General features: G+C 61.2%; 100 protein-coding genes, 1 other RNA gene and 1 pseudogene. 78 read left to right on the forward strand and 24 right to left on the reverse strand.

The features are described from left to right. Positions 1-238: pseudogene (locus tag H4684_RS11170) on the reverse strand (sigma-70 family RNA polymerase sigma factor); the annotation flags it as partial. Positions 239-568: 330 nt separating this feature from the next. Continuing rightward, positions 569-1,321, reverse strand: a complete 753-nt coding sequence (locus tag H4684_RS11175) for a helix-turn-helix domain-containing protein (protein ID WP_225940378.1) — start codon at positions 1,319-1,321, stop codon at positions 569-571. 137 nt (positions 1,322-1,458) lie between these two features. On the opposite strand from H4684_RS11175, the gene H4684_RS11180 reads away from it, so the two are divergent. From H4684_RS11180 to H4684_RS11450, 56 genes are all read left to right on the forward strand, one after another. Further along, entirely contained in the window at positions 1,459-1,908 is a 450-nt protein-coding gene (locus H4684_RS11180) for a hypothetical protein (protein WP_192623784.1), read from the forward strand. Then, positions 1,905-2,126 (forward strand): helix-turn-helix domain-containing protein, encoded by a 222-nt coding sequence (locus H4684_RS11185; protein ID WP_192623785.1) that lies wholly within the window; start codon positions 1,905-1,907, stop codon positions 2,124-2,126. Before H4684_RS11180 ends, H4684_RS11185 begins: the two co-directional genes overlap by 4 nt. Further along, positions 2,126-4,204 (forward strand): Mu transposase C-terminal domain-containing protein, encoded by a 2,079-nt coding sequence (locus H4684_RS11190; RefSeq protein WP_192623786.1) that lies wholly within the window; start codon positions 2,126-2,128, stop codon positions 4,202-4,204. Before H4684_RS11185 ends, H4684_RS11190 begins: the two co-directional genes overlap by 1 nt. Before the next feature lie 63 nt (positions 4,205-4,267). Further along, on the forward strand, positions 4,268-5,008 hold the full coding sequence (locus tag H4684_RS11195; protein WP_192623787.1) for an AAA family ATPase: 741 nt from the start codon (positions 4,268-4,270) through the stop codon (positions 5,006-5,008). Next, a complete protein-coding gene (locus H4684_RS11200; protein ID WP_192623788.1) occupies positions 5,005-5,610 on the forward strand; it encodes a hypothetical protein in 606 nt (201 codons plus the stop codon). Before H4684_RS11195 ends, H4684_RS11200 begins: the two co-directional genes overlap by 4 nt. Before the next feature lie 14 nt (positions 5,611-5,624). After that, positions 5,625-5,978, forward strand: a complete 354-nt coding sequence (locus tag H4684_RS11205; RefSeq protein WP_192623789.1) for an XRE family transcriptional regulator — start codon at positions 5,625-5,627, stop codon at positions 5,976-5,978. Further along, complete coding sequence (locus H4684_RS11210; protein ID WP_192623790.1) at positions 5,978-6,205, forward strand: hypothetical protein; 228 nt, start codon at positions 5,978-5,980, stop codon at positions 6,203-6,205. The genes H4684_RS11205 and H4684_RS11210 overlap by 1 nt, the downstream gene beginning before the upstream one ends. Beyond that, a complete protein-coding gene (locus H4684_RS11215) occupies positions 6,205-6,801 on the forward strand; it encodes a DUF3164 family protein (protein WP_192623791.1) in 597 nt (198 codons plus the stop codon). The genes H4684_RS11210 and H4684_RS11215 overlap by 1 nt, the downstream gene beginning before the upstream one ends. A gap of 398 nt (positions 6,802-7,199) precedes the next feature. Next, on the forward strand, positions 7,200-7,481 hold the full coding sequence (locus tag H4684_RS11220) for a hypothetical protein (protein WP_192623792.1): 282 nt from the start codon (positions 7,200-7,202) through the stop codon (positions 7,479-7,481). Next, positions 7,478-7,645: a hypothetical protein gene (locus H4684_RS11225; RefSeq protein WP_192623793.1), complete on the forward strand. Its 168-nt coding sequence runs from the start codon at positions 7,478-7,480 to the stop codon at positions 7,643-7,645. Before H4684_RS11220 ends, H4684_RS11225 begins: the two co-directional genes overlap by 4 nt. Beyond that, positions 7,642-8,049 (forward strand): hypothetical protein, encoded by a 408-nt coding sequence (locus H4684_RS11230; protein ID WP_192623794.1) that lies wholly within the window; start codon positions 7,642-7,644, stop codon positions 8,047-8,049. The genes H4684_RS11225 and H4684_RS11230 overlap by 4 nt, the downstream gene beginning before the upstream one ends. After that, positions 8,046-8,627, forward strand: a complete 582-nt coding sequence (locus tag H4684_RS11235; RefSeq protein WP_192623795.1) for a hypothetical protein — start codon at positions 8,046-8,048, stop codon at positions 8,625-8,627. The genes H4684_RS11230 and H4684_RS11235 overlap by 4 nt, the downstream gene beginning before the upstream one ends. Beyond that, entirely contained in the window at positions 8,605-8,895 is a 291-nt protein-coding gene (locus tag H4684_RS11240; RefSeq protein ID WP_192623796.1) for a hypothetical protein, read from the forward strand. Before H4684_RS11235 ends, H4684_RS11240 begins: the two co-directional genes overlap by 23 nt. Then, positions 8,892-9,329, forward strand: coding sequence for a hypothetical protein (locus H4684_RS11245; protein ID WP_192623797.1), 438 nt, complete (start codon positions 8,892-8,894; stop codon positions 9,327-9,329). Before H4684_RS11240 ends, H4684_RS11245 begins: the two co-directional genes overlap by 4 nt. A gap of 112 nt (positions 9,330-9,441) precedes the next feature. After that, positions 9,442-9,867, forward strand: coding sequence for a hypothetical protein (locus H4684_RS11250; RefSeq protein ID WP_192623798.1), 426 nt, complete (start codon positions 9,442-9,444; stop codon positions 9,865-9,867). Beyond that, complete coding sequence (locus tag H4684_RS11255) at positions 9,864-10,658, forward strand: hypothetical protein (protein ID WP_192623799.1); 795 nt, start codon at positions 9,864-9,866, stop codon at positions 10,656-10,658. The genes H4684_RS11250 and H4684_RS11255 overlap by 4 nt, the downstream gene beginning before the upstream one ends. Further along, positions 10,657-10,719: hammerhead ribozyme type II (locus H4684_RS11260), an RNA gene on the forward strand. Before H4684_RS11255 ends, H4684_RS11260 begins: the two co-directional genes overlap by 2 nt. A gap of 7 nt (positions 10,720-10,726) precedes the next feature. After that, positions 10,727-11,269 carry a regulatory protein GemA gene (locus tag H4684_RS11265; RefSeq protein ID WP_192623800.1) on the forward strand — a complete coding sequence of 181 codons (543 nt, stop codon included), beginning with the start codon at positions 10,727-10,729 and terminating at the stop codon, positions 11,267-11,269. Further along, on the forward strand, positions 11,269-11,661 hold the full coding sequence (locus H4684_RS11270; RefSeq protein WP_192623801.1) for a helix-turn-helix domain-containing protein: 393 nt from the start codon (positions 11,269-11,271) through the stop codon (positions 11,659-11,661). Before H4684_RS11265 ends, H4684_RS11270 begins: the two co-directional genes overlap by 1 nt. A gap of 94 nt (positions 11,662-11,755) precedes the next feature. Beyond that, the gene (locus tag H4684_RS11275; RefSeq protein WP_192623802.1) at positions 11,756-12,229 is read left to right on the forward strand and encodes a putative holin; all 474 of its coding nucleotides are present in this window, start codon (positions 11,756-11,758) and stop codon (positions 12,227-12,229) included. Further along, complete coding sequence (locus H4684_RS11280) at positions 12,226-12,861, forward strand: transglycosylase SLT domain-containing protein (protein WP_225940379.1); 636 nt, start codon at positions 12,226-12,228, stop codon at positions 12,859-12,861. Before H4684_RS11275 ends, H4684_RS11280 begins: the two co-directional genes overlap by 4 nt. After that, positions 12,851-13,297, forward strand: a complete 447-nt coding sequence (locus tag H4684_RS11285) for a hypothetical protein (RefSeq protein WP_192623803.1) — start codon at positions 12,851-12,853, stop codon at positions 13,295-13,297. The genes H4684_RS11280 and H4684_RS11285 overlap by 11 nt, the downstream gene beginning before the upstream one ends. Next, positions 13,248-13,538, forward strand: coding sequence for a hypothetical protein (locus H4684_RS11290; protein WP_225940380.1), 291 nt, complete (start codon positions 13,248-13,250; stop codon positions 13,536-13,538). Before H4684_RS11285 ends, H4684_RS11290 begins: the two co-directional genes overlap by 50 nt. Continuing rightward, the gene (locus tag H4684_RS11295; protein ID WP_318779633.1) at positions 13,525-13,737 is read left to right on the forward strand and encodes a TraR/DksA C4-type zinc finger protein; all 213 of its coding nucleotides are present in this window, start codon (positions 13,525-13,527) and stop codon (positions 13,735-13,737) included. The genes H4684_RS11290 and H4684_RS11295 overlap by 14 nt, the downstream gene beginning before the upstream one ends. Further along, positions 13,734-14,090 carry a DUF2730 family protein gene (locus H4684_RS11300; protein ID WP_318779635.1) on the forward strand — a complete coding sequence of 119 codons (357 nt, stop codon included), beginning with the start codon at positions 13,734-13,736 and terminating at the stop codon, positions 14,088-14,090. The genes H4684_RS11295 and H4684_RS11300 overlap by 4 nt, the downstream gene beginning before the upstream one ends. Beyond that, positions 14,087-14,383: a VpaChn25_0724 family phage protein gene (locus H4684_RS21350; protein ID WP_456073125.1), complete on the forward strand. Its 297-nt coding sequence runs from the start codon at positions 14,087-14,089 to the stop codon at positions 14,381-14,383. Before H4684_RS11300 ends, H4684_RS21350 begins: the two co-directional genes overlap by 4 nt. 1 nt (position 14,384) lies before the next feature. Then, the gene (locus tag H4684_RS11305) at positions 14,385-14,963 is read left to right on the forward strand and encodes a DUF3486 family protein (protein ID WP_192623805.1); all 579 of its coding nucleotides are present in this window, start codon (positions 14,385-14,387) and stop codon (positions 14,961-14,963) included. Next, positions 14,963-16,252 carry a phage terminase large subunit family protein gene (locus tag H4684_RS11310; RefSeq protein WP_192623806.1) on the forward strand — a complete coding sequence of 430 codons (1,290 nt, stop codon included), beginning with the start codon at positions 14,963-14,965 and terminating at the stop codon, positions 16,250-16,252. Before H4684_RS11305 ends, H4684_RS11310 begins: the two co-directional genes overlap by 1 nt. Continuing rightward, positions 16,245-17,645, forward strand: a complete 1,401-nt coding sequence (locus H4684_RS11315; RefSeq protein ID WP_192623807.1) for a DUF1073 domain-containing protein — start codon at positions 16,245-16,247, stop codon at positions 17,643-17,645. Before H4684_RS11310 ends, H4684_RS11315 begins: the two co-directional genes overlap by 8 nt. Beyond that, positions 17,632-18,888, forward strand: coding sequence for a phage head morphogenesis protein (locus H4684_RS11320; protein ID WP_318779634.1), 1,257 nt, complete (start codon positions 17,632-17,634; stop codon positions 18,886-18,888). The genes H4684_RS11315 and H4684_RS11320 overlap by 14 nt, the downstream gene beginning before the upstream one ends. Further along, a complete protein-coding gene (locus tag H4684_RS11325) occupies positions 18,885-19,121 on the forward strand; it encodes a hypothetical protein (protein ID WP_192623808.1) in 237 nt (78 codons plus the stop codon). The genes H4684_RS11320 and H4684_RS11325 overlap by 4 nt, the downstream gene beginning before the upstream one ends. 202 nt (positions 19,122-19,323) lie before the next feature. Beyond that, positions 19,324-20,610 carry a DUF2213 domain-containing protein gene (locus H4684_RS11330; RefSeq protein WP_192623809.1) on the forward strand — a complete coding sequence of 429 codons (1,287 nt, stop codon included), beginning with the start codon at positions 19,324-19,326 and terminating at the stop codon, positions 20,608-20,610. A gap of 8 nt (positions 20,611-20,618) precedes the next feature. Further along, positions 20,619-21,095 carry a structural cement protein Gp24 gene (locus H4684_RS11335; protein WP_192623810.1) on the forward strand — a complete coding sequence of 159 codons (477 nt, stop codon included), beginning with the start codon at positions 20,619-20,621 and terminating at the stop codon, positions 21,093-21,095. A 9-nt stretch (positions 21,096-21,104) separates the two neighbouring features. Then, positions 21,105-22,046: a DUF2184 domain-containing protein gene (locus H4684_RS11340; RefSeq protein WP_192623811.1), complete on the forward strand. Its 942-nt coding sequence runs from the start codon at positions 21,105-21,107 to the stop codon at positions 22,044-22,046. A gap of 3 nt (positions 22,047-22,049) precedes the next feature. Beyond that, the gene (locus tag H4684_RS11345) at positions 22,050-22,469 is read left to right on the forward strand and encodes a Rho termination factor N-terminal domain-containing protein (RefSeq protein ID WP_192623812.1); all 420 of its coding nucleotides are present in this window, start codon (positions 22,050-22,052) and stop codon (positions 22,467-22,469) included. A gap of 2 nt (positions 22,470-22,471) precedes the next feature. Then, entirely contained in the window at positions 22,472-22,870 is a 399-nt protein-coding gene (locus tag H4684_RS11350; RefSeq protein WP_192623813.1) for a DUF4054 domain-containing protein, read from the forward strand. A 29-nt stretch (positions 22,871-22,899) separates the two neighbouring features. After that, positions 22,900-23,445 (forward strand): hypothetical protein, encoded by a 546-nt coding sequence (locus H4684_RS11355; protein WP_225940381.1) that lies wholly within the window; start codon positions 22,900-22,902, stop codon positions 23,443-23,445. Between the two features lie 5 nt (positions 23,446-23,450). Beyond that, entirely contained in the window at positions 23,451-23,807 is a 357-nt protein-coding gene (locus H4684_RS11360; RefSeq protein WP_192623815.1) for a hypothetical protein, read from the forward strand. After that, a complete protein-coding gene (locus H4684_RS11365; protein WP_192623816.1) occupies positions 23,804-24,412 on the forward strand; it encodes a phage neck terminator protein in 609 nt (202 codons plus the stop codon). The genes H4684_RS11360 and H4684_RS11365 overlap by 4 nt, the downstream gene beginning before the upstream one ends. A gap of 16 nt (positions 24,413-24,428) precedes the next feature. After that, positions 24,429-25,907 (forward strand): DUF3383 domain-containing protein, encoded by a 1,479-nt coding sequence (locus tag H4684_RS11370; protein ID WP_192623817.1) that lies wholly within the window; start codon positions 24,429-24,431, stop codon positions 25,905-25,907. 12 nt (positions 25,908-25,919) lie between these two features. Next, the gene (locus H4684_RS11375) at positions 25,920-26,375 is read left to right on the forward strand and encodes a phage protein (RefSeq protein ID WP_192623818.1); all 456 of its coding nucleotides are present in this window, start codon (positions 25,920-25,922) and stop codon (positions 26,373-26,375) included. 9 nt (positions 26,376-26,384) lie between these two features. Then, the gene (locus H4684_RS11380; RefSeq protein WP_192623819.1) at positions 26,385-26,840 is read left to right on the forward strand and encodes a phage tail assembly chaperone; all 456 of its coding nucleotides are present in this window, start codon (positions 26,385-26,387) and stop codon (positions 26,838-26,840) included. A gap of 26 nt (positions 26,841-26,866) precedes the next feature. Then, the gene (locus H4684_RS11385) at positions 26,867-27,019 is read left to right on the forward strand and encodes a DUF6889 family protein (RefSeq protein WP_192623820.1); all 153 of its coding nucleotides are present in this window, start codon (positions 26,867-26,869) and stop codon (positions 27,017-27,019) included. Then, the gene (locus H4684_RS11390; RefSeq protein ID WP_192623821.1) at positions 27,016-28,668 is read left to right on the forward strand and encodes a phage tail tape measure protein; all 1,653 of its coding nucleotides are present in this window, start codon (positions 27,016-27,018) and stop codon (positions 28,666-28,668) included. Before H4684_RS11385 ends, H4684_RS11390 begins: the two co-directional genes overlap by 4 nt. Continuing rightward, positions 28,665-29,198, forward strand: coding sequence for a phage baseplate protein (locus H4684_RS11395; RefSeq protein WP_192623822.1), 534 nt, complete (start codon positions 28,665-28,667; stop codon positions 29,196-29,198). The genes H4684_RS11390 and H4684_RS11395 overlap by 4 nt, the downstream gene beginning before the upstream one ends. Next, complete coding sequence (locus H4684_RS11400; protein ID WP_192623823.1) at positions 29,198-29,512, forward strand: phage baseplate plug family protein; 315 nt, start codon at positions 29,198-29,200, stop codon at positions 29,510-29,512. Before H4684_RS11395 ends, H4684_RS11400 begins: the two co-directional genes overlap by 1 nt. Next, a complete protein-coding gene (locus H4684_RS11405) occupies positions 29,509-30,438 on the forward strand; it encodes a phage protein (RefSeq protein WP_192623824.1) in 930 nt (309 codons plus the stop codon). Before H4684_RS11400 ends, H4684_RS11405 begins: the two co-directional genes overlap by 4 nt. Further along, positions 30,438-31,205, forward strand: coding sequence for a Gp138 family membrane-puncturing spike protein (locus H4684_RS11410; protein WP_192623825.1), 768 nt, complete (start codon positions 30,438-30,440; stop codon positions 31,203-31,205). The genes H4684_RS11405 and H4684_RS11410 overlap by 1 nt, the downstream gene beginning before the upstream one ends. Continuing rightward, positions 31,202-31,555 (forward strand): hypothetical protein, encoded by a 354-nt coding sequence (locus H4684_RS11415; RefSeq protein ID WP_192623826.1) that lies wholly within the window; start codon positions 31,202-31,204, stop codon positions 31,553-31,555. The genes H4684_RS11410 and H4684_RS11415 overlap by 4 nt, the downstream gene beginning before the upstream one ends. Further along, positions 31,555-32,724, forward strand: a complete 1,170-nt coding sequence (locus tag H4684_RS11420; protein WP_192623827.1) for a baseplate J/gp47 family protein — start codon at positions 31,555-31,557, stop codon at positions 32,722-32,724. The genes H4684_RS11415 and H4684_RS11420 overlap by 1 nt, the downstream gene beginning before the upstream one ends. Beyond that, positions 32,717-33,403 carry a DUF2612 domain-containing protein gene (locus H4684_RS11425; RefSeq protein ID WP_192623828.1) on the forward strand — a complete coding sequence of 229 codons (687 nt, stop codon included), beginning with the start codon at positions 32,717-32,719 and terminating at the stop codon, positions 33,401-33,403. Before H4684_RS11420 ends, H4684_RS11425 begins: the two co-directional genes overlap by 8 nt. Continuing rightward, positions 33,393-33,737 carry a hypothetical protein gene (locus H4684_RS11430; RefSeq protein WP_192623829.1) on the forward strand — a complete coding sequence of 115 codons (345 nt, stop codon included), beginning with the start codon at positions 33,393-33,395 and terminating at the stop codon, positions 33,735-33,737. Before H4684_RS11425 ends, H4684_RS11430 begins: the two co-directional genes overlap by 11 nt. A gap of 1 nt (position 33,738) precedes the next feature. Further along, a complete protein-coding gene (locus tag H4684_RS11435) occupies positions 33,739-34,062 on the forward strand; it encodes a hypothetical protein (protein ID WP_192623830.1) in 324 nt (107 codons plus the stop codon). A 54-nt stretch (positions 34,063-34,116) separates the two neighbouring features. After that, a complete protein-coding gene (locus tag H4684_RS11440; RefSeq protein WP_192623831.1) occupies positions 34,117-35,109 on the forward strand; it encodes a phage major tropism determinant in 993 nt (330 codons plus the stop codon). A 561-nt stretch (positions 35,110-35,670) separates the two neighbouring features. After that, the gene (locus H4684_RS21260) at positions 35,671-35,985 is read left to right on the forward strand and encodes a type II toxin-antitoxin system HigB family toxin (RefSeq protein ID WP_092190866.1); all 315 of its coding nucleotides are present in this window, start codon (positions 35,671-35,673) and stop codon (positions 35,983-35,985) included. Beyond that, the gene (locus H4684_RS11450; RefSeq protein ID WP_192623832.1) at positions 35,969-37,159 is read left to right on the forward strand and encodes an ImmA/IrrE family metallo-endopeptidase; all 1,191 of its coding nucleotides are present in this window, start codon (positions 35,969-35,971) and stop codon (positions 37,157-37,159) included. Before H4684_RS21260 ends, H4684_RS11450 begins: the two co-directional genes overlap by 17 nt. 153 nt (positions 37,160-37,312) lie before the next feature. On the opposite strand, the gene H4684_RS11455 is transcribed toward H4684_RS11450, so the two are convergent. Further along, positions 37,313-40,480, reverse strand: a complete 3,168-nt coding sequence (locus H4684_RS11455; protein ID WP_192623833.1) for a transporter substrate-binding domain-containing protein — start codon at positions 40,478-40,480, stop codon at positions 37,313-37,315. A 378-nt stretch (positions 40,481-40,858) separates the two neighbouring features. Here H4684_RS11455 and H4684_RS11460 point away from each other — a divergent pair, with 378 nt between their 5' ends. The 8 genes from H4684_RS11460 (at position 40,859) to H4684_RS11495 (ending at position 55,957) form a co-directional block, all read left to right on the forward strand. Then, complete coding sequence (locus tag H4684_RS11460) at positions 40,859-43,927, forward strand: PAS domain S-box protein (RefSeq protein ID WP_192623834.1); 3,069 nt, start codon at positions 40,859-40,861, stop codon at positions 43,925-43,927. Positions 43,928-43,954: 27 nt separating this feature from the next. Continuing rightward, positions 43,955-47,035, forward strand: a complete 3,081-nt coding sequence (locus tag H4684_RS11465; RefSeq protein ID WP_225940382.1) for an EAL domain-containing protein — start codon at positions 43,955-43,957, stop codon at positions 47,033-47,035. A gap of 146 nt (positions 47,036-47,181) precedes the next feature. Next, positions 47,182-48,249 (forward strand): hypothetical protein, encoded by a 1,068-nt coding sequence (locus tag H4684_RS11470; RefSeq protein ID WP_192623836.1) that lies wholly within the window; start codon positions 47,182-47,184, stop codon positions 48,247-48,249. After that, the gene (locus H4684_RS11475; RefSeq protein ID WP_192623837.1) at positions 48,246-50,891 is read left to right on the forward strand and encodes a cytochrome ubiquinol oxidase subunit I; all 2,646 of its coding nucleotides are present in this window, start codon (positions 48,246-48,248) and stop codon (positions 50,889-50,891) included. Before H4684_RS11470 ends, H4684_RS11475 begins: the two co-directional genes overlap by 4 nt. A 255-nt stretch (positions 50,892-51,146) precedes the next feature. Continuing rightward, the gene (locus H4684_RS11480) at positions 51,147-51,398 is read left to right on the forward strand and encodes a hypothetical protein (protein WP_092190853.1); all 252 of its coding nucleotides are present in this window, start codon (positions 51,147-51,149) and stop codon (positions 51,396-51,398) included. Between the two features lie 21 nt (positions 51,399-51,419). Further along, positions 51,420-53,120 (forward strand): sensor histidine kinase, encoded by a 1,701-nt coding sequence (locus H4684_RS11485; RefSeq protein WP_092190851.1) that lies wholly within the window; start codon positions 51,420-51,422, stop codon positions 53,118-53,120. Between the two features lie 102 nt (positions 53,121-53,222). Further along, positions 53,223-55,103 carry a GspE/PulE family protein gene (locus H4684_RS11490; protein ID WP_192623838.1) on the forward strand — a complete coding sequence of 627 codons (1,881 nt, stop codon included), beginning with the start codon at positions 53,223-53,225 and terminating at the stop codon, positions 55,101-55,103. A 2-nt stretch (positions 55,104-55,105) separates the two neighbouring features. Beyond that, entirely contained in the window at positions 55,106-55,957 is an 852-nt protein-coding gene (locus H4684_RS11495) for an HDOD domain-containing protein (RefSeq protein WP_092190847.1), read from the forward strand. Positions 55,958-56,050: 93 nt separating this feature from the next. Here H4684_RS11495 and H4684_RS11500 read toward each other — a convergent pair whose 3' ends face one another. Both H4684_RS11500 and H4684_RS11505 read right to left on the reverse strand, forming a co-directional pair. Then, positions 56,051-57,931, reverse strand: coding sequence for a DUF2207 domain-containing protein (locus H4684_RS11500; RefSeq protein ID WP_192623839.1), 1,881 nt, complete (start codon positions 57,929-57,931; stop codon positions 56,051-56,053). 1 nt (position 57,932) lies between these two features. Then, positions 57,933-58,487 carry a LemA family protein gene (locus H4684_RS11505; protein ID WP_092190843.1) on the reverse strand — a complete coding sequence of 185 codons (555 nt, stop codon included), beginning with the start codon at positions 58,485-58,487 and terminating at the stop codon, positions 57,933-57,935. Between the two features lie 136 nt (positions 58,488-58,623). Here H4684_RS11505 and H4684_RS11510 point away from each other — a divergent pair, with 136 nt between their 5' ends. From H4684_RS11510 to H4684_RS11520, 3 genes are read left to right on the forward strand one after another with little or no spacing between them, the layout of a single operon-like run. Further along, positions 58,624-63,981 carry an alpha-2-macroglobulin family protein gene (locus H4684_RS11510; RefSeq protein WP_192623840.1) on the forward strand — a complete coding sequence of 1,786 codons (5,358 nt, stop codon included), beginning with the start codon at positions 58,624-58,626 and terminating at the stop codon, positions 63,979-63,981. Beyond that, positions 63,978-66,359, forward strand: a complete 2,382-nt coding sequence (gene pbpC, locus H4684_RS11515) for a penicillin-binding protein 1C (protein WP_192623841.1) — start codon at positions 63,978-63,980, stop codon at positions 66,357-66,359. The genes H4684_RS11510 and pbpC overlap by 4 nt, the downstream gene beginning before the upstream one ends. Before the next feature lie 26 nt (positions 66,360-66,385). Beyond that, positions 66,386-67,984 carry a sigma 54-interacting transcriptional regulator gene (locus H4684_RS11520; protein ID WP_192623842.1) on the forward strand — a complete coding sequence of 533 codons (1,599 nt, stop codon included), beginning with the start codon at positions 66,386-66,388 and terminating at the stop codon, positions 67,982-67,984. Between the two features lie 255 nt (positions 67,985-68,239). Here the strand turns inward: H4684_RS11520 and H4684_RS11525 are convergent, their stop codons facing one another. Together H4684_RS11525 and H4684_RS11530 are read right to left on the reverse strand one after the other, a co-directional pair. Beyond that, complete coding sequence (locus H4684_RS11525) at positions 68,240-69,682, reverse strand: sigma-54-dependent transcriptional regulator (RefSeq protein WP_407644768.1); 1,443 nt, start codon at positions 69,680-69,682, stop codon at positions 68,240-68,242. A gap of 2 nt (positions 69,683-69,684) precedes the next feature. Continuing rightward, complete coding sequence (locus H4684_RS11530) at positions 69,685-72,126, reverse strand: c-type heme family protein (protein WP_192623843.1); 2,442 nt, start codon at positions 72,124-72,126, stop codon at positions 69,685-69,687. Here H4684_RS11530 and H4684_RS11535 point away from each other — a divergent pair. Continuing rightward, the gene (locus H4684_RS11535) at positions 72,125-72,295 is read left to right on the forward strand and encodes a hypothetical protein (protein ID WP_192623844.1); all 171 of its coding nucleotides are present in this window, start codon (positions 72,125-72,127) and stop codon (positions 72,293-72,295) included. The two genes, H4684_RS11530 and H4684_RS11535, sit on opposite strands and share 2 nt — an antisense overlap. A 35-nt stretch (positions 72,296-72,330) precedes the next feature. On the opposite strand, the gene H4684_RS11540 is transcribed toward H4684_RS11535, so the two are convergent. The 8 genes from H4684_RS11540 to H4684_RS11575 form a co-directional block, all read right to left on the reverse strand. Further along, the gene (locus H4684_RS11540) at positions 72,331-72,564 is read right to left on the reverse strand and encodes a hypothetical protein (protein ID WP_092190810.1); all 234 of its coding nucleotides are present in this window, start codon (positions 72,562-72,564) and stop codon (positions 72,331-72,333) included. 57 nt (positions 72,565-72,621) lie between these two features. Further along, complete coding sequence (locus H4684_RS11545) at positions 72,622-74,364, reverse strand: YeiH family protein (protein WP_192623845.1); 1,743 nt, start codon at positions 74,362-74,364, stop codon at positions 72,622-72,624. Between the two features lie 297 nt (positions 74,365-74,661). Continuing rightward, entirely contained in the window at positions 74,662-75,417 is a 756-nt protein-coding gene (locus H4684_RS11550) for an MlaA family lipoprotein (RefSeq protein ID WP_092190806.1), read from the reverse strand. A gap of 8 nt (positions 75,418-75,425) precedes the next feature. After that, complete coding sequence (locus H4684_RS11555; RefSeq protein ID WP_192623846.1) at positions 75,426-76,721, reverse strand: alpha/beta hydrolase; 1,296 nt, start codon at positions 76,719-76,721, stop codon at positions 75,426-75,428. A 126-nt stretch (positions 76,722-76,847) separates the two neighbouring features. Then, positions 76,848-77,516, reverse strand: a complete 669-nt coding sequence (phoU, locus tag H4684_RS11560; RefSeq protein WP_092190801.1) for a phosphate signaling complex protein PhoU — start codon at positions 77,514-77,516, stop codon at positions 76,848-76,850. A 50-nt stretch (positions 77,517-77,566) separates the two neighbouring features. After that, positions 77,567-78,328, reverse strand: coding sequence for a phosphate ABC transporter ATP-binding protein PstB (gene pstB, locus H4684_RS11565; protein ID WP_092190799.1), 762 nt, complete (start codon positions 78,326-78,328; stop codon positions 77,567-77,569). A 2-nt stretch (positions 78,329-78,330) separates the two neighbouring features. Continuing rightward, the gene (locus H4684_RS11570; protein ID WP_192623847.1) at positions 78,331-80,139 is read right to left on the reverse strand and encodes an ATP-binding protein; all 1,809 of its coding nucleotides are present in this window, start codon (positions 80,137-80,139) and stop codon (positions 78,331-78,333) included. 8 nt (positions 80,140-80,147) lie between these two features. Further along, entirely contained in the window at positions 80,148-80,843 is a 696-nt protein-coding gene (locus H4684_RS11575) for a response regulator transcription factor (protein WP_092190795.1), read from the reverse strand. Between the two features lie 262 nt (positions 80,844-81,105). Here H4684_RS11575 and H4684_RS11580 point away from each other — a divergent pair, with 262 nt between their 5' ends. Next, positions 81,106-83,367, forward strand: a complete 2,262-nt coding sequence (locus H4684_RS11580; protein ID WP_192623848.1) for a GGDEF domain-containing protein — start codon at positions 81,106-81,108, stop codon at positions 83,365-83,367. Between the two features lie 19 nt (positions 83,368-83,386). Here the strand turns inward: H4684_RS11580 and H4684_RS11585 are convergent, their stop codons facing one another. The 5 genes from H4684_RS11585 to H4684_RS11605 all read right to left on the reverse strand — a co-directional run bounded on the left by H4684_RS11585 (position 83,387) and on the right by H4684_RS11605 (position 90,526). Beyond that, on the reverse strand, positions 83,387-84,769 hold the full coding sequence (locus H4684_RS11585) for an MATE family efflux transporter (RefSeq protein WP_192623849.1): 1,383 nt from the start codon (positions 84,767-84,769) through the stop codon (positions 83,387-83,389). A gap of 108 nt (positions 84,770-84,877) precedes the next feature. Continuing rightward, positions 84,878-85,633, reverse strand: coding sequence for a hypothetical protein (locus H4684_RS11590; RefSeq protein WP_192623850.1), 756 nt, complete (start codon positions 85,631-85,633; stop codon positions 84,878-84,880). A gap of 14 nt (positions 85,634-85,647) precedes the next feature. Then, entirely contained in the window at positions 85,648-87,042 is a 1,395-nt protein-coding gene (locus H4684_RS11595; RefSeq protein WP_192623851.1) for a sigma-54-dependent transcriptional regulator, read from the reverse strand. Next, the gene (locus H4684_RS11600; protein WP_192623852.1) at positions 87,039-88,508 is read right to left on the reverse strand and encodes a sensor histidine kinase; all 1,470 of its coding nucleotides are present in this window, start codon (positions 88,506-88,508) and stop codon (positions 87,039-87,041) included. Before H4684_RS11600 ends, H4684_RS11595 begins: the two co-directional genes overlap by 4 nt. Next, entirely contained in the window at positions 88,496-90,526 is a 2,031-nt protein-coding gene (locus H4684_RS11605) for a S16 family serine protease (protein WP_225940383.1), read from the reverse strand. Before H4684_RS11605 ends, H4684_RS11600 begins: the two co-directional genes overlap by 13 nt. Before the next feature lie 257 nt (positions 90,527-90,783). Between H4684_RS11605 and H4684_RS11610 the strand changes: the two genes are divergently transcribed. The 9 genes from H4684_RS11610 to H4684_RS11650 all read left to right on the forward strand — a co-directional run bounded on the left by H4684_RS11610 (position 90,784) and on the right by H4684_RS11650 (position 100,012). Then, a complete protein-coding gene (locus tag H4684_RS11610; protein WP_192623854.1) occupies positions 90,784-90,960 on the forward strand; it encodes a hypothetical protein in 177 nt (58 codons plus the stop codon). A 30-nt stretch (positions 90,961-90,990) separates the two neighbouring features. Continuing rightward, a complete protein-coding gene (locus H4684_RS11615) occupies positions 90,991-91,518 on the forward strand; it encodes a hypothetical protein (RefSeq protein ID WP_192623855.1) in 528 nt (175 codons plus the stop codon). 91 nt (positions 91,519-91,609) lie between these two features. After that, a complete protein-coding gene (locus H4684_RS11620; RefSeq protein WP_192623856.1) occupies positions 91,610-93,820 on the forward strand; it encodes a SulP family inorganic anion transporter in 2,211 nt (736 codons plus the stop codon). A gap of 55 nt (positions 93,821-93,875) precedes the next feature. Then, on the forward strand, positions 93,876-94,172 hold the full coding sequence (locus tag H4684_RS11625; RefSeq protein ID WP_192623857.1) for a hypothetical protein: 297 nt from the start codon (positions 93,876-93,878) through the stop codon (positions 94,170-94,172). Between the two features lie 26 nt (positions 94,173-94,198). Continuing rightward, the gene (locus tag H4684_RS11630) at positions 94,199-95,248 is read left to right on the forward strand and encodes a sulfite exporter TauE/SafE family protein (protein WP_192623858.1); all 1,050 of its coding nucleotides are present in this window, start codon (positions 94,199-94,201) and stop codon (positions 95,246-95,248) included. A 279-nt stretch (positions 95,249-95,527) separates the two neighbouring features. Then, a complete protein-coding gene (locus H4684_RS11635) occupies positions 95,528-96,544 on the forward strand; it encodes a PstS family phosphate ABC transporter substrate-binding protein (RefSeq protein WP_192623859.1) in 1,017 nt (338 codons plus the stop codon). An 85-nt stretch (positions 96,545-96,629) separates the two neighbouring features. Further along, positions 96,630-97,859 (forward strand): phosphate ABC transporter permease subunit PstC, encoded by a 1,230-nt coding sequence (pstC, locus tag H4684_RS11640; protein WP_092190773.1) that lies wholly within the window; start codon positions 96,630-96,632, stop codon positions 97,857-97,859. Between the two features lie 15 nt (positions 97,860-97,874). Continuing rightward, complete coding sequence (gene pstA / locus H4684_RS11645) at positions 97,875-99,029, forward strand: phosphate ABC transporter permease PstA (RefSeq protein ID WP_092190910.1); 1,155 nt, start codon at positions 97,875-97,877, stop codon at positions 99,027-99,029. 161 nt (positions 99,030-99,190) lie between these two features. Next, entirely contained in the window at positions 99,191-100,012 is an 822-nt protein-coding gene (locus tag H4684_RS11650; protein ID WP_192623860.1) for a hypothetical protein, read from the forward strand. 63 nt (positions 100,013-100,075) lie between these two features. Here the strand turns inward: H4684_RS11650 and H4684_RS11655 are convergent, their stop codons facing one another. The 4 genes from H4684_RS11655 to tdh form a co-directional block, all read right to left on the reverse strand. Further along, a complete protein-coding gene (locus H4684_RS11655) occupies positions 100,076-100,513 on the reverse strand; it encodes an Hsp20/alpha crystallin family protein (RefSeq protein WP_192623861.1) in 438 nt (145 codons plus the stop codon). Between the two features lie 247 nt (positions 100,514-100,760). Continuing rightward, entirely contained in the window at positions 100,761-101,687 is a 927-nt protein-coding gene (locus H4684_RS11660; RefSeq protein WP_192623862.1) for a phosphate acyltransferase, read from the reverse strand. After that, positions 101,687-102,166, reverse strand: coding sequence for an acetolactate synthase small subunit (gene ilvN, locus H4684_RS11665; protein WP_092190765.1), 480 nt, complete (start codon positions 102,164-102,166; stop codon positions 101,687-101,689). The genes H4684_RS11660 and ilvN overlap by 1 nt, the downstream gene beginning before the upstream one ends. Before the next feature lie 1,002 nt (positions 102,167-103,168). Beyond that, complete coding sequence (gene tdh / locus H4684_RS11670) at positions 103,169-104,206, reverse strand: L-threonine 3-dehydrogenase (RefSeq protein WP_225940384.1); 1,038 nt, start codon at positions 104,204-104,206, stop codon at positions 103,169-103,171. Positions 104,207-104,633 lie beyond the last annotated feature (427 nt).

Genomic DNA, 104,633 nt, shown 5'->3' on the forward strand with positions numbered 1-104,633 from the left:
GTCGCTTCACGGAACTTGGCGGCAGGGATGGAAAGAGCAGGTTTTCAAGCTCTGAGTCGGACAGGCTTGGCGGCAACGGCCAACTGAGGTTGGCAACCTGAGCCCTGCGTAGGTACTCGGAGACGGTGTTGTGTGAGATCTTGAGACTGAGGCCGATCTGGCGTGCGGACAGGTCCCGGTCGAAATGCAGTCGTAAAACGTCTTTGATCTTGCGCATGGATAACCTCGAATTGGGCATGGGCACCTCCTGAAAAGGAGTATGCCCGAGTTATCCAGCGCCGCATCCGCTGCGAATTTTTCCACCGAGTCTGACGCCGTTTGGGCTGGTCAGTTTGTTCCGGAATCGGTGGTCAGTTTGCCGTGGAATCCGTGGTCAGTTTCCCGTGGAATCGGTGGTCAGTTTCCGCCGGAATCCGTGGTCAGTTTGGACCGGAATACGCACCTTAAAGAAATTTTCCGATGAATGCATGATTTTCTCTGAATTGATTACGGCCAGGATGACGGCGATGTCAATTTTTGGCTCTGACGTCGGAAGGAATTTTTCAACATGCTGCTATGGTGATGCAGCCTAACCCGTGTCCCGAATTGATGATGCAGCGCGGGATTCTTCCAGGTCGTGCCGGAGCTGGGCGTTCTCGGACTGTAGGCCCTGAACGAGCTGGTTCGTCTTGTCGAGCTGATCCTGGAAGGACGAAAGGGCCTGGTTCAGCTGCCCTTGCATTTCGTCGATCTTCTTTTCGGTGGTGATGGCCTTATGAAAGGCCTTGATATTGCTTACGATGGCCGTCGTGTAAACGGTCTTTGATTTGAGGATGTCCAGGGTTTGAGCCAACACTTCGGCCAGATCGAAGTCCTCTCCCTCGCTATCATTATATATGGACGGCTGGGGCGCTGGCTCTTCTTTGTGCCTTTGGTACAGGCCTGCCTTCCAAAGCGGGCCGTCTTCGCTGCCAGGGAGCGGGTCGTCCCACCTCTCGCCTGGTCGAATCTTGGCGAACTGCGCCCCGCCTCGCCTCATCTCTCCTTCACCTGTCCATAGCCAGTCGATCGAAGCGCCAAACTTTTCGGACAACAACATGGCCCACGCCGAAGGTATGCTTTGCCGCTCCTTGGCGGAAGACACGCTGGACTGGTTAATTCCAAGGACTCTCGCAAGGGCCGTGTCGCTTTTTACACCGGCGACTGCCTTCATCCTTTCGAGGATATCAGACCATCCGGTTGCTCTGGTTTCGACACCTTGAGCAACCGGTTGAGCAACCTGATGATTATGCCCTTTTTCTATGTCAACAGACTGATTTGATTTGTCTTTCTGGCTTTTCATTGGTTTTTTCCGGATAATACTATGAGCAACCGGATTTAGGCTTGACTGCCATGCAATTAACCGGTTATTCCTCTTCCCATGAAGTTTACAAAAAAACTTAATTTAACAACCTCTAACAAGCAGCGTTGTTACGAGCAATGACAAAAAAACGCACGACCTCGGACACTGCTCCAAGGCAGCTCCTCCTCCCCCTGCATTCCGGAGGTACAAACTCCATTCGTGCCGGTAGGTTATGCCGAAAGGAGGCCATTCGCGAGGCGCTGACACAGGCGCTGGCGGCTTGCCAACTCTCCAGAGAGGAGGTGGCGCAGGAACTGACCCGGCTGACCGGGGAGGCCGTTTCAGTGAATCACATTCACAACTGGTGTTCGGCAGCCAAGCGCGAGTGGCGTTTCCCGCTAGAACTGACCTCTGCATTTTGCATGATCACCCAGGACTTCGGCCTGATTTCGGCCGTCCTCGATGGAACGGGACATGCGCTCGCGGGCGAAGAGACCATGGTCCTGGCCGAATACGGACAGATCCTAATTGAAGAGCGTAAACGCTCCTCCAAGAAGCGCGCCCTATTAGAAAGGCTGGGAGCATGATGATGAGCGAAAAAAATGCACGCCGGATCAAGGCGTGGATGACGCTGAACGGCGTCAGGCAAGCCGACATAGCCAAGGAAATGGGCCTGTCTAGGACGATGATTCAGCGCTTTATTACCGGTCACAGCACCAGCACCAGGGTGTACGAATATTTCATCAACCTTGGCTGCCCCAGGGAGTATTTTGTGGGTCGGACTGAAGCGCGGAGGGCTGCCTGATGGCCAAAGTAGATCAGCCCATCAGTGAAAAAGAGGCACTCTCTGCCGCAGACATCGGGCAGATCCTGGGTTGCTCCAGGCAGGCTGTAGATAAGATGGCAAAAAAAGGAGGATGGCCGGCAATATGGGAAGGCAGGGCCAAGCTGTTTTCAGTCGCAGACCTCCCCGAGGACGTCCGCGTGGCCATCGCCACCAAGTCGTGCCCCTACACCCCGCCAGCCATCACCCCGGCCAAAGAAGCTGGCCTGGCCGATATTATGAAGCTGAAGGGCAAGAAAAAGATCAGGTTCACGACAAGGACTGCAATCATCTCCATTTACAAGGCGTTCTCGGCCAAGGCCAACCTTGCGGACACGCCATGCCGCGAGGCCTTCTGCGTCCGGTGGGCTGCTGGCGAGATTGAGGCGGAGGCCTGGCTGCGTGAGGAGCTCCCGAGTTTCAGTCCGAACTCTGTGAAGAACTGGCTGGAAACAGAGGAGAAAGAAGGTTCTGCTGCGCTTGGCGGGGACTTTGGCAAGCACCGCAAGGGCACGGGCATCATCGAAAGCACCCCCCTGATGCGCGAATCCATCCTGGGCATGATGGCCGAGCACCCCAACGCCTCGGCAGCGCTCATCCGCGAATGGCTTGAAGCAAAATTTCAGAAAGTCCCATCTTTGCGCCGCCTGCAGGCGTGGGTCAGCGCGTGGAAGAAGGCCAATCCGGGCAACTGGATGTACATCCAGGCCCCGGACAAGTGGCGGAGCCGCTTCATGGCCGCCTGTGGCGACAAATACGAGTTAATCGTGAGGCAAAATCAACTTTGGGAATATGACGGAACCCCAGCAGACATTATGCTCTCCGACGGTAAGCGGTATTCCATCATCGGCGTGATCAACATCTTTGACCGCCGCCTGAAATTAGAAGTCGCTCCTTCTGAAAACTCGCGTGACGTGGGCGCGCTGAGCCGCCGCTGTATTTTGGACTGGGGCGTCCCAGAGGGAGTCACCACTGACAATGGCGGTTCATACGTTTCCGCATACCAGCAGCAAGTATTTGGTGCACTTGGCATTGTTCACACCATCCTGCCCCCGTTCCGGCCCGACTTAAAACCGGCCATCGAGCGCGCATTCCGCACCTTTTCACACCATCTTTTGACGATCTGCCCCGCATACGTGGGTCATAATGTGGCCACACGCCAGGAGATCCGCGAGCGCGAGACCTTCTCCAAGCGCCTCATGGACCGCAAGAACCCCCAGGAGTTGTCCATGGCCTTCTCGCCCCAGGAGCTGCAGGAATTCTGCAACGACTGGTGCCAAAACACCTATGCACATCGCCCCCATAGCGGCCTGAACGGGCGCACGCCCTGGGAGGTCGCCCAGGATTGGATCATGCCGGTCCGGCGGATCGAGAACGAACGCGCCCTGGACGTTCTGCTTGTGCCCCTGGCTAGCGGGGGCGGCTTCCGGGAAGTGGGCAAGAAAGGCCTGCGCTGCTCTTCTGGCGTCTATGTGGCTCCGGAGCTGGGCGGCCTGGTCGGCCACCGTGTTCAGGTCCGGATGGACCCTGCAAATCTGACCTGGGCGTATGTGTTCGACGATGACGGCAACTTTCTGTGTCGGGCAGAGCGGACCGATGACCTCAGTGCTGAACAGATGCGCGCAGAGGCCAAGGCCATGCGTCGGGTCAGCCAGGCAACGCCAAAGGCCATATCCAAGGAAATGCGCGCCATGGCCAAACTGACCGAGGCGGATCAGGCCATGCCCGTGATCCGCGAGCACCATCGCAAGCGGGCAGAGGCCATCCGCGCCAAGGGCGTCGACCAGCGCTCCACCGTCTACACCACCCCAGAACTCGAAGCCGCAGCCGATGCTGCGAACGCCCATATCCCCGCCGTCGCCGTCACCGAGCAGTCCCGGGAGATCGTCCCCGGCTTCACGCCCCCGGCGACTGCCCAGGAGCGCTACAAGCTGCTGCTGGCTCTCCAGGCGCGCGAGGATCTGACCGAAGCGGAGGCCAAGTGGGCCCGCATTTACGCGGCCTGCCTTGAGGCGGATGGTTTCCGTCGAATGTACCAGATCTGCGCGGCAACCGGTTAAAATTTCAGAATTATCGACCAGGGCCGCAAGGCCCTTAACCACAACCTTCAAGGAGAACCTGTCATGTCCCTAGTCCCCAACCCCGGCCCCGGGGTAGCACCGCTTGGAAACGTCGCTATGTGCCTGTCCACTCTGAGGCGAGCCATCACGCGCCCTGCGCACCTGCCTGGGATCGTCGTATTCTACGGCCCCAGCGGCTACGGCAAGTCCACGGCCGCCACGGTGGCCACGATCCACTGTGACGCCGTCTACGTGCAGGCCCGCAGCAGCTGGACCCGCAAGGCGGCCCACCAGGCCATTCTGAAGGGCCTGGGCGTTCTCCCGGCCAAGACCGTGGCCGAGATGTCGGACCAAATCGCGGAAGAGCTGGCCTTGAGCAAGCGCCCCTTGATCGTCGACGAAGTGGATTACTTGGCCGAAAGGGGCACCATTGAGCTCATCAGGGACATCTATGAGTCCAGCCAGGCCCCGGTGATGCTGATCGGGGAAGAGGGCCTGCCGGGCAAGCTGAAGCGCTGGGAGCGTTTCCACGGCCGCGTGCTGGATTGGGCACCTGCCCAGCCAGCAAGCCTTGAAGACTGCAAGACCTTGTCCGAACTGCACTCCACAAAGGTACAGATTGCGGACGACCTGCTGGCCAAGGTTCATGACGTGGCCGGGGGCTCGGTGCGCAGAATTTGCGTGAACATCGCCCGGATTGAAGAGCAGGCTCAGGTGGAAGGCCGGGACGTGATGGATTTGGCCGCCTGGGGCGCCCGCGAACTGTACACCGGGGAGGCCCCGAGCCGCCGGAGGAACGCATGAGTCAGGCACCCGCAAGGCATTGCTCCCCGGCGGGAGTGCTGACCGACCGGGAGCGGTTGTGGGCGGCAATGCGCGAGCTGCGAGTGTTTACGATCCGCGACCTATGCCGCGCCGTAAACACTGGCAAGGACCGCGACGCCGCCATTTCGGACAGCAAGGCCAAGGACTACCTGGTCGGCCTGGTCCGGGCCGGGATCGTGGGCAAGGGGCTGACTGTTCGGTTCGAGCCGATGCGATTCGAGCTGATTAGCGACACCGGCGTGCGCGCCCCGCGCGTCCGCAAGGACGGGACCATGCTGCCCGAATCTGGCCGCAACCGGATGTGGAAGGCCATGCAGATCCTGGGCGAATTCTCCACCAGGGAGCTCATGCACGCGGCCAGCATCCCCGGCGCCCCCGTCGCCTATTCCGAGGCCAAGACTTATTGCGGCTGGCTGGCCCGTGGCGGCTACCTTTTGCAGTCCGGGGAGCGGTTCCGCTTCATCCGCGCCCGTTTCACCGGATCCAAAGCCCCGCAGATCCTGCGCGTGAAGCAGCTTTTCGACCCGAACTCGGACAAGGTTGTTTACTCCTCTGATCCGGAAGGCAGGGACGACCTGTGAAACGGCCAAGCGCAATGAAATTGGCCCTTTCGGGCTGGGGCGAAGTCCTGCCCATGTACCTGCCGGAGTGGGTGGTGACGCTTGCCGAGGCCTGCGACAGGTCCAGCATGCGCACCGTAGCCGCCTCCCTGGGCGTCTCCCCGGCCCTGGTGTCGCTGGCAATTCGCAACGCCCACCACGCCCGCCTGGACTTCATCCAGGCCCGCGTGGAGGCAGTCCTGGGCGGCGTTGAATGCCCCGTCCTTGGCCACATCAGCGCCGAGCGCTGTCGTCAAAATCAAGATCAACCTTTTTCATCTATCAACCCGCTCTCGGTCAGGCTGTTCCGGGCCTGCCGTGGCGAATGCCCCCACGGAGGGAAAAAATAATGGTCAGCAACGAAATCAGAAACAACGCGGCGGCCCTGGGAGTTCTGATGCACCAGGTGGGAAACGAGCAGGCGGCGCTGATCCGCATTGTGCGCTCCAACTTGGCAGCAGCTGCGGACACGGCGGAAGAGATGGAGCGGAACCTTGTGGTGCCCCGCCCCGCAGCGCAGGCAACGGCAGAAGAACCCGAAGTGATCGAAGACAACGAGTTCAAGGAGGCAATGTGATGGAAGGCTACAAGAAGAACGCTGCCGGGCACCTGGTACCCTTGGAGCAGATCCAGCCCATCGACCTGGCTCGGGATGAGCTGGTCGTAGAGAAGGCGGAGAAGATCAAAGCCGCACAGGAGATGATACGCAAGCTCAAGGCGGAGATCATGGGCGACATTGAGGCTTTCGTGTCCTTGGCTGCTCAAAAGTACGACGCCCAGGTGGGCGGGCAGAAAGGCAATGTGACGCTGATGAGCTTTGACGGCCGCTACAAGCTCCGTCGCCAGATCAGCGAAAACCTGTCTTTTGACGAACGGCTGCAGGCGGCCAAGGCCCTGATCGACGAATGCATCCGGGAGTGGACCAAGGGCAGCCGCACAGAGCTGCAGGCGCTCATAAATGACGCCTTCCAGGTCGACCGAGAAGGGAAGATCAATACGGGCCGTATCTTGGGATTGCGCCGCTTGAACATCGACGACGACCGCTGGCTGAGGGCCATGGAGGCCATCTCCGACAGCCTCCAGGTGACGGGCACCACGGCCTACTTCAGGTTGTACGAGCGCGTCGCAGGGGACCGTTACACGGCCGTTCCACTGGATATGGCCGCGGTCTAGCCTGTTGACCCCGAGTGGCGGCGAGGTCTCTCGCCGTCACGATCGGGCCAGCAGGCGGTGCCCCTGTCGGGACACATACACCTCGGCAACACCTGCAGCGCAGGCGGTCCCTCCTGGCCGTGACCGCGCCGTAGCACCCACGAGACGGGTGGCTGAATCAAGAGTGGCGGCGAACCATTGGGGTTCGTCGCCACCATCGAAACAGCGAGGAGGTTTTAAGTGGGCGGAACAGAAGCAATCACCAGGGCAAACACCCTAACGATCGACGAAGTGCCCCGCGCCTTCTGTAAGGAGTTCTGCGCTACGTGGATCGGGCGAAAGCTGCGAAACGGGCAGGATGAGAGCTGGTGCGGCAAGACAGTGTTCCCGCCCGCTGCGGACGGGAAGAGATACTGCGCATGGGAATGGAAACGAATCAAGGAGAAGATGAGTCTATGTGCGAAGCTGAAGTCCTGAGCTGGCTACTCTCAGAAGTCGAACAGAAGTCAAAGGAGCATCTTGGCAACGTAAAGAGCGTTGTCCGCACCCTCCAACACCGCTGCAACTTCGAGGATCATTACGAGCAGGACCGCGCGGTGGATGCCGTTTTGGAGCTCGAAGGGTTCGGCGGTGATCTCATGGGTCTGGTTCGCGAAGCAAACCAGCGTTTAAAGGAAAGCAAAGGGCAGGTGGCTGCATGACAACCGTACTGCTCAAAGTGTCAACGCTTGAAGCCGTTTCTGGAGACGAATTGACCAGGTACGTTCAGTATTTGGTCATGGGCGTCGAAGAGACCGAACACGACGAAGAGGCCTTTGCCCTTCTCGACGATGCGGCAATTCTCACGGTGGAGCGGGCAGAATGAAGCGCGAAGATTGGAAGAAGATTGAAGACAGGCTGCGCTTTCCAGGTGCCAAGATGTCCCTGCGTGTGGATGGCAGGGACGTGGACCTGGCAGTCCGTACTGACAAAATGAAGATGGTCATCCTGGTGTTTGTTGATGGCTGGGCGAAAGGTGCGTGGCTTGATGTCACGAAACCCTGCCCGGAACAGGCTTACATGAGGCGTCACGAACGCTATCTCTGGCCAAAAAAAGAGCGGGATGGCGCCGCGAAGTTCGCAAAGCGCTTCGGAAAGCGTGAAGCAAAGAAGTATCTCGGGGATATAGATAAAAAATTCGTGTGTTTTTATCCGTACTTCCCATCAGTTCGCGCCGTCCGCACTCACTACGAAAAGACCTTCAAGTCCATCGAGCTGGTGGAAGCATGAAAGCCACCTGCCCAGTCTGCGGGGGTTACGGCCCCCTGGAATCCTTCCTGGTGGACGACGATGCCAAGCGGGCCGTGGTAGCCGTCGGCAAGCTGCCCGGCGACCTGCCGCGCCTTTGCTGGGCGTACCTCGGGATGTTCCGCAAGCCAGCGTCCACCAGGGTTCTGACATGGGAGCGCGTGGGCCGGATCGTGGCGGAGCTCGCCGACCTGGTGGCCGAAAAGGACATGAGCTGGAAGAGCCAGCGCGTGGTTCCGAGCCGCCCGGAGTTCTGGGCTCAGGGCATCCAGGCGATGCTGGACCGGGACGCTCAGGGCAAGCTGGAACGGCCGCTGGATGGCCACAACTATCTGCGCGCTGTTGTTTACGAGATCGCAGAGAAGGCTTGGCATCAGGGCAACGTGAAGAAGGAAAACGAAGCGAAATTCAGGCCCCAGGAGCCGCAACAGCGCCGCCGGGACCCGGAGCATGACGACAAGCCCATCGTGCCCTTGTCCGAAGGGATCAAGGGATGGCGGGAAAGGCTTGGCGTTAGCAAAAAAGAAGGAGGCGACAATGGCAGAGCTGATATTGACTGACGAAGAGAAGGCAGCTGCTCTGTGGAGCGATCTTGATGATGCGGCGATCGGCAAGTTGGTGAAAAAGAGTATTGCGACGATTAGCACAGCTGCAGAACAGGCGGATCGTATCGTGATACAGGCGGCTGCGCTGTTAATCTGCTGCTGGGCACATGAGTGCAACGCCACCGACGTGAAGTTTGAGCTGGGCGGCGTTACGCAGGCAGGCCGTGATTTTGGGGATTGGGCCGTCGTTGTCACCAAAACACGTCAAGGAGAACAGCGATGAACACAACCGACATGATCAACCACATCCGCGCCAACAAGCAACCCCTTAGCCAGCGTGTGCTGCAAGCCATTGCAGACCGTCTTGAAGAGCAGGATGCCTATCTTCGGTCAGCTCTTGGCACCTTGTCGACTCAGGAAGAGCAGCTTCGTGGCCTCGGGTCCGAGTTGGCCGAAAGCGAGCGCCACCGGCAGATCCTCACGACGCAGAACAAGGAACTGCTGGATGCGCGCAAGAATCTGGAAGCATTGGAAGCGGCGCTGGCCCCACTCCTGGCATGGGATAATGCTGAGCGCCGGACTTCAATCATCATGGGGCCTGCCGAGCCCATGCTTGAAAGCCTTGGCTGCACTGTCGTGGCGGAAGACTTTGACCGCATCAGGGAGATTCTTTCGCACTATCGTGACGCCCATGCCGTGGAGTGTCGGCAGGCATGAGGGCGGTCTGTGTAATTATCGCCTTCATCTTGGCTTTGGAGCACAATGCCGCTTCGATTCTTTTCGTGTTTCTCGCCTTGTTCATGGGCGACCGAGTTTAGAGGAGCTTTGCATGGATAATCGCATTTTCACAGGCGGCTTTAGTGTAAGGATGGGCACGAAACGGACCCGCTTTGAACTGTCCCCGGCGGAGATCCACGGCGGCCCTGAGGGCCTTTTCCGTGTCCGTGTCGACCGTCGCTGGCATGACGGCCCCGAGGGTGAAGCGCTCTTTTTGGACCGAGACGGGCTTGCCCACCTGGTCGCCTCGGCTGCGCTGGGAGCAGTGGGTGTTCCGGCACCACGCCCAAGCCTTCGAAGAGGGGCCAGGGTCAGCGTGCGAATCGAGGATGAAGGGCGCGCCCGGGTCGAGGGTGGATTTACGGTTGGGCCGTTCATCCTGGCCCATGACGGCCGCTGGATGGTGCCTGTGACGGTCTACGGTGGAACGCGGTACGTCGCCGCTGAGGATATCGTTGCGAAGGAGGAAAGGCTGTGAACTGGAGAATTGTACCCTGGAACCCCAAGTACAAGCTGAGCGACACGGGGCGGATGATGGGGCCAATGGGCCTGTGCAAGCCATGGATCGGATCCGGCCTGCCGAGGGCGGCCAAGTACACGCTGTCCGGCACGGGCGCGATTACCGTGCAGAGGGCGATGCTCAAGGTGTGGGACATCTCCCTGGAGCCGACGCGGGAATGGATCGTTGCGGTTTGCGCTGACGTCCGGGCGGACAAGGAAGAGCGCCGCGCCGCCGCGCGCCGGGCCGAAAAAGAGCGCCGCCAGGCGGGCGCGCCCAAGCCCGCCCCTGTGGCTGTCCCGTCGGTCGAGGAGTGGCGCGCGCTCCCGCAGGACGCACGCTATGAGCTCTCGAATCACGGGCGGCTTCGTGGCCCCAGGGGGCTGCGCAAGCCGTGCATTCCCGGTGGAAAGAACCCGTATTCCGCCCTCTACCCGGTCAGGCTCAAGAACGAAAACAGGATTACGGCCCTGATCATCAGGGTGGCGATGCTGCAGGTCTGGGGCGTCGAGCTCGTGCCGACTGGCGAGCTTATCTCCAGGTTCCGGGCTGAGGCCGAGGCGGAGAAGAAACTCAAGTGCCGCCCGAAGCTGAGGCTGGTCGAGCCGAAGAAGAAGGACACGGCGGCGAACAGAAACGTCCGCCACTGCGCGGACTGTGGCCGGGCCCTTTCTCCCGGGTACTGGAGGCGCTGCCCCGAGTGCTGGACAGCGGTCCGCAAGGGCCTGGATACGCCCCTTGAGGAGTACGGGACGGCAAGTAGAAGATGAGCGAAACCTCCTGCGGGAGGTCGTCCGGGCGTGGCGGCCCGGGCCTGATGAGCAGCCGAGGAGTCAAGATGACCGTTCTATCGATTTTCACCGGAAAGCCCGTGGACCCGGCGACGCTGGCCAAGGCCCCGGCCCGTAAACAGGACCCGGCCAAGGTCGCGCCCCGTAAACGCGGCGGGCTACAGCGCGAGAACCAAAAGGCGATGCTGGCCAAGGTGCATATCGCCAAGCAGCGCCTGGGGCTGGATGATGAGATCTACAGGGGTATCCTGTCGGAGCGCTTCGGCGTGGATTCGAGCAAGGATCTGGAAATGACCGGCCTGAACGATCTGCTTCTGCACCTTCAGCGCCTGGGCTTCCAGCCTACGCCGCGCCGCAAAAGCGCAGATCCCTATGACGTTGATGCGCAGATCCGCAAGATCGAGGCGCTGCTGTCAGAGAAGGGCCGCGTCGAAGGCACGGACGTCCCCTGGGGCTACGCCATGGCCATCTTGAAGCGTCAGACCGGCGGCAAGGTGAAGAGCTTTGAGGATGCTTCTGCCCTGGAGCTGCGCGGCGTGATCGTGGCCCTGATCCGGGACGCCCACAAGCACGGGCGGAGGGTGCAGTAATGTGGGTCAGCTATCCCGAGCTCGTGAGTATTCTCGGTGACGACATGGCCCTGGTGCTGACCAGGGGCAAGGGCGGCATCAAGTTTTATGTCCCTCGCCAGGCGAGCCCGGACCACTGGCTGGCCAAGCTGGTCGGCGTGGACGGGATGGAGGCGCTTTGCGTGTCCTATCCTGGGGAAGATATCGTGGTCCCGAACGGCCGCCGCGAACACTGCAAGGCCAAGGTGCTGCAGCTGCTTGCCGAAGGGCTGACAAAGGCCGAGATAGCGGAACAATGCGGCGTTACGGACCGGTACGTGTACATCGTTTCCAGTGCGACGGCGGGGGCAAGGCAGTTGCCCTTGCCGATCAGATCGAAGGACCCTCTTGTCGATCACCCTGAAACGAAGTAAGCGATATTCAGAACAAGATCCCTTCACCCCGAAACATTTCGCCTTATCCCACAAGGCCCTCCAAGAGTATCACCAGCTCTAGGAGGGCTTTTTTATGTTCAAGAATGCATTGAATTTTTTCCGGGATCTTGTGGCCCAGGGCATCGGCAGGATCAGGGACAAGGCCCTGGGCATTGTCCAGGGCTCTCTATTGCCGCTTGTGACCAAGAGCCTGGATGGCCTTTTGAGCACAACCAGGTTCCAGATCGTGTACTGCCTGATCGCTATCGTGGCCCTGTGTGGCGTGGTGTGGCTGTATAGCCCGCAGCAGCTCCCGGTGGTGCTCTACAAGCTTTTGCTGGCCCCGCTTGGTGGCGTCGTCGGCGGGTGCGTCTGGCTGGCCCTGGTGCCCATTGCGAACCCCTCGCGCTACCTGGCGACGGACTGGCGCGAGGATCCGGACGCGGACGTCAAGGGCGGAGCGGACTTTGAGATTGCCGACGGCTATGAGCGGATTTTCAGCGTGTGCGTGGTCTGCCTGGCCCTGGCCTTCACTATCGGCATGCTGGCCGTGGGGCTTGGGCTATGAGGCCGAATTGGGGCCTGATGGCCGTCTTGGCCTTTTGCGCGCTCTTCTGGTGGGGGGTCTGGGAGGCCGTGGCCTCCCCTCTCATTCCCGCCCAGGCCAAACAGCACCGCGCCCTCCTCATTCGCGAGGCGAGGGCTCAGTGGGGGCTTGACGCCCCGGTAGCCACGTTCGCGGGCCAAATCCACCAAGAGTCCAGATGGAACGAGCGGGCCGTGTCGCCAGTGGGCGCGCAGGGCCTGGCTCAATTCATGCCTACTACATCGCGCTGGCTGCCCGAGGTCGCGCCGCAGACAGGGCAGCCTATGCCGTTCTCTGCCTCGTGGTCCATCAGGGCCATGATTGTTTACGACAAGTGGATCTGGAACAGGGTCCTGGCCGCCTCGGACTGTGACCGATGGGCGTTTACGCTTTCGGCATACAACGGGGGGCTGGGGTGGGTGCAGCGGGACCAACGCCTGGCCGCGTCCAGGAGGGCGAATCCGCTAAGCTGGAACGATGTTACCCGGTTCAACTCCGGGCGTTCCGCCGCGAATTTCAAAGAAAACAGGGGCTACCCAGAGCGGATCCTGAACCGCTGGGGGCCCCTTTACCAAGCCGCCGGTTGGGGGCGTGGGGGCTGTGATGCTCGGTAGCCTGCTCCCTCTGGCCGGACGGCTCCTTGGCTCCACGTGGCTCTGGGTTGCCGTCCTTCTGCTTGTCAGCTTGGGGGCCGGGGCAGCCCTCTACGTCCAGGACTTGCGCCACGAGGCGGAGGTTTCGGCCCTTGGCGGAGAGCTCGCAGCCCAGGAAGTCCAGCACGCCGCGACCAGGTCGGAGCTTGCCGAGTCCAAAAGAGAGACGGCCGGGCTTCGGGTTGCCCTGGATCAGGCGCGAAACGCCACCGAGGCCCTACAGGACAATGTCCGGGCGGCGCTTGTCAGGGAGGCACAGGCCCGCGCCGATGCCGAGGCCAGGAAAGCAATCATTTCGGCCATGCGGACGCGCGAGCGCACGGAAGCAGAGGCCAGGGAGGTGGTGGATGATGCGACGCGTCACAGTGCTGCTACTCGCCTTAACCGTCCTTGGTAGTGCCGGGTGCGGGGCGAAGGCCCCTGTCGCTCCCGTTGTCGTGGCCTTGCCCGTGGCAGAGTGCCCGGCTCCATCCCGCCCGGCCATTCCGGCCCTGGACCCGGCCCTGCCGTTCGACCACGCGCTGTCCGTGGAAATTTTCTTGGAGCGAGACGACGTTTTTCGGTCGTACGCCAAGGCCCTGGAAGACTGCGTGAAGTGCTACGGGGCCCAGTCTGGAGGCGATAGTGGACGAAATTGACGCGGCCCAAAAGGCCGAGCGCCTATTCCGGGAAGGGGCGCTCGCGAGCATGAGGCGGCCGAAGGCAGCCGCCCGGGAGAGCCTGACCCACTGCGTGGATTGCGGGGAAGAGATCCCGGAGAAGAGGCGCCTGGCTATCCAGGGGTGCCGCCGCTGCCGGGAATGCCAGGAAGAATTTGATAAGGAGGCACCTTGGTGATCGATTCAATTTTAAGTTGGGCCCCGCTCGTTTTGTCGGTTGTGCAGCTGCTCCTGGCCTGGGTGCTCTGGAGTATGCGCCAAGAGTTTGTCCGGCGTGTCGACTGTGGAAGGGAGCGGGACGGTATGGCGAAATGCCACATAGACTTGGCGCACAGGGTTGCGGCAGCTGAGGCGGACATTGGGAATATGCCCAGGCCTGCAGCATGGTCAAAAATGCAAGTGGCCATGGAAGAGGTTCGGGGCTCGAATAAAGTGCTACTCGCAAAACTTGAAGGTCAGAGCGAGATACTAAAGCGCATTGAGCATCCTGTGCAATTATTGATGGAGCACCATCTGAAGGGGGACAAGTGAGCTTCAAGAATTTGATCACAGAGGATCGCCGCCTGGTCATTCTCCGTTTTCTGTCTGAGGATCCAGCATACCGGCTGAACACTTCTGTTTTGCGGGCCGCGCTTGATGCCTACGGGCATAGTGTGAGTCGCGACCAAGTGGACACAGAGGTGTGGTGGCTTGTGGAACAAGGTTTGGTGGAAACCGAGTCTGTCGGGCCGGTTCTGGTGGTAACATTAACCGCGCGAGGGCTTGACGTGGCTCAGGGCCGCGTTGCTGTGCCCGGCGTCAAGCGTCCCGGACCGAGGTCTTGATATGCCAAGAGTATCAACAGTGAAGAGGCTCCCTCCTGAGATCCGCGAAGAGATTCATCGCCTGCTGGAATCCGGGCAAACACTGGACTCGATTGTTGAGCACTTGCGCTCGATGGGCGTGAGCGAGGTCAGTAGAAGCGCGCTTGGCCGGTACAAACAGAACTTTGAGCGCATTGTGGAGCGGGTCCGGCGGTCCAGGGAAATCGCCGATGCGCTGGTCCGGCGCTTTGGCAACGCGGATGAGAGCAAGAGCATGCGGGCGAATATCGAGATGATGCACGGCATCGTCTCGGAAATGCTCATGCAGATCGGAGACGTGGAGGATGGACAGGACGGCGGGAAGGCGGTGCTCTTGGAGCCGAAGGCGGCCCATGACCTGGCCAAGGCCCTAGATCACTTGGCGCGGGCGCGGAAGTTTGACCAGGAAGCGATTATCAAGATCCGCGCGGAAGTCGCCAAGGAAGCCGAAGAGAAGCTGGATAAGGCCGTGACCAAGGCCGCCGGGCAGGCGCAGCGAGAAAGCCTGTCCCCGGCTCAAATACTTGAGCGGGTCAAGGCCATTTACAGAGGCGAGGCGTAATGAGCTCGGGCGTCCTCTATCCCTTCCAGCGTCGGTGGGTTGACGACGATTCACGGTTCAAGATCGGCATGTTCGCCCGGCAGACTGGAAAGACGTTCTCCACCACCCTGGAAATAGCCGAAGACATCCTTGCGCATGACGTGCTTGGCAAACGCACCAGGTGGGTGATTCTGTCCCGAGGCGAACGGCAGGCGAAAGAGGCCATGGACGAAGGCCTGAAGCTTCCTTTAAGGGCGATGGGCTCTGTTTTTGAGAGCATCGAATGTGATTCGGGCTATCGCTATGAGGACGGATCGAGCATCAAAGCCCTGGAGGTGGCTCTGAAGCACGGGTCCAGGGTGACGGCATTGCCTGCCAACCCGGACACGGCGCGAGGGTTTTCGGCGAATGTGTTCCTTGACGAATTCGCGTTCCACAAAGACAGCCGGGCCATTTGGAAGGCCCTTTTTCCGGTGATCTCAAAGCCGGGGCTGAAGCTGAGGATAGTTTCAACGCCGAACGGGAAAGGGAACAAGTTTTTCGAGCTTATGACGGGGAAGACGGACCATTGGAGTCGGCACATTGTAGACATCCACCAGGCCGTGGCTGAGGGGCTTGATCGCAATATCCAGGAATTGCGCGATGGATGCGCCGATGAAGACACTTGGAGCCAAGAATTTGAATTGCAGTGGGTTGACGAGGCGAGCGCCTGGCTTCCGTATGAACTGATAACTTCCTGCGAGCATGAGCGCGCCGGGTCTCCAGATGCGTATTCCGGGGGCTCTTGTTTTGTGGGGGTGGACATCGGGGCGCGAAAAGACCGCTTCGTTATCTGGGTCCTGGAGCCTGTCGGGGACGTCCTGTGGACAAGGGAGGTCGTTGTTCGTCGCGGGATCACGTTCGCAGAGCAAGATCGTTTACTTGACGATGTTTTTTCTCGCTACAATGTGATTCGCTGTTGCATGGACCAGACGGGCATGGGCGAAAAGCCAGTTGAAGATGCGCAGGCTCGCCATGGACGTCTGCGAGTCGAGGGGGTTCTGTTTACGACCCCGAACAAGCTGACCATGGCCACCCAGGGCAAAGAAGCTTTTGAAGATCGGCGCATTCGCATCCCTCTGGGGGACAAGGAGATCAGGGCCGACCTGCATAAGTTGAAGCGGGTCGTGTCGCCAACGGGGGCACCGCGCTTTGTTGCGGAATCCGACGCTGACGGTCACGCCGATAGAACATGGGCGTGCTTTTTGGCGGTAAACGCCGCCGGCAAAAAGACCGGCTTACAAGTGTGGGAGGCTTTGGCACATGGGTAGACGACGGGACCACAAGCCGGGCGGGAAGAAGTTCACCGCAGACGGTTTCGACAATTTCACGGGACGTCTGGGCATGGGGCAGGACAACCTGTTGGCCGCAAGCGGATACTCCCCAGGGCGCTATGCGACCAGGAGCCGGATCGAGCTTGACGACATGTACCGCAGCAGCTGGGTCGTGGGCCGCATGATCGACGTTGTGGCCGAGGACATGATCAGCGGCGGCGTGGAGATCCGCTCCCAGATGGACCCGGGAGACAAGGAAGAACTTCTGCGACAGATGCGCAGGACCGGGGTTCAGGCCAGGCTGACGGACGCCATCAAATGGGCCGGACTCTATGGCGGGGCCATCGCCGTGATCTTGATCGATGGTGAAGATCTATCGACCCCCCTGGACGTCTCTGCGGTGGTCAAGGGGGCATTCCGTGGGCTTTACGTGCTGGACCGGCACCAAGTCACGCCCCTGGACGAAGGAATTACCGAGCTGGGGCCGATGCTGGGGTATCCTGTCGGGTACCGGGTGCATGCTCAGGCGCTGCGTGGGCAGACGATCCACCATAGCCGGGCCATTCGGTTCGTGGGCGTGGAGCTCCCGGACGAAGCGCGCCGCTCTGAGCAGTATTGGGGCGGAAGCATGGTCGACCGCGCCTATGACCGGATCCTTGCCTTGGACAGCGCCACCCATGGGGCTGCGAATATGCTGTATCGCTCGTTTCTGCGAGTGATCGGCGTGGATGGATTGCGCGACATACTAGCTGCGGGGGGGCAGGCCGAGGCTGCACTTCTCAAGATGTTTACGATGGTGCGCCAAATGCAGTCCAACGAGGGGATCACGCTGCTGGACAAGAACGATACGTTTACGACCCACGGCTGGACGTTCGCGGGCATCTACGACGCCCTGCAGGCCTTTTCGGAGCAGATCTCCGGGGCCACGGGCATCCCCCTGGTGCGGCTCTTGGGGCAATCTTCCAAGGGATTCAGCACTGGTGAATCCGACCTTAGAACCTATTACGACACGATCAGCACCAAGCAGGAAGACGACCTGCACGCGCCGATGGAGGCGCTCTTTGCCATCTTGTCGCAATCGATATGGGGCAAGCCCCTGCCTGATGGCTTCGACTTTGTTTTCCGGTCCTTGTACCGCCCGACGGAAATGGAACGCTCGCAAATCGCCACGGCAGACGCGCAAGCTGTTTCGGCGCTCTACGCCGGCGGCGTCATCACCCGCGCCCATGCCTTGTCCGAGCTGCGGGATTCCAGCCGGACTTCCGGCAGATTCGAAGGCATCACGGACCAGGACATCGAAGAGGCCAAGAAAGAAGACTCAGTGCCGCCGCTGCCTGAAGGGCGGCTTCCTGAAGAGCTTGCCGGAGGGTGGCCTGGTGCCGGGCAGTAAGTGGGATCGCCCGATCCAGGGGCGGTCATGGGGATGGGGCGACGCTGACAATTCGTCGTCTTTTGCGCCGTCCAAGGTGGCTACGAAGCGCTATGCCCGGCAGCTGACCGCTGTCGCGTCCAAGATTGCCGAGGTGGCCCGCCGGGATCCTCAGAAGGCTGAGCAGGCGCTGCGCGAATATGCCGAGGTGATCGACCCGTGGGCCAGGCAGGCGGCGGCCAGCATGGTGACGGGCGTGCGCCGCAAGAATGACCAGGCGTGGCGCTCCCTGGCTGGGCGTATGGGGCTGGATGTGCGCACCCTGCTGTCTTCGGGAGAGGTGGGTGATGCCGTCCGTGAGCGCATCGAGGAGAACGCCAGCCTGATCCGCTCCATGGTCATCGGCGCGGCCGACCAGGTGGGCGGCATTGTGCGCGAGAACATGGCGGCCGGGTCCAGGGCTGAGGATCTGGCCAAGCGCATCGAGCGCGCGGGCGAAGTCAATCAGTCGCGAGCCTTGACCATCGCCAGGACGGAAGTCAGCAAGGCCGGAACCGCCTTGACCACGGCCCGCGCCCGGTCCGTTGGCTCGACAGGGTACATTTGGCGGACGACCAGGGACGGGGACACACGCGAGAGCCACCGGGCCATGGAAGGCAAGTTCGTGGAGTGGGACAACCCGCCCACGATCGACAGGATGACGGGCCATGCGGGAGAGTTTCCGAATTGCCGGTGCTATCCTGAGCCGGTTATCCCGAGGGAAACGGGCGGCGTTTACGCGTCGCCGATGCCCACACAGGAAACAGAGATGGAGACAGGGACAAAGTCCGCTCTGTCGCAATGGGAAAAGCAGTCCACAAGCCACGTCATCCCGCACGTGCCAGAGGCCCCTCTGGTCAACGTGGAGCGGGCCAAGTTCGACCGGCGCAAGCTGGCGGCGTATTCCCTGGATCCTGAGGCGGCGGACCCGCGCGGACGGGCCAAGGCTGTTTTGTTCAAGAAGCTGCTCGGGGCTGATCCGAGCCATGCGGATCTGATCGAGAGCCAGATCATGTCCTTGGCCCCGCACCTCCCGGCCAAGCGAGGGAAGGCCGATGAGCATGGGGAGCGCTTTGAAATACTGACGCCGGTTACGGGTCCAAACGGAACGACCGTTGACGTGCTCAGCGCCTGGATTTACGACAGGGACAAATCGGGCCGGAACATTTCGACCGTCCCGCGCCTGACAAGCTGCTACATTCCGAAGAAGAGGAGCGCGACATGATCCGCGAAGGGGGCGCCATCCGCCTGACCACGCCGCTGGACGTCGAAGACGTTTTTGACCATTCGGTCGTTCATCGGCTTCCGATCGGTACGACGGGCCGGGTAATCGACCTGCTTGGCGGCCGCGCCTATGAAACCGAGTTCCTGATCGGCGACGTTGATGGGGAGCACACGTGGGCATCCGGAGCGGTGAAATTCGACCAGTGCGAGCCTGCCTTGGAGCCCACGGCGTGAAAACGTCCATATTTGCCATGAGAGGCGTTCAAGCCTCAGAGCCGAACAACGCCCCGGTTTTTCCCATCCGATCGATTCTAGCCCGTTTACGGGCCGTTTACAGAGCGTCCTGCTAGGCTCGCTCGTTCTTACAATCCCACCTTCCTCACGCTGAATTCATTCCGACTGACCCCAAGAGGCCGGCGCGCATAGCGTTGGCCTCATGCGTTACCATACTACCAGCGCCCTTTCCGAGAATATCCGGATCACGCCGGAAGGCTATCTTCTGTGCCTGGACGTGCCCGTCGCCCGGACCGGGGTCATGCACTACCTGCCTGAAGAGCTCCCGGAAGAGATTGCCGCGCATGCGACCGAAGAAACGGTGCTGGTGTATCGGCTGCCCGAAGATGTCTTTGCCCCCGAGACCGTAGCGTCGTTCGAGGGCAAGCCCGTGACCGTCGGCCACCCCGAAGGCTTTGTGACTCCCGACAACTGGAAAGAGCTGGCCTGTGGCCATGCTCAGAATGTCCGGCAGGGGGAGGGAGAGGCTTCGGATCTGCTGCTCGCGGATCTGCTGATCACGGACCAGGAGGCTATTTTCCTGATCGCGCCCAAACAAGGCGGGAAGACCGAAGACAAGCCCTTACGGGAAGTGTCGTGTGGCTATGACGCCGAATACGAAGAGATGGCGCCGGGCGTTGGGCGGCAGTTCGCCATTGTTGGCAATCATATCGCGTTGGTGCCGCACGGACGGTGCGGCATCCGCTGCGCAATTCAAGACAAGGAGTCTCACATGCCGAAGAAAAAGAAGTCGGGCTTCCTGGACCGTCTGCTCAAGAACCCTAAGGCGAAGGCCGTTCTCGACGAAGCAGCTGAAGAAGCGGCCAAGGACGAAGAAGGTGCCTCCGAAGAGCAGCAGCAGACCGCCACGGACAGTGACAACGAGCTGCTCATAGAGCTGAACGAAAATGTGAAGGAGGTGCTGGTCATTGGGCGCTCTTTGATGGAGCTCCTCCAGCCCAAGAACGAGGATGAAGATCCCGAGCCTGGCGAGGACGAAGACCCCCAGGGTGATGAAGAAGCCGAGGACGAAGATCCGGCCGCCGATGAAGACGACCCGGCCAAGGCCAAGGACAGCGCCGCGAAGCGCAAGACCGCAGACGCCGCTATTGTGCGCCGTGCTGGGCTCCTGGCTCCGGGTCTGCGCTTTAATACGAGCGATTCGGCCTGCACGGTCAAGCGCATGTCCTTGCGCAGCGCCATGAAGGACGAAGCTGTCGCCAGGGTCGTGGACGGGTGCCTGCGAGGAACCGCCATCGGGAAGGCCGATTGCCTGACCCTCGACGCCGCATTCATGGCCGCGTCCGAGGTCGTCGCCGCTCGCAATAACGCCCGCACTGCGGACGCCCTTGCCGGTAAGCGCAAGACGGAAGACGCCAAAAAGGCCGTCACCCCGGCGGACATCAACGCCCTTAACCGCAAATTCCGTGATTCCCTGTCTGGGAAATAGGAGGCCACATGCCTGTATTTACTGAACGTATGCCTGCCGGATTCCCCGGCAACATCTCCCGCCAGGCGGACGCCCAGGTCGAACCGACTGTGGCCGCTTCCGCCATTGCTTTCGGCGGCCCTGTCCAGCTGGACGCGGCCGGAAAGATCGTGGCGGCCACTGTCGAGGCCAAAGGCGTTTACGGCTTCTTAGCCCGCCCGTTCCCTTTTCAGGCTCGTGCGCTTGCCGACAACGCCCTGGGTGGCGGCGGCATCGAGGCCGGACAGATCGGAGACGTGATGCGCTCCGGCTACATGTCGGTGAAGATGTCCGCTGCCGAGACTTCGACGCCGGTCAAGGGCACGCCCGTCAAGGTCGTGTTTACGGCTACGGGAAGCTTCGTCGTCGGGGATATCGCCATGTCCCAGGGCGTGGCCGTGCCCGGGTGCATCTTCATGGGCGCGCCCGATGCTTCGGGTAATGTCGAAATCGCCTTCAACATCTAAGGAGCGAAAATGTTTACCTATGACAGACGCACTGTAGATGCAGCCGGGGCCTTCCTGGTCGGAGAGCTTGAACGCCTCGACCAGACGCTGCACCTCCCCCTGCATTCGGTCACGTGGCCCCGCGACATCGATTTGCGCGAAGACGTGACCATGGCTGATGAATCCTCTTCCTTCACCGTGACCACATTCGCGGCCGCCGGTGGTATTTCCCCGAACGGCAAGAACTGGGTCGGACAGAAGACCACGGCCATTCCTGGTATCGCGGTCGATATCGGCAAGACGCCCTCTCCTTTGCACCTGTGGGCCATGGAGCTCGGGTGGAGCCTGGTGGAGCTGGAAGCAGCCCAGAAGGTCGGCCGCCCTCTCGATACCCAGAAGTACGAGGGCATGAAGATCAAGTACAACATGGACGTGGATGAACAGATCTACATCGGTGACGACCAGGTCGGTGCCGTGGGCCTGTGCACTAACCCTGCGGTCCATGCTGAAAACTCTACCCTGGACTGGAACGCTCCCACGACCACTTCCAAGATGATCCTTGATGACATCAACGACCTGATCAACACGGCATGGGAGCGCAGCGGGTACGCGGTCGTCCCGGACCAGCTTCGGCTTTCGCCGCGCAAGTTCACCAGGCTCCTCCAGCCCGCGACTGAAGCAGGGAGCCAGAGCCTTCTGCGGTACATTGCGGAACAGTGCATTTCCAACACCCAGAACGGACGGCCCCTGGAAATCCACCCACTCAAGTGGCTGACCGGCCGAGGCGCTGCTGGCAAAGATCGCACCGTGGTCTACAGCCGCCGCCCCGAATACGTCCGCTTCCCCCTGGTGCCCCTGCAGAAGACCCCGCTTGAGCATCGCGGCATCAGCCAGTTGACCGTCTACTTCGGCAAGATCGGCCATGTGGAATTCGTCTACCCTGAAACCTTGGCCTACCAGGACGGGGATTAAACCATGAAAAAGATCTCTGTTTCGTCCACGTTCTCGGTTCGCTTTGCCTCGGGGGAGAAGATGCGGGTGTTTACGCCCGGTGTGCATGAACTCTCTGAAGAAGAGCTCGGGAACTGGTTTGTCCAGGGATGCATTCGGGAGGGCCGCGCTGCGGTCCTCCCGGATGATGCCGATGAAACCGGGCTTTCGGAAGACAAGCTGCGTTCGATGACCGTTTCCAGCCTGAAGAAGATGGCTGCCGAAATGGGCATCGAGGTACAGGGCTCCCCGAAAAAAGACGCGCTGGTCGCCATGATCCTTGAAGCGGATCAGGCAAAAGAAAGCGGCCAGGATCCGGATGGCGACAAGGGTAAAGATCCCGACGCGCCCGCCGGTAACGTCGACCCTGATGCCGAAGCCAAGACCGAACCCGAGGAGAATTAACCGTGCCGACCGTACAGGAATTCAGAGAATCGTTTCCCCAGTTCACCGTGGAGCTGTTCCCGGATGGCCGCGTGCTGTTTGCCTTGGCCTTGGCTGAGAAGCAGCTTTCTGCGGAGCGCTGGGGGGATTGGTGGGCTGACGGGTGCTGTCTGCATGCGGCCCATCATCTGACCCTGGAGCGGGCGGCGATAAAGTCACAGGACGGGACCGGCGGCATGGACGCGGCCGCCGGCCCTGTTGTCTCGGTCAGCAAGTCCGTGGGCGGCGTGTCCAAGAGCGAGTCCCGGGCCGGGGCTGCGGCCACTGGCAACATCGGGGCGGGTCACTGGAACGATACCATCTACGGGAAGCAGTATTGGCAAATGGCGCAGCTCGTAGGCGCTGGGGGAATGGTCGTATGAATCCGGAGCTCAGTGTCAGGCAGGTCAGCATGGACTTGTCTGCCGTCCGGCAGGCGCTCGCGGCCTTGACTTCCCAGGACGTCTTCATCGGCGTCCCCGAAGACAAGACCTCCCGCGAGGCGGCCGGAGACTCCGGAGCTTCGAATGCGCTCCTGGCCTACGTGCATGAGTTTGGAGTTCCTGAGCGGGGGCTCCCCCCGCGCCCTTCTCTTTTGCCTGGCATCGACGACATCCAAAAGGATGCGGTCGAGATCCTGAAGGACGCTGCCAGGCAGGCATTGATAGGCAATGCGGCCGCCGTAAACACGGCGCTGAACAAGATCGGAATCCTCGGGCAGAACGCTGTCCGCGCTCGTTTTGTGAGCAACGAGTGGCCACCCTTGGCGGACTCTACCCTGGACGCCCGTAAGAAGATCGGGGAGCGCACGAGCAAGTCCGGCCGGACCGTGGCCACCTATGGCAAGAGCCGCCGCGAACGCGGCGCGGTCAATCCGCTGATCGACACGGGCCAGCTTCGCAAGGCCTACACTTACGTGGTTCGCAAGAAGGGCAATTCTGCCCTGGTGGTGAGATGATGGGCATGGATCTTCTCGATATCCTGATGGACCCGGACATGGGCGGAGCTGCCTTTGTTTACGAGCGCGTCACGGAAACCGTGAGTGCCAAAGGCAGAGCGGAGACTTCTTCGGCCCTGGTCTCTGCCGCCGGGAACATCCAGCCCGCGCCGGGAAAGGAGCGCGAGCTTCTGCCCGAAGGCGACCGGGCCAAGGAATCCATTCTCATCTTCACGCCTGCCGAACTTTCCGCCGGTGGTGGGTCCATCCAGGCCGACCTGGTGCACTATCGTGGCGGCAAGTACCGCGTCGCAACGGCTGAGGCCTGGAGGGAGCACGCGGGCTTCACCAAGGCCGTGGCGGTCCTGGAGGTGCAGCCGTGAACACGAGCGCAACCGGCGGTTTTCTCACGGTCAGCCCGGGGCTTGGCCGGTCCAGCCTTGAAGACATCCTGCATGACTTCATCGCCGGAGTGGCGGGCCTGCCCGGGGACCTGGTGAGGCCGAGGTGGCAAGCCGCGGTTCCTCGCGTTCCAGCGCCTGGGGTTGGCTGGTGTGCCTTCGGCATCGTCGGCAATAGGCGGATCGGCCTGCCCGTCATCAAGCACGCTGCAGTTGGTGACGGCCAAGATGAGATTGTCTCGACCAGGGAGCTTTCGGTTCTCGCGTCCTTCTACGGCCCCGAATCCATGGACCTGGCCGAGACCCTGCGGGACGGATCGCACCTGGAGCAGAACAGGGCTTTTTTGCGGCCCCACGGGCTGGCACTGACCAGGGCGAGCGACATCACAGAGGTTCCCGAGGTGGTTCGTGCCCAGTGGCTGGCTCGCTCCGATCTGCTCATGGTCCTGCAGTATGAGACCAGGCGGACATGCCCCACGCTCAACATCGTACAAGTTTCAGGGCGTGTTTACGCGCCGGGAATCAGCGTGCCTACGGGATGCGACTCCTGCCCCAGGGCCTGCTGGCTAGATAACACGGGCGAATAGCGCCCAGGAGAAAATCATGGCTCAAAACGCATTATCCGTGGACCGCGTCGTCAAGGTGACGGTCAACCTGCAGCCGCTTGCGGCGGCCCGCCGTAACTTCGGCGTCTTGTGTATTGTGGGGGCAAGCGACGTCATTGACCACGTCGAGAGAATCCGCCTCTACACCGGCATCTCCGGCATTGCCGACGACTTCGGGGTACAGTCTCCCGAATATGCGGCTGCCGAACTGTTCTTTTCGCAGAGCCCCAAGCCTTCGATCCTGGCCATCGGCAAATGGGTCAAGACTCCGAGCCCGGCGTACCTCAAGGGCGGCCTGGTTGCGGACGCGGATCTGGACGCCAGCGCATGGAACACGATCCTCAACGGCAGCCTGGGGCTTGTGATCAATGGCGCCGGGGCGACGGTGACGGGCCTGGACTTCACCGGACAGACCAACATGAACGGCATTGCATCCGTTATTTCCGCAGCCTTGGCGGTGGAGGGCGCGGCCTGCGAATGGACGGGAGCCAGCTTCGTCATCTCCTCGGTCACGGCTGGTGACGGGCAGACGATAGGGTTCGCCCAGGCCACCGGGACCGGAACAGACCTGTCCGCGCGCATGGCCCTGACTGAAGAGCTCGCCTTGCCCCTGGTGGCCGGGATGGACGCGGAAACCCCGCTGGAATGCGCGGCCGCCCTGGCTGATGCTTCTGGCGACTGGTACGGCCTGACCTTTGCGGAAACCCTCGCCGATGACGAGCATATAGCTGTGGCCGGGTTTGTGGAAGCCAGCTCCAAGAGCCGGATCTACATGACGACCATCACGAACAGCCGGGTGCTTTCGTCCACGGTAACAGATGACCTTGCCTCCCGCCTGAAGGCGCTGTCCCGCCTGCGCACCTTTGTTCAGTATAGCCGCAACAAGTACGCCGCCTGCTCTGCCGCTGGCCGGGCCTTCACTGTCAACTTCAACGCCAACAGGTCGACCATCACTCTCAAGTTCAAGCAAGAGCCCGGCGTGGTGGCCGAGGGGCTGACCGAGACCCAGGCTCAGGCGCTGGCCTCCAAGCGCTGCAACGTCTTTGTCCGCTACGACAACGACACGGCCATCCTGCAGGAAGGCGTCATGGCAAACGGCGCGTTCTTCGACGAAGTGCACGGCCTGGACTGGTTGCAGAACGCGATTCAGACCGAATGCTACAACCTCTTGTACCAGAGCAAGACGAAGATCCCGCAGACCGACGCCGGTGTGAACCAGATCGTGACCACAATTTCCAAGGTATTGGCCGAAGCCGTAAACAATGGCCTGGTGGCCCCGGGCACCTGGAACGCGGATGGCTTTGGCCAGCTGCAGCGCGGGGATTACTTGCCCTCCGGGTGGTACATCTACGCCCAGCCTATCGATGAGCAGCCTCAGTCCGAGCGTGAACAGCGCAAGGCCCCGCCCATTCAGGTTGCGGTCAAGCTGGCCGGTGCGGTGCACTTTGTCGACGTCCAGGTGGACGTGAACCGTTAAGGAGTAAGAAGCATGGGAGCGTACAGCTTTTTGGATGTCCAGGCAGCCCTGGAAGGCCCTGGAGGATCGTTTCAACTTGGCAGCGGGTCCGGCAATGCCGAGGAAGGCATCGTCATCGAGCCCGCAGGCGACAAGAACATTATGACCGTGGGTGCGGATGGCTCGGTGATGCATAGCCTTCGCGGGGACAAGTCGGGCACTGTGACGGTTACGCTTTTGCGGACCAGCCCGGTCAATGCCCAGCTGCAGAACCTCTACAACTACCAGACCGGATCCAGCCAGAACCACGGGCGGAACACGATTGCAATCCGCAATGCCCAGTCCGGAGATGCCGTCACCTGCACACAGGTGGCCTTCGCTAAGATGCCCTCGAACCCGTACGCGGTCGACGGCGGGAAGCTGGCCTGGACATTCCACGCGGGCCAGATCTCCACGGTCCTTGGCTCTGGAACGCCGGAAATCATCTAGGAGTGAGCAATGGAATTTAGCGTTAAGGATAGGGTTTTTCGGGCCGGAAAGATGGATGCCTTTCAGCAGCTGCACGTGGTGCGCAGGCTGGCCCCTTGCCTCGGCAAGCTGGCCGGCCTGGCTGGAAGTGATCTTGAGCTCAAGAAGGATGATGCCGGGAACGTCGTGGACGTGGCCGGAGACATCGGGCCGGTTGTCTCCTCGCTTGCCGAGGCCGTGGCCGCATTGTCCGACGCGGACGCGGAGTACGTGATCAACGCGTGCCTTGAGGCGGCTGAATGCAAGAACCCGGGTGGCGGCTGGGCTCCTGTCCGAAAAGGCGGGACGACGATGTACAGCCTGTCTTTGCCCGCAATGCTGACCATCTCGGCCAAGGTCATGGCGGTGAATCTGTCTGATTTTTTCGCCGACCTGCCCTCCCTTTCCGGCCTGGGGGGGATGCTCCGGAAGATGTCACATGGGTGAGCCTGCCCGGGGGAGAGGATTGGATAATGAGGCCGGTGCTTGAAGGCATGTGTAGATACGAGAGTTTGAAGGACGGGACGGTGTCCCTGGGGGACATCGCCCTGATGAATGACGCCCTGGCCGTACGGCATGAGAACGAGCGCCGCTACATGGCCTCCAAAAAAGGACAAGCGCAATGAGCACAGGCGGAGTCATCGCCGAATTCCTAGCCTCCGTGGGCTTCAGAGCTGACGAGCAGTCGCTGAAATCGTCGCTGACGAGGGTCGCGGCTTTCGGTGTGGCTGTGAAGCTCGCGGCGGCCGGGATCTTTGCCGGGATGGTGAAGGTGGCCACGGCAGAGTCTGAGATGGCCCTGCAGGCGGAAAAGCTCGGTACCACGACGGATAGGCTGGAAGAGCTGGGCTATGTGGCCGAGCAATCCGGGTCCAGCCTGGACGCCGTGACCAGGAGCATGGAGGCCTTGGTTTCTCGCAATCCTCGAATCAGGGACGCGGCCAAGGCGCTGGAGGTTGTCGGGAATCGCATGCGCGGCATGTCCGAAGTGCAGCGCAAGCTTTTTGCCGACCGGATGGGTATCGACCGGACCCTGATCCCCATGTTGACGTCGGATGTCTCGGAGCTCCGGGAGGAATTCCGGAAGATGTACGCCGTGGCCGGGACGGACGCCAAGCAGGCTGCGGAAGCCTCTAAGGGCTTTCTGGCTGAGCTGGCCAAGCTGAAAACGGTGGCCACCATGCTGACCAAGGCCGTGGCTGTGACGTTTATCGGGCGCATGCGTCGCGACCTGGTGGACCTGCGCAAGGTCGTGGTCGAGAACTTCGGGCGGATCCGTCGGGTGATGGAGTTCTTGATCAGCATCGTCCTTCGCGTGTCGTCGGTGATCAGCGCCTTTGTTTACCGCGCCGTCAAGGTAATCTCCGGCCTGGTCGATTGGTTCGACCGCCTGGACGATGGCCAGCAGCGCCTGGTGCTTGGGCTGGTGGGCCTGGTTGCGGCCTGGAAGCTCCTGAATCTTGGCTTTCTGGCCACGCCTATGGGCATGATCATCACCGGGCTCCTAGGGATCATCGCCCTGGTGGACGACTACCTGACCTTCATGGAGGGCGGGGAAAGCTATTTCGATTGGTCTCCCTGGGCTGCGACCATTGACCAGGTCGTTCAAATTTTGAAGCCGCTGGCGGGCTTGCTGCTCGAACTCGGCAAGGGTGCCATTGCGGCCATCGCTTCCGCCTTGGAGACGATGCGCGAGACCTTGGGGCGCGTGATCCGGTCCGCCCAGCTTCTGGCGGACATCCTGATCGCCTTGTTCCACGGCGACCTGGCGGCGGCCATAGAGGCCGGAAAAGCGCTCTTCTTGAACCTGGCTGACACGGCCCTTGGCGCGTTCCAAGGTTTGGCCGGTGCGGTTCTCGCCATCTTTGAAGGCATGTGGTCCGGAGTCGAACAGAACTTCCCCGACTTCGCCGGGTGGGCAAGCGCTGCTGCGCAGTCCATCACGGGCATCTTGGGGCAGGCTGTCGACTGGGTGCGAAGCAAGATTGCGGGGCTCATGGAGTGGATGCCCGACTGGGTCAAGGACAAGGCCGGCCTTTCGGCCATGGCCGAAGCGTCCCTTTCGGTGCAGGCCACCAGCGCCCCGGCCCTTGCCCCGGCCCCGTCCCAGGCGGCGGTCATGGAGGGGGCAGCGGCCCGGAACATGGAGCTGCACGCCAAGACGGACATTCACATTACGACCTCCGACCCGGTTGTGGCCGGAGAGCGCGCGGCGGCAAAGCAGGGTCAGGTCAACGCTGACATGGTGCGCCACATGAGAGGGGCGGCAAGATGAGCATGTCGCAGAGCCAGGAGCCCGTTCTGATCCGCCCCCGCCGATCCCTGGGGGAGCTGTTCCCCGACGTGGTCGTCGAGGAGTCCCACGAGGACAGCCTGCAGATCACGGAGCACCCGGTGGAACAGGGCGCAAGCATCAATGACCACGCGTTCCGGATGGCTGAAAAGGTGACGATTCGGGGCGGCGTCTCCGATGCTCGGGAGTCCGACAGCGGCGGCCGTCCAAGCGTCGAGTTTTATGAACAGCTCCTGGAGCTGCAGCGCAGCCGCGAGCCCTTCGATATCATCACCGGCAAGCGGGCGTACAAGAACATGCTCCTGGAGCGCCTGAGCGTGATCACGGACCCAGATTCCGAGGCGGTTCTGGCGTTCGTGGCCGAGTGCCGGGAAGTGATCATCGTCAAGACAAGGGTGGCCACTGTCCCGAGGAGCCGCCAACGCTCTGCCTCCAAGACGGGTGGCACCGAGGATAAGGGTCAGAAGCAGCCCCAGAAGCGGCAAAGCATGCTCAAGGGAGGGCTGGGCTGATGGCAAGATCCTATTACACGATCCCCTTGGCTCCGGAGCCGCAAAGCTTCGGCATCACGCTGGCCGGGACGGAATACCGCCTGCGGGTGCGATGGTTCGAGGCAGAGGAAGGCGGCTGGCACCTGGATATTTTGAGCCAAGACGGGGCCTCTGCCATTCTGGCCGGGGTCCCTCTTACGACCGGCTGCGACCTGCTCGAACAGCACGCCTATTTGGGGCTTGGCGGCGAACTCTGGGTGGATTCATCGCTCCCACCTACGCTTGAAAACCTTGGCGACGGCGCGGACCTGGTCTTTGTTGTGGAGGAAGCGTGACCGAACAGAAGGCCCCAGAAGCTGGACGCCAGTGGCTGCGCGAATGCTCCCTGGTTGTAGCCGGGAGTAATGGGCAAGGCCTTGAACTTGGCGAGTTGCGCGTGGTTTTTAAGGTGTCGAAGGGGGCTGTCGAGACCCCGAACAGCGCAGAGATCCGCGTCTACAATCCGTCCGAGGCCACGGCCAACTCCATCCGCAGAGAGTTTTCCCAAGTGGTGCTTCAAGCCGGGTACCAGGGCGGCTTCGGCATCATCTTTTCCGGAAACATCAGGCAGGTCCGCCGGGGCCGCGAAAACGGCACGGACACCTGGCTTGAAATCATCGCGGCGGACGGGGACTGGGCTTACAACTACGCCGTGGTCAATACCACTTTGGCGGCCGGGAGCACGCCGGCAGATCGTATGAAAGTCTGCCAGGGCGCATTCTCCGAGAAAGGCGTCCAGGAAGGTCACATGACAGACCCAGGGGGCAACGGGTTGCCGCGCGGGAAGGTCATGTACGGGATGGCCCGTAAACATATGAGGGATGCCGCCAGTGGCTCCGGGTGCGAATGGTCCTTCCAGGACGGCAAGGTTCAGGTCGTGAAGGCGTCCGGATATCTCCCCGGAGAGGCCGTAGTCTTGACGCACGAGACCGGCCTGATCGGGACACCTGAGCAGACCAACGAGGGAATCAAAGTCCGCTGCCTGCTCAACCCTTCGCTGCGCATCGGCGGACGGATCAAGCTCGACAACAAGAGCGTGCAGCAGGTCAAGACTGACCTGAAGATGCGCGCCCTTTATCCGCCGCGCCTGGATCATGATGGACTGTACCGGATCCTGCGCTTGGACTTTGTCGGGGATACGCGCGGAAACGATTGGTACGCCGACGCCCTGTGTATCGGCCTGGATGACACCTCTTACCTCCCTTTGGATATGGTGCGCTGATGGACCGCAGAGAACGAATCGAGGATCCGGTTGAAGGCCTGAGGGCCGCCCTTGATGGCAAGCAGGCAGAAATGTGGACGGCGCTGCCCGGGCTGGTGGAGTCGTTCGACCCCCAGGCCATGACTGTGGCCGTGCAGCCAGCTATCCAGGGCATGCAGGAAAACGAGGCTGGCAAAGCCTTGGCTGTCAATCTCCCGCTCTTGGTCGATGTCCCGGTGGTGTTTCCTTCCGGGGGCGGGTTCACGCTGACGCACCCGATCAAGCCCGGGGACGCCTGCCTGGTCGTCTTCGCGAGTCGATGCATTGACGGGTGGTGGCAAAGCGGCGGTGTCGCTCAGACTCCGGACAGCCGCATGCACGATCTTTCTGATGGATTCGCCCTGGTCGGCCCCAGGGCCAGGGCCAAGACTCTTTCTCCCGCCGTGGACACGCAGCGCGTTCAGTTGCGGACCGATGACGGCCAGGCGCACGTCACCATGGCCCCAGACTACACTATCCTTGCCCAGAACCCGGCCGCGAAGGTCGAGCTCTCCCCCGGCGGCGACGTGACCATGGAGGCGTCCACAAGCATCAATTTGACGGCTCCCGTCGTCAACATTCAGGCGAACAGCCTGTCCATGTCCGGGCTTGGTGGCGGGGATTCACAGGCGAGCTTTACGGGCAGCATTTCGAGCACCGGCGACCAGGTGGCCGGCGGGATCAGCCAGATGGGACACCGACACGGCGACACGCAGCCGGGTAGCGGAACGACGGGGGTGCCGCAATGATGTATCGCCGCCTCGACGACAAGGGGGACATGATCATGGGGCATGGAGATGCCGACTACCTGCGGGACACTCCCTTGGCGGTGGCTCAGGCCGTCGTGACCCGCCTGCGCTTGCTTCGCGGGGAATGGTTCCTCGATTTGGCCGAGGGCACGCCGTACGCCCCGGCCGTCCTTGGGAAGCACACCAAGGAGAGCTATGACATCGTGATCCGGGAGCGGGTTCGTGAAACCGAAGGCGTGGCCGCCATCACGAGCTACGAGAGCTTTCTTGATGGCGAAACGCGGCGCCTGACCGTCAACCTGACCATCGATACCGTTTACGGCCCGACAACAGTTCAGGAGGTGATGTAGTGGCAACCGCATATATCAACGAGCATGGCGTCCACATCCCGGACTACTCCGAGATCCTGGAGGATCTGAAAGAGGAGTTCCGGGGAATTTTCGGCCCGGACGTCTACCTGGAGCCGGACTCCCAGGAAGGCCAGCTTTTGTCCATCTTCGCCCTGCGGATCCATGATTGCCACACCTTGGCGGCCAGCGTGTACAACGCGTTTTCGCCCCAAACTGCCCAGGGTGCCGGGTTGTCCAGTGTGGTGAAGGTGAATGGCCTGCGTCGTCGCGGCGCATCCCACAGCCAGGTGGACTTGAGGGTAATTGGCCGCCCGGGAACGGCCGTCACCGGCGGCGTTGTCACGGACTCGGCGGACCAGCGCTGGCTTCTGCCAGCCCTGACCATTCCTGTCGGTGGAGAGATCACCGTCACGGCCCTGGCCGAGGACCCGGGAGAGATCCGCGCCGCCGCCGGAGAGATCACGAATATCGCGACCCCGGTCTATGGCTGGCAAGCGGTGACGAATGCAGAAGCGGCCGTGCCCGGATCTGCCGTAGAGACGGATGCGGACCTTAGGGGGCGGCAGCGCATCAGCACCGCCATTCCGTCCCAGACCGTTTTTGACGGGATTGTAGGCGGCGTCTCTTCGGTCCCTGGTGTGACCAGGTGCCGGGGCTATGAAAACGACTCCTCGGTGGAGGATGGCAACGGCCTCCCGCCCCATAGCGTGTCCCTGGTTGTCGAAGGCGGTGACGCCCAGGCTGTCGCCACGGCCATAGCCCTAAAGAAGACGCCTGGCTGCGGGACGCATGGCGATGTCGAGGTGGGTCTCAGGGATGTTTACGGATCCGCAAGCGTAATCAAGTTTTTCCGGCCGACCCCGGTCGCCGTGGCCGTTCGCGTGTCTATCCGCCCCCTCTCCGGCTATGTCTCGGCTACGGGCGAGACGATCCGCAAAAACCTGTCTGCCCACATCAGCGCCCTCGAAATCGGCGAAGATGTGATGCTGTCCAAGCTGTACACCCCTATCAACGCCGCTGAGCCCGTGCCCGGCCGAAGATCGTTCGATGTGCTCTCTCTGCAGATCGGGGCCAGTGAAATCCTCTCGGCTGAAAACCTATCCATCGCATTCAACGCGGCCGCGTCTTGCGCCCTTGATGATGTCGAACTGGAGGTGGTGAGTGCCTGAGAGATATCTTGATCTGATCACCTCGCAGCATCGCCAGCGTCCGCGCTTTGCTGCTGCCGTGGAGGCCTTGGTCAAGCCGCTTTGTGACTTGGAGGCCATGCTGCAGGACATGCGCCACGCTTTTGATGTGGACACGGCTGTCGGCGTGCAGCTCGATGCGGTAGGCGTGCGTGTTGGCCGCTCCCGTAATGTCAGGGCTCCGCTCGATGACGTGTATTTCAGCTGGAACGTGGACGGCCTGGGGTGGGGTCAAGGGATTTGGCGGGGGAGATACGACCCGGAAACGGGCGTCGTGAGCCTCCCGGACGATGTTTACAGGACCCTACTCAAGGCCAAAATCGCGGCGAACTCGTGGGACGGGACCATCCCGTCCGCTTACGAGATTTGGGCGGCTGCGTTTTCGGTGGAAGGGTCCGTGGTTTTTATCGAGGATTCCGGGGACATGAGTATGATCGTCGGCATTTCTGCAATGCCTATGAGCGCGATTATGCAGCAGCTGCTTTTGCAGCAATACATCCCCCTCAAGCCTGCCGGTGTGGAAGTGGAATTTTTTGCGGTCGCCGTATCGCCGGGGCCGCTCTTTGCCTGGAATTGCGAGTCCGAGGCGCTTGCCGGGTGGGGCTCGGGATCGTGGGCCAAGAAACTCATACCTATAGAAGGAGGCGACTATGCCACTTAACGAAGGCGCTGTGAGCGAGATCCTGCCGTTCGCTCCGGACGCGACAGAGGCAGCCGGAGAGCTGGAGCCGTTGGCGAGTTACGCCGCCCACACGCTTCGGCTTCGTGGGCATCAGCCCGGGCTTGCCCGCCTGGAGATCCAGAACAGGGCCAACAGGCAGGCCGCCCATATTGCGGCCGGCGTTGCTCAATTCATCGCGAACAGGCACGCGCCCGGCGTGCTGGACGATGGGGACCTGGACGCGCTGGAAGCTGGTCTTGTGGCTGCCGTCAGGGCGGCCTCTTTTATCAACCTGTCTACGATCGATGGCTGTCTGGCCATCCAGGAGGGATAGCATGCACGGAGTTCCTGCGCGCCTGCAGACGCGCGAAGACTATGAGCGGATCCACGCCGCGGCCCTGCGGGGCGAGGTGGATAGGCGGGTCGTTATTCGCCACCTGGAAGGGCTCTTGTCGGGCCGGTGGGACTACCAGTTCGACAGGTATCTTGATGAGGGGGAGACCCCCGATGGGGAGGCCCCGGAGTATATCGTTCTGGAACAGGAAGACGGGCGCCGAAGACAGGAGCGCCGCGCCTTCGCACAGGGCGCAACCATTGAGATTTTAGGGTATTCGGAAGGCGATGTGCTCGCCAAAATTACAGAGCTTCAGGAGGCATAAATGGCAGCGGGAGATTTGTTCATCATCCCGGCCCAGGCGGCCGGTTTTTTTAGCTTGCTGGGGTCTATTTCCAAGGAGCCAGGCGGCGAAGTGCTTTCGCTCCCCGAGGGGATGGTCAATATCGGCGGCAACGGCAAAGGGTATCTCTTGCGTCAGGCTCTGGGGTGGGATCCGCTTGCCGAGGGCAACAACGACGGGTCCTTTTCGAGCCTCACGCTTGGAGACGACATCTATATATATGCCGTTCCAGATCCAAGCGGCGTTGCGGCGTGGCTGGCGTCCAAGAATTCAACGTATCCGGTCGGGCAGTCTGCTGAGACTAGCCGCAAGGTCGGCGGGTTCCACGTCGGCCGGGTGCGCGGCATCGCCTACAGGTACAATACGACATACGTCCCGCCTGTCGGCATCGTACCGAATTCGTGCTGGGACTTACACCATCGTCCGTCCTGCGACCCGTCGGGCATGGTGGAAGTTGTCCCTGGCCGCCTCTGGGTGGATATCTATTTGAACTCGGAAGGGCCTGGGACCTGGCCGGAGAATATTCCCGTGAGCAGATATGGGGCCGCGCTGATCCGTGACAACATTTACAGCCGGTCCGACTTCCACCAGCTGATCAGCAACGCGGGCAAGCGCCTCCCGACGGTGGAAGAGTTTCTGCGCTACGCAGAGGGAGCGCCTCAGGGCTCGAATTCGAGCAATGACACGGCCTGGGGGCATCCGAGTAACACGGGCCCGGCGCTCGCTGGGGCGGTGGCCAAGGCTGTTAGCCAGTATAATGTCGTGGACGCTGCGGGGAATCTCTGGGAATGGCTCGATGATCACTATGATATTGGCGGAACATGGGCATGGAGCGCTGCGGTCGTAAACGTCGGCCAGGACGCCGCTATTCCGCGCGGTAGCGTGAACCACGCTTCCTGGCGTGCGTTCGCTGGCGGGGGCCATTGGAGCATCGGCGTGTACTGCGGCGCGCGTTGTCTCGACACGTATGCGTATCCGTGGGCTGCGGGTGGCGTTGTCGGCCTGCGCGGCGTCTGTGACTCCCTGTGATCCAGAACCCTGATCTTGCCCCGCGACAGCGGGGCTTGTTAACGCGGGTACAATCAGGAGAATTTTGCTCCAAAATGGGGTGTTTACGAGACGAGGAATTGATGGTGTCGGGCAGAGCCTCGGTTAACAAAATGAGGCCAGTTTTAAAATTCAAAACTAAGCGTCACTTGGACCAAAACTAAATGGCGCGTTACACAGGATTGACGCCTTTCGTTGGCCAATCCTCGATCATTTGTCTCCAAACGCCAAAGCACAGCGTATTCCCTGGCTGAATCCCCCCCCCGATCATTTGCATATGCATGCAAAATGAGAATTTGCCACTGGCCTCAACACACGCCTTCAATACGGAAAGTGGCAAGCCGATCCCGTTCCCTGATTTTCAGCGCACCAAATGCTGGTCCTCCGGCAAAGATAACCGGCAACAAGGCCGCGCGGACAAGGCGAACATAATCAGCCAAAGTTGATAACAACCCGACGAGGCCCGGTGCCTGACGCCCCTTAAAGTTCCCATTAAGGGAACAATTTCTTGACAAGAAAAATGGGAACTTTTAGATAACAGGCATGAACATACTCAGTCGGAAAACTCTAAATTGCTACTGCGAGAAATATGCAGGAGCGAGAGGAAGCCTTCTGGCTTGGTATGATCTGGTTTCGAAGAAACGGTACGCGAATCACGCAAAGTTGAAGGAAGATTTCCCCAGCGCCGACCATATCGGTGGAAGCAGGTATATTTTCAACATTAAAGGAAACAATTTCAGGCTTATAGCCTGGATTCGATTTGAAGCTGGCCAAGTGTATGTAAAATGGTTTGGAACCCACGCCGAATACGACAAAATAAAGGCAGCAGAGGTGACGTATGATGATCCGTGCCATTAAGACAGATGCCGACTACGAAGCGGCGCTGGCTCGGGTCGAAAAAATTTTCGACTCGGAGCAAGGCAGCCCTGAGTTTGATGAACTGGAGGTTTGGGGGACTCTCATAGGCGCATATGAAGATGAGAATCATCCTGTACCGCCGCCTACTCCGCTTGAAGCTATCGAATTTGTCATGGACCAGAAAGGGCTTAAGCAGAAAGATCTTATCCCCTTTATTGGATCGAAAAGCAAAGTATCCGAAGTGCTTGCCGGCAAAAGAAAGCTGACTCTAAAAATGATCCGCTCGCTTCACAAAGGCTTAGGCATCCCAGCAGACACCCTCCTGAAGGAGCCTGGCAAAAAGTTGCCCGAGGGTTTGGCAGATGTTGACTGGAGTCAGTTTCCTATCAAGGAGATGACCAATCGCGGCTGGATTGAAGATACCAAAGACTTCACGGATAGAGCCGAGGAAGTTGTCCGCAATCTCATGGTACAGGTGGGTCAACCCGATTGCCTGCCTACGGCGTGTTATCGATGCGGAATTTCCAGAACTGCAAAGGATATCGACATGTACGCTGTCCAGGCCTGGCTATTGGGTGTCCAACTCAAGGCGCAGCGCATCGAAACAACGGGTACTTACGATCGCAATCTAGATGAGACATTTCTAAGTCGTCTGGCAAGGCTGAGTATATTTAGCGATGGACCTATGAAGGCCGTTGAGTACCTCAGCTCAAAAGGGATCAAACTGGTTATTGAACCACACTTCTCCCATACCAAGCTGGACGGCGCTGCCATTCTTCAATCCGGCATACCGATTGTCGCACTGACGTTGCGGTACGACAGGATTGATTATTATTGGTTCACATTGCTCCATGAATGTGCCCATGTCATCAAGCATCTTTCAGAAGATAACAGCCTCATTCTCGATGATCTTGAATCTCAAACAGTTGATATAAGAGAACATGAAGCTAATATTCTTGCAAGAGATGCCGTTGTTCCAATTGAAATATGGAAAAGTTCCAAAATCACAAATGTACAACACCCCAACAAGGAGCACGTCACTGACTTGGCAAGCAAAATGGAAGTTCATCCTGCGTTGATCGCAGGGCGTGTTCGATATGAAAGAAATCGATACGATATTCTTTCAGGGCTTGTTGGACACCGAGAGGTACGGAAATTTTTTCTCGAAAAATGAGTTGAAAATCGGGGCTTGTTATAGACGGTAATGGATATTTTTTGAAAAATTACCGCAGCCTTGAACATCCCACAAAAAAACGACCTCCTGTCTCTGGACGGCATGCGAGAATAACCTCGAATATCCTGTGAACCAACAAGACCCGCCGGCCTCCTAAGCCCCCTGCCCTGCCATCGCGTCGGACATTCCTTGCAGGAGGGAATCGATCTCGACCGGTTTGGCCACATATCCGTTCATTCCGGCGGCCAGGAACTTCTCCCTGTCTCCCTCCATGGCATAGGCCGTCAGGGCGATGATGGGGATGTTCTTTTTTGGGCCAAGGGCCACGGATTCCCGGATGATGCGCGCCGCTTCGATTCCATCCATGACGGGCATCTGGATGTCCATGAGGACGCAATCGAAGTCGTTTTCGGCCAGCAGTTCAAGGGCCTGCCTACCGTTTTCGGCCAGGGTGACCTCGTGTCCGGCCTTTTCCAGCAGCTTTTGGGTTGGAATCCGGTTGGATGGATCGTCCTCGACCAGAAGCACGCGGAATCCAGCGCCGGTTTTGATGACGGCGGGTTCAACGGTTTTTGACGGGTTTTCGCGGTCCATCTTGAAAGGCAGGACGACATGCACGCTCGTGCCTTCGCCGGGGGAACTCTCGATGGTGATCTCCCCGTGCATGAGCCCGACCAGCCGTTGCACGATGGACAGGCCAAGCCCCGCGCCCTGATAACTGCGAGTGAACGAGTTTTCGACCTGCCGGAACGGCTCGAAGATGTCACCAAGCCTGTCCTGGGCGATGCCTATGCCTGTATCCTTGACGCAAAAATGCACGCGATACTCATCTTTGTCCTTGACCGGCAGGGCCTCGATGTCCACGACGACCCTGCCGCGCTCCGTGAACTTGAGGGCGTTGCCCACCAGATTGAAAAGCACCTGGCGCACCCGCATTTCATCTCCGACCAGGACGTCGGGCAGGCCAGGGGCAAGGCTGCATTCCAGAGCCACACCCTTGTTTCTGGCCGTGACGGCGAAAAGTCCGGACACGGAATCAATGATGTCCTGAATCTGGAAGGGTCCCTCTCGGATCTCCATCTTGCCCGCCTCGACCCGGGAGAGGTCCAGAATGTCCGAGAGGAGTCTGGTCAGGCGGTTGGCGGCCTCTGTGGCCATGTGGATATAAGTAGTCTGTTCGGCATCAAGAGGCGTGGTTTCCATGAGCTGGAGCATGCCCATGACCCCGTTGATCGGAGTACGAATCTCGTGGCTCATGTTGGCCAAAAATTCGCTTTTTGCCTGGCTGGCGGACTCTGCCTGCTCCTTTGCCTGGAGCAGAGCTTCCTCGGCCCGTTTTTGTTCCGTGATGTCCCGAAACTCCGTGACCCGTACATTCGCCTGTTTATATGGAATGTTCCGCGCTTCGAGACGAACGGGAAATACTTCCCCGTTTTTGCGAATGCCTAACGCCTCATAGGGGCTTTCGTGCCCGGACAGGATGTTGCGCATAACCATGTCGCGGGATTTTTCGGATATGAGCATAAGGCAGCTCATCCCGATCAGTTCGTCTGTGGAATAGCCCGTTATTTCGGAGAGGCCCTGATTGCAGTCCAGGATGATGCCCTTGTCGTGGATGGTAATGCCGCCAAAGGAAGCATTGTGAAGGGCTTTGAAACGTTCCTCGCTTTCCCGGAGTTCCCGTGTCCTCATTTTCACCTGCCTACGCAGCGCCCATGACCAAAGAAAAAATCCGAGCAGGAGGAGAAGCAGCGGCACCAGAATCATGGCGATCTTGCGCAGGATGGAAACAAATGTCAGGATTGGCTGTTCGTACACGCCCATCCATTTTTCGTGAAGGCGGCGGTATTCGCCGGAATCCTTGATCACCTGGAGTCCCTCGCTGAACTGCGCCAGAAGCGCCGCATGGCCATTGGGCACGGCATAGCAATAATCCAGGGAAAAAAAGGAATTTTGACTCAGGGCCAGATTTGTCAGTCCAAGCGCCTTGATGATGTGCAGGGCGATAATGCGGGGGCCCAGTGCGCAGTCATATTTCCCCTCGGACAATGCCCTCAGCATGTCCTCCTGGGTCTCCACCGTGGAAATTTGAGATTCCAGGCCTCGCTCCGACAGATAGTCGTGAATGATGTCTCCTTTCTGGACGACGATGCTCTTGCCTTTAAGATCGCTTATCGAACCCGGATCGAAATTTTCTCCGCGTCGCCCCACAACTACGTAATTGTTCACCGAATGGGCTTGAGTGAAGTCGAATTTACGGTCCCGCTCCACAGAATAGAATATTCCCTGAACAGCATCGATCTCGCCTCGCTCCAGGTCGTGCAGCACATCAGTCCAGGGCCCGAGACGGATTTCGACATCAAGCCCCATCTCCCTGGCAATCATCCGGGTAAGCTCGACATTGAAGCCGGCCGGGCTTCCCTTTTCATCCAGGTACTCGAACGGAGGATACTGATGATCACCACCCACGATGATGCGGCGGTCTTTCGGCAGTTCAAGGGCGGCGAACCAGCGTGAATGCAGGCGACGGTAGGTCCCGTCGGCGATGACTATGGCGAGCCCTTCGTTCAGCAGGGCCAACATGCGACTATCGCCTTTTTTGACGGCGAAACAGAAATCCTGCCGGAAGTCCTCGATGGGATTATCGACAATCTTCAGATTCCCAAGTCCGGTTTGAGGGATGAGGCGCAAGGCCACAAGTCGTTGCACGACCACGGCGTCATGATGTCCCTGTGACAGTTCGTACAGGGCCTGTTCAAAGGAGGGCGTGGTTTGGATCTGCATGCCACGCTCTTCTCGCCGCAGGAATTCCTCGGCGTTGTCACCCCGCATGACAGCCACACGCCGCCCCTTCAGATCGGCCAAATCCTGGATATCATCCGTCCCGGAACGCACCACGATGGCCCCATGCAGAGTCATGTAGGGCACGGTGAAATCAAAGAGTTCTTCGCGCTCGGGCGTGCGGCCAACCAATGGCAGGACCTGCACATCCCCCTTTTCCAGCCAGCCTTTGACTTCATTCCAAGGGCCCGTGCGAAAGGTGACGTCGCGGCCCATGACCGCAAGGGCGGCCCGCATGAGTTCCACGGAAAAGCCGTCTGCACGGCCCAAGCCGTCCACAACGGAAAAAGGCGGATAATCGATCTCGGCTGCCGACACGACGGGCGCCGATGGCTCGGACCCCTCGGCGGTTCGCGGGACTTGCAGGATGAGTGCGAGCAGCATGAACGCGAGCAGTGCAGCGATGTGCCGCCCCGGTCTGGTCGCATGCATGCCCGAATGTTTCGAGTCGTCGGATGCAAATATGATTTGTACGCTCATGTTTTTTTCGGAACACCTTGGGATATCAGTATTCAGTGTCTGACGCCCTTGTGGACTACATCCATGAAAATCTCAAGGCATGCTAAAAAAAATTGGCTCGCGTTTGCCTCTATTTGATGCAGAAATCCGTGACAGAGAGTGAATCATTCATTTTGCACGATGAAAATATGCTCTCATTTCCACCGGCAACCACTCCTCGGGCGACCCAGTTTCAAATTTTCCCTTTCGCGAGTGGAAAAGGTAGGTTACATATTTCAGCATGCCACAGAGCCGCCAGGACAGCTGGCTCAAGGCACGGCCCTTGATGCAGGGTACTCTTTTCCAATCGGCATGCATCACAAACCCCGTCATGCGTCGCCGCACGTATCCGGAGGCCCCATGTTCGCTCGCCTGTTGCATGGCTCGATCAAAAAAAAGCTCGCCATCCTCTTTCTGACGGCGGCGCTTCCCGCCATAGTCATCATCGTCATTGCCGGGCTGGACAACCATCGGCGGGCGGTATCCGACGCCGAGCAGCAGTTGCAGACTTTTTCCCGCCATATGGCGGACACGCAGACCCAGCTCACCCAGGCCACCCAGGCCCTCCTTGAAGGCCTGGCCATGCTGCCCGAAGTGCGCCAAGGCGACGTCGATGCATGCAATAGCCTCTTCGCCAACCTGCTCAAAATAAACCCGGACTACGCGGCCCTCCATCTGGTCGATCCAAACGGAAATCTTGTCGCGTCCGGCAACGCTCGCAAGCCCGCGAACTTCGCCCACACGAGGCATTTCAGGGAATCCGTCGCCACCAAGGCCTTCGCCACCGGCGAATATCTCCTGGGTGTGACCCTGCATGTTCCCGTCTTCACCTTCGGATATCCAGTCCTGAACGACCAGGGAGACATCGCGGGTGCTCTGCTGACCGCTATCCGCCTCGACAGATACGGAGAATTGTTCAGCCACTCCACCTTTCCGGACAGTTCTTTCGTCGGCGTCTGTGACAGGAACGGGCTGCGCCTCTTCCGCTACCCTGAAAACTCCGCCACGATCCTCGGGGAACCGATCAAGCAAACGGTCTTTGAACGTGCCGTGTCCGGGCCTTCCGAGGGGTTTCTCCTGGAAGAAAGCACGGACGGAGTGGAACGTATCGTCGCATTCCAGAAGCTGAGCCTGACCGAAGGCAGCCCGCCCTACATGTACTTCTTTGTCGGATCGCCGAGCGCCATGTTCTACGCCGACGCAAAGAGCGGAATGCTGCGCGATTTCGTGGTCCTCTTTTTGACCATCGGCCTGACCATGCTGAGCGGCTGGTTTCTGGGAGGCAGGACGGTTGGAATGCGGCTTGAGGAACTGGCTGGGGCAGCGAAACGGATCGGCGAGGGAGATCTCACCGTCAGGGTAGCCCCCGCGCCCGAAATCACCGAGGTGGATGTCCTGGCCCAGGCGTTCAACAACATGGCCGAATCCCTTGAACAGGACATGATCAACCGCGCCAGAGCGGAAGATGCGCTGCGCAAGAGCGAACACCGCTACAAAATCATCTTCCAGAATTCTCCACTGGGCATAATCCTGTTCGACCCCGAGGGTTTCATTGTCGACTGCAACGAACCGTTCATTCGAACCATGGGCTCCTCCCGGGAAAAACTGATCGGATTCAACACGGCCCGCCAAAGTTCCCCCAAAATGCGCGAAACGATCAAAAAAACCCTGGCGGGGGAGGTTGCGGTCTTTGAGGACGAGTACACCTCCATCACTGGCGGAATCACGAAAAGCCTGCGAGTCGTGTTCAATCCTATAACGCCGGAACGGACGCCAACAGGCGTCATCGCCACCCTTGAAGACATTTCCGATCGCAAGCGGACAGAGACTGCGCTGCTGGAAAGCGAGGCTCGTTTCCGCAAACTCTTCGAACAGATCCCCTCCATCGCAGTTCAAGGTTACGGGATGGACGGCCGGACGCGCTACTGGAACCAGGCCTCGCAAAATCTTTACGGATACAGCGCAAGCGAAGCGATAGGCGCAAAGCTGACCGACCTGATCATCCCGCCCGAAATACGCGAGTACGTCGAGGCCGACATGCGCTCCATGGCGAAAACAAAAATCCCCATCCCCGCCAGCGAACTGACCCTCATGCGCAAGGACGGCTCCCGGGTGCTGGTCTTTTCAAGCCATGCCATCGTCACGAATGCGGCAGGCGAAGCCGAACTTTTCTGTGTGGACATCGATCTGACCAACAGACAAGAGGCTGAAGAGAACCTGCGCAAGCTTAAAGAAGCTGCAGAAGCCGCCAATCAGTCCAAAAGCGAGTTTCTGGCCAACATGAGTCACGAAATCCGCACCCCCATCAACGGGGTCATGGGCATGCTCCAGCTTCTGGAAACGACCCCGCTCGACGACGAGCAAACCCGCTACGTAGAAATGGCCGCCGAAGCCGCGAACCGACTGACCAGACTCCTCTCGGACATTCTGGATCTCTCCCGGGTCGAGGCGGGCAAGATGGAGATCCGCAAGGCTCCCTTCCAGATCCGGGACATCGCCGATTCCGTGGCCGGGCTTTTCAACGTCACGGCCAGAAACAAGGGCGTGACCCTGGAATGCAGTCTGGACCCAACCATGCCCGCCACCCTGGTCGGGGACGAAACGCGGGTGCGCCAGGTTCTTTTCAACCTGGTGGGCAACGCCCTCAAATTCACCGACAGGGGCACGGTAAGCATGGAGATCACGACCCTGCCGCCACGCACGGATGACGACATCCGCGTTCGTTTCCAAGTCGCGGATACGGGCATCGGCATCCCCGAAGACAGACTTTCCGTCATCTTCGAGCCGTTCCGGCAGGTCGAGAACTCGTTCACTCGCAACTATCAGGGCGCGGGACTTGGCCTGTCCATCGTGCATCGGCTGGTCGGTCTCATGGACGGAGAGATCGGCATCGAGAGCACGCCGGGTAAGGGCACGGCGGTGCATGTCGTCCTGCCCTTCAAGATGAACCGCGAAAACCCGTCAAAAACCGTTGAGCCCGCCGCCATCAGTACCGGCGCAGGATTCCGAGTGCTTCTGGTCGAGGACGATTCATCCAACCGGATTCCCACCCAAAAGCTGCTGGAAAAGGCCGGACACGTGGTCACCCTGGCCGAAAACGGCAGGCAGGCCCTTGAACTGCTGGCCGAATACGACTTCGGCTGCATCCTCATGGACATCCAGATGCCCGTCATGGATGGAATCGAAGCGACGCGCATCATCCGGGAATCCGAGGCCCTTGGCCCAAAAAGGAACATCCCCATCATCGCGCTGACGGCCTATGCCATGGAGGGAGACAGGGAGAAGTTCCTGGCCGCCGGAATGAACGCATATGTCGCCAAACCGGCAACCCTCGAAGAAATGACCAGGGCCATGCAGGAAGCCCTGGGCGTGGAGCCCGGCGACAAGCCATATGCGCAAGATCCGCGCACCACTTTTGGTTTGCCCTAACCGGGCTTCAATCCTATGAAACGCCCCATGGCAAAAAAACTCTTCACCACCCTGCGCTCGCGGGCCATCGTCGCGCTCACCGCGATCTTCCTGGTCATGAGCCTTGGTTGCGTGCTCATGGTCGGACTGATCATCACCGATCGCCTGGACTCCTTCGAACGCGACCTGGCCGCGGCCAATGTGCGCCGTGCGCGCAACGCGCTGCAACAGGACATGCAACGCATCGACAACCTGCTCAAAGACTGGGCGTGGTGGGATGACACCTACGAATTCATGTTCTCGGTCTCGGACGACTATACGCAGAGCAACATCACGCCGGACGTGTTCATCAACCAGGGCCTGAGCGCCATGGTGTTCGTGACCGACAAAGGCGAGATCCTGAGCGCCTCGCGGATGTCCGGCGATGAAAAGACGCTCGGCGTGCCCAGCGAAGGCCTGCTCAATTATGTCAGAAGAACGGGCCTGTCCTATCCCCCCGAAGAACTCTTCAGCGGCAGCCCCGCGCTGGTGAACATCGACGGATCATTGTGGATCGCGGCAAGCCGCGCGGTGCTGACATCCCAGCAGACCGGACCGGCGCGCGGGCGACTGTGGATGATCCAGCAGATCGACGAGACCTACGTCGAGAGACTCACCGAGCGCACGGAACTGGCACTGCAGATTCACGTCGCCGAGCAGGAAAAGCTGCCTCGGGCCATGCTTGCGCTGCACACCGCTCCTCCGGCGACGGGCGAGACCCTCGTCGTTCCCGAGCGCGACCTCATCTGGAGCGCCCTGCTTCTTTCCGATGCAGCGGGCGGCCCGCCCATAGCCATCATCGCCAATGCTCCGCGACAACTCACGATCCTGGCCCGCTCAACAATGAAAACCAGCCTCGCGGTGGTCATCGTGTTCGCTGTCGTCGGTTTTTTCAGCGGTTTCGCCTTTCTCGAACAAAGCATCCTGTCCAGGCTGTCGCTCCTTAGCGGGCGCGTCAGAAAGGATGCGCCGGACGCACAGTTTTGCAGACTGGATCAGCACTGCGACGAAATCGACCAACTCTCCAACCTGGTGGACACCGCCTTTGAATCCATCCGTGAGAACGAGCGATTTCTCAAGGAAATCCTGGGCGCGATCAAGGTCGGCGTCATGCTCATCCGCAAGGAAGACAGGGTCATCGTCAGCGCGAACCCGTATGCGAGCGCCCTGGCCGGCCGCCCCGAAAAGGACCTTGTGGGCAAGGTCTGCCACCAGTTCACCTGCGGCGCCGAAATCGGGCAATGCCCAGTCTGCGATCTCGGGCAGAACCTCAACAATTACAAGTGCGAGTTTCTCGGCAGAGACGGCGAACGGATCGACATCCTCAAATCCGTGACCATCATCACGCGAAACGAGCAGGAATATCTGCTCGAAACATTCTGGGACATCCGCGAAATCGAACGCACACGGCGCCTCCTGGAAGAATCCGAGGAACGTTACCGGGCGATGTTCTTGAACACCGGCACACCGGGAATCCTCATCAACGAGGACACGTCCATCGCCGTCGCCAACACGGAATTTCTCCATCTTGCAGGGCTCACGCAGGATGACATGCGCCAAAGCCCGCCCTGGACACGCTTCTTCCACCCCGAGGATGCGCAAAGGATGCTCCGCTATCACACGCTGCGGCGCCAGGACGACAATGCCGCCCCGCGAACCTACGAGGCGCGCCTGATGGATTCCTCGGGAGCGCAACATCACGTCAAGCTCACCGTGGCCATGATCCCACGCTCACAGCAGTCCTTCGCCTTCCTGCTCGACATAACCGACATCAAGAGAGCCGAAGGAAAACTGCATGAACTCGCCTACACCGACGCCCTGACCGGCCTGCCCAACCGCCTCTCCGCCCTGGACAGGCTGACCCGGACCCTGACGCGCCTCGACCCGGACAGCTCCAACCTGGCCGTCTACCTGCTCGACCTTGATGATTTCAAGATCATCAACGACTCCTGGGGCCACGCCGCCGGGGATATCGTTCTCATGGAAGTGGGACAACGCCTGCTCAGTGTCCTTGATTCCTCGCAAATGCTGGCCCGCCTCGGCGGTGACGAATTCATCGTCGTGTCCGGCATCGGGGCCGACGACAGTGAATATTCGGGGCTGGCGCAAAAGCTCATCGACACGTTCAGCAGCCCCTTTGAACTCGAAGGCTCCGAAACCTTTCTCGGGGTCAGCGTGGGCGTGGCCGTCTTTCCCAAGGACGGCGACACGGCAGGACAATTGGTGCGCTGCGCGGACCTGGCCATGTATCAGTCCAAATCCTTGGGCAAGAACATGTTCCACTTCCATTCGCCGGAATTGACCCTGCAGGCTCAGCGTCGCGTGGAGGTCGAACGGGAGCTGCGCCTGGCCCTCGACGCGGGAGAGATCGAGGCTTTCTTCCAGCCGGTCATCGACCTCGACACCCAAAAAATCGTCGGAGCCGAAGCCCTGGCGCGGTGGCGCAAATCGGACGGCACTCTCGTCTCTCCGATGGATTTCATACCCGTGGCGGAACAGACAAACCTCATCACCGACATCGATTTCAGCATCCTCTCCCAGGCCTGCCATCAGGCCAAAAGCTGGGATGAAGACGGATGGGGCAGGCTGCGCATCTCCTGCAACATCTCTGCGCGGCATTTCCAACGCGGCAACCTGCCAAGGGAAGTGCAGCGGGTCCTCGAAGCCAGCAAGCTGTCCCCGGAACAGCTGACCCTCGAAGTCACCGAGACGGTGTACATGGAAAACATCGATCAGGTGCGCGGCATCCTCGAATCCATCGACGAAATGGGCGTCTCAAGCGCTCTTGACGACTTTGGAACCGGCTATTCGTCCCTGTCGTACGTGCGCTCCCTCTCCTTTGACGTCCTCAAGATCGACAAGTCCTTCGTGAAGAACCTGCCCGAAGCGTCGGCGCTGGCGCTCATTCGCGCCATGCTCGGCATCGCCATCAGCCTGGAGATAACCCCCCTGGCCGAAGGCATCGAAACCCCTGAACAGCTCTTGCTGCTCAGATCTCTTGGATGCCGGCTTGGACAGGGGTATCTGTTTTCGCCTCCGGTGACCGCGGCGCAGTTCGTAGAGTTGCTCAAAAAACAGAACGCAGAGTGATCGTTGCAATGCGTGGAATCCTTTTTCCAAGGACCGGCCTGAAATAATGTGTGCAACTTTTGACGCCAAAGGCTGAATCGGATAGGTAAAATTTCCGCGAAAATACGTTTTCCGGCAAGCAGCACACCCAAAAAACGGAGAAATTCATGGACCCCACCAATTTCATCCCCCAAGCCCTGCCCATTCCGGTGGAATGGGGCTGGTTCTACTTCTTCCAGATGCTCACGTTCATCCTGCACATCCTGGTCATGAATGTCATGCTCGGCGCGTCCATCATCGCCCTGGTCCATCATCTGCGCGGCAAGGCCGAAACCGAGCCCCTGACCAAGTCCATTTCCGTCAAGCTGCCCTTCACCATCGCCTTCGCCGTCAATTTCGGCGTGGCACCCCTGCTCTTCATACAGGTGCTTTACGGACAGTTCATCTACACCAGCAGCGTGCTCATGGCCGTTTACTGGCTGTCGGTCGTAGGACTGGTCATCATCGCCTACTCCAGCGCCTACATCTACGATTTCAGCTACGTATCACTTGGCAGACTGCGCACGGTCTTCATCGCCGTGACCACAGTGTGCCTGCTGACCACGGCCTTCATATACACCAACAACATGACCCTCATGCTCAGTCCCGCAAACTGGGCGGCATACTTCGAGAATCCGTGGGGCACGCTGCTCAACACCATGGACCCGGCCGTGCTGCCGCGCTACCTGCACTTCGTCGCGTCATCGGTGGCGGTGGCGGGTCTGGCGCTGGCCCTTTTCTACCGGTTCAAGGTCAAGAACGATCCCGGAGCCCAGCGCTGGGTCCGGCACGGCATGAACTGGTACGCCTACACGACCATGCTGCAGATGGCGCTTGGCCTGTGGTTCCTCGCCGCCCTGCCCGAACACGTCATGAATCTCCTGCTGGGGGGCTCCCTGGCACACACCCTGATTTTCGTCACGGGCGCGACCATTGGCATCTTCAGCATCAGCAATGCCTTGAGCTACAACGTCGGCACGTCGGCGATCCTGTCGCTGACCACCATAATCCTCATGCTCTTCCTGCGGGACCTGGTCAGGGACGCCTATCTGGCCCCGTATTTTCAGGTCAGCGACCGCGTCGTCACCGGTGAATATCTCCCGCTTGTCCTTTTCATCCTGACCCTGGCGGCCGGGCTGTGCGTCGTTGCCTGGATGCTCCGCACCGCCGCCACGGACTCGGAGGTGCGTTCATGAATTTTCCAATCTGGGAACTCCAGTGGGCCGGCGGCGGACTGCTCATCGCGCTGATCGCCGTCTTTCATGTCTATATCGCCCATTTCGCCGTGGGCGGCGGACTCTTTCTGGTCCTCACCGAACATCTGGGCTATCGCCGAAACTCCCCGGCAATTCTTGATTACACCAAACGTCACACCAAGTTCTTCCTGCTCGTGACCATGGTCCTGGGCGGAATCACAGGGGTAGGCATCTGGTTCATCATCTCCCTGGTCGCGCCCGCCGCCACGTCGCAGCTCATCCACATCTTCGTCTTTGCCTGGGCCATCGAGTGGGTCTTTTTCCTGGGCGAGATCGTGGCCCTCTTCATCTACTTCTACACCTTCGGAAAAATGGGGGCGCGCAACCATCTCACCATCGGCTGGATCTATTTCTTCTTCGGGTGGATGTCGCTCTTCATGATCAACGGCATCATCGGCTTCATGCTCACTCCCGGAGACTGGCTGACCACCAGGGATTTCTGGGACGGATTCCTGAACCCGTCATTCTGGCCGTCCCTGGCGTTTCGAACTTTCATCGCCTTCATCCTGGCCGGACTCTACGGCTTCGTCACCGCCACCTGGGAAAAGGATCCCCAGACCCGCGAGACCCTGGTCCGCTACTGCGCGGCCTGGCTGCTGGCGCCCTTCGCCTTTCTGCTCCTTTCGGGGTGGTGGTACGTAAGCGTGCTGCCAGAAGGCGCGCAGGCCATGGTCCTCGGCGCGAACCCGGAAATCGCCCCGTACATGCAGGGCTTCCTGTGGATATCGGCGGTGCTTTTCGCCGGAGGACTGCTCATGGCCGTACGCATGCCGGCCGCGATCAAGCGCCCCATGGCCCTGGTTCTGCTCGTCATCGGCCTTTTGTACATGGGCTGCTTTGAAACCGTGCGCGAAGCCGGACGCAGGCCCTACCTGATCAACGGCTACATGTATTCCAACGCCATCCTGGCCGGCACCGAAGACGCCATCAGCGCCGAGGGCTATCTGCAGACCTCGGGCTGGCACCGGAACAGGGAGATCACCCCCGAAAACGCAAGGGACGCGGGCCGGGAGATCTTTCGAGGCCAATGCGCCGCCTGCCACTCCATCGGCGGCCCCCTGCACGACATAAAGCGTCTGAGCGCGAAGTTCGGAACCGTCGGTCTGGAAGCCCAGATCGCGGGCATGGGCAAGGTATACTCCTACATGCCGCGCTTTGCCGGCACGGTGCAGGAGCGCAAGGCCCTGGCCGCATACATCGTGCATGACCTCATCGGCGACCCCGAAGTGACGCAGCAGACCCGGCCCCGCCCCGAGCTCGATCTTGAAATCCCGGCCTTCGATGCCGAGGGCGACGAATACGTGCTCCTGGCCTGGTGCACACTGGGCGAAAAATGCATCTCGGACAGCGACAGCCGCTTCTCCATGTTGCCCCCGGGCAGCACGCTCATGGCCCAGCTCATCCGGCGCGGCCCCCTGCCCGAGCTCGTGACCGAGGACGTGGAAATCACCTTCACGGCCCCGGCGGGCTTCGAGAATCCGAGTAACCATGTGGAATTCTGGGACTACGCGCCCTCCCTGGTGGGCAAGGAGCTGGCGCCGAACGTCAGCGCCAAGGGCCTGGGCATGTCGGGAACGATGAAACCAAGCGACCAGAACCTGACCTTCCTGGCGGACGGCATCCCCGTGCTGCCCTACATGGACGACGGCACCGTCAACCCCTATCCCGTCTTCACCATCGAAGCCAAGGACAAGGCCAGCGGAGAGATTCTGGCTACCACCAAGGTCGTGGCTCCGGTCTCGACCGAGATCGGCTGCAGGAACTGTCATGACGGCACCTGGCGACACGACGGCGCCATGGGCATCTCGGTGACCACAGCCTCGGACGTGCTGGCCAGACACGATCGGCGTCACAAGACTGAGCTGCTGCCCCAGGCCGAAGCGGGCAAGCCCGTACTCTGCCAGAGCTGCCATCCCGATCCGCTGCTCAAGGCTGAAGGCGATCCGGCGCTCCTCAACCTCCCGACCGCCATTCACGGCTTCCACGCCAACTACCTGTCCGAGGCTCCCGACGCCGAGCCCTGCCACACCTGCCACCCCACCGGGCCGGACAGCTACACCTATTGCGCCCGCGGCACGCACGCGAGCAAGGGACTGACCTGCGTCAACTGCCACGGTACCATGGAAGACCACGCCTTGAGCCTGCTCAAGGCCGAAAAGGAAGCAGGCAAGCCCAAGGCCGACCTGCTCATGCGCCACATCAAGCCCAGGCTGGTCGCATCCGTTGAAGAAATCGAACCGCGCAAACCGTGGAACGATCAGCCCGACTGCCTGAACTGCCACGTGGACTTCGAGCCGCCCCAGGACGCCACGCCTTCGGCCTTCAACCAATGGGTACGCGGATCGGAAGGGCTTTATCGCATGCGCACCGATGACGCGGGGCTCATGTGCGAATCCTGCCACGGCTCGACCCACGCCGAATATCCGGCCGTCAACGCGTTTCATCCCGATCTCGACGCCATCCAGCCCTTGCAGTACCAGGGCCATCCGGGCCCCATCGGGAGCAAGGACAACTGTGCGGTGTGCCATACCGAGGACAAGTACGACGAGTTCCATCACCCCAACATTCTCGGTCAACTCTAATTCCAGCCGCACGGACCGGGGAGTCTGACCCCGGTCCGTGCGATCAGCGGACAGCCGCCCCGGGTTGCCTGCAAGACGTCCCGCCACCGCGACCATGCGCGAATCCCCGCAAACGTTTTGTGCGACCAAAACGTGACGGAAACTCCCAATTCCCAGAATTCACTTTACCATCACATGCCCTTGAGCTAGCCTCCTCAAAAGGCTTGCATTACAAGCCCCATGTTCCGACACCGCCCCCAACACACGGAGAATCGCATGTCGTATCTGCCCTGCGTTGGATGTGGCTGGTGCTGTCTGCATGACCAGTGCACCGATTCCATGCGTCGCCACGGCTACCTGCCCCGCTGCCCCGAACTTTTCTGGAGCGATGAAGCCGGGCGCTACCTGTGTCTGACCATGCTCGAAGGCGAATCCGGGGACGGAATCCGCCGTGATCAACACACCGGCGGGGGCTGTTGCGCACCCCTCAACTCCTGGCGACAGGACATTCGAAACCGGGACAAGTGACCCGCATCTTTCGGACGGACCATGACCCAACCCTCTCCTGCAAAAGACAACACGCCCCGGACATACAAAGACAAAACGTCTCCCCGCCTCATGAGCGGACAATTGACCGTCCTCTCCATTCTGGTGGCCATGGTGCCGCTCCTGTGCGTCGCGACCCTGGGCTATGTTTTTTACGATGCGGCGTACCGGGAAAAAACCCATGCGCTCCTGGCTGAAAAAGCGATGAACTCGGTCCAGAGCCTGGACGGCTTTCTCGAAGAGAAGATCGCCAATCTGAGGCAGGAGACCGACTCGGCGGCCATTGCGGAACTGTCGGACTCCGGCCATCTGCGCGCCCGGCTGCATTCTTTGCAAAATGCCTATCAAGGCGTCTTCCTCGGCCTTGACCTTGTCGATGCAAGCGGCACGATCATCGCCCGCACCGGGGACGAAAGCCTCCTGCCCACACCGGCCGGAGAGTCCTGGTTCGCGCAGGCCATAAGCCGCCCCCAGTTCGTCAGCAATCTGGCGCTGTGCGACACGTACTGCTTCCTTGCCGTGCGCATCACCACCGAACAGAGCGCCTGGCTGCTTCGGGCCCACCTCGATCCGGATCTGATTCAGGAAAAGATCCGCCTCTTCCACCCCGGAGGAACCGGGGGCGCGTTCTTTCTGGACCGTCAGGGCGCCTACAGCGCCGCCAGCGGCACCGAACCGGACAGCCCGGAGACCGCGTTACTGCTGGCCCAGCAATTCTTTCCCGAAGGCAGGCCCGTGGTGCTGGAGGCCAAGGACGCCAAAGGCCAGACCAATCTTTACGGCTGCGCCCCGCTGCGCTCCACGGGCAACATCCTGGCCATCCATCAGCCCAGGGCCCAGCTCCTGCGGCCGCTGTTCAAGGCCCGCCTTGTAGCCCTGGCCATCATCCTCGCCGGTTGTGGAGGCATCATCATCACCGCGCTGGCCCTGGCCAAGCGGACGGAACAGCGCCTGTTCAAGGCTGAACTGGAATTGCAGCACATGCAAAAACACGTCATGGACGCAGGCAAGCTGGCCGCCATCGGCGAACTGGCGGCCGGCGTAGCCCACGAGATCAACAACCCCCTGGCGATCATGATGGAGAACGCGGGCTGGATTCAGGACCTGCTCAAATCCGACGATCCGCACAGCGAGGAGAACACCGAGGAGATCTTCTCGTCCCTGCAGACCATCACCACCCAGGGCCATCGCTGCCGGGAGATCACGCACAAGCTGCTCAGTTTCGCGCGCAAGGCCGACACCACGACCAACGTGGTGCACATCAACTCGCTGCTGGAGGACATTGCCGGATTCGCGCGGCAAAAAGCCAAATACCGGGGCGTGGAAATCAGGCTGGCCCTTGATCCCAAGGCGGGGGAAGTCGAAAGTTCGCCCACGGAAATTCAGCAGATCATCCTGAACCTCGTCAATAACGCCATCGACGCCATCGAAAAGGACAACGGGCTGGTGCAGTTGCGCTCCAGCCGCGAGGATGGCTTCGTGCGCATCGATGTCGAGGACAATGGCCAGGGCATCCCCGAAGACATCCTGCCCAGCATTTTCGAGCCGTTTTTCACCACCAAGGCCGCCGGCAAGGGCACCGGTCTTGGCCTGTCCATTTGCAGGGACCTGCTGTCAAAAATGGGCGGTTCCATCAGCGTGAAGTCCACTTCGGGCCAAGGCTCCATTTTTCATGTTCGCCTGCCTGCAAGCTCCCCGAAATGATGCCCGTGTCTGACAAAAAGGAGCCATCCGCTCAATTTGACTCCATAATTTTCTCTCTGTAAGACCTCGTAGCTACTGATCAACTCTCACTGTGGAGCCCCCATGCCGAAGGATACCCCCAAGACCAGCGAACCAACCACCCACGGCGAACTCATCGACATCCTCATCAAGGAAGGGCTCCTCTCGGAAAAGCAGGCGCTTCACGCCTCCCGGCTGCGCACAAAGCTCGTTCGTCCCAAGCCCTCGCTCGAAATCGTCAAGGAACTCGGCTACGTGACCGCCGATCAGGTCACCGCCGCCATTCGCAAGAACAAGCTGTCCATGCGCATCGGCAGCCTGCTCCTGGAACTCGGGCTGATCAGCGAGGCCGATCTTGAGGCCGCCTTTCAGATCCAGCGCACCAGCAAGACCCCGCAAAAATTGGGTGAAGTCCTGGTCAACAACAATTTTATCAAGGAATTCAAGCTCCTGGAAGCGCTGTCCATGCAGCTTGGCTACCCTTTTATCGATCCCAGATTCACCAACCTCGACGCCTCCCTGCTGCATCAGATTCCGCTCACATACAGAAACAAGGCGAACTACGTACCCATTGAGCGGCAGGAGCATCAGGTCGTCGTGGCTTTTGCCAATGTCCTGGACCTGGACGATCAGCAAGAGGCGCGCACCATCTTTCCCGAAGGCATCCTGCCGGCCATCGCCACGCGCGAATCCATCGTCGAGACCTACCAACGCTTCGAGCGCGGCGCCCAGTCCAAGGAATCCGTCGATGACGATTCGGCCTCGGGCATCGTGGAGCGCATCATCCTCGACGCCATCGAACTCGACGTCAGCGACATCCACATGGAGCCGCTCCCGGACCGACTGCGCATCCGCTTCCGCCGGGACGGGGTGCTTGAGCCCTACAAGGACTTCCCGCGCGAGATAATTCCCAACATCTCAAGCCGCATCAAGATCATGTGCAAGGCGGACATCGCCGAGAAGCGGCGCCACCAGGGCGGCCGCATCCTGTTCGAATATCCGGGTGGCGAACTGGACATGCGCGCCTCCTTCTATGTGACCATCCACGGCGAGGCCATCGTGCTGCGCCTTCTGAACCGCCAGGGCAACCTGATCGACATCACGGGCATCGGGATGTATCCGAAGATACTCAAGCGCTTCATCGACGGGGCGCTGTCCCGGCCCAGCGGCGTCGTGATCATCACCGGCCCCACGGGATCGGGCAAGACGACCACGGTCTACAGTTGCATCCACCACCTGAATACGCCGCTCCTCTCCATCATCACCGCCGAGGAACCGGTCGAATACGTCATCCCAGGCATCTCCCAGTGTTCCATCGACCCCAAGATCAACCTGACCTTCGAAGAAACCCTGCGTCACATCGTGCGCCAGGACCCCGACGTCATCCTCATTGGCGAAATCCGCGACAACTATTCGGCCGAGGTGGCCGTGCAGGCGGCGCTGACCGGACACAAGGTCCTGACCACCTTTCACACGGAAGATTCCATCGGTGGCCTGATCCGACTCATGAACATGGACATCGAGGCTTTCCTCATCTCCTCCACCGTGGTCAGCGTGGTCGCCCAGCGGCTTCTGCGGCGCATCTGCCCGGAGTGCTCCCAGCCGTACAAGCCAAGCCCCGGCGAACTGCAGCTTTTCGGCTACACGCAGGCCACGATCCAGGGCTCCAATTTTCGCAAGGGCACGGGCTGTTCCCACTGCCGCTACACCGGATATCGAGGACGCATCGCGGTGTTCGAACTGCTCATCCTCGATGAAATGGTCCGCGCCGCCATCCTTGAACGGCGGACCAGCTTCGACATCCGCAAGATCGCCCTGGAGAGCGCAGGGCTTGTGACCCTGTTCGAGGAAGGTCTGGTCAAGGCCGCCGAAGGCCAGACCACTCTGGAAGAGGTCATGCGCTGCCTGCCTCTAGTTCTGAAACCACGCCCTCTGGAAGAAACCCGCCGCATGCTCGGAGTCTAGCAATGAACGAGGCCAAGTCTTTTATCGAAATCCTCATGGAGCATGTGAACTCGGACAAGGCGCAGCTCCCGCCATTCAATCGGACCGGCCTTGCCATTCAGCAGGAAATGGCCAAACCGGATCCGGACATGCAGGTCATAGAAAAGCAGATCCTGCGCGACCCGGCCGTCGCCGGTCAGCTGCTCAAAGTGGCCAACTCGTCCTTCTACCGGGGCATGATCGAAGTGACCACGGTCAGAAACGCCATGGTCCGCCTCGGCCTGGCTGAAGTCTCCAATCTGGTCACCCTTTTGACCCAAAAACAATCCTTCAGCACCCAGGATTCCTTCATCCGCGAATACATGGACCAGCTCTGGATTCACTCCGTGGCCTGCGCCCTTGGCGCGAAATGGATCGCCAAGGAATGCCGACTGCCGAGCAAGATGAACGAAGCCTTTTTCGCTGGCCTCCTGCACGACATCGGCAAGGCCTTCCTGCTCATGGCCATCTCCGACCTCAAAAAAAACGGACAGATGGGCGATACCATCCCGCAGTCCTTCATTGAGGAAGTCCTCGAAACGCAACACCAAAGCATCGGAGCACAGCTGCTCAAGACCTGGAACCTGCCGGAGATCTATTGCACGGTGGCCGAACACCACCACGACGAGAACATGGACGGCCAGGACATCGTGCTGATCATGGTCAGTCTGGCCAACAAGGTCCTGGCCAAGGCCGGCATCGGAATCATGCACACGCCGGACATCGATCTGGCGACCAGCCCCGAGGCGATCCAGCTGGACCTCTCCGAGATCAAGGTCGCCGAACTGGAGCTGACCATGGAAGATTACGTGGACTTTGTGGGAGAAGTCGGCTGATTCACCCGGCGCTGTCGCGCTTTCCTTCCGACTGAAAACGCAGACGGGCCGGTTCCCTTGAACCGGCCCGTCTGCGTTTTTCATGCCCGGCGATCACCATCCGCCCCCGCCGCCTCCGCCGCCGCCTCCGCCGGACGAGCCGCCCCCGCCCATGCCCGAGGAACTGCCCGGAGCGGATGAAGCCGAGGATACGGCGGACTCCATGCCCCGTCCCAGGCTTGAAGCGAACAGGCCCGGATGCATGCGATTCCAGTGACGGCCTTCGTACCAGTCCGGATCGTATCCGGCCCGGTCCAGCAAGCGCGCAAAACGTTCCCCCCACTGATTTTCAACACCCAGCGCCATGGCGTAGGGCAGAAACTTCTCGAACAGCTCGGGAGTTTCGTCGGGAGGATGAATGAAGTTCAGCCGGTCCTCCTCGGCCACCGACAGGTAAAGCTTGAAGCCCTCGATCTCGTCCAGGGTCTGGCGGCCGATGCGCGTCGGTGCCTTCAAAAGTTCATAGAAGAGCGCATTCATGAAAATCATGGCCCCAAACCCCAGCACCGCCGCAACCCCCAGCTGACTGGAGAGGAGCCACAATCCAACCGCCTCGCCGCCCAGAAAAGGTATCGTGAAGACGGACAGAAACAGGGCCGAGCCTTTGCCGCGAATGCCCCCGCCCTGCCACGCGGCGACGACCTGGCGCACCAGCATGAAGCAGCCGAAAGTCCAGAAAGTCAGCCACACGCAGATGAAAAGCGTCCCGGGCGGAACGGATGCACTCCAGACCATGCCCGCCACCGAGGCCAGGGTGATGCCAAGCCCCGGCGCCAGCCAGCCCGTGTTGGTCAAAAAATAGTTGGAGGACAGCTCTTTCATGAGCTTGTTCTTCATGGCCCGCCGGGCGCCGCCGATGACCTTGTGGTTCACGTTCTTGAGTTCGACGACCGTCCCTGCCTTGCCCAATTCGTCCCAGGCCGCCCGTTCGCCGAGGGACAGAGTCTCCGGGGGCTGGTCGGCCAAGGTCAGGCGCATCTTCGCATTGTCCCCGATTTTCAGCGCTCCCTTGATCGCCATGTTGACCACGCCCGCGCTGAAAGCCGTGTTGTCGAACTTCATGCGCGTCAGCATGCGCACCATGGCCGGAGAAAATCCGCGCGGCGGCGCAAAGCGGGGAATGATCACGCCCTTGGCCGGATCACGACCGACCTTCATCCAGGCCAGCACGTAATAGATGCCGAGCAGAACGGTCCCAAGGCCCGCGAAAAGCACTCCGCCGCTCCTGTCCAGGACCTGCGCCGCCTGCTCCGTGGCCGAAGGCGGGGTCACAAAGCCCTTGGGCCAGGACACGGCGATGGTCAGGCCCTCGCCGGGGGCATAGGGCCGCGAGGACGTGAAGGTCACCTCCCGCTGCCCGCTTGCCGGAATCGCGCGGTTGTCCCTGCTGCCCATGGGCCCTTCGTAGGCCACGGCCTCAAGAGCCGTGGCGCCGTCCGGCAGGTGCACCGTGCAGCTGACCCGGTCCAGGGGCAGGCGCCAGCCGTTGCCGTTGACGTTCCAGTAGAGCTCGTCATGCTCCTCGAAAAAACCCAGCTGTCTGGTGGTGCGGTACGTGAGGGTGTAGGAATAACGCCCCGGCTGCAGAAAGACATCCTTGCTGCCGGCATAGATGGCCACTCCGTTGGATCTGTTCTCGACGTGGTGGGGCTCCGCCACGCCGTCGCGGGTAACCTCAAGAAGCGTGAATCCGACGCGCACCCTGTTCCCGCCCCGCCCGGTGTAGAGCGTTGGAAATTCACGCACGATCCCGCGTCGGATCTGATCCCCGGTGGCCTGGACCGTGATGGTCTCCGTGACCACCATGGAGCCGTCGGGATCTATGAGGACCAGGGAGGAAAAATCGAGAACCCGCTCGGTCTCGGCAAGCAAGGGCGCGCAAGAAAGCAGCCAGATCAGCGCGGCGAGAAATATCCGGCCCCGGACCCCCGCCATTCTAGAACTCCACCTTGGGCACAGCCCGCTCCGATGGACTTTCCAGCTCGAAGAATTCCGCCTTCTCAAAGCCGAAGCGCCCGGCGATCAGATTGGACGGGAAGGACTCCACCGCGATGTTCAGATTGCGCACCGCCCCGTTGTAATAGCGCCGGGAGAGCTGCACTTCGTCCTCGATCTCGCCGAGGGAAGCCTGCAACTGGGCGAAATTGGCGTTGGCCTTGAGGTCCGGATAGTTTTCGGCCAGCGCGAAAAGCCTGCCCAGCGCCGCCCCCAGAAGACCCTGCGCCTGGGCCGTCTCGCCCACGCCCTGCGCGTTCTGGGCCACCCCGCGCAAGCGGATGACCTCTTCCAGAGTGCCCTTTTCGTGCGCGGCGTATCCCTTGACCGTGGACACGAGGTTGGGGATCAGATCCGTGCGCCGCTTGAGCTGCACATCGATCCCGCTCCAGGCCTCCTGCACCATGTTACGCATGCGCACCAGACCGTTGTAGATGAGGATGCCCCACAGCAGAACGGCGGCAACCAGGACAAGCACGACAAGAAAAGCGATCATGATTCCTCCATGACGGAATGTTTGTGCCCATGATGTAGAGCAAAGCCCGCCCGTTGAAAAGACGGCCCTTGCTTTTTGAGCCGGTCCTTGCCAGATCATGAGTTCCGCAACACTCAATCACGCGCGTGAGGTTCCCATGTCCAATCCCAAGAACTGGATCATCGCCCTGCTCCTTCTGGTCATCGCAGGCCAAGCCTGGCTGCTCCTGGACAAGGACTCAAGCGACGAACCCAAGACCCTGTCCGTGATCGGCGTCAGCCTCGACAGCGCCATGCGCACCACCCTGGCCGTGGAATTCGACCAGCCCGTTCCGGAGTCCATGCGCGCGCAGACGGCGCCGGCCGGTATCGAGCCCAAGGCCGAAGGGCAATGGGTGTGGACCAATCCCTACACCCTGAAATTCCTGGCCCAGACGCCCCTGCCCCTCGACATGCAATACTCCCTGACCTTGAGCCCCGAGGTCTTTCCGGATGAAATCCTGAACGCGGAACGCACCCGGCTCATCCGCACCGGAAGCTTTGCCGTGCAGGAGATGACCGTGAACGAACTGGCCTCGGAAGCCGGGCCGGACATGGTCGAACTGGAGGGCCGGATCGTCTTCAACGCGCCCGTGGACCCGGCGAATCTCTTGGCCGCCATGAGCCTTGGCGAAAAAGACGGCGACCCTGTCGAGCTTTCGCTTTTGACCCAGTGGCGCACGACCAGCTTCGGCTTTCGCAGCGCGCCAGTGCGCAAGGATACGGCCGGGCGCACCCTGACCCTGCGTCTGGCTCCGGAGCTGACCGTGGCCGAAAAGAGCCTGGCCCTCGGGCAGGAATTCCGCCGGGACATCGAGCTGCGCCTGGACCCGGTGCTGCGGGTCGTCAGCGCCAGCCCACAGGCCGACAAGGACCAGTCGCGCATCGACCTTGAATTTTCCGCGCCCGTCAGCGCGGCATCCCTGCGCGAACTGGTGCGCATCGAGCCCGAGACCCGGATCTCGGTCTCGGCCCACGGCAAGACCGCCTCCCTGAGCGGCAAGCTCGAACCCGGCAGCACCTGCACGGTCCGCATCGCCAAGGGCCTTGTGGCCGAGGACGGAGCCGTGCTTGAAGCTCCTTTCAGGCAGGACCTGCGCATGCCGGACCTGCCCCCGAGCGTGGACTTCTCTTCTGCCGGCATGTTCCTGCCGCGACAGGGGCAAGGGCTCCTGGGGGTCGAATACGTCAACGCCGACACGGTGGAACTGACCGTGAGCCGGGTCTTCCCCAACAACCTGAGCACCCTCTTCCAGGACTACGGCTATTCCATCTTCGACAGCTCCGCCGCCCGGGACTCCGTGCCGTATCATCTGGGCAGCGAAATCCACCGCGAAACGTTCAGCGTAAGCTCCGCCACCAACAAGGTGCAGGAGCGGACCCTGTCCATGTCCGAGCTCATCCCCGACAAGCGTCCGGGCCTCTACAAGCTTGGCCTCAGCCTGCCCGCGGACTATCGCGGCGCCACGCGCTGGGTTCTGCGCACGGACATCGGCCTGGTGGCCAAGGAGGACGGCGCGGGCTTTCTGGTCTGGGCCAGTTCCATCGGAGATCTGCGCGCCCTGGACGGCGTGGAACTGACGCTGCTGAGCTTCAGGAACCAGGTCCTCGGCACCACCCGCACCAACGCCGCCGGCCTGGCGCGCATCCCCTATGCGGGGCATGACGACGAACTCGGCTCACCGGCCATGATCCTGGCACGACACGGCGAGGACTTCAGCTTCATCGTTCTGGACCGCTTCCGCATCGACACCACGGGCCTCGATGTCAGCGGCGCATCAATCAGCCAGGCCGGATTGCAGGCCTATATCTACGGCAAGCGCGACATCTACCGTCCCGGCGAAACCCTGGACGCCGCCGTGCTGGTCCGTGACGGACGCATCGGCACCCCGCCCGATCTGCCCGTGACCCTGGAGCAGCGCGACCCCGAGGGGCGCCTGCTGCGCACCCTGAACCTGGTCCTGGACCGGGGCATGGCCGGGCTGAGCCTGGACATCCCGGACTGGTCCCTGACCGGGCACTATCTTCTGCAGGCCCTGAGCGGCGGGCAAGTCATCGGCTCCTACGCCTATCAAGTGGAGGAGTTCATCCCCGACCGCCTGAGCGTGGAGATCGCCTCGCCCCAGACCCGGGGCGAACCGGGCCAGCTTCTGCCCTTCGAGGTCGTCTCGCGCTATCTCTTCGGACCTGCGGCATCGAAACTGGCCGTCTCGGTCAAGGCGCGGCTGCTGGCCGCCGACTTCGCGCCCAAGGGTTTTGAGGCCTACAGCTTCGGCGATCCGGGCAAGAGCTTCGAGCCCCTGCCGCTCCTTGCCACCGAAGCCCGCCTCGACGCCGACGGGCGGGCCGCCTTCGACGTGAGCATCCCGAAGGATCTGACCCCGCCGCTGGCGCTCTGGGCCGAGTTCACCGGCCGCGTGCGCGAACAGGGCGGACGCGGCGTGACCGCCAGAAAACGCATCCCCGTGCACGCCTACGCCCTCTACCCCGGCATCAAGCGGCCAGGGTCCATGGAGCTTGAGCCGCGCAAACGGGCCGTGTTCGAGTTCGTGACGGTGAGCCCGGACGGCGAGAAGACCGCACATCCGGAGCTGGTCGCGACCCTCTTTCAGGACCAGTGGCAGACGGTCATGCGCAGGACACAGTCCGGTTTCAGCTACGAATCCGTACGCAACCCCGTGGAAATCTCGACCCAGCGCGTCGCGCCGGGCGACGGCGCGGGCTCTTTCGCGGTCACGCCCCCGGATTACGGCTCCTATAGGGTGCGCCTGACCGACCCGGCGAGCGGGGCGTCCTCGGAGCTGGAATTCTACTGCGGCGGCTGGGGCTACTCGCCCTGGGCGGTCAAGAACCCGGCCAGACTGGAGCTTATTCCGGACAAGGAAGGGTACCTGGCCGGAGAGACGGCCTCCATCCAGATCCGCTCGCCGTTCGCGGGCAAGGCGCTGGTCACCGTCGAAGGCCGGAACGTGGAACATCTTGAAATCGTGGAACTGAACGGAAACACCGGCCAGCTGCGCATCCCGGTGCGCGAGGACTGGCAGCCCAACGTGCATCTCACGGCCACCCTGGTCCGCCGGGCCACGGACATCACGCCCGGCAGCGCGGGACGGGCCTTCGGGGCCACGGCCCTGTTCGTGGACAGCCTCTCGAACCGCATGGACCTGCGCGTCGACGCCCCGGACGAGGTCCGGCCGCTGACGGATCTTGAAATCCGGGTCCAGGCCAGCCCCCGCTCGCGGCTGACCGTGGCCGTGGTCGACGAGGGCATCATGCAACTGGCCGGGGGCAAAAACCCGGACCCCTTCGCCCATTTTTACGCCCAGCGCGCCCTGGACGTGATCAGCTACGACAACTTCGCCTTCATGTTCCCGCACGTGAGCGCGGCAAGGCCTCTGGCCGGCGGCGGCGACGATCTGGGCGGAGCCTCCTCCTTCATGCGCACCGAAGGCATCCGCCGGGTCAAGCCCGTGACCTTCTGGTCCGGAGTGCTCGACGCCGACCACACCGGGATCGTCACGCACCGCGTTCGCCTGCCCGATTTCCAGGGGGCGCTGCGCATCGTCGCCGTCGGCAACCAGGGCAAGAGCTTCGGCACGGGCACGGCCATGACCCGCGTGCGCACGCCGCTGGTCCTGACCCCGACCCTGCCCCGCTTTCTGTCCCTCGGGGACGAGATCGAGATTCCCCTGACCCTGCGCAACGACACGCCCTCCGGCGGTTCCTTCCGCATCGGAGCGAGCGTGACCGGACCGGCCACGCTTGGAGCCATGCCCGCCCCCCTGACCCTTGAACCCGGGCAGGAAGACACGGTCTATCTGCCCCTGCACTGCGGCGCGGAGGAGGGCAAGGTCACCCTGAGCTTCACCGCCACGGGAGGCGGCGAGACCGCCACGGCCGGGGAAGAGCTCGATCAGCGCTCGCCCCTGCCCGTGACCCGAACCATGGAGACCACGACCCTTGAGACGGAAGCGGGCGAAATCGGCGCGCCTGTGCCGGACAGCTTCCTGCCGGGCTCGGTCAAGCGCACGGTACACCTCTCCACCCGGCCGCTCATGCGCTACTCCGGGCATCTTGAGAACCTGCTCGGCTATCCTTACGGCTGCGCCGAGCAGACCGTGTCCAAAGCCTTCCCGCTGCTCCACTTCGGGGCCCTGGCCCGAGAACTGGCGCCGGGACACTTCAATGCCGGCGGTCCGGCCGGGCTGGTTCAGGCGGCCATCCGTCGCCTGCAGACCATGCAGACCCCGTCCGGCGGCTACGCCTTCTGGCCGGGAGACAGCGATCCCGACCCGTGGGTCTCGGCCTATGTCTGCCACTTCCTGCTGGAAGCCCGACTGGCCGGACACACGATCCCCGAACGCATGCTCGAAAGTGCGTTCTACCATCTTGAATCACTGGCCAATCCCGAACCGGGAAGCACGCCGCAAAAAATCGAACAGGCCGCCTACGCGCTCTATGTCCTGGCGCTGGGCAAGAAGCCCAATCTTGGCAGCCAGGACTATCTGCGGACGACCTTTGACAAGTCCCTGAGCGGCGTGGCCAGGACCCTGCTGGCCGGAGCCTATCTGCAGACAAGCAACCACGGCGCGGGCTTTGCGCTCCTGCACGCGGCTCCGGCCGTCGACGACGATCGCCGGGAGAGCGGCGGCAACCTGGGCTCGGGCCTGCGTGACCGGGCGCTCATCGCGCTCATCCTCCTTGAGAGCGTCCCCGATGATCCCATGCTGCCGGAACTCATGACCCGGCTTTCAGGAGAACTTGGCCGGGGCGAATGGCATTCGACCCAGGAGACGAGCCTGGCCTTCATGGCCCTGGGCAAATACCTGTCCGCCCTGGACGACGGGCGTCCCTTCGCGGGTACCCTGGCCTGGCCGGACGGCGCGCAGACCTTCGGGGACACGAAGCTCTTCATGCGGGAAAACATCCCAACCGCAGGGGCGCTGACCCTTGAAAAAACGCCTGCCGACCGGACCGTCTTCGCCACCGTGCTGACCTCGGCCACGCCAAGGGCCGCGTCCCATGCCGCCTTCAGCCGGGGGATCGAGGTGGAGCAGACGCTGCTGCGCGAAGACGGGCAGGCGCTGGTGGACAACGGCGTGCGCCAGGGCGATCTGATCGTCATGCGCACCAGGGTGCGCAGCACCTCCGGACGCATCGACAACGTGGTCGTGCAAAGTCTCCTGCCCGCAGGACTGGAAGTGGAAAATCCGCGCCTGGCGACCACGGAGCGGCTGGACTGGATGGCGGAAGAGACCCTCATGGAAGGCCATCAGGATCTGCGCGACGACCGCATCCTCGTCTTCACCAATCTCGACGGAAACGGCTGGAAGACGCGCTACAGCGTGCTGAGGGCGGTGACTCCGGGCCGGTTCGCCCTGCCCCCAGTGCAGGCCGAGGCCATGTACCATCCCGGCCTGCGCGGCGGTGGCGCGCTTGAGGCCATTACCGTCCACAGGGAAGCGCCGGCCCCATGAGCAGACTCAGGTGGATCGCGGCGACTCCATGGCGAAAGGCCGCCGCGATCCTCATTTTGATCCTGGGACTCCCGGCCTGCCTTGGGCTGGCCCTTGACCGCCTCTTTCCCTTTCCCGTGGAGCGTCTTGAGGCCCCGGCCGCCGTCCGCGTCCTGGACCGGGACGGCAAGCCGCTGCGCTTCTTTCTGGCCGCCGACGGGATGTGGCGCTTCCCCCTGACCTTAAGCGAAGTCTCCCCGGACCTGACCGCGGCCCTCATTGATTCCGAGGACCGCCATTTCTTCCTTCATCCGGGCATCAATCCGCTGTCCGTGTTGCGCGCGCTGTGGGTCAATGTCCGGCACGGACGGATCATAAGCGGGGCCTCGACCATCCCCATGCAGGTCGCCCGTCTGGCCGACCCGCGCCCGCGCACGCTAGGTGCCAAGGTCGTTGAGGCGCTGCGCGCCCTGCAGCTGTGCTGGCATCACCCCAAGGAAAAAATCCTGCTCTGGTACGTCAATCTGGCCCCCTTCGGCTCCAACGTGGTCGGAGTCGGAGCCGCCGCCTGGCATTATTTCGGCAAGGCCCCGGACACCCTCTCCCTCGGGGAGATCGCCCTGCTCTCGGTACTGCCGCGCTCGCCGACCCGCTACAACCCGATCCGAAACCCCGGGCTCGCGCGGGAGGTCCGGGACCGGGTCCTGGACCGCTTCGCCGCGCACGGCGTCTTCGATCCGGCACGCGTGGCCGAGAGCAAGACCCGCCCGCTGCCCGGCCGCCGCTTCGCAGTGCCACAGGACGCACCGCATTTCAGCCGCTGGGTGCGCTCACGCCTTCCCGAATCGCCCGTGATCCTGAGCAGTCTGGACAGACGCGCCCAGGACATCACCGAGGCCCTGATCAAGGGACGCATGGACGGCCTGCGCCGTCAGGCCATCGGCAACGCGGCGGCGGTGGTGCTCGACATTAAGGCCCGCCAGATCCTGGCCTACGCCGGATCGGCGGACTTCTGGGACGATTCCCGGCAGGGGCAGGTCGACAATACCCTGTCCAGGCGCTCGCCCGGCTCGACCCTGAAACCCTTTCTCTACGCCCTGGCCTTCGACCAGGGACACCTCGTGCCGGACTCCATGCTCCTTGACGTGCCCACGGATTTCGCGGGCTACGTCCCGGAAAACTACGGCCAGAATTTTCAGGGCCTGGTCAGCGCGCGCACGGCCCTGGCCACCTCCCTCAATGTCCCTGCGGCGCGTCTGCTGAACCGCTGCGGGCTTGCCCCCTTCCACGGACTGTTGCGCGAGGGCGGCCTCTCCACCCTGGACAGACCGGCGAGCCATTACGGGCTGTCCATGGCCCTGGGCGGCTGCGAGGTGAGGCTGCTGGAACTGACCAACCTGTACGCCACCCTGGCCGCGGCGGGCCTGCACCGTCCCGTTTCCCCCCTGGCCGGGGGCCCGGACCGGCGCGAAAAGGACGTCCGGCTTTTCTCCCCCGAGGCCTCGGCCATGACCCTTGGCATCCTGGCCACGACCAGAAGACCCGACCTGCCCGACGCCTGGGAGTTCACCCTTCAGGCCCCCAAGGTCGCCTGGAAGACCGGGACCTCGTTCGGACACCGCGACGCCTGGGCCGTGGGCGTGAGCCGCGACCTGGCCATCGGGGTCTGGGTCGGCAATCCCGACGGTTCGCAATGCATGAACATCTCGGGGGCGCGCCACGCCGGTCCCCTGCTCTTCGATCTCTTCCGGGCCCTCTCCCCCGGTACGACGCGCCTGCCTTCGTTCCCCACCCCTGCGCTGCAACGCATCCAGGTCTGCGCCGTCAGCAGGGAACGCCCCGGCCCCGGCTGCCCTCTCACCACGGCCGACGCCATCGCCGGGGTGACCATGCTCCCGGTCTGCGGCATGCACAAAGAGATCTTCGTCAGCCCCGGGTCGGGCCTGCGCCTGCACGGAGACTGCCTGCTCATGAAGGACTCGCGAAAAGAGACCGCGCTGATCTGGCCTCCCGAGCTGGTGGCCTTTCGCCGCGCCCAGGGCCTCAGCCTGCCGGGGCTGCCTGGCATCGACCCCGACTGTCCAGACGTGCCGAATGAGGGCGGCCCGGTCATCCAGTCCCCGTCCGCGAGCACGCCCTACCAGGCCCGCCCCGACGCGCCCCAAAAGTTTCAGCGGCTGGCGCTGTCCGCGGCCGGAGCAGCGGGCGCGACGGTTCATTACTGGTATGTGGACGGCCGCCACGTGGGACAAACCGCTCCCGAGACGCCCTGCTTCATTCCCCTGCAAAGCGGCACGCACGAGGTCGTGGTCACCGACGATCACGGACGCGGCGCGCGCACGACCTTCACGGTGCGCCCGGCAGCCGAGCCCGGCCTTGGCAGCCGGGATGAGCCCTGATAGGCAGGGCTCATTCCGGAGGGTCCATGGCCATCAAGCTGCATCTCGTCTTTCAGGATCGCGTCGGCATCGTCGCCGACCTGTCCCGCCGCATCGCCGACCGCAAGTTCAACATCGTGGCCATGGAAGTGGACCGCGTGGACGATCTGGCCCATGTCTACGTGGAGGCGGAAGACCGGCAGCCCGAAGCCCTGCCCACGGACCTGCCCGAGGCACTCGGGGACATCCCGGGCCTGCTCACCTCGCGCCCCATCGACACCCTGCCCCAGGAGGAACAGGCCAGACGGCTGCGCGTGGTTCTGGACAACATCGCGGACGGAGTCGTGGCCGTGGACGCGGCCGGACGGGTCACGACCATCAACGCCGCCGCCTGCCAGATCCTGAACCTGGACCAGGACAGCGTGCCCGGCATGGACGTGCGCGAACTGGACCTCGGGGATTCGGCCATTCTGGACAGCCTCGCCGGAAGAGAAAGCGGAGACGTGAAACGCACCCTGGTCACGCCTTCGGGACGCTTTCAGTATTTCGCCACCTGCCGCCCCATCCGCGACGCCCAGGGGCACATCATCGGGGCGGTGGAGATCGCCAAGGACATGCAGGAGATCCGCATGCTGGCCCGCAGCATCTCCGAACCCGCCCAGATCAGCTTTTCGGACATCGTCGGCCAGAACCAGAACATCAACAACCTCATCGGCTACGCCCAGCTCATCGCGGCCACGGACTCCATCGTCTGCATTCGCGGAGCTTCCGGCACGGGCAAGGAGCTCTTCGCCCGGGCCATGCACACGGCAAGCGGACGGTCCGGGCCCTTTGTGCCCATCAACTGCGCGGCCCTGCCCGAGCAATTGCTGGAAAGCGAGCTCTTCGGCTACGTGGGCGGAGCCTTCACCGGCGGCCTGAGGGACGGCAAACCCGGCCTGTTCGAGGTCGCGGGGGAGGGCACTGTCTTTCTGGACGAGATCGGCGACATGCCCCTGGCTTCCCAGGCCAAGATCCTGCGGGTCATGCAGGACCACTGCGTACGACGCATCGGAGGATCGCGGGAAATTCCCATTCGGGCACGGATCATCACCGCCACCAACGGCAATCTGGAGAAAATGGTCGAGGAGGGAACCTTCCGGCAAGACCTGTACTACCGCATCAACGTCCTGCCCATCCATATCCCGCCCTTGCAGGAACGTCTGGACGACTTAGGCCTCCTGGCCGAGCATTTCCTGTTCACCCTGGCCTCGCGCATGGGGCGTCCGGCCAAGGCCGTCACCGCCAAGGGCCTGGACAAGCTGCGCGCCCACCACTGGCCGGGGAACGTGCGCGAACTCAAGAACGTGGTCGATCGCGCCGCCATCCTCTGTCCGGCGGAGAACATTGACGAACGCTTCCTGATCCTGGCCCACGAACTTGGCGACGGCATCCCGGGCCAGACCCGGCAAGTCCAGGCCGCCGAACCGGGCAAACCCATCAGGGAGCAGCTGGACCGCCTGGAAAAAGACATCCTTGAAAACACCCTGACCCGGGCCAAAAGCATCCGCCAGGCCGCCCGAACCCTGGGCCTGTCCCACACCGCCATCCTGAACAAGATCAGGAAACACGGCCTGCGCGTGTCCAGGCCGCTGCGCGTCGAATAGACGCAAGCAACTGAACTTAAAGAATAATTTTGAAAAACCTCAAAGCCCGTTGTCGCCAGGGGTTTGAGGCGCGTCGGCTGTCTGACCGAACCAGGCATCGTTTGTTGAATCGTTGCCCAAGCGCTACCCGGACTTTGCGCCCTGTACGCAACGATTCAACTCTACGAGGCCGGAGAGGGAGTTCCGGCGGGTCTCAAACCCAAGGCGACAACGGGCCGCGTACCGCAAATTATAATGAAAGGATTTGAATCGATTTCAATCCCGAAATCGCGCAGCGCTTTCGCCCATGCGCAAAAGGATTTTCTGAAGGGCCACGCGGGACAGGCCCGAGACGCGGGCCGCTTCGGACACGTTGCCTTTGGTCTGGGCCAAAAGCTCGTTTACGTAGGAGTGGGTGAATGCCGCCACGGCCTCGGCCTTGGCGTTCTTGTAGGGTTCCAGCGCGGTTTCGCCTCCGCCCAGGCTCTTGCCCATGGGCACGGGCAGACATCCGCCCTGCTGCACCATGCGCAGCAGATTCATGTCTACCCGCTCCGTGGTGGCGAAAACGGTCAGACGGCGCACGAAATTCTGCAACTCACGCACGTTGCCGGGCCAGGAGTGAGTGGCCATCCAGTGCATGACCTCCGGATCGACCTGTTTTTCGGCCAGCCCCATCTCGCGGCAGGCCGCCCGGAAGAAGTGCCCGGCCAAAAGCGGAATGTCCTCGGCCCTTTCGCGCAAGGGCGGCAGGGTTATGGTCAGCACGTTCAACCGATAATACAGATCCTCGCGAAAGGTCTTGGCCTGAATGGCGGCTTCAAGGTTCTGATTGGTGGAGGCGACCACGCGCACATCCACGCGTGAGGATCTGTTCGATCCCACCGGCCGAACCTCCCCGTCCTGCATGACCCGCAGCAGCTTGGTCTGGACCGCCGGGGAAATGTCCCCGATTTCGTCCAGATGGATGGTCCCCTTGTCGGCGGCGGCAAAGAGCCCCTTGTGGTCGCGGTCGGCCCCGGTAAAGGCGCCCTTGACGTGGCCGAAGAGTTCGCTTTCGAGCAGATTCTCGGGAATGGAAGGACAGTTCACCGCCAGAAAGGGCCGGGAAGCCCGTGCGCCGAGATGGTGCACCATGCGGGCCACCAGCTCCTTGCCGGTGCCAGATTCGCCCCGGACCAGCACCGTGTATTCGGACTGGGCCACGGCCGCGATGGTGCGCTTGAGCTGCCGCATGGCCGCGCCTTCTCCGACCAGCTCCCCGCCGCATTCCTTGCTGGCCAGGATCTGGCGCAGACGATTGTTTTCCTCCAGCAGCCTGCTTCGCTCCAGTCCCTTCTCCACCACACGGAAGAGCTGTTCCGGCTCGATGGGCTTGGTCAGAAAATCATAGGCACCGGCCCGCAGGGCCTCCACCGCCGTCTCAATGGTCCCGTAGGCGGTGAGCACGACCATGCTCAGGTCCGGCAGCAGGCCAAGGGCCTGGGACAAAAGCTGCAATCCGGTCATCTCGGGCATGCGCAAATCCGTGATCATGAGCTGCGCGGGTTTCGCCGACAGGGCTTGCAGAGCCTCGGCTCCGCTATGCACGGCCACCACGTCGAGGCACGGAAAATGACCTCCGACAAGCCTGGCCAGTCCGCGTGCGAAATCAACTTCGTCGTCGACAATGACGACCCGTGCTCCCGTGACAATGCCGGCTGAATCCATGACTTCCATGCTCAATCCTTCCTCTGGTGCGCAGTATCCGATTCCAGGTCATCGATTCCAGACGGCAGGAGCACGACAAAGCGCGCGCCGCCGAGGTCCGAATGCTCGACAAAGACTTCTCCGCCCACGTCCCTGACCATGCCGTAGACCACGGCCAGGCCCAGTCCAGTCCCGGCGCCGATGGCCTTGGTCGAATAAAAGGGATCGAAAATATGCGGCGCATCCGCCGCCGAAACGCCCGGACCGTTATCCTCCACCACGATGGCCACCCGCCCAGCCTTGGGCGCGACCCGAACCACTATCTCGCCATCCTCCTCCCCGACCGCGTCGAGGGCGTTGATGACCAGGTTGCTGAGCACCTGCTCCAGCTCACCGATACCCATGCGCACGGGCAGAGGCCGATCTGGTTGTTCCACAGTCAAGTGCGCCCTCTTCTTGGCGGCCTGCACGGAAAAAACCTCGGACACGGACACGGCAACGCCGCAGGCATCCGCCGTGCCCGACCCGGCAGCCTTGGGGCGGGCAAAATTGAGAAGCTCCTGAAGCACTCTCTGCGCCTGCCTGGTGTGGCGCTCGATTATGTTCAGGTCCGAAGCCTGCTGCGGATCGGAGATCGTCTGGCGGAGCAACCCCGCATAGCAGAGGATGACCCCGAGCGGGTTGTTGATCTCATGCGCCAGGCCCGCCGTGAGCTTGCCTACGGTCGCCATCTTCTCCGAATGCCAGACCTGGGAACGCATGCGCTTCTCCATGGTGGTCTCGCGCACATAGACAACCACGCGGTCCGTCTGCCCGTCGGAACTGCGCACCGGGTACATCGAAAGTGAAAACGACCTGCCTCCGGGCAGCTCGACTTCGCGCAGATCCGGCGCCCCGCCGCGAATGGCGTCAACCATCGGACAAGGATGGGACAACGGATCGAAAAAGATGGACAGCATGTTGCCGTCCGTGCGTTCACCGTCCGTCAGCTCCGAGGTCAGCTGGCGGGCGGCCTGGTTCACGGTCAACACGGCGCAGTTCGAGTCCATGAGCGCCAGCGGGTCGGTGATGCCTTCGACGATGGTTTCGAGCACGTTCATCTGCCGCAGCAGGCTGTCGATGGCCGTCAGATTCTCCGCTGCCGTGCCGAGCTGACGACCGAGCGCCGTGAGTACCCGCTGATCGTGCCGTGCCGCCTCTGCTTCGGTGTCCCAGTAGAGGCAAAGGATGCCCTCGGCATTTCCGGAGCTCGACTCCACCGGCACGAAAATCCTGGATCCCGATTGCAGGCAGGCGCTGCCGGTCAGCACTTCCACCATGTTCTCAGGCAACTCGGGAGCGGCGGACGACTCCGGCCAGACGTAGTAATTCCTGGAGACCATGGTGCACACATAGGCGATGCTGCGCGCCCCGAAGCGTTTGCAGATCTGAGGCAGGGCCAGGCTCCAGAGTTCCGAACGCGAACCGCTGCGGCGCATGTCCTCCAGCAGGCGCACAAAGAGATGCACGTCTGCCTGCCGGGCTTCGGCCTCATGGGAAAGGGCCTCGGTGCGATCATCGACCATCTTGCGCAGATTCTCCGCATAATCCTGGAGCTGGTGGCGGACCTCGAAGAGATGATTGCCCATCTGCTCCATGCCTTCGACCAGTTCCTCGATCTCGTCGCCCTGCTCCAGCTTGTGCAGGAGCTCGGAGCCTTCCGCATCGACCACGTTGCGTCTGAAAACGCTGTTGAGGCGTTTGAGATTGTTGACCACCAGAACCCGGAACAGAAAATTTGTCGCTGAAAAAAACAGCAGCGCGCCAAAGGCGAAAAAGGCGAAGTAGGTCAGGATGGTCTGCTGCACGCGCCCGACACTGCTCTGCACGGAGATGCCCACGAAATCGACCCCGGCGATGGAGTTCTCCTCCTTGCCGAAACCCCGCCCCCCGTACAGGGACAAAAGCTCCGGCGGAGCATCCTCGGGCTTGCCGTGGCAATACATGCACCCTTCCTCGAAACGCACGGCACGGACTTTCAGAAAATATTTTTCCCCGTCCATGGTCTTGTACCCCTGCCACAGCTCCTGCTCGGGATTGGCCCTGAAATAGCGGATCAGTTCCCGTTCGTGCGTGTTGGCTTCGTAAGCGGGGTTGCGTGCGTCGATGGCCACGCGGCGATAGATGGTGCCGCCGTGATCGTCGTTGATCGGCGCCATGATGGTTCGGGAAATGTAGGATGAGGACATGGCCTCGATGATGAACGAAGCGGGCAGGCGCTCGTACATGGCCGGGCGCAGGATGTCGCGCACGTAGTGCTGGATGGAGTCCACATGGGTGAAGATGAGCAGGGCCTTGTCCCGCACCTCCTCCTCGAGGACATTTTTCATGTGTAGATAAAAACCGACGGAAAAAACGATGCCCAGAACAATGGAGGCGACCAAAAGCCCGGAAACAAATTTGGTCTGTATCTTTGATGGCTTGAGAAGGTGCATGGGCTCGCCTGAAATTGATGCTTCCCGTGGCGGTGGAAACGTGTGTGAAGTGGATGAAGATGCGTTCGCTCAGACTGTCGGCAAGACCAAATCAAAAAAGGGCACCATAGAAATCATTAGTGTTCTAACGTCCTCCAATCAAGACCTGAAACCGTTCGGCTGCTCCTGATCTGAGCACATTTCCCCCAAAGAGAGGCGCCTCGACTATTTTTCCTCCAGGGCAAAACGCAGGTAATCCTCTCCTTCCTTCACCTGTGCAACATCCGTGTAGTAATAACGGGTCGGATCGATGCCGTTGTCGTCCAGATATGAGGACATGCGGCTCAGAACACCACAGGAGTTGGTCAAAAAAGGCAGGAACAGGTAGACGAAGGCCAGGGCGGCGCCCATGGTCAGAACGAAATTCTTCAATCTTACGGGCAGGCTTTTTTCAGTCATGACGATACGTCCTTAAAAGCCGGGAGGAAGATCCTCCCGGCTGTTTTTCGAGACAATTTAGATCTTGGCCGTGATTTCGGGGAAGACCACGTAGAACATGAGGTAGGCCATGGCCAGAGTCAAGACAAGATTGAGGCTTTGACCGCAGACATACAGGATGAGCGGCTTGCCGCCCTTGAAGTACTTGGCCAGCTCGCGGAAGTTGGTGGACAGGCCGATGGCCGCAAAGGACAGGGCGAAGAACCAGCCACGCAGAAGCCTGGTGCCGCCGCGGACGATGCCGTGATCCACGACCGCGCCGCCAAGATCCTTGCCCATGCCCTGATCCAGGATGGAGAAGATGATGGAGGCGGCGATGAAGCCGAGCACGAACTTCGGAAAACGATGCCAAATCTCTCCTGCGCCAACGGTCTTGCCGGCCACGCAGTCAACCTTCGTGCACCAGTACACTGCTATGCAGAATGCGGTCACGCCGATCATGACGTTCTGGATCATCTTGATGGTCGCGGCCACGTACATGGCCTTCTGGCCCAGGAACGCGCCAGCCGCGGCCACCGCGCCGGTGGAGTCGATGGTGCCGCCCATCCAGGCGCCGCCCAGAACTTCCGGGATGCCGACAGCCTTGATGAAGGCAGGCATGGCGATCATCATGATGGCGGTGAAGACCAGGGACAGACCGATGGACAGTGTCAGCTCTTCCTTCTTGGCCCGGCAGGCTGCCGCAGCGGCGATGGCGGCGGAGGTGCCGCACACGGACATGTCGGCGGAGATGACGACGTTAAGCGTCTTGGAGGGCATCTTCAGCACCTTCTGGCCGAAGATGTAGGTGCACACGAGCACGACGGGGGTGACTACCCAGGCCACGAAAATGCCGGGTGTGCCGATGGCCACGATCTTGTTGAAGAGCACTTCCGCGCCCAGAAGAACAAGGCCGGTCTTGATGAAAAATTCGACTTCACAAGCCGGAAGGACCCATTTGGGAGTGCCCACGGTGTTGGCTATGACCATGCCCAGAAGCACGCCCCAGGCTTCGGCGCCAAAACCGTACTGCTTGGAAATGGCCTGCCCGCCGAGAATGTACGCCAGGACGGCGACCAGAAAGACAATCACGAAACCCTGCAGGAACGCAGGCGCGCTCTTGCCCATCATGGCAATGCCCGCACCGAAGATCAGCGCGATGAATATGCACAGGCCGATGAGGGACGGAATGTAGTTGTAGGGCTTGTTTTCGACCTTCTTCTTGGCATCCCCGGCAGCCTTGTGCGCGTCGCGCCACTCGGAAATCTTGGCCGCGGCCTCGTCATTGAGAGCCTGGTTCTGGAAGGATGCGCCGGCCGCAGCCTCTTCCGCGGCCACGGCAGCGGCGAGTGCCACTTCAAGCTTGCCCTTGGCCTCTTCGTATTTAGGCATGGCCTTCTCGTTGAGCGCCTTGGCCTGGGATTCGGAGCGGATCAGGGAATCCATGGGGTTGGTCTTCCAGGAACCTGGCGTCTTGGTCCAGTGGGATGCGAACTTGCCGAAGGCGGAACTGGAACCCTTGAGCTTGCCCTTGGCGTCCTGGGCATTGTGCCAGGCGATGGTCTTGAACGGAGCCTTGGCCAGTTCAGCTTCCTGGATCTGGTTTGCGGTGGCGATCTTCTCGGCAAACTCCGCCTTGGGCCCAAAGGTCGTGTACGCAAGGATACATACGGCAATGATGATAAAACCGAGCCAGATGGCCAGAAAGTCCTCTTTCTTCCACAAATCCGACCACTGGCTTTTCCCGTGGTCGATGACGACGCTGCTGCTTTCTTCAGACATGGGTTTTTCTTCCTCCTCGATGATTATGAAGCGTTCTCTCGCCGGTTATTTTGACGATGAAGGCAGAGCAAAAGCCCTGCCATGTCTGCAAGAAAAATGAGACATCATGATTTCAACATGTTACAATTTCGTACTTAAAAAAAAGCGCAAAGCACGATTTACACTGCCAACACAAGTTAGCACCACAAACTTCAAGAGCTGCATCCTTCAGCCGTCTAAAATTTTACAAAAGGATAAAAAAAGGCGTGGTCGTTCGGGAGGAACGCCACGCCTTTTCAAGGCAGCGGGAAAAAAAAACTACTTCTCGATGTCGAGTTCGCGCTTCTTGGAATAGATGAAGCGCACCAACTGGTACTCGAAGGGGCTTCCTGTCTCGTAATAGCGAAACTTGACCTGATGCCGCGCATCGACAGCCTTGACCCCGTAAACGCCGGTGGACACCGACTCGCGCGCAATCCAGCTCATGTCCTGGAAGAGGCCGTACGATGGGTTAATGGTCATGGCCGCGTCCACGAACACGCCTCCCGTGTCGCGCACTCCGGAGGGCCCGAACACGGGGAGCACCAGATACGGACCGGGGGGGACGCCCCAGAAGCCCAGGGTCTGTCCGAAATCCTCGTTTTCCTGCGGGATGCCTCCATTGCCGAGCACGTCGATGATGCCTCCCAGGCCGATGGTCGTGTTGAAGACAAAGCGGCCCAGCGAGACCGAAGCCTTTTTGGCCTTGCCTTGCAGGACAGAGTTCACAAAAATCGGTATTTCTTTCAAGTTATTAAAAATATTGGAAACACCCTGTTGAACGCTATCCGGCAGGATCGCCTCGTAGGTGCGGACCACTGGCAGATAGACGTAGCGGTCAAGCTGGGCGTTGAAGTGGTACATGTTACGGTTGAATCCCTCCCAGGGATCATGGACCTGAAAATGCCGCTCCAGGGTCGGGTCCTCGGGCAGGCCGCGATGTACGGGGGCCTGAAAAGGGCCGGGCTGATGCTGCCCGTTGGTGGCGCATCCGGCGGAGACGAAGAGGATGAGGCAGAGAAGAAATATGCGCATGGTATGTCTCACTTGCGGAAAAAATCGAGCATGGCCGCGACATTGTCCCGATAACGGATATTGCCGCAGTGCCCCCCTGCCGGATAGAGTGTCAGACGGCCGTTGAACGTGCGTTTCAGAAAACCGAGGTTGTCGGGGGTCAGAATGGGGTCGTCGACATTGGTCATGACCGCGATGCTTGTGGACTCGCGCAGAAAAGGAGCGATGGATTCGAGGCTGCTGGCCGCCACGGCCCGTTCCCGGGTCATGGTCGGGTCCTTGAAGCCCAGGAACGGCAAAAGATACTCGTCCACATAATCCTCGAAACTCACGCCCACGGCCGCATCCAGATAAGGCGACAGGGACTCGTTCTTCTCAATGACGTGCCCCCTTGGGGAGATGTACCCCGCCCCCGTGCACACGTCGCTGGTAAAGACCATGGACGCAAGGGAGACGCGAAAAGCGACGCCAATGAGGATCTTGAGCTCCTTTTCGGAAATGGAGCGGCTCCCGTGCAATGCAAAAAGAAATTCGTCGCCGAAATTGACCTCGTCGCTACCGCGGTAGGCCGCCGAAAGATCGGAGACCAGATCGGCCACGACCCTTGCGGCCTCGGTCCGGTCGGCCACGTTGTCGGAGAGCAGGTGGTCGAGGATGGTGGCAGAGGTCAGCAGGCTGACCGCCGGATTGAGGAGCATCACCTTGTCGAATCCGAAACGCTTTTCGCGCGTGTCCAGCTCCGCCAGAAAAGCGGACTGTGTTCCGCCGAGGCTGTAACCGGTCAGGTTGTAGGAGGATATCCTGTCGCGGCCAATTTCGTTCACGATGGCGTCCATGCTCTGATACAGGTCAGCCACGTCGCGGGGAATGAACCCCGGAACCTGGGTCGTGGAGGCGCTGACCACAAAGTTCGGATACGTCGGCGATGACAGGCTGACCACGTGGTACCCGGCCCGATGAAAGACCGCCTGCAGGAAGCGGCAGTTGGCCGAATCGTAGGAAGAGCCTGTCCCGGCAATGATGAACAGCAGCGGCGCCACGTCGCGTTGCAGGGCAACGGAGTACTGCAGGGTGTCGTCATACCAGAGGATTTCGGGCACCGGACGCTCATGCAGCAGGAGCTCCCTTTCGCGCACCGCGCCCAGATCACTCAACGGGTTGAGATCGCGCAACGAGGAGGGACGGATGGAGTCCAACGGAAATTCGTCCCGCGGCAGAGTGCCGAGCACGGTGGCCTCGTAAGGATTCTTGAACGGATATTCATAGGCACTGGCCGGCGCGAAGGCGGCCAGAACGAAAAGGCATAATAGCAGGGCGCGATGCATGCGCAATCCTCCACGGTGATGTATCCGGGATCACTAGCCAGTTGGAGGTGTGAGCGCAAGCTTTTGCACCGTAAATGAAAAGAGCGCCCGCAGGCGCCCTCTTGCAAATCATGTACGTGTACCGGATCAACGCTCGTCGAAATACAGTTTGTGTTTTATGTTCACACCTTGGGCGATGAACACCACGGATTCGGCAATATTGGTGGCCAGATCGCCGATGCGCTCGAGGCGGCGGATGAGAATGATGGTGTGAACGGAACGCTCGATGGCCGGAGTCTCGTGGATCATGTATTCGATGACCTGACGCATGTTCTTGTGGTTCAGCACGTCGACCTCGTTGTCCAGATGGCAGACCTGCAGGGCCGCCTCCACATTGCTGGATGAGAACGCCTGGGCCGCGTGCCGCAGCATGGCCAGGGCCTTGGTGCCCATCTCCAGCACGTCCTGATGAAAAGGCAACGGCGGCCGCGAACTGAGCATGATGGAGCGCTCGGCGATGTTCACGGCCTCATCGGCGATGCGTTCAAGATCGACGCTGATGCGCATGCACCCGAGGATGAAGCGCAGGTCTCCGGCCACGGGCTGCTCCAGGGCCAACAGCTTGAGCGCCAGCTCGTCGATCTCCACCTCCAGACGATTTACTTCCACGTCCCCGTCCTGAACCTCTTCGGCCAGATACAGATCCTTGTTCACATAGGCCTGGATGGACTTCTGGACCGCGTCCTCGGTCAGGGAGACCATCTTCAGCACCTTGAGCTTCAGCGTTTCGATTTCTTCATGCAAATGCGTATACATCTTTCACTTCCTTTAAAAATTTGTCGGACCATTCAGAAGAACTGAGGGCATCAGCCGAAACGGCCTGTTATATAGTCCTCGGTCTGCTTGTTCTCCGGACGGGTGAACAGCTTGTCCGTGGGACCGACCTCGATGAGCTTGCCCATGTAGAAAAATGCGGTCCGATCGGAGACGCGGGCGGCCTGCTGCATGGAGTGCGTGACAATGACGATGGTGAATTTGTTCTTGAGTTCGTGGATGAGCTCCTCGATCTTCTGGGTGGCGATGGGGTCAAGCGCGGAAGCGGGCTCGTCCATGAGCAGGACTTCGGGCTCCACGGCCATGGCCCGGGCGATGCACAGGCGCTGTTGCTGTCCGCCCGAAAGGCTGAGGCCCGACTGGTCCATGCGGTCCTTGACCTCGTCCCACAGGGCGGCGAGCTTGAGGCTCTCCTCAACCCGCGCATCGATGAACTCGCGATCCTTGACGCCGTTGACCCGCAGCCCATAGGCCACGTTCTCGTAGATGCTCTTGGGAAAGGGATTGGGCTTCTGGAAGACCATGCCCACCCGGCGCCGGAGCACGACCACGTCATGGGCGTTGTCGTTCAGGTCCTGCCCGTCCATGGTCAGAGACCCTTCGATCCGGGTACCGGCTATAAGGTCGTTCATGCGGTTGATGCACCGCAGAAAAGTGGACTTGCCGCAACCCGAAGGCCCGATCAGGGCGGTTGCCTGGTGCTGCAGCATGTCGAAGCTGATATCCTGGAGCGCGTGAAAGTCCGAATAATAGAAGTTGAGATTTCTCGATGAAATCTTGACCGTTTCTGTCATGTCTATTCCTCTGAGATCTGCCCGGCCAGGGGCAAGGTGATGATGAAGCGGGAGCCGATCCCGGTTTCGGGCACGGGGCTCTGCACCGTGATCCGCCCTCCGTGATTGGCCATTATGTGCCTGCAGATGGCAAGGCCGAGGCCCGTGCCGCCGATGGAGCTGTTGCGGTCCTTTTCCACACGGTAGAACCGCTCGAAAATCCGGGCCTGATCCTCGACCGGAATGCCAGGCCCGTTGTCCTCGATGAAAACAACCAGCTCACGACCGCTCGCATGCCCGTGGACACGGATGACGGCGGTTTCGTCAGGCACGTACTTGATGGCGTTTTCAAGGACATTGCGAAAAACCTGGACCAGCTGCTCGAAATTGGCCCGCACCTGGGGCGTTGAGGCACCTAGCTCGTTCACGAATTCGATGTCCTTGCTCAAGGGATGACAGCTCTTCCAGGCCGAATAAAGCGCCGAGGCAGGCTCCACCGTGACCAGGTCGGGGCGCTGCTTGCCATGCTCCAGGCGCGAGAGCTGGAGCAGCTCGTCGAGCATGGTGTTCATGTGGTTGGCGTTGCGCAGGATGACCTCCAGGAAGGAGCGCGTCTGCTCGGGATCGTATTTCTCGATGCCCACCAGGGTTTCGGCGTAGCCCTTGATCGATGTCAGGGGTGTACGCAACTCGTGCGACACGTTGGCCACGAAATCACGACGGATCTGTTCCACCCGCTTGATTTCGGTGATGTCATGAAAAACCATGATCACGCCAAGCTCGGCGTCGCCCTTGATGGGCACGATGGAGACGTCGAAGCTTCTGCCACCCGCCAGGGAGACCACCACTCCGACCTGGGAAAAATCACCTTCCCGGCGCTTTTGGAGCGCCGCGTCGCAGGCATCCTGAAGATCCTGCAGCAGGGACAGTTCCATGGGCTTGCGCCCGGCGAAGGTCGAAAGGCCCGGAAAAATCTCCTGGGCGGCGTAGTTGCCGCGCAGAATCCGGCCGTGTCCGTCGAGGACGATCAGCCCGGCCTTCATTCCGTTGAGCACGGCTTCGGATTCCATCTTCTGCTTGACGATGGTCTGCATGTTGGACTCGATGCGTTCGACCATGTTGTTGAAGGCCTGCACCAGTGGCGTAAGCTCGGTGCTCGGCGAAAAGCGAATGCGCTTGCCCGGCTCGCCCTGGCCGATGTCGGCGGCGGCCTGGGCCACGCTTGCTATGGCGCGGCCAATCTGCCTCGAAGTCAAGGAGACGAGCCCGAAGGCCAGGATGACGCTGAACCCGTAGACCCAGCCAGTCCGTCCGTAGAGCCGGTCCTGGGTCTTGCGAATCTGGCTCTGGGGACGCGCGATGCGCACGATACCCTCCGGCATGATCCCGCTGGCCTGTGTACGCATGGCCGCATAGAGCAGATCCTGGTCCAGGGTGTCGCTGTAACGCAGGCTGAGACCGATCTCTCCGGCAAGGGCCTGTGTCACTTCCGGCCTGCCCAAATGGTTCTCCAGTCTCTCGACCCGTTCCGCCGTCACGCCGGAATCGGTCAGCACCCGACCTTCAAGATCGATGAAGGTGACGCGGATGTCCATGCGTGCCGCAAGGTCGCGCAGCGCCTCGTTGACCGCCGCGAAGGAAGTGAAGGAGCCATGGGACAGCATCCACTCCACCGCGCGCAGGTCTCGCCGTGCGCTGTCTCGGGCTTCGCGCTCGCTGGTCTGCCCGAGATTCTGATGCAGATAGTAGGCAGGCACGCCCAGCGCCAAAAACAAAATGACCCCGAAGGCCAGAAACAGCCGCAGCCGCAAGGAAATCGTCGTTGTGGTCATGAAGCGCCCTAGTCGACCTGATTTTCACGTTTCATGCGATAACCGATGCCTCGGACGGTCTCCAGCCAGTCGGCATAGGGGCCGAGCTTCTTGCGCAGCCGACGCACATGGGTATCAACGGTGCGCGAATAGCCTTCGAATTCGTACCCCCAGGCATTGCTCAGGAGTTGCTCCCGGGAGAGCACCTTGCCCTCGTTACGCACGAATTCTCCGAAAAGATTGAATTCCGTGGGGGTCAGGTGCGCGTCCACCCCGTCCACGAGCAACGTGTACGCCTCGAAATCGGCAGCCAGGCCCTCGCGCTGCCAGTGCGCGACCTTGGGCAGGATGTTCACGTTGCGTCGCAGAACGGTCTTGATGCGCAGCATCAGTTCCCGGGGGCTGAACGGCTTTATGACATAATCATCCGCGCCGAGTTCGAAGCCGAGGATGCGGTCGACTTCGTCACCCCGGGCGGTGAGCATAATGATTGGTATGTGAGCGCATTCCGGGCTGCCCTTGACGGCCTTGCAAACGTCCGTGCCGCTCATGCCGGGCAGCATCAGATCAAGCAGCACCAGATCCGGCCGTTCGGACTGGACCAGCTGCAGGCCCTTTTTTCCATCCCGGGCCACGAAGCAGTCGTACCCGCCCGACTTGAGATGAAAAGCCAAAAGGTTGGCGATATCCGGTTCGTCTTCGATGACGACAATCTTGTGAGCCATGTTTCCCCCCTTGTTCACGAAAAGAGCCCCGCCACTTTCGACGCGCCGCCCCCCTCGTACCCATGATGGGCTACAGGGAGCATGTGACAGCATTGTGACACCTGTATGAATTTCCTGTAACATTCCCCGCAAAGGGACTCAAATCCAATCGCCACGCACCTGTCACGGGCCTGTCGCCAAAATGTCGCATCCGCCGGACAAAGAGCTTCCTAACTTTGATTCTACCTGAAAACGACCCCGGTCCCATCCATCAGAGGAAATGATGTCCAACTCTCAAGCCCAAACCATGCAGGCCGCGACCAAGCCCATTTTCGAACTCAAAAGATTCCTGCACGCCCATCACTGGCTGAGCATCTTCATATTTCGCCTCAAGGACTTCGGACTCTGCCGGGAACTCTACGGAGACCATGTCGCCGAGGAACTGGAGAACCTGCTCATCAACGCCCTGAACCAGCACGACCCCGACAGCCCGATGCTCAGCGCCAGACACGCCCTGCGCATCTCCTCCGGAGAGGCGCTGCTCATCCGATGTCTGGGACAGGCCAAGGATTCCCAGCTCATGGACCAGGCCTTCAGCCTCAAGGTCAAGCTGCAGGCCATTCTCAGAAAACATACCATTTCCTCGCTTGGCAGGGAATTCGAGATCGAGGTGGGGTTCTCGACGTTGCCGGAATCGTCGCTTTTCGAACGCGAGCGGATCTTCCACGAGGCCATCCATGATGCGCGGCGCATGGCCCAGGGCGGCATCGACCTTGAAGCGGTCAAGCTCTCCTCCACCTTTCGGGCCATCATCCGCAACGGACAGATCCGCATGCTCTTTCAGCCCATCTACGATTTCAAGACAGGAACCGTCATGGCCTGGGAGGCTCTGGCGCGCGGGCCGCGCGGCTCCGATTTCGAATCGCCGTCGATCCTCTTCGATTTCGCCGAACAGTTCGGACAGCTCTTTGCGCTGGAGCAGGCCTGCCGAGCGAAGGCCATGGAAACGGTGGGAGTTCTGACCACGGGCCAAAGGCTGTTCCTGTACATCCACCCGCGCACCGTGGTCGACCCGACCTTCGCCCCAGGCAAGACTCTGGAAATTCTGGACAAACATGGCCTCAAACCCGAGGACATCGTCTTTGAAATAACCGAACGCCATTCCATAAAAGACTTCACCTCGTTTCACAAAACCCTGGACCATTACCGCAGCCAGGGATTCAAGATTGCCGTGGACGACGCCGGAACGGGCTACTCAGGATTGTCCACGGTCGCGGCCCTGAAGCCCGACTTCATCAAGGTCGACATGTCGCTGGTGCGCGACGTGGACAAGGACCCGGTACGCAGGGCGCTCATGGAGACCATGGTAACCCTGGCGGGCCGCATCGGCTCGGAAATCATCGCCGAAGGGATCGAAACCAAGGGCGAGGCACGCGCCCTGACGGAGATCGGAGTCCATTTCGGCCAGGGATATTATTTGAGCCGCCCCCATTATCCCAAACCCGAGACCCACCTGGACATGAAGGAGCTGACCCCGCTGCGTCCGGACAACTTCGGCAGGCTGTCCTGCTCCATTCCCATAGGACAACTGGTCCAAAAGACATTGACCGTCAGCCCCCGAACCCCGGTGCAGTCCGTGCAGCGGATCTTCGCCACCAACCCCGCGCTCTCAAGCGTGGTTGTCGTGGACGACGGCATACCCCAGGGGCTGGTCATGGGCTACAGCCTGGACCGGCATCTGGCCACTCTCTACGGGCGAGCACTGTACGCGGAAAAACCAGTGGCGGTGCTCATGGACACCACTCCCATGGTCGTGGACGAACGCGAACCCGTGGAATCCGTGGCCAAGAACGCCAACACCCGCGAAATGCTGAAAGCCTACGACGAGGTCATCGTCACCAGTGGCGGACAATTTTTGGGCGTGGTCACGGTGCAGAAGATGCTGACCACCCTGGCGCAGGTTCAGGTCGAAATGGCCAAGGGCACCAACCCGCTGACAGGCATCCCGGGCAACGTGGCGCTGGAGAAGGAAATCGAGACGAGGCTCAGGCGGGGCAAGCCCTTCTGCATGCTCTACGCGGACCTGGACAACTTCAAGGTCTACAATGACGTCTACGGCTTCAAGGACGGCGACCTCGTCATACTGCTGCTGGGGCGCATCATGACCTGGGCCATTTCCCGGCATGGGCACAGCGGAGACTTTCTGGCGCACATTGGCGGGGATGATTTCGTGGCCATGGTCAATCCGGAGAAAGCGGAACGCATCTGCCAGGCCGTCACCCGCTGCTTCAAAAGGCTCATCCTGAACTGCTACCATGCCCAGGACCGCGCCAGGGGCTGGATCATGGGCAAGGGCCGGGACGGCAGGGAGCAGCAGTTCCCGCTGGTCTCCGTGTCCATCGGCATCGTGGACTGCATGGCCCCGTGCAGCCTGCAGGCCCTGGGGGAAAAAGCGGCCCAGATCAAGGGCTACGCCAAGACCCTGCCCGGCAACGTCTATGTTCGGGACCGGCGCGGCAATCGGACCTGCGAGCAAACCGCATGACTCGGACAGCCGCCCTGCTTCATGCGGGCGGCTTTTTCTCCACCACCAACATGTTCCGCCATTTCCCCTGCCTGAAGCGCCACCACCCCACAAGCGAGAGCATGATCAGAAACGTGCAGGTCACGGCCCAGAAATAATAGAGCCCGAAATCAAGCCAGGCTCCGGCCAGAAGTGGCGCGATCATGACCAGAAAGACCAGCGCCAGACGCGCGGCCATGACGAAAACCGTGTCCCCCGCCCCTTTGAGCGCCCCATAGACAATGAAGCTGACCCCATCGAAGAACAGGTACGCGACTACGATCATGAGCAGGGTCCGGCCCATGCCGACCACCGAGGCAAAGGCGGCCGGGTCCATGTCGCGGGGCTGGAACAGATGCAGGACCGCTTCCGGGGCGAACAGGAAAACCGCCGACATGGCCGCCAGATAGGCAAAGGTCAGCACGAGGCTGGCACGCACCACCATGGGCACGTCGTCGGGCTTGCCCGCGCCCATGGCCTGACCGACCAGGGTGCTGGTGCCCATGGCGAAGCCAACCAGAGGCATGAAGGCCAGGGCGTTGATGTTCAGCGCGATGTTGGTCGCGGCCAACTCCATGGTCCCGAGCCTGCCGACCACGAAGATGAAGACCGTGAAGGCGAAGATGTCGAGGAAGAATTCCATCCCGCTCGGCAGCCCGTAGCGCATGAGCCTGAGCCACAGCTCGGGCCTAAGTCGCCGGTCGATGGCCAGGCGGAACCGGGCGTTCTCGGAGCGGCGCATGGCCAGCCAGAGAATGGTCGTGATCACCCCCCAGCTTATCACCGTGGCCAGGCCCGCGCCCAGAATGCCCAGCTCCGGAAACGGCCCGACGCCGTTTATGAGGCAATAGTCGAGGGGGATATTCAGGAGCATCCCGGCCGAGTTGGCGAACATGACCACGCGCGTGCGCCCAAGGCCGGTGAAGAACCCGGCCAAAGCTCCGCCGACCAGATGCATCCCCGCCCCCAGGCACAGCGTTCTGAAATATATGGACTCAAGGACCTGAATCTCTTTGGAATGGCCGCCGAAGGCGAAAATGCTCTCGGCCAAAAAGGCCAGCGCCCCCAGCACGACCGCTCCCAAAAGCGCCACATAGATGCCCTGCCAGACCGCCCTGCCGACCATCTCGGGACGCCCCTGGCCGGTGTACTGGGCCACGAACACGGAGACGTAACTCGTGGTGCCAAGGAAAATGGTCATGGCCAGAAGGGCCATGATCCCGGCGGGCAGGGCTGCTGCGATGGCGTCGAGGGAATAGCGGGCCAGAAAGAGGCGGTCCGTGAACTCCATGATCGTGGTCGCCCCGAGGCTTATGACCAGTGGCATGGAAATTTTGAAAATGCGGCGATATATGATGGCCGTGGCCGGAGAGATGTGGATCATGACCCATGAGTGCCCCAAGTACGGCGCACTGGCAATATCGAAAACAGTCGGCCGGCTGCCGTGACGCGCCCGAGGATCAGGCCGGGTCCGGTTTTCGCGCGGAACTGCTCACGGGACGCAGGGAGGCTCAGGCAGCCCGCACAGCAGAAAACCAAGGATCGGCCTGCATTTTTCTTCGCAGGGCGCGAAAAACCGCCCGTGAGCACGGGTGGCGGAACGATTTTCACGGCCGACGTAGAATTCCGCAAGCCCCAGCGGAGTCAGCCCATGCATGGCGGCGTGATGCAGCAGCTTGGGTGCGCAGCATTCTCCCGTGCCCGTGGGCATGGCCTTGCCCGTGAAGACCTCGGACAGGGCCCTGGTCCGGCCGCGAAAATTGGTCAGGCGGTACAGGTCGAAGATGCGTTCCATGAGGCTCCGGGACAATTCGCGCCGCCGGGCCAGCATGTCCAGGCGGACCGGATCGTCCACCCTAAGGCCCTGCATGCGCAGAGTCAGTTCCTTGATGCGCGGCTCGTCATGTTCGATGGCGCGCTCGAACTCCGCCGGGTCAAGGATGGGCCCAACCCAGCCCGGCACCTCCCAGATTCCGTTGTACTGCCCGGAAAAAGCCCTGAGCACGCCACGGGTTCCGTCCTTGTCCACGTACGGGAGCACTCCGAACATCTGCCCCCGGGCAGGGCCGTAAAGGTACTCAAGGGACAGGCGCGGATCGTCTGCGGCCTGTCCAAGCCCGATATTCCCGCATTGCTCAAGCCGCGCCATCAGCTCCCGGGCATGGGGCGGGGCCGCCTCGGCGGGCAAAACATGTTCGCATCCGCAATCCCGGCAAAATCCGGCGCAATCAAGGGACGGGTATTCCATGACCAGCCTCCGGCCTACAAGCCGTGACGTTTGATCTTGCGCCACAGGGAGGCCCGGTCGATGCCCAGCAGCTTGGCGGCAAGGGTGCGATTGTCCGCCGCATGCTCCAAAGTCCATCGGATCTGCTCCCGCTCGCACTCTTCCAGGGTCATGGGCTGCCTGTCTCCCGCCCGGCTGACATGCAGCGAAACTTCGCGCAGCTCCGGCGAGAGATGCGCCGGACGGATCTCGTCACCGTTGCAGAAGACCACGGCCCGCTCGATGACGTTCTGCAGCTCGCGGACATTGCCCGGAAAGGCGTAACGGCCGAGGATATCCATGACCTCGTCGGAGATGCCCGGCGCGGGCCGATCCGTCTCCCGGCTGGCCTTCTCCGCGAAATAGCGCGCCAGCAGGGGCAGATCCTCGCGCCGCTGCACCAGCGGCGGCATGCTCAGCACCAGCACGTTCAGGCGAAAATACAGATCCTGGCGAAAGCGGCCCGTCTCGACCTCGGTCTTCAAATCCTTGTTGGTCGCGGCCACGAGGCGCACGTCCACAGGAATGTCGGCGGTGCCGCCCACCCGTCGGATGCACCGCTCCTGCACGGCGCGCAGAAGCTTGACCTGCATGGCCAGCGACATCTCCCCTACCTCGTCGAGAAAAAGCGTGCCGCCTTCGACCGCCTCGAAGAGGCCCTTCTTCTGCCGGGTGGCCCCGGAAAAAGCGCCCTGTTCATGTCCGAAAAGCTCGCTTTCGAGCAACTCCTCGTTGAACGCGCCGCAGTTGATGGCCAGAAAGCGGGCCTCGGAGCGTCGGCTGAAGAGGTGTACCATGCGCGCCGCCACCTCCTTGCCCGTTCCGGTCTCGCCCAGGATCAGCACCGTCACGTCCGAAGGCGCGACCTGCGCGATGGTCCGCTTGAGTTCGACCATGCACGGGGCCGCGCCGAGCATGGGAACGGGCAGGGTCCGTTCGCGCAGCTGTTCGCGCAAACGCGCCACCTCCAGCCTGAGTCTGCGTTTTTCCAGCGCCTTGTGCACCAGCAACCTGGCCTCGTCGATGCGGTACGGCTTGGCCAGATAGTCGTACGCTCCGGCCCGCATGGCCTCCACGGCCGTATCCACCGTGGGGTAGCCGGTGATTACCACGACCTCGACATCGGGATGACGGGACTTGACCTCCCGCAGAAGGGCCAGGCCGTCCATCCCTTCCATCATCAGGTCTGTCAGGACCATGTCGAAGTCCGAGTCCTGCAACAGGCCAAGCGCTTCGGTCCCGCCGGACGCGGTCACGGTCTCATGCCCTTGCCGCGCCAGCGCCAGCGCCAGATTGTCGCGCGAGATCGGCTCGTCGTCGACCACCAGAATCCTGGCCGGCGGGGGCGTTGACGGCCCGGAAACGCGGCTGCGGACATCCTGGGCGCTCACGATGCCCCCGATGTGTTGCCGCCGAGGGGCAGGTGCAAGGTGAACGTGGTGCCTTCTCCGACTTGACTCTCCACGCTGATGGTGCCCCCGTGTTTCTTGATGATGCCGAACACCACCGACAGGCCAAGGCCCGTGCCCGTATCCTTGAGCGTGAAGAAGGGATCGAAGATGCGCCCCAGATGTTCCGGCGAGATACCCGCGCCGGTATCGGTCACTTGCAGCACCGCCTCCCCCGACCCGGGGTCGGACCTTGCGGAGAGGGAGATCACTCCGGGAGGGCTTATGGCGTGGATGGCGTTTATCATCAGGTTCAAAAGCACCTCCTGAAAGCGCTGGCTGTCGAGGGGAAGTTCGATATGTTCCGGGATCTCGGTCAGAATGCGCACCCCCGACGGCACTTCGCTTGAAACCAGTGTCACAGCCCGCTGCACGACCGCATGCAGCGGCACGGGCTTGAGGCAGAATTCCGTTTCCCGGGCGAACTCGAGGAGCCCTTTGACAATATCACGCGAGCGACTGACTTCCTGATAGATGTTGTCGAGCATCTGCCTGGTCAGCGCAGGATCGACGGGCAGGGCCGCCTCCAGGTCTTCCTGCAGGATCTGGCAGGAGGTGGAGATGTTGTTGAGCGGATTGTTGAGCTGATGGGCGATGCCCGAGGTCAGGACGCCGAGCGAGGCCAGCTTTTTTTCCTGCAGGAGCTGGTTCTGCCTGCGCTCAAGCTCTTCGATCATGTGGTTGAAGGCCTGCACCACGCCTCGCGTTTCGTCGCTGGTTTCCGGCAGGGGCAGAGGCTTGAAATCGCCCTGCACGATCCGGCGCGCGGAGTGCTCGATGATGCCAAGCGCGCCGAAAATCCTCCTCCCGACCAGCCAGGAAAAAAATATGGCGACGCCCGTGAAGGTGCCGATGGCCAGAGCCAGCTGATGCTTGAGGGTGACGACTATTCCCAGGATCATCGCCCGCTGGGTGGAGACGAACTGGTGCACCAGGTCCACCAGCTCCTTGCCCTGGTCGCGCAGGCGAGGATCGAGGGCCGAGGCCTGGACCATGTCAGTCGCGGTGCCGACGCCGTTCAGCCTGGCGAAAGTCTCCTTGTAGGAACTCAGGTCCCGCCGCAGCTTGAGCAGGGTCTCCCGCCCCTGCCTGTCGGAACTGGTCACGCCCCCCTGAGGGCTCTCGATCCGGTCTATGGTGGCCAGGGCGCGGTCGCAGTAGCGTAGCGTCTCCGCATAGTCTTCCTCAGCCATGTAAAGGAGATAATTCTTCTCGTAGCGACGGATCTCCAGGATATCGCTGCTCAGGTCGTCGACGACCTCGGCCAGGGACAACGTCTCCTCGATCTGCAGCAGGTATTCGTAGGAGATGCCGCCCAGCACGGAAAATCCGAGAATGCTCAGAATCATCCCGAAGAGGATGATGCGCCGGATCTTGCCGCTGGCGAAGCGGGAGATCATTCCGTACATGCCGCGTCCTCCTGCCCGGTCAGGGCCACCGCCAGGGCCTGCTCGACCCGTTCCACCAGCACCACCGGCGGCAGGTCCGCGACACTTTCGCGCAGGGCCTCGACATCGGCCGCGTTGGCCACGGGGAGCACGACCATGGCCGCCCGGCCGCGCAAGGCGGCCAGAATCTTCTCGCGCACCCCGCTGACGGGCAGCACCCGGCCAACCAGGGACAGCTCTCCGGAAAGGGCGACGTCCGAGCGTGCCGGACGGCCCGTCAAAAGGGAGACCAGGGCCACGGCGATGGTCAGCCCGGCGGAAGGGCCATCCTTGGCGATGCCCCCGGCCGGGATGTGGATGTGGATGTCGTGCCCCTCGAAAAAATCCGGCTCGACGCCAAGCGTCCCCGCGTTGCTGCGGATGAAGCTGAGCGCGATCTGGGCCGACTCCTTGAGCACGCCGCCAAGGGAGCCGGTCAGGATGAGCTGGCCCGGACCCCTCATGCGCGTGGCCTCGACAAAGATGATCTCACCGCCCGTTTCCGACCAGACCAGGCCGGTGGCGGTGCCGACCAGGCCTCCGGCCTTGGCGTCGTCATGGCGAAACCGCGCCGGTCCGAGCAGGACCGCCGCGCCATCGCTTCCCACGGGCGCGGCCACGGCCTCGGCCCCTCCGTCCAGACGCAGCCGGGCCAGCTTGCGGCACAACCGCGCTATCTCGCGCTCAAGGCCCCGCACTCCGGATTCGTTGGTGTACTCGCGGATGATGCGCACCAGGGCCTCGGGGAGAATCGTGGGATACGGACTGGTCAGCCCATGCCCGCGCAACTGGCGCGGCAACAGAAAGCGGGTCGCGATGTCGAGCTTTTCACCCTCGGAATATCCAGAGAACTGCACCACCTCCAGCCGGTCCAGAAGCGGTCCGGCCAGCCGCTCGACCCCGTTGGCCGTGGCGATGAAGAGCACCTCGGACAGGTCGAAGGGCATCTCCAGGTAACGGTCCACGTAGCGCGCGTTCTGTTCCGGATCCAGGATTTCGAGCATGGCCATGGCCGGATCGCCTTTCACGTCCTGGCCGATCTTGTCCATCTCATCGAGCATGAAGACCGGATTGCGCACGCCCACACTCTTGAGCGCCTGGATGATCCGACCGGGCATGGCTCCGACGTAGGTCCGACGGTGGCCGCGCAGCTCGGCCTCGTCGCGCAGATCGGCCAGGGACATGCGATAGAAGCGCCGCCCGAGAGCTTCGGCGATGGCCTTTCCGACCGAGGTCTTGCCCACGCCCGGAGGTCCGACAAAGCAGAGGATCGGCGAACGGTTGGAATAGCGGTGCGTGCGAGAGAGCAGCGCCGAACGCACCGCTTCCCGCAATTCACCCAGATCTATGGGTTTTGAAAGATAATGCACGGCCCCGGTCTTTAAGGCCTGCACAGCGGTGTCCACCGTGGCGTATCCCGTGACCAGAATGAATTTCGTCTCCGGAGCCACGGCCCTGGCCGCTTCAAGGAGCTGCATGCCGTCCATGCGGTCCATCTTCAGATCCGTGACGATGCAATCGAATTCCTGGCGGGCAAGAAGGGCCATGGCCTCTTCGCCGTTGGCCGCGACCTCCACCGCGTAGCCTTCCCGCGCCAGCACATGGCGCAGGTTGGAGCGGGCAATGGGCTCGTCGTCGACGATGAGCAGCGAGGCCTGCCGCTTGGAATGCAGCACTCTCGACGCCAGATGCTCAAGCACACGCTCCCGGACCTGCCCCAGACCCGCATGACTTCCGTCGAAGACTTCCGCGGCCTGCCCCAGGTCCAGATTGTCCTGGGTCACGGCGTTCCACGGCAACGAAAGAAGGGTCTCCACATAATTGAGCCCGATGGAGTATTCCGCCACCGCCGCATCGGTCTTCTCCATGCGGCTGATTTCGGATTCGACGGCGATGCCCACGGCCTCGGGCAGCTCCGCCTGGCGACATTTCTCCCGTAATCCCGTCGGGTCCGCCGGTGGTACCGGAGCTTCAAGTTCCTGTTTGCGAAAAAACATCATCCCATCCCCTGCGCCCAGTCCGCTTCATTTCAGCTCTTTGTTGCAGATTGCAACAGCGCTGCAAACTGCATCAACCCCGGCAACTGGACCTTGTTATGGTTTTCACGATCAGGCGCTGCAATATGCAACACTGCACGAAATCCAACCCCTCATCCACTTCAAATTAAAATCAATAATTCAGAATAGATATAAAAAAATCAAACATGGCACGAGCCTTGTTTAGGCTGTCGCAACACATTTAACACGAGGTTAGCAAAATGAGCACCATCCGTGAAACCATCGAAACGAACTACGCGGCCACAGCTTTTGCAGAACGCAACCTGAGCGAAGACGCCAAACTCCTGCTCAAATCAGACGGGCCGCAGCCCAAGGCTCGGGCCAAAGAGGTCAAGAGCTCCGAAAAACGCCCCCGCACGACCTTGCAGGCACGCTAGGCCATCACAGCAACGATCAGGAGCAAACACATGCCGCGCAATTGGTTACGAAATTCGATGCAGACAGGCGCCCCGTCACTGCGCAGGGCCCGGTCCGTTCAGGACCGCCTGGCTGATTACAGCGAGGCGGTCGCCCTGGCCGAGGCCGGAGAGCAGATGCTCGCCGCCGATGTGGTCACCCCGCCCGCGACCGGGCGCAGACGCATCCTGGTCATCGGACATGGCTGCTCCTTTTCCCCTCGCCTACGGGAATACGCCTTGAGCGTGGCCGAAAGGATGGGGAGCGACCTTTTGCTCCTGAGTATCGGCATGCGTAGCGCCGACCAGAAATGGCGGGATTCCTTTACGCAAATGTCCTCTCAGGCAGCCTCCTCCTGGTCCGAAAGCGCGACGCGGATGAACCTGCACGTCGCTCACGAAGTCAGATTCGGCGGCATCGAAGAGGCTGTCAGCGAACTCGTGCGCGCCTGCGGCAGAATCGAGTTCATCCTGAGCGAACCCGAGGAAGGCGAACAGGTCGTAGGCCAGACCGGTCTGGCCCTGTTCACGGTAAAGTGATGCGGACTCACACCTGCGATCTCATTCCCGCTCCCACGCAAATCCGGAGCACTTCCGCCAGGGACCGCACCTTGACGGCGAAGGAGGCAAAATGGGCACCCTTGTACTGAGAATGGTTCCATTTTTCGGCTGGATCAAAACGTATTCCACCGAAAATCTCAAAATGGACTTCATGGCCGGCCTGACCGTGGCCCTGGTGCTCATTCCGCAGAGCATGGCCTACGCCCAACTCGCCGGGCTGCCTCCGTACTACGGACTCTACGCTTCCTTCCTGCCGCCCCTCGTCGCCGCGCTGTTCGGCTCCAGCCGTCAGCTCTCCACGGGACCGGTGGCCGTGGTCTCGCTCATGACCGCCGCCAGTCTCGAACCCCTGGCCACGGCGGGCAGCGAAAGCTACATCGCCTACGCCGTGCTTCTGGCCCTGGCCGTGGGCATCTTCCAGCTGTCCCTCGGCGTTTTACGCCTCGGGCTGGTCGTCAACTTCCTCTCCCATCCCGTGGTGGCCGGCTTCACCAATGCGGCGGCCATCATCATCGCCACCAGCCAGCTCTCCAAGATGTTCGGCGTGTCCGTGGACAGCGCCAAGCATCACTACCAGACAATCATCAATGTCGCGCAGGCGGCCATGCATTACACGCACTGGCCGACATTGGCCCTCGGCACCTTCGCCTTTGCACTCATGTATCTGCTGAAGCGCATGACGCCGCGCGTCCCCAACGTGCTGGTGGCCGTGGCCCTGACCACCATCTTCGCCTGGGGCACCGGCTTCGAGCACAACACCACAGTCGGCGTCGCATCCCTGGCCGCGCCCAAGGCCAATGAAGCCATCGACTCCTACAATGCGGCCATGCAGGCCCAACTCGATCTGGCCGCCAGGCGCACGGCCCTGACGGTGGCCATGGAAGAAGCCGAAAAACACAACGAGCGCTTCGCCATGGTCGATGAAGAACATGAACTGCGCCGTCTGTCTCTGGAAATGGACATCGCCAAAAACCAGGCCAGGAACATAAAGGCCTCGCTGCGCGGCATGCTTTTCCAGGGCGTGCCCGGAGCCAACGGCGGCATGAAATTCTATCCTGAAGGCAGCCCCCTGCCCTCGGGGACGGCAAGCGACGGCCGGACATGGCGCATCGGCGTCGGCAATGCGCCTCTTGACCCCATGGCCGTGACCATGATCGGCGGCGGAACCGTGGTTGGCGCGGTGCCCGGCGGTCTGCCCGCCCTGAGCGTCCCGCATTTCGATCTTAAGGTCATGCTCAGGCTTCTCCCGAACGCCGCCATCATCGCCCTGCTCGGATTCATGGAAGCCATCTCCATCGCCAAGGCCATGGCCGCGAAAACCGGCCAGAGCCTGGACCCGAATCAGGAACTCATCGGCCAGGGGCTCGCCAACATTCTGGGCGCCTTCGGCAAAAGCTATCCGGTTTCCGGGTCCTTTTCCCGCTCTGCCGTCAATCTGCAGGCCGGAGCCCTGACCGGATTTTCGAGCGTGTTCACCAGCGCGTTTGTACTCGCGGCGCTGCTCTTTTTCACACCGCTGCTCCACCACCTGCCGCAGTGCACATTGGCCGCGGTGATCATGATGGCCGTCATCGGGCTCATCCAGCCCGCGGGCTTCCTGCACTCCTGGAAGGTCGCAAAATACGACGGCGCCATCTCCATCATCACCTTTCTGGCCACCCTGGCCTTCGCTCCGCATCTGGACAAGGGCATCATGATCGGCGTGGTCCTGTCCCTTGGCGTATTCCTGTACCGCAACATGCGCCCCTCGGTCAGCTCCCTGGCCCGAACCGAGCAGGGGGAACTGCGCGACGCGACCCGCTTCGGACTGGACCTGTGCACGCACGTGGACATGGTCCGCTTCAACGGCCCCCTGTTTTTCGCCAATGCCAGCTTTTTGGACGAGGCCATCACCAGCCGTCTGCTTTCCAAGAAGCGCCTCAAGCACATCGTGCTGGTGGCCAAGGGCATCAATGACATGGATGCCTCCGGGGAAGAGGCGCTGGGCCTGGTCATCGAGCGCTGCCGAAGCCGGGGAGTGGATATTTCCCTGGCGGGAGTCAACGACACGGTCATGGCCATCATGGACCGTAGCGGGCTCTTGGACAAGATCGGCCGGGACCACATTTACACCAACATGGAAAAGGCGCTGTGCACGGTCCACGCCGGAGCTCATTGCGGCAGCGATGAAGCCCGGTGTCCCCTGACCACGGCCTGTCAACTCTCCTCGCGGCCGTCAGTTCAGCAGACACGTGCTCACGCATATGCCGCGGCAGGAGCTACCCGGAATGGACGACCGTAGGATTCCCCTCACAACACACCCGCTGCAAGCGGTAAACAACAACATGGAGAATACAATGGCCACATCTCAATCTAACAAAAAACCCATCGGACGTACCATTCTCTTCGGCGCGCTCACCGCAGCTTTTTACACTGGCTTCTTCACCTACGGAGACAACATCGCCGCGCACTTCGCCCAGGGCTCCTTCTGGGCCGCGGGTCCCATCGCCACGGTTTTTGCCGTTTCGTACCTGCACGGCGAGTTCGCGAGCAACCTGTGGTCCGTGCTCGGCATCGCCGCCATCAGCAAGGATGCCAAAAAGACCGTCGAAGCGACCAAACGTCCGGCCCAGCGCCCTGTTCTCAACGCCTGAACCAACGCATTGCAGGAGACACCACAATGGATATCTTGAGTCTTGATCCCACAAAATTCATCGATCTCAGCACAATGGCAATCATCTTCCTGTTCCTGGTCGGATTCATCGGCGGCCTGGTCAGCGGTTTCATCGGTTCCGGAGGAGCCTTCGTGCTCACTCCCGGCATGATGAGCCTCGGCGTACCCGGCACGGTGGCGGTGGCCAGCAACATGTGTCACAAGTTCCCCAAGGCCCTGGTCGGAGCGATCAAGCGCTTCCGATACGGACAGGTCGACGTGAAAATGGGCCTGATCATGGCCGCCTCGGCCGGCATCGGCGTCCAGATCGGCATCCACATCCAGCGCATCATCCTTGACATGTGGGGGCAGGCCGGTTCCGATCTCTATGTCAGCCTCTCGTTCGTCTTTGTTCTCGTTTTTGTCGGCGGCTACGTCATGAAGGACGCCGTCAAGTGCGCCCGCTGCGGCGGCGTGGAAGAAACCACGGCCCTGGCCACTCGCCTGCAAAAGATCGAGCTGTGGCCCATGATCAATTTCCCGCGTTCGGGCCTGCGCATTTCCCTGTGGTTCACCCTGCCCGTGGGCTTCGCCACCGGCATGCTGGCCGCGACCATCGCCGTCGGCGGGTTCGTGGGCGTACCCGGCATGATCTACGTCATCGGCGTGCCCGGCCTCATGGCCTCTGCCACGGAACTCGTCATCGCCTTCGCCATGGGCCTTGGCGGCTCCATCAACTGGGCCATGCACGGCATGGTCGACATCCGTCTCGTGCTCATCATCCTCGGCGGCTCGCTGCTGGGCGTTCAGCTCGGCGCCATCGGCACCACGTACGTCCGTCCGCACATGATCAAGATGGTCATGGCCACCATCATGCTCATCGTCGCGGTCAGCCGTGGCCTGGCCTTGCCCACGTATCTCGTGAAGCTGGGAGTCATGAACATGGGACCGGACACGCTGAGCCTTCTGAACAAGGTCAGCTTCGCCTCCATGTGCATGGCCCTGCTGATCGGCTCCGGCATCATCCTCGGCAGCATGTGGATTGGCCGCAGAGCACAGCTGGCGGAAGCCGCATAACACCGACTCCGGCTCTCAAAACAGATTCCGAAACGACGAAACCCCGCGCTGCGGGGTTTCGTCGTTTCGCGCTGGTTCAGGAATGCTTGGCGATACGTTAAAGCGGAGGCGGGGTCGGGACCAACCGACTTTTCTTTAAAACCAGGACACCCGCAGGCCAAACACTTTGTCACGATCCTGTCACAATCGCCTCAACATCCTGTAACAAACCCCCTCTAGAAAGACCTCCAGCGCAACAACGCAACCCTGAATTTGAAACATAGCCAAGGAGGCATCCTCATGAACCGTTTTCTGAACAAAGCAATCTTCGCCCTGGCCCTGCTGCTGGTCGGCACCAGCATGGCCCATGCCCGCGATCAGGTCAAAATTTCCGGATCATCCACGGTTTTCCCCTTCTCCAGCTACGTGGCTGAAGAGCTGGGCGCGACCACCAAGTTCCCCGCACCCGTCGTCGAGTCCACCGGTTCCGGCGGAGGCCACAAGCTTTTCGGCGCCGGAATGGGCGTGGGCACCCCCGACATCGCCAACTCCTCCCGCCGCATGAAGGTGAGTGAATTCGAGAATGCCGCCAAGAACGGCGTGACCGACATCACCGAAGCCAAGATCGGCTTCGACGGCATCGCGGTCGCGCAGAACGCAGACAACGAGGCCATGAGCATCTCCCTTGAAGAACTGGCCACCGCAGTGGCCGCCGACATCATGGTCGACGGCAAGCTCGTACCGAACCCCTACAAGATGTGGAACGAAATCAACCCCCAGCTGCCCGCCCGCAAGATCGTCTTCTACGGCCCGCCCACCTCTTCCGGCACCCGTGACGCCTTCGAGGAAATGGTCGTTGAAAAGATCTTCGGCAAGAAGGAAGGTTACGAGAAGGGCTACCACGCGATCCGTCAGGACAACGCCTACGTCCCCGCCGGTGAGAACGACAACCTGATCGTGCAGAAGCTGGCCAAGGACAAGGACGCGTTCGGCATCTTCGGCTACAGCTTTCTGGAAGAAAACGCCGATTCCATCCAGGGCGCGGCCATCAACGGCGTGACCCCGAATCCCGAGTCCGTCGCTTCCGGCCAGTACCCCATCTCCCGCTCCCTGTTCTTCTACGTCAAGAACGCCCACTACGACGCCATCCCCGGCCTGAAGGAATATGTGGAACTGTTCATGAGCGAGAAGATGATCGGCAAGGACGGCCTGCTGAAGTCCATCGGCCTCATCCCGCTGCCCGAGGCAGAGCGCGCCACGGCCCGCGAGAACGTGCTCGCCAAGAAGAAGTTGACCCTCGACGACCTGAAGAAATAGTCTAGCAAGTGAATCCCGCGAAGGGCCGAGCCGTGAACTTACGGCCCCGGCCCTTCGTCGCGCCCGACAACATGCGAGGAACCTCGTGACCACAACCTACCTGGCCCAATATCTTTTTGCCGGACTTTTGCCCCTGGCGCTGTTCGGCTATCTCCTCGGCCGCAGGAAAATCCGGACCCAGCAGGACCCCAATGCCAGATACAAGGCATCGGAAAATCTGTTCGGATGGTTTGCCGTCAGCAAAATGCTCATGCCCGCCGTGCTGATCAGCGTGATCGGCTCGATTCTCGACCTCTTCGATCTGGTCGAAGTGCCCTGGACCATGCTCGCGGCAGCGATCCTGATCCTCGGCGCAGGAGGCATCTGGATCGCGCTGAGGGCCATCCGTCCGAGCCTGCGGGTCCGTACCGCTCTGGAAAAGACCATCACCCGCATTCTGCTGGTGGCGTCGCTCATTTCCATCCTGACGACCATCGGCATCGTCATGTCCATCGTCTTCGAGGCGGTTCATTTTTTTCGCATCGTCAACTTCTGGGACTTCCTGACCGGAACGACCTGGAACCCCGACGCGGCGACCATCGACGACGCCGGCAACATCCAGCCCCTTTTCGGATCGGTGCCCCTTTTCGCGGGCACGTTCATGATCACGGCCATCGCCATGTGCGTGGCCATCCCCGTGGGCCTGATGTCGGCCATCTGCATGTCCGAGTACGCGTCGCTTGCGGTCAGACGGGTGGCCAAGCCCGCTCTTGAGGTCCTGGCCGGCATCCCCACCGTCGTTTACGGTTTTTTCGCGGCCATAACGGTCAGTCCGCTGATCGTGAACCTGGCCGACAAGGTGGGCATAAGCGCCGATTACACCAACGCCCTCAGCCCCGGACTGGTCATGGGCATCATGATCATCCCCCTGGTCTCGTCCCTGTCCGACGACGTGATCAGTTCCGTACCGCAGAGCCTGCGCGAAGGGTCCCTGGCGCTCGGGGCCTATCCTGCCGAAACCATCAAGCGGGTCGTTCTCCCAGCCGCGCTGCCGGGCATTGTCTCGGCCTGTCTCTTGGCCGTGTCCCGCGCCGTCGGGGAAACCATGATCGTGGTCATGGCCGCCGGCCTGCAACCGAATCTGTCCTGGAATCCGCTGGTGGGAATGACCACGGTCAACGTGCGCATCGTCGATGCCCTGACCGGCGATCAGGCCTTTGACAGCCCCGAGACGCTGTCCGCGTTCGGTCTTGGCCTGGTCCTTCTGGTCCTGACCCTGTGCCTGAACATCGTCTCCCTGACAGTCATCCGAAAGTTCCGCCAAAGATACGAATAGGAGCCTCACGTGAGCATGCCCATCGACCCGCGCAGCCTGCGCAAACGCAAAAACTCGGAAAGCCAGTTCAAGGCCCTCTCCTACATGGCCATTTCCGTTGCCGGAATCTTTCTGGTGGTCTTCTTCGCGGACATCATCCGGCAAGGGTACACCGCCTTCATGCAGACCGAGATCCGGGCCAACGTCACCTTTTCCGAGTCGATCCTGGACGACCCCCGGTCCGCCCTGGACAAAAGGCTCGTCCCGCTGGTCAGTCGCGGCGTGACCCGCATTCTGCCCATGCAGCTGCGCGAAAATCCGCAACTGCTGGGCACGACCTCCGAAGTCTGGGTATTGGCCAACGCCGAGGTGGACCAATACATCAAGAACAAGCCCAATCGCCTGAAACCAAAAGAAATAAAGCTGGTGGACGAACTTGTGGCCGAGGGCTCGATCAAGAAGGTCTTCAACGTCGGCTTCTTCACCAACGGCGACTCCAAGCTGGCGGAGATGGCGGGCATCCTGTCCGCGGCCGTGGGGACGATCTATCTTTTGGGCATCACCTTCATCTTCAGCTTCCCGGCGGGAGTCATGGCCGCCATCTACCTGGAAGAATTCGCTCCGGACAACCGGCTGATGCATATCGTCGAGGTCAACATCAACAACCTGGCGGCCATCCCGTCCATCCTTTTCGGCCTTCTGGGCCTGGCGATCTTCATCAACTTCATGGGACTGCCCCGCTCGTCGGCCCTGGTGGGCGGCCTGACCCTTGCGCTCATGACCCTTCCGGTCATCATCATCTCCACCCGCGCGGCCATCCGGGCCATCCCGGACTCCATCCGCGAGGGAGCCCTGGCCCTGGGCGCCACCCACTGGCAGGTGGTCTGGGACCACATCCTGCCGCTGTCCCTGCCGGGCATCCTGACCGGGACCATCATCGGCCTGGCCCGCGCCATCGGCGAGACCGCGCCGCTTCTCATCATCGGCATGGTCGCCTACATCCAGGACATGCCGCGCGGCCTGACCAGCGCGGCCACCGTGCTCCCGGCCCAGATCTACGTGTGGTCATCGGAATCGATACGCGCCTTCACCGAGCGCACGTCCGCGGGCATCATCGTCCTCCTGGTCGTCCTTTTGTCCATGAACGCCCTGGCCATTTTGCTGCGCAACAAATACGAGCGCAAATGGTAAGGCTCCGCCGCCGAAACGCCGCAGGGAAGGACTCCGGTTCTTCCCTTTTTTTTGGCGCAGGCATTCGCGGACAAGCCACCAGTCGCAGGTACCCCGGCGAATCGGCGGCGTTGCCACGGCCAGGCCTTTGGGATAGCCAGCGCGGGTCATGGAGGTCAAAAATGACGACTCTTCCCGAAGACAAAGGGGTCCGGGGCCTTGTCTATCTCTGCCAGACCGGAACGTGCGTGTCCTGCGGCAGCTGCTGCGGGCTCTACAACATGGCGGACCTGTCCCGTGAACGGCTGCACGCCGTCCTCTGCGCGCGGACGGACTCCTTCGCCTCTGTCCCGCGCACCATCGACGGCATCCTCGCCTTTGAGCAGGAGCGCTTGCGCATCGAGGACGCTCCCGCGCCCATAGAGGATTTTCATCATTGCGTCTTTGTGGGTTTGATCCGCGACGAGGGCGAACGGGTGGGCTGCCTGCTGCATCCCCTGGCTCTCGGGAACAATGGAATTGATTGGCGGGGGCTGAGTTTTTACGGCGGCGCGGCCTGCAAATACTTCTTCTGCCCAAGTTATGACGAGCTTGAAGCCAGAATCAAGCGCATGGCGCGCGAGGTGCTGGATGACTGGTATGAATACGGCCTGATCATTCCGGAACATCGCTTTCTGGCCGCGATGGTGGACGCCGTCGAAAGCCGCCTGGGCTTTGCCCTGGACGCGGACGCCCTCACCGAAGACGGGAAAAAAGCCCTGGCTGATCTGCTGCGGCTCAAATTGAACTGGCCATTCCGCGACGAGAAGACGCCTCCGGCCTGGAATTTTTTCAGCACAAAAGACACCAAAAGACCGGTCCTGATCACGAGCAAGCACGTTCAAGACCCGCAACTGCTCGGCATCATGCACGAACTGGACACCCGCCCCGAGCACGCCGCTTGCGCTCAAAAATTGTTGATCGAACACCTCGAACGGGCGGCCAGGATACTGCGCGCCAAATGAAAGGACCGGCGCTTGGGCCGGTCCTTGGGGTGAGCTTTAGCGGTCAGTCCGCCAAGGTCTTTTTCAGTCGACGTGAATGTCGATGGCCTTGGGGCTCGCCTTTGCCGTTTTGGGCAGATGCAGGTGCAGCATGCCATCCTTGAACACCGCCTTGATGCCTTCCGGGTCGACATTCTCCGGCACGGTGAAACGGCGCATGAAGGTTCCGGTGAATCGTTCCACGCGGTGGAACTTCTTGTCCTTTTCCTCCTTCTCTGTCTTGCGCTCACCCTGAATGGTCAAAACTCCGTTCTCAAGCGACACCTTTACATGGTCCTTCTCCACGCCGGGAATATCGGCCTTGATCAAAAACTCCGTTTCGGTCTCGGCAATATCCACCCGCGGGGTCCAGTCACTCGACGCAAGGGCCTCCTGCCCTCCGCGCGGCCATCCTACGGCCTTGGTGTACCGATCGAACATGTCCTCAATTTCCCGCCAGGGATCCCATTTCATCAGTGTCATGGCCAACCTCCTTCCGTGACCAGCTTAAAAGAATTCCACGGCCCGGACGTTCCCGGGACGTATGAAAAATAAAGCGCGGTCGCGGTCAGTCAAGGGCGCAGAAGCCCCCGTAGGGCGGGCTCTGCGGGAAGGTATCATTGCATTCACGGGGATGGCGCCGGACAACATGCCAAAGTTACATCGCTATTGCGAAGGCGCGTGGCCAAATCCCGACAGGAAATGAATTTGAAATTTCAGATTCTTATTGTCACGCCTCTGTCCCGGCCAGAAAAGCGGCCAGGGCCAGGGCGTAGAATTTGGAACGCTCGGAGTCCCCGCGCGAAGGCACGACCAGGGGATAGCTGGCTCCGACGACGATACCGGCCATGGGCAATTCCATGAGACTGGTCACGGCTTTGTAGAGCACATTGCCGGTGACGATGTTGGGCGCACAGAGAATGTCCGCGCGGCCGGCCACGGGATGATCCACGCCCTTGGCCAGAGCCTTTTCCCTCGACACCGCGATGTCGAGCGCAAAGGGCCCGCCGACGACGGCGTCACTGAAGATGCCCATGCGGCAGAGCTTGGCCAGGATGTCCGCATCCTTGCTGGAGACCATGTCGTTGTAGGACACCTTTTCCGTGGCCGAGAGCACGGCCACCCTGGGCGGTTCCATGCCCAGCTTCTTGGCCACGGCCACGGCGTTGTTGATGATGTCGATCTTGCGCGTCAGCGACGGCGCGATGTTCACTCCCGCATCGGTGACGATGAGCAGGCGTTCCTCGCGCGGATGCGGAAAGACCCCGATGTGGCTGAGCAACCCGGCGCTGCCGCGCTTGCGGCCGAGCACCGCGCGCAGCAGCACGTCGGTCTTGACCCCGCCCTTCATCAGAAACTGGGCGCGCCCCTCGTGCAGCAGATCAAGGCTGGCCGCCAGGGCCGCCTTGTCGTCCGGCTCGTGCACGCATTCAAAGGCGTCGAAATCTTCCCGGGCCAGCTCCGGCAGGCCGCGCATGCGTTCCACGTCGCCGACAAAGACGGGCTCGGCCAGACCCTGCCGCGAGGCCTCAAGTCCGGCCAGAACGGCGTTGGGTTCCGCGCAGGCGGCGATGACCACGCGCACGGGCGTTTGGCGGGAGCGGACCAGCTCCACCATCCGCTCCAGGGACTGAACCGGCGATACGGGGCCCGCCATCAGCCGTCACCTCGCGACAGCGCGATGAGACCGGTGCGGCTCAGGGACTGGATGCCGTGCGGGGCCAGGGTGCGGATCAGTCCCGCGACCTTGCCCTGGGGCGCGGAAAGCTCGGCGGAGATGGTCTCGTTGCCCATGTCGATGACGTTGGCCCGGAAAACCTCGAAAATCTGGAGAATCCGGCTGACCGTGTCCTTGGTGATGCGCACCTTGATCATGACCAGTTCGCGGTCCATGAGATCCTGCCCCGCAAGGTCCTCCAGACGCATGACAAACTCCAGGGACTCGATTTCGTCGGTCACGGCCCTGATTTTCCCCTCGTCGGGCTCGACGCAGATGATCATACGCGACACGTCCTCACGCTCGGTCTCCCCGCAGGAGATGGAACGGATGTTGATGTCGTGGCGTTGGAAGACCTGGGCCATGGCGGCCAGGACGCCGGGCTTGTTCTGGACCAGGGCGGAGATGGTGTGGCGCATGAACGCCTCCTTGATTGGGGATGGTGCGGTGCCGGAAAGAGTATGTCAGGACCCGGGTTCCGAAGCAAGGTGATACAGGCATCACTGTCTTGGACCGGAGGCTGAAAGACGAAAAGACATGGATCCCCGCCTTCGCGGGGATGACCTTGCCCAAAAACGCACCGACCTCGCGCATGAGCATGGATCCCCGCCTGCGCGGGGATGACACTGTAGCTGGGCGCAGGTCCTTGCAATAACACACTAAGATTCAGCAAAACATCCGCTTAACGGCCACGAAGGTTGGGCCCCATGCCTTGCAGGCCCCTGTAACGCCACGCAGAACTTCAGCACAGCATCCGTGTCATTCCCGCGAAGGCGGGAATCCATGCCTTACTGACCCATGCAAAACCTCTCAAAACTTCAGCACAGCATCCGTGTCATTTCCGCGCAGGCGGGAACCCATGCCTTACTGACCCATGCAAAACCTCGCAAAACTTCAGAACAGCATCCGTGTCATTCCCGCGCAGGCGGGAATCCAAACCTTACTGACCCATGCAAAACCTCGCAAAACTTCAGCACAGCATTCGTATCATTCCCGCGCAGGCGGGAATCCAAACCTTACTGACCCATGCAAAACCTCGCAAAACTTCGGCACAGCATCCGTGTCATTCCCGAGCAGGCGGGAATCCATGCCTTACTGCCCCATGCAAAACCTCGCAAAACTTCAGCACAGCATCCGTGTCATTCCCGCGAAGGCGGGAATCCATGCCTTACTGACCCATGCAAAACCTCGCAAAACTTCGGCACAGCATCCGTGTCATTCCCGCGAAGGCGGGAATCCATGCCTTACTGACCCATGCAAAACCTCGCAAAACTTCAGAACAGCATCCGTGTCATTCCCGCGAAGGCGGGAACCCATGCCTTACTGACCCATGCAAAACCTCGCAAAACTTCAGCACAGCATCCGTGTCATTCCCGCGCAGGCGGGAATCCATGCCTTTTGCCCCTCTTCTCCGCCCGAAATCAGGCGTTCCAGTCCAGGATGACCTTGCCGGACTTGCCCGAGCGCATGACATCGAAGCCCTTCTGGAAGTCCTCGGCGGCGAAGTTGTGGGTGATGACCGGGGACATGTCCAGTCCGCTCTGCAGCATGGCTGTCATCTTGTACCAAGTCTCGAACATTTCGCGGCCGTAGATGCCCTTGAGCTTCAGGCCCTTGAACACGACCTGTCCCCAGTCGATGGCCGTGTCCTCGGGCATGATGCCGAGCAGGGCGATGTGCCCGCCGTGGTTCATCTGCGCGAGCATCTCCCGGAAAGCGTGGGGGTTTCCGGACATCTCAAGACCTACGTCGAAGCCTTCGGACATGTGCAGGTCGGCCATGGTCTCGGCCAGGGACTCGCTGCCGACGTTGACGGCGCGGCTGACGCCCATCTTGCGGGCCAGGTCCAGGCGGTAGTCGTTGACGTCGGTGATGACCACGTGGCGAGCTCCGCAGAACCGGGCTATCCCCGCGGCCATGATGCCGATGGGTCCGGCCCCGGTGATGAGCACGTCCTCGCCGACCAGATCGAAGGACAGGGCGGTGTGCGTGGCGTTGCCGAGCGGGTCGAGCATGGCGGCCACGTCGCCGGAGATGGTGTCGGGGATCTTGAAGGCGTTGACGGCCGGAACGCAGACGTATTCGGCGAAGCAGCCCGGACGGTTGACGCCCACGCCGATGGCGTTGCGGCAGAGATGGCGCTTGCCCGCCTTGCAGTTGCGGCAGTGGCCGCAGGTGATGTGCCCCTCGGCGGAAACCCGGTCGCCGACTTTGAGCCCGCGCACCTCGGAGCCCATGGCCACGATGCGCCCCACAAACTCATGTCCGACGGCCATGGGCACGGGGATGGTCTTGGCCGCCCAGGCGTCCCAGTTGTAGATATGGATGTCGGTGCCGCAGATGGCGGTCTTGCCGACTTTTATCAGGATATCGTTATGGCCGACCTCGGGTACGGGGATCTCTTCCATCCAGATCCCGACTTCGGCCTTGGCCTTTACCAGCGCTTTCATTTTTTCCATTTTATTATCCTCGTATGTTCTGAAATTTTTTGCGCAATGTTTTACAAATCTTGAAGATGGATTCCCGCCTGCACGGAAATGACGCCGGGGCAACGCCCTCGTGACGCCGGAAATGCCCCTACTGCTTCATTAACAGGCAACCATGCTTTCATGCCTTTTCGGTCAGCGCTCAAGGCTTTGCGGGTTGGCGGGACGGCGGGGCGTCGACTGTCTGACTGAGCCAGGCATCGTTTGTTGCATTGTCGCCCATCACTCGAAGTCAAAGCCTGCGTTCGACAGCAGCGACAATGCAACTCTACGAGGCCGACGAAGGAGTTTCGGCGGCCCGCCGTCTGGACTGCCTTAAGGATGACGGACACGGCTTGAGAGGTTATCTTCCGCTCATGAGGAGACACACATGGGAAGATCAGCCAAGTATTCAAAAGAA

The sequence above is a fragment of the Desulfomicrobium macestii genome, from assembly GCF_014873765.1.
Lineage (GTDB): Bacteria > Desulfobacterota > Desulfovibrionia > Desulfovibrionales > Desulfomicrobiaceae > Desulfomicrobium > Desulfomicrobium macestii.

What these genes read in the sequence shown, in the direction of transcription:
- H4684_RS11175 (WP_225940378.1), bottom strand. Translation starts at nt 1,321, where the DNA reads ATGAAAAGCCAGAAAGACAAATCAAATCAGTCTGTTGACATAGAAAAA.
- H4684_RS11180 (WP_192623784.1), top strand. Translation starts at nt 1,459, where the DNA reads ATGACAAAAAAACGCACGACCTCGGACACTGCTCCAAGGCAGCTCCTC.
- H4684_RS11185 (WP_192623785.1), top strand. Translation starts at nt 1,905, where the DNA reads ATGATGATGAGCGAAAAAAATGCACGCCGGATCAAGGCGTGGATGACG.
- H4684_RS11190 (WP_192623786.1), top strand. Translation starts at nt 2,126, where the DNA reads ATGGCCAAAGTAGATCAGCCCATCAGTGAAAAAGAGGCACTCTCTGCC.
- H4684_RS11195 (WP_192623787.1), top strand. Translation starts at nt 4,268, where the DNA reads ATGTCCCTAGTCCCCAACCCCGGCCCCGGGGTAGCACCGCTTGGAAAC.
- H4684_RS11200 (WP_192623788.1), top strand. Translation starts at nt 5,005, where the DNA reads ATGAGTCAGGCACCCGCAAGGCATTGCTCCCCGGCGGGAGTGCTGACC.
- H4684_RS11205 (WP_192623789.1), top strand. Translation starts at nt 5,625, where the DNA reads ATGAAATTGGCCCTTTCGGGCTGGGGCGAAGTCCTGCCCATGTACCTG.
- H4684_RS11210 (WP_192623790.1), top strand. Translation starts at nt 5,978, where the DNA reads ATGGTCAGCAACGAAATCAGAAACAACGCGGCGGCCCTGGGAGTTCTG.
- H4684_RS11215 (WP_192623791.1), top strand. Translation starts at nt 6,205, where the DNA reads ATGGAAGGCTACAAGAAGAACGCTGCCGGGCACCTGGTACCCTTGGAG.
- H4684_RS11220 (WP_192623792.1), top strand. Translation starts at nt 7,200, where the DNA reads ATGGGAATGGAAACGAATCAAGGAGAAGATGAGTCTATGTGCGAAGCT.
- H4684_RS11225 (WP_192623793.1), top strand. Translation starts at nt 7,478, where the DNA reads ATGACAACCGTACTGCTCAAAGTGTCAACGCTTGAAGCCGTTTCTGGA.
- H4684_RS11230 (WP_192623794.1), top strand. Translation starts at nt 7,642, where the DNA reads ATGAAGCGCGAAGATTGGAAGAAGATTGAAGACAGGCTGCGCTTTCCA.
- H4684_RS11235 (WP_192623795.1), top strand. Translation starts at nt 8,046, where the DNA reads ATGAAAGCCACCTGCCCAGTCTGCGGGGGTTACGGCCCCCTGGAATCC.
- H4684_RS11240 (WP_192623796.1), top strand. Translation starts at nt 8,605, where the DNA reads ATGGCAGAGCTGATATTGACTGACGAAGAGAAGGCAGCTGCTCTGTGG.
- H4684_RS11245 (WP_192623797.1), top strand. Translation starts at nt 8,892, where the DNA reads ATGAACACAACCGACATGATCAACCACATCCGCGCCAACAAGCAACCC.
- H4684_RS11250 (WP_192623798.1), top strand. Translation starts at nt 9,442, where the DNA reads ATGGATAATCGCATTTTCACAGGCGGCTTTAGTGTAAGGATGGGCACG.
- H4684_RS11265 (WP_192623800.1), top strand. Translation starts at nt 10,727, where the DNA reads ATGACCGTTCTATCGATTTTCACCGGAAAGCCCGTGGACCCGGCGACG.
- H4684_RS11270 (WP_192623801.1), top strand. Translation starts at nt 11,269, where the DNA reads ATGTGGGTCAGCTATCCCGAGCTCGTGAGTATTCTCGGTGACGACATG.
- H4684_RS11275 (WP_192623802.1), top strand. Translation starts at nt 11,756, where the DNA reads ATGTTCAAGAATGCATTGAATTTTTTCCGGGATCTTGTGGCCCAGGGC.
- H4684_RS11280 (WP_225940379.1), top strand. Translation starts at nt 12,226, where the DNA reads ATGAGGCCGAATTGGGGCCTGATGGCCGTCTTGGCCTTTTGCGCGCTC.
- H4684_RS11285 (WP_192623803.1), top strand. Translation starts at nt 12,851, where the DNA reads ATGCTCGGTAGCCTGCTCCCTCTGGCCGGACGGCTCCTTGGCTCCACG.
- H4684_RS11290 (WP_225940380.1), top strand. Translation starts at nt 13,248, where the DNA reads ATGATGCGACGCGTCACAGTGCTGCTACTCGCCTTAACCGTCCTTGGT.
- H4684_RS11305 (WP_192623805.1), top strand. Translation starts at nt 14,385, where the DNA reads ATGCCAAGAGTATCAACAGTGAAGAGGCTCCCTCCTGAGATCCGCGAA.
- H4684_RS11310 (WP_192623806.1), top strand. Translation starts at nt 14,963, where the DNA reads ATGAGCTCGGGCGTCCTCTATCCCTTCCAGCGTCGGTGGGTTGACGAC.
- H4684_RS11315 (WP_192623807.1), top strand. Translation starts at nt 16,245, where the DNA reads ATGGGTAGACGACGGGACCACAAGCCGGGCGGGAAGAAGTTCACCGCA.
- H4684_RS11325 (WP_192623808.1), top strand. Translation starts at nt 18,885, where the DNA reads ATGATCCGCGAAGGGGGCGCCATCCGCCTGACCACGCCGCTGGACGTC.
- H4684_RS11330 (WP_192623809.1), top strand. Translation starts at nt 19,324, where the DNA reads ATGCGTTACCATACTACCAGCGCCCTTTCCGAGAATATCCGGATCACG.
- H4684_RS11335 (WP_192623810.1), top strand. Translation starts at nt 20,619, where the DNA reads ATGCCTGTATTTACTGAACGTATGCCTGCCGGATTCCCCGGCAACATC.
- H4684_RS11340 (WP_192623811.1), top strand. Translation starts at nt 21,105, where the DNA reads ATGTTTACCTATGACAGACGCACTGTAGATGCAGCCGGGGCCTTCCTG.
- H4684_RS11345 (WP_192623812.1), top strand. Translation starts at nt 22,050, where the DNA reads ATGAAAAAGATCTCTGTTTCGTCCACGTTCTCGGTTCGCTTTGCCTCG.
- H4684_RS11355 (WP_225940381.1), top strand. Translation starts at nt 22,900, where the DNA reads ATGGACTTGTCTGCCGTCCGGCAGGCGCTCGCGGCCTTGACTTCCCAG.
- H4684_RS11360 (WP_192623815.1), top strand. Translation starts at nt 23,451, where the DNA reads ATGGATCTTCTCGATATCCTGATGGACCCGGACATGGGCGGAGCTGCC.
- H4684_RS11370 (WP_192623817.1), top strand. Translation starts at nt 24,429, where the DNA reads ATGGCTCAAAACGCATTATCCGTGGACCGCGTCGTCAAGGTGACGGTC.
- H4684_RS11375 (WP_192623818.1), top strand. Translation starts at nt 25,920, where the DNA reads ATGGGAGCGTACAGCTTTTTGGATGTCCAGGCAGCCCTGGAAGGCCCT.
- H4684_RS11380 (WP_192623819.1), top strand. Translation starts at nt 26,385, where the DNA reads ATGGAATTTAGCGTTAAGGATAGGGTTTTTCGGGCCGGAAAGATGGAT.
- H4684_RS11385 (WP_192623820.1), top strand. Translation starts at nt 26,867, where the DNA reads ATGAGGCCGGTGCTTGAAGGCATGTGTAGATACGAGAGTTTGAAGGAC.
- H4684_RS11390 (WP_192623821.1), top strand. Translation starts at nt 27,016, where the DNA reads ATGAGCACAGGCGGAGTCATCGCCGAATTCCTAGCCTCCGTGGGCTTC.
- H4684_RS11395 (WP_192623822.1), top strand. Translation starts at nt 28,665, where the DNA reads ATGAGCATGTCGCAGAGCCAGGAGCCCGTTCTGATCCGCCCCCGCCGA.
- H4684_RS11400 (WP_192623823.1), top strand. Translation starts at nt 29,198, where the DNA reads ATGGCAAGATCCTATTACACGATCCCCTTGGCTCCGGAGCCGCAAAGC.
- H4684_RS11410 (WP_192623825.1), top strand. Translation starts at nt 30,438, where the DNA reads ATGGACCGCAGAGAACGAATCGAGGATCCGGTTGAAGGCCTGAGGGCC.
- H4684_RS11415 (WP_192623826.1), top strand. Translation starts at nt 31,202, where the DNA reads ATGATGTATCGCCGCCTCGACGACAAGGGGGACATGATCATGGGGCAT.
- H4684_RS11430 (WP_192623829.1), top strand. Translation starts at nt 33,393, where the DNA reads ATGCCACTTAACGAAGGCGCTGTGAGCGAGATCCTGCCGTTCGCTCCG.
- H4684_RS11435 (WP_192623830.1), top strand. Translation starts at nt 33,739, where the DNA reads ATGCACGGAGTTCCTGCGCGCCTGCAGACGCGCGAAGACTATGAGCGG.
- H4684_RS21260 (WP_092190866.1), top strand. Translation starts at nt 35,671, where the DNA reads ATGAACATACTCAGTCGGAAAACTCTAAATTGCTACTGCGAGAAATAT.
- H4684_RS11450 (WP_192623832.1), top strand. Translation starts at nt 35,969, where the DNA reads ATGATCCGTGCCATTAAGACAGATGCCGACTACGAAGCGGCGCTGGCT.
- H4684_RS11455 (WP_192623833.1), bottom strand. Translation starts at nt 40,480, where the DNA reads ATGAGCGTACAAATCATATTTGCATCCGACGACTCGAAACATTCGGGC.
- H4684_RS11460 (WP_192623834.1), top strand. Translation starts at nt 40,859, where the DNA reads ATGTTCGCTCGCCTGTTGCATGGCTCGATCAAAAAAAAGCTCGCCATC.
- H4684_RS11465 (WP_225940382.1), top strand. Translation starts at nt 43,955, where the DNA reads ATGGCAAAAAAACTCTTCACCACCCTGCGCTCGCGGGCCATCGTCGCG.
- H4684_RS11470 (WP_192623836.1), top strand. Translation starts at nt 47,182, where the DNA reads ATGGACCCCACCAATTTCATCCCCCAAGCCCTGCCCATTCCGGTGGAA.
- H4684_RS11475 (WP_192623837.1), top strand. Translation starts at nt 48,246, where the DNA reads ATGAATTTTCCAATCTGGGAACTCCAGTGGGCCGGCGGCGGACTGCTC.
- H4684_RS11480 (WP_092190853.1), top strand. Translation starts at nt 51,147, where the DNA reads ATGTCGTATCTGCCCTGCGTTGGATGTGGCTGGTGCTGTCTGCATGAC.
- H4684_RS11485 (WP_092190851.1), top strand. Translation starts at nt 51,420, where the DNA reads ATGACCCAACCCTCTCCTGCAAAAGACAACACGCCCCGGACATACAAA.
- H4684_RS11490 (WP_192623838.1), top strand. Translation starts at nt 53,223, where the DNA reads ATGCCGAAGGATACCCCCAAGACCAGCGAACCAACCACCCACGGCGAA.
- H4684_RS11495 (WP_092190847.1), top strand. Translation starts at nt 55,106, where the DNA reads ATGAACGAGGCCAAGTCTTTTATCGAAATCCTCATGGAGCATGTGAAC.
- H4684_RS11500 (WP_192623839.1), bottom strand. Translation starts at nt 57,931, where the DNA reads ATGGCGGGGGTCCGGGGCCGGATATTTCTCGCCGCGCTGATCTGGCTG.
- H4684_RS11505 (WP_092190843.1), bottom strand. Translation starts at nt 58,487, where the DNA reads ATGATCGCTTTTCTTGTCGTGCTTGTCCTGGTTGCCGCCGTTCTGCTG.
- H4684_RS11510 (WP_192623840.1), top strand. Translation starts at nt 58,624, where the DNA reads ATGTCCAATCCCAAGAACTGGATCATCGCCCTGCTCCTTCTGGTCATC.
- pbpC (WP_192623841.1), top strand. Translation starts at nt 63,978, where the DNA reads ATGAGCAGACTCAGGTGGATCGCGGCGACTCCATGGCGAAAGGCCGCC.
- H4684_RS11520 (WP_192623842.1), top strand. Translation starts at nt 66,386, where the DNA reads ATGGCCATCAAGCTGCATCTCGTCTTTCAGGATCGCGTCGGCATCGTC.
- H4684_RS11525 (WP_407644768.1), bottom strand. Translation starts at nt 69,682, where the DNA reads ATGGAAGTCATGGATTCAGCCGGCATTGTCACGGGAGCACGGGTCGTC.
- H4684_RS11535 (WP_192623844.1), top strand. Translation starts at nt 72,125, where the DNA reads ATGGGCTCGCCTGAAATTGATGCTTCCCGTGGCGGTGGAAACGTGTGT.
- H4684_RS11530 (WP_192623843.1), bottom strand. Translation starts at nt 72,126, where the DNA reads ATGCACCTTCTCAAGCCATCAAAGATACAGACCAAATTTGTTTCCGGG.
- H4684_RS11540 (WP_092190810.1), bottom strand. Translation starts at nt 72,564, where the DNA reads ATGACTGAAAAAAGCCTGCCCGTAAGATTGAAGAATTTCGTTCTGACC.
- H4684_RS11545 (WP_192623845.1), bottom strand. Translation starts at nt 74,364, where the DNA reads ATGTCTGAAGAAAGCAGCAGCGTCGTCATCGACCACGGGAAAAGCCAG.
- H4684_RS11550 (WP_092190806.1), bottom strand. Translation starts at nt 75,417, where the DNA reads ATGCGCATATTTCTTCTCTGCCTCATCCTCTTCGTCTCCGCCGGATGC.
- H4684_RS11555 (WP_192623846.1), bottom strand. Translation starts at nt 76,721, where the DNA reads ATGCATCGCGCCCTGCTATTATGCCTTTTCGTTCTGGCCGCCTTCGCG.
- phoU (WP_092190801.1), bottom strand. Translation starts at nt 77,516, where the DNA reads ATGTATACGCATTTGCATGAAGAAATCGAAACGCTGAAGCTCAAGGTG.
- pstB (WP_092190799.1), bottom strand. Translation starts at nt 78,328, where the DNA reads ATGACAGAAACGGTCAAGATTTCATCGAGAAATCTCAACTTCTATTAT.
- H4684_RS11570 (WP_192623847.1), bottom strand. Translation starts at nt 80,139, where the DNA reads ATGACCACAACGACGATTTCCTTGCGGCTGCGGCTGTTTCTGGCCTTC.
- H4684_RS11575 (WP_092190795.1), bottom strand. Translation starts at nt 80,843, where the DNA reads ATGGCTCACAAGATTGTCGTCATCGAAGACGAACCGGATATCGCCAAC.
- H4684_RS11580 (WP_192623848.1), top strand. Translation starts at nt 81,106, where the DNA reads ATGTCCAACTCTCAAGCCCAAACCATGCAGGCCGCGACCAAGCCCATT.
- H4684_RS11585 (WP_192623849.1), bottom strand. Translation starts at nt 84,769, where the DNA reads ATGATCCACATCTCTCCGGCCACGGCCATCATATATCGCCGCATTTTC.
- H4684_RS11590 (WP_192623850.1), bottom strand. Translation starts at nt 85,633, where the DNA reads ATGGAATACCCGTCCCTTGATTGCGCCGGATTTTGCCGGGATTGCGGA.
- H4684_RS11600 (WP_192623852.1), bottom strand. Translation starts at nt 88,508, where the DNA reads ATGTACGGAATGATCTCCCGCTTCGCCAGCGGCAAGATCCGGCGCATC.
- H4684_RS11605 (WP_225940383.1), bottom strand. Translation starts at nt 90,526, where the DNA reads ATGATGTTTTTTCGCAAACAGGAACTTGAAGCTCCGGTACCACCGGCG.
- H4684_RS11610 (WP_192623854.1), top strand. Translation starts at nt 90,784, where the DNA reads ATGAGCACCATCCGTGAAACCATCGAAACGAACTACGCGGCCACAGCT.
- H4684_RS11615 (WP_192623855.1), top strand. Translation starts at nt 90,991, where the DNA reads ATGCCGCGCAATTGGTTACGAAATTCGATGCAGACAGGCGCCCCGTCA.
- H4684_RS11620 (WP_192623856.1), top strand. Translation starts at nt 91,610, where the DNA reads ATGGGCACCCTTGTACTGAGAATGGTTCCATTTTTCGGCTGGATCAAA.
- H4684_RS11625 (WP_192623857.1), top strand. Translation starts at nt 93,876, where the DNA reads ATGGCCACATCTCAATCTAACAAAAAACCCATCGGACGTACCATTCTC.
- H4684_RS11630 (WP_192623858.1), top strand. Translation starts at nt 94,199, where the DNA reads ATGGATATCTTGAGTCTTGATCCCACAAAATTCATCGATCTCAGCACA.
- H4684_RS11635 (WP_192623859.1), top strand. Translation starts at nt 95,528, where the DNA reads ATGAACCGTTTTCTGAACAAAGCAATCTTCGCCCTGGCCCTGCTGCTG.
- pstA (WP_092190910.1), top strand. Translation starts at nt 97,875, where the DNA reads ATGCCCATCGACCCGCGCAGCCTGCGCAAACGCAAAAACTCGGAAAGC.
- H4684_RS11650 (WP_192623860.1), top strand. Translation starts at nt 99,191, where the DNA reads ATGACGACTCTTCCCGAAGACAAAGGGGTCCGGGGCCTTGTCTATCTC.
- H4684_RS11655 (WP_192623861.1), bottom strand. Translation starts at nt 100,513, where the DNA reads ATGACACTGATGAAATGGGATCCCTGGCGGGAAATTGAGGACATGTTC.
- H4684_RS11660 (WP_192623862.1), bottom strand. Translation starts at nt 101,687, where the DNA reads ATGGCGGGCCCCGTATCGCCGGTTCAGTCCCTGGAGCGGATGGTGGAG.
- ilvN (WP_092190765.1), bottom strand. Translation starts at nt 102,166, where the DNA reads ATGCGCCACACCATCTCCGCCCTGGTCCAGAACAAGCCCGGCGTCCTG.
- tdh (WP_225940384.1), bottom strand. Translation starts at nt 104,206, where the DNA reads ATGGAAAAAATGAAAGCGCTGGTAAAGGCCAAGGCCGAAGTCGGGATC.